Source organism: Kocuria oceani (genome assembly GCF_029524215.1).
Lineage (GTDB): Bacteria > Actinomycetota > Actinomycetes > Actinomycetales > Micrococcaceae > Kocuria > Kocuria oceani.
In genome coordinates this window covers 57,672-169,943 of sequence record NZ_JARAMH010000005.1, presented here as the reverse complement: position 1 = coordinate 169,943, position 112,272 = coordinate 57,672, and the positions used below count along the sequence as shown (strand labels likewise).

Genomic DNA, 112,272 nt, shown 5'->3' with positions numbered 1-112,272 from the left:
TCCAGCAGGTCGGCCAGGTGTTCGTGATGAACATGAACGGTGAGCACATGGGCGGCGACTACGTCATGGAGAACACCGTCTCGGGCTTCGACGAGAACAAGCTCCTGGCCTGGCGGCCGAAGCCGCAGGGCGCCGAGCTCGAGGGCTGGGAGTGGATCTGGGAGCTCGAGCCGCAGGGCCCCGGCGCGACCCTGGTCACCGAGACCTACTCCTGGGAGCACGCGACCCCGGAGGCCAAGAAGGCCGTGTCCTTCCCGCTCTTCGAGGAGGGCGCCCTGGAGGGCTCCCTCGAGCGGCTCGCGGCGGCCGTCTCGGAGGAGTGACCGGCTGATCCACGCCGCCCGGTCGCTCCGCGGCCGGGCGGCGTGCGTCCGGCGCCGCTCAGGCGTGCCCGGAGCCCTCCAGGGGGTACTTCTGCTGCACCGCCGTCCAGTTCCCGGAGCTGGCCAGCGGGTCCATCCACACGATCTCCCAGAGGTGGCCGTCCGGGTCCTGGAAGCTGCGCGAGCGCAGGAAGTCCTGGTCCTGGGGGCGGCCCTCCGGGGCGCCGGCGGCCACCGCGCGGTCGACGAACACGTCGACCTCCTCCGGGGTCGCGACGGACAGGGACGTGATGACCGAGGCGCAGCGCCTGGTGTCCGTGATGTCCTTGTCCGCGCGGCCGCGGAACGTCAGGTGGTCGAGGAGCACGACCCACAGGCCCTCGCCGGCCACGACGGTCACGGCGTGCTGGTCGGAGAATCCGGGGTCGGGAGTCCATCCGAGTGCGGTGTAGAAGCTCCGGGACGCCGCGAGGTCGACCACCGGCAGGTGGATCAGGACGGACGGCGCCACGGCTGCTCACCCGCCCCGCCGGCCCGGACCGGCGCCTGATCCACCCACAGGACCTCCCAGTGGTGCCCGTCCGGGGCCTGGAAGCCGCGCGAGCGCAGGAAGCCGTAGTCCATGATCTCGCCCTCCGTCGCACCGGCGCGGACGGCCCGCTCGACGACGGCGTCGACGTCCGCGGGAGACTCCACGTCGATCGCGGTGACGACGGAGGAGTCGGCCGCGGTGCCGGGTGACTCCGGGCCCACCGGGTGCCGATGACGGTCCTCGCTGAGGACCATGACGTGCGCCGCGCCCCGCACCAGCATCGTGGCGCCCGCCGGGACGTTCCGGCTCGGGGGGCCCAGCTCCCAGCCGAGACGGGCGTAGAAGCGCCTCGCCCGGTCCAGGTCTGCGACGGGCAGGGCGACGTAGTCTGCCGTGATCATGATGTCTCCTCCAGAGTGCGGCTGAGCCCGGCTCCAGGATGGTCCCGGGGTGTGTGCCCCTGCAACCGTGTGACGGGGGATCGGCGTGCATGTCGCAATGGCAACGGCACGGCATCGGCACGTCGTCGCGACGTCGTCGGGACGTCTTCGGGCGGGGCTCCGGAATGGGCGCAGGACCGCCGCCGTTGGAACGGTCATGCTGGTCATCGGAGTCACGTCGTTCGGAGGGCCGGAGGCCCTCGCCGCCCACGAGGTGCCGGATCCGCACCCGGGCCCCGGCGAGGTGCGGATCCGGGTGCGGGCCGCGGCCGTCAGCCCCACGGACACCGTGCTGCGCGCCGGCGGACAGCCGCTGGGCGAGCAGCGCCCGCCGTACGTGCCGGGCATGGACGCGGCCGGGACCGTCGACGAGGTCGGCGAGGGCAGCGCCTGGCGGGTGGGGGACGCCGTGATGGCGATCGCCCTGCCCCGCGGCGAGCACGGGGGCGCCTACGCGGAGCTGCTGGTCGCCCCGGACGACTCGATCGCCCGGATCCCGGCGAACACGGACTTCGCCACGGCCTCGACCCTGCCGATGAACGGGCTGACGGCCCTGCAGATCCTCGAGGAGCTCGACCTCCAGCCGGAGCAGACCCTCGCCGTCACCGGGGCCGCCGGCACCCTGGGCAACTACGTGGTGGAGCTGGCCAAGCACCAGGGGCTCATCGTCGTGGCGGACGCCGCCGACCGGGACCTGGAGCTCGTGGAGAGCCTGGGCGCCGACCACGTGGTCGCCCGCGGCGACGACGTGGCGGAGCGGATCCGGGAGTTCTTCCCGGAGGGGGTGGACGCGCTGGTGGACGCCGCTGTGCTGAACGAGAAGGCCGCTCCGGCGGTGCGCGACGGCGGCCGTTTCGCGACCGTCCGGCACTGGGACGGGAACCCGGGCCGGGACATCACCGTGCACCGGATCAGCGTGCCGCGCGAGTACCGTTCCGGCCACAAGCTCGAAATCCTGCGCCGCTGGGTGGAGGAGGGAGTGCTGACCCTGCGCGTGGCCGGCGTCCTGCCCGCCGCGGAGGCCGCCGAGGCCCACCGCCGGCTCGAGAGCGGCGGTGTCCGGGGGCGGCTGGTCCTGAGCTTCTGACCACGGGACGGCACCGCCCGGGACCAGGCCTCCGGTGCCTCAAGGTCCGGTGCCTCAGAGACCGGAGCGGTACTGGTGGTCGATCCCGGCCTGGTCGACCCTGCGGTGGAAGCGCATCCCGGCGAGTCCGCCGAGGATCGCGGCGACCAGCGGGATGACCACGGCGACGACCAGGGCGACGATGCCCCCCGTGGTCAGGGCGCCCTCGCCGATCGGGATCCGCGGGAAGCCGTTGAGGTCCCGCAGGACGTTGAACTGGCCGCCCGCCACGGCGCCCACGACCGCCAGCACGATCGCGATGACGACGGCCCAGACCCACACGGCCACGCCCTGCTTGGCGCCGTCGAACCGCGCCATCCGGCCGGCCACGTAGCCGCCGGCGAAGTAGGCGACGAACAGGATCACGGCCAGGACGATGCCGCTGACGATCCCCACGGTGCCGGCGTTCTGCCCGACCTGGTCCGCGATCTCGGCCGGATCGGTGCTGGTCGCCACGCCGACGCCCGCCCCGATCGCGGTCAGCAGGGCGGTGAGCAGCACGGCGATGCCGGTCGCGGTCATCCAGCCGAAGAACGCGCAGCCGAACTTCACACCCCCGTACTGCTGCTTCTCCGCGGCGACCACGTCCTGGCGGCGCCCCCGGGGCGTCGTGGCGCCCGCACCGTTCGGGACGCCTCTCCCGGCACCCTCGGGAACGGACGCTCCTGCCGGCTCCTGGTGCACCATGGCGCTCTCCTCACGTCCTATCATCAGCTTGCTTAACAGTTTCCTCCGAACGTCCGGGACCCGCAACCGTCCGTCACGGACTCGACGGGGCCCGGTGCCGCCGCCCGGAACCGGTAGTAGGCTGATGGTTCCGGCAGCACCTCGGGAACAGCCCGCCGGCGGCGGGCGGAGAGGCACGACCATGGACTTCACCCCTCGCACCGCCATCGTGACCGGCTCGGACTCCGGGATCGGCCGCGCGACGGCCGTCGCCCTGGCGGCGGCCGGGATGGACGTCGGCATCACCTGGCACCAGGACGAGGCCGGTGCGCAGAGCACGGCGGAGGAGGTCCGCTCCTACGACCGCCGCGCCGTGGTCGCCCGACTGGACACCACGGAGCTCGACGGCTGCGGCGGTGTGGTGGACGACCTGGTGGAGCAGCTCGGCGGGCTCGACGTGTTCGTGAACAACTCCGGCACGGGGGCGAACGTCCCGTTCCTGGAGACCTCGCTGGGCACCTGGCGCAAGGTCGTGGCCACCGACCTGGACGGGGCGTTCGTCTGCCTCCAGGCGGCCGCCCGGCACATGGTCGCCGCAGGGCGCGGCGGACGGCTGATCGCCGTGACCAGCGTGCACGAGCACCTGCCGCGGGTCGGCTCCAGCGCCTACGACGCCGCCAAGCACGGGCTGGGCGGGCTCGTGAAGACCATCGCCCTGGAGCTGGGGGAGCACGCGATCACGGCGAACGCGGTGGCCCCGGGGGGAGATCGCGACCCCCATGACGGGCCAGGAGGACGACAACCCCCGGCGCACCCACCGTCCCGGCGTTCCGCTGGGCCGACCCGGGGACGCCCGGGAGATCGCCTCGGTCATCGCCTTCCTCGCCTCCCCGGCCTCCGCCTACGTCACCGGCGCGTCCTGGGTGGTCGACGGCGGCATGGTGCAGATGGGGCCGCAGGCCGGCTCCCACCTGACGAACGACGACTGGCGCCGAGGCTAGGCCGGCCGGGCCGGGACGCTCGAACCGCCCGGCGGCGCCGGCGGAGCCGCCACCCTCGCGGCCCCGCGCACGGGCCGACGGACCCCCGCGCCGGACGGCGCGGGCCCCTCCTGTGGCGGGCTTAGAGTAGGGACCGCCCCGCCCGCCGCACGAGGAGTCCCGCCATGCGTGCCAGCACGACCGCGACCGGTCCCGACCACCACGGGATCGTGGCCGCGCTGGCCCGCGAGTGCTCCCGCTCCCGGGCCGGCCTCCCGACCCCCGAGCCGAGGCCCCGGTGACCGTTCCCTCCGGCTCCGCCGCCGTGGCCTCCCGCCCCCGGCGCTCCGCGCCGCTCACCGGGCTGGTCTGGCTGCTGCTGGCGGGGGCCCTGGTGCGGTCCGTCTGGCTGGTCTTCGACGGCAGCATCGACCTGGACGTCTACCGGTTCGGCGGCATGGCCGTGGTGGACCGCCACGGGTTCGACGACGAGCTCTACGGGCCGGGCCTGAGCCCGGACGGCGACGGGGGCCTGCCCTTCACCTATCCGCCGTTCGCCGCTCTGCTGTTCGTGCCGCTGGCCTACCTGCCCGAGTGGCTCACCGAGCTCGCCCTGGCGCTGTTCACGATCGGCTTCGCGGCCGGGCTCTCGTGGATGCTCCTGCGCTACGCGGCGGACCGCGGCCGGCCGCTGCTGACCCGCCTGGATCCGGTCACGGCGGTGGCGGCTGGCACCGCCGTGCTGCTGTGGTCCGGGCCGTGGATGCGCAACGTCGGCCTGGGACAGATCAACGCCCTGATCCTCGCCCTCGTGCTCTACGACCTCCTGCGCACCCGCGACGACAGCCCGCTCGGCCGGGTGCCGCGCGGGTTCTGGATCGGGCTGGCCGCCGGGATCAAGCTGACTCCGCTGGCCTTCGGGCTGGTGTTCCTGATGCGCGGGCAGCTGCGGCCGATCCTCACGATGGGCCTCACCTTCGCCGCGACCGTGCTCGCCGGGTTCCTCGTGCTGCCGCGGGACGCGGTCGTGTTCTGGACCCAGGCCGTGGTCAGCGACGAGCGGGTGGGCAACCCGGCCTACGTGGACAACACCTCGCTGCAGGGCGTGCTGCTCCACCTCGGCGTTCCCGGCGGCCTCGAGCCCCTGCTGCGCTGGGGGCTGCTCCTCGTGCTGCTGGTCGGCGCCGCCCTGCTGATCCGGGTCCTCGCCGCGCGCGGGATGGTCCTCTCCGTGGTGGCCGTGAACGCCCTCGTCATGCTCTACCTGTCACCGGTCACCTGGTCCCACCACCACCTGTGGTGGGGACTCGTGCTGACCGCGCTGTGGGTGGAGGCCTGGCCCGCGTTCCTCCGGGACGGCCCGCGCCGGCTGGTCCCGGCGCTGGGCGGAGTCGCCCTGGTGGGCCTGTACGTTGGCCCGATCCGCTGGGACGCCTGGCTGCGCCCGCTCGGCGCCTCCGGTCCGGTGATCGACGTGGTGGCCACCCTGCCCTACCTCGCGCTGCTGCTGCTCCTGGCCCTCTGGGTGGTCACCGGGCTCCGGGCCGGGATCCCGGCGGCCGGCGCCGGTCGTGGCTGAGCACGTCCCGCCGGGAACCTGGACCGGCTACGACCGCGGCAGCCGGGGCTATCGCCGGGTCCTGCTCGCCCTGCTGTGCGCCGGCGTCGCCACGTTCGCCCAGCTCTACTCCGTGCAGGGCGTCCTGCCGCTCATGGCGGCCGACCTGCGGATCGACGCCGCCCGCGCGTCCCTGGGCGTCTCGGCCGCGACCTTCGGACTGGCCGTGGGCGTCCTGCCCTGGTCCGTGGTGTCCGACCGCTGGGGTCGGCTGCGGACCATGGTGATGGCGGTCGTGGCCGCCACGGCCTTCGGGCTCGTGATGCCCTTCGCCCCGACCTTCGAGTCCGTGGTGGCGCTGCGCTTCGTGGAGGGCGTGGCCCTCGGCGGCATCCCCGCCGTGGCCATGGCCTACCTCGCCGAGGAGCTCGACCGCCGGCACGCGGCCGTCGCCGCCGGCACCTACGTGGCGGGCACGAGCCTGGGCGGGCTGGCCGGGCGCATCATCGCCGCCCCCGTGGGCGACGCGTTCGGCTGGCGGACCGGCACGGTCACCGTCAGCGTGCTGGCCGCGCTCGCCGCCGTGGTGTTCGTCCTGATCGCCCCGCGCCAGCGCGGCTTCGTCCGCCAGACCGTCCGGCTGACCGGGCCGTCCGGGCTGCTGCGCCGGCTGGGCGCCAACCTCGCGGACCGGGGCCTGCTGGTGCTGTACCTGCAGGGCTTCCTGCTCATGGGCGGGTTCGTGGCCATCTACAACTACCTGGGCTTCCACCTGGGCGAGGAGCCGTTCGGCGTCTCCCAGACCGTGGTGAGCCTCCTGTTCCTGGCCTACCTCTCCGGCACCTGGTCCTCGGGGACGGCCGGGCGGCTCGCAGCCTCCCACGGCCGGAGGTCGGTGCTCGTGAGCAGCGGAGTGGTCATGCTGGCCGGGCTGCTGGCCACCCTCGTCCCCTCGATCCCCGTGATCGTGGCGGGGCTGCTGCTGTTCACCGCGGGCTTCTTCGCGGCCCACGCGGTGGCCTCGGGCTGGGTGCCGGTGCGCTCGCGCACGGGCAAGGCCCAGGCGTCGTCCCTCTACACGCTCTTCTACTACGGGGGCTCGTCCGTGCTCGGCACGGCCGGCGGCGTCTTCTACACCGCCGGCGGCTGGTCCGGGGCGGTCGCGTTCGTGGCGGCGCTCGTCGTCGTCGCCGTCCTGCTCGTGCTGGTGGCGCTCCGGGACCCGGAGCGGGCCTGACCCGGCACCGGGCCGGGGGAGCCGTCAGTCGTCCGCGCCGCCCCACTGCAGGGGGAACACCTCGAAGGAGCTCGCGAGCGGCACCCCGGCCCGTTCGCCCACGGCCTGCGCGTTGCCGCGCAGGAACGCGTCCGGGTCGAAGTCGGCCCAGCCCAGGCCGTCCAGGTACGCCTGGTGGGCGCGCAGGGACGCCACACCGGTGTCGAAGTCGTCCGTGACGTCCACGGCGTGCCGTGCCTGCGGGGAGCCTGCGGCCCACACGGCCACGACCCCCGGCCACGGCGCCAGCCCGGACTCGACCTGCTCCGGGAAGATCCACCGGTTGCCGGCATCGCGGGCGGCGTCCAGGGTGGCGCGGCCCACCGCGATGTGGTCGGCCTGGTTGAGGTTCGTGGCGCCGTCCCAGGTGTCGCGGAAGTTGTTGGTGACCACGACGTCCGGCCGGTGCCGGCGGACCACCTCGGCGATCCGGCGGCGCAGCGCCACCCCGTACTCCAGGACTCCGTCCGGGAGGCGCAGGAACTCGACCTCGTCCACGCCCACCACCCGGCAGGACTCCCGCTGCTCGTCCTCACGCAGCGGGCCCGCCTCCGGCGGGGCCATCCCGTCGATCCCGGCCTCCCCGCTGGTCACCAGGCAGTAGACCACGTCCTTGCCCTGGCCGGTCCACCGGGCCACGGCGGCCGCGGCGCCGAACTCCATGTCGTCCGGGTGGGCGACCACCACGAGGGCGCGGTCCCAGTTCTCGGGCAGGGCGGTGAGCGGCGTCTCGGTCATGGTGCCCATCATGGCCCGCCCGGCGCCGACCGGCAACGGCCGTCCGGCCGCCGCGGCGCTCAGCCGGCGACGGACCCGGCGGTCACCACGGACAGCTCCTCCGTCCGGGCGTCCTGCGGCGGCGCCGGTGCCGCGGCCCCGGCCGGGCGCGCGCCCCGGTCCCGGGCCGCGCCGACGAGCTGCCACAGGGCGTAGCCGAACAGGGCCGCGGCGACCAGCACGACCCCGCCGCGCTTCTGCTCCGCGTCCAGCAGCGTGGCGGCGTGACCGGCCCAGGGCACGTGGTACTTCACCACGCCGCGCAGCTGGGTGGCGGTGACCGGCTCCGCGTCCGGGGCGGCGTTGGCGTCGCCCTGCGTCGTGAAGCTGCGCCGGCCCTCACCGTCCACCGCGACGGCCACGATCCGGTGGGTGACGAGGGTGTCGTCGTCGGGGCGGGGCATGAACGTCACGACGTCCCCGGTGCTCAACCGCGCGGCGCCGCCCTCGCCCTCGAGGGGCTCGACGACGACCTGGCTACCGGTCGGGACGGTCGGCTCCATCGAGCCGGAGAGCACCGTCAGGGGCACCCAGCCCAGGGCCAGGGGCACGACGACGACGGCCAGCAGCAGCGCGGACACCGCGGCCAGGAGCACGACGAGCAGCGGGTGGAGGGCCTTGCGGACCATGGCGGTCATGACGGGAGTCCTTCACAGTCGATGTTGTCGCTGGCGCCGGCGATCTTGATCGTCCAGGCGTAGGCGCTGTCCACGTGATGACCGGTCCCGGGTCCGAGCACGGCCCGGACGAGGGCCTCGTACTCCTGGTTCTTCTCGTACCCCGCGATCCGCCGAAGGTCCGTGGCCGTCAGCGGGATGTCCCGCGTGGCGGCGCCCGGCACTCGCTTGACCAGCGTGGGTGCTCCGGTGCTGCCTCTGGGGCGCACCAGGACCTGCCACTCCGTGACGGCCGGAGCGCCGGACGCGCCGCTCCAGGTCCACCGCAGGGCCGCCGTGTTGTCGGCCGCCCGGCACTGCGCCGCATCCGCCGGCACCGGGGGCATGGGCGCGGTCACGGGCGGGAGATCCACCGTGAACGGCATGGTCCACGAGCGGGTCGCCGACCAGGAGCCCCCGTCGAGGGTGGTCGCCTCCACCTGGGTGACCACCTGCAGGGGCCGCCCGGCCAGGAGGCGCAGCGCGTCATCGGCGACGTCGTCCGTGGACACCGTCAGGCACAGCTTCGCGGGCCGGTCCCGCTCGAGGGGTGCCCGGGTGCTCCCCGGGACGGCCACCGCGGCGGACCCGCCCGGCGCGACGGCGGCCCAGGTCGCCGGGGACTCCGGGGCGCTGCAGTCCGTGCCGGTGCGGTAGGCGAGGCGCAGGCCGGCCGGCGGGGCCACGGGTGCCCCGCCGTCGAGGACAGAGATCTGCACCGGCCGGTACCGGATCCCGAACCCGGAGGCGTTGGTCAGGGTCGCCGAGCTCCCGGTCCCGGCGACGTCGAACCCGACCACGCCCACGGTGAGGGCGGGCACCTCGGCCTGCCCGGCGGCGGACCAGCGCGCACGGGTGGCGCCGTTCGGCGTCGTGAGCACGACGACGACCAGCAGGAGGAGGACGGCGAGCGCATAGGCCGCGGGGGTGCGGTACTTGCTCATGGGATGCTCCCGGGGGTCAGTTCTGGACGAGGGCGACCGTCAGCGGGCCCGGCGCGAGGGCCGTGCCCTGTGCCGACGGATCGGCGGGGACGTCGTAGGAGACGGTGATGTCGTAGACGGCGCCGTCCTGGGCCGCGGTCACGGTCCAGGCGGATGGGCCGGGACCGGGGGACAGGGGCGCCGTGCCGGGGGCCGGCGCCAGCTCCACGCGCGGGGCGACCGCGCCGCCGGCCGGCCCTCCGGGGTCGACCGTGAGGGTCGCGGTGAGGTTCGTGCCCGCGAGGTCGAGGTGCGCGCGGGTCGTGACGACGACCGTGTCGCCGGGCGCCAGCGCCGGAACGGCGTCCGGGGACCCGGTGAGGTCGGTGGTCCCGCGCTGCACGGCGCCGGTCGCCGGGTCGAAGTCGGTGTGCTCGAGGGCCGTCCGCGCCGGCTCGAGCACCAGGCCGAGGTTGCCGGTGCTGACGGCCTGCGTCTCGAGCGGGACGGCGTCGGACCACCGTGCCGCCGTGCCCATGCTGTTGCCGAGCAGGGTCAGGGCGAGCAGGGAGGCCGCGGTGGCCGCGAAGGCGCGGCCGGCGGCCGAGGGGCGGGGGCGGACGGGATGTGTCACGGGAGCCTCTGGGGGTGAGACGGAGTCTGTGAGGGTGGGGTCCCCGGTGCGGCGGCGCCGTACCGGGGACCCTGGGGCCGACCGGCCCCTGCGGTCACTGCTGCGTCAGGACGAGCTTGGTGCCGGTCAGCGACGTGTCGGCGTTCTCGCCGAAGCTGTCGGTGGTCTTGTCCGCATCCCAGGTGAACGTCGCGATGGCCTCCACGACGTGCCCGTTGTCGTTCTTGGTGATGGGGTACGAATCCTGAGTGGTCTTCGCCCCGCTGCTGAACGTGACGTCATAGGACACGTAACCGGCCTCGGCGAGCTCATCGATCTCCTTCTGCAGCTCTGCCGGGAACTGCAGCTCCAGAGCGCCTTCGAGGGTGTCCCCCTTCGCAGTCACAGTCGTCGAAGCATGCAGCTCGATGGTGTCGCCCGGAACGATCCGGTAGGTGTCGGGCTCGATCGTCCGGCCGGTCCCATCGGTCCAGAAGACCGTCGGGGTCGACATGGAGAGTTCGCCGGCGGTGATGATGTCGTCGGAGGCGATGGCCTTCTCCTCGGACCACTTGGAGAAGGTGCCGCCGCCGGCGGCGAGGAGACCGACGGCCACGACGCCGGCCAGGACGGCCTTGCCGGTGTGGCGGTTCCTGGCGCCCCGCGCGGGGGACTCGGACGGGAGGTGCTGTGCTGCAGGGGACATGGTTCCGCCTTCGTGCGAGAGGGGTGGGAGGAGAGCTGCGCGGGATCGGTGCGCGGCGCGCGGCATCCGGTGCGGGGCCCGGTGGAGCGGGGGACACCGGCCCCGGGATCAGGGGAGCCGGCGTCCCGGTGCAACGACCGCGCCCGAGGGCGCGGGTCCGCGGGACCGCGGTGGATCGCCGGGCGAACCGCCGGTAGCCCTACCGCCGGATCGCCTTGACACGTCAACTCTAGACAAAAGTCTATGTATTCGAACAGAGTTCGGTTGTCCCCACTTCACCCGACGTTACTGCTGGGTAATGAAGGCGTTCCGGCCGGTCCGGCCCCGGGCCTAGGATGCCGGGGGAGGGCTCCCACCCGGAGGGCCCGGAGCGGAGGACCCCCATGACCCGAGCATCCCAGCGACGCCGGGTGCACCGGTACACGGCCGAGGGCGACGGGGGCGGCCGCGCGGACACCCTGGCCGGGGAGGAGCCCCTGGAGATCCGGCTCCACGGCAGCCCCTTCACCGTCACCATGCGCACCCCAGGGCACGACTTCGACCTCGTGGCCGGCTTCCTCGTCTCCGAGGGCGTCGTCCGGGCGCCGTCCGAGCTCGTGCAGATGGACTACCGCAGCGGCATCGGTCCCGACGGGCAGCGCACCTACAACGTGGTCGACGTCCGGCTCGCCCCGGGGGTCGCCCTGCCGGACACCTCCATGCAGCGGCACGTCTACACGTCGTCGTCGTGCGGGGTCTGCGGCACGGCGTCCATCGAGGCCGTCACCAAGGTCTCCTCCTTCGACCCCGCGGCGGACCCGGTCCGGCTCCCCGTGCCCGGGCTGCTCGCCCTGCCGGACCGGCTGCGCACCGGGCAGAAGCTGTTCGCCACGACCGGCGGCGTCCACGCGGCCGGCCTCTTCCGCTGGCCCGCGGACTCCGCCGGGGCCGGCGACGGTCCGGCCGAGCCGGAGCTGCTGTGCGTGCGCGAGGACGTCGGGCGGCACAACGCCGTGGACAAGGTCGTGGGCTGGGCGCTGCGGGAGGGCCTGCTGCCCCTGCGCGGCACCGTCCTGCAGGTCTCCGGGCGCGCGTCCTTCGAGCTCGTGCAGAAGGCCTCCATGGCCGGTGTCCCCGCGCTCGCGGCGGTCTCGGCGCCCTCCGCCCTCGCGGTCGACCTCGCGGACGAGGTGGGCATCACGCTGCTCGGCTTCAGCCGGGGGACGTCGTTCAACGCCTACGCCCACCGGGAGCGCCTCGTCCCCTGAGCGGGCGGGGGAGCACCCCGGCGCTGGCTACGATGGGGTCATGAAGCCCTTCCTGCTGCTCGCCACCCGCGCCGAGGACGACGTCGCGGACGAGGAGTACGAGACGGTCTGCCGCTTCAGCGGCCTGCAGGAGGGTCTGCTCCACCGGGTCCGCCTGGAGGCCGGGCCCATGCCGCCGATCGACCTCGAGCGCTACTCCGGGGTCATCATCGGCGGCTCCCCGTTCAACTCCTCCGACCCTCCCGAGCTGAAGTCGGAGACGCAGCGGCGCGCCGAGTCGGAAATGCGGGACCTGCTCGACGAGGTCGTCGCCCGGGACTTCCCCTTCCTGGGCGCCTGCTACGGCGTCGGCACCCTCGGCACCCACCAGGGCGGGATCGTGGACCGCACCCGGGGCGAGGAGATCGGCGTCATCGAGGTGACCCTCACCGAGGAGGGGCGGCGGGACCCGCTGCTCCGGGACTTCCCGGGCACCTTCCACGGATTCGTGGGGCACAAGGAGGGCACGCGCACGCTCGCGCCCACCGCCGTCCTGCTGGCCACCGGCACGGGCTGCCCCGTCCAGATGTTCCGGGTCAGGCAGAACCTCTACGCCACCCAGTTCCACCCCGAGCTCGACGCCCCCGCCCTGCTGAACCGGATCGAGGCGTACAAGGAGCACGGCTACTTCCCGGTCGGCGGGGCCGAGGAGGTCAAGGACCGGATCCGCCGGGGCCCGCCCGTGACCGAGCCGGCGAAGCTGCTCGCGGCGTTCGTGGACCGCTACGCGCGCTGAGCCCCGGACGGGTCCGCCCCCGGAACTGCCGCGTGTCCGCGGGGCGCCGGGGCCGATAGCGTAGGGACATGACCATGCGCGCCGCCCCGTGGAGCCCGGGCCCTCTCGACGACCACCGCCCGGAGCCCGCCCCCCGGGTCCTGCCGTACCACCGCCTGGCCCACGCCGACCCCGAGCACCGGTGGTGGAAGCCCCTCGTGGAGCTGCTGCTCTTCGGCGCCTTCTACCTGGTGCTGACGGTCGTCTTCGGCATCGTGTGGGCCGTCGGCCTGATGGCGGTGCGCGGGGAGGAGGCCATGGACGACCTCGTCCTCGACGCCACGGCCCTGGACATCATGGACCCGGCGATCTTCTTCATGCTCTTCTTCTCCCTGGTGCTCATGATCCCCGCGCTGCTGGCGGCCCGGGCGATCATGGGCCCCCGCCCCATCGGGCTGCTGCTGTCGGTCACCGGGCGGCTGCGCTGGGGCTTCCTGGCCCGCTGCCTGCTCGTGGCGCTGGGGATCTACGCGCTCGGCCACGCGGCCGCGCTCCTGCTGGAGCTGGCGACGCTCGGGGCGCCGCCCCCGCCCCGGCCGGTCGAGGGCTTCTGGTGGCTGATCGCGATGATCGTGCTCGTGGTGCCGCTGCAGTGCGCGGCCGAGGAGCTCGTCTTCCGCGGCTACCTGCTCCAGACCGTCGGCCGCTGGCTGCGCCGGCCCGTGTTCGCCATCCTCCTGCCGGTGCCGCTGTTCACCTTCGGGCACCTGTACGACGTCTGGGGCCTGCTGGCCGTGGCCGTCATGGCGGTCGTCGCCGGGTGGCTGACCTGGCGCACGGGCGGGCTCGAGGCCGCGATCGCGCTGCACGTGGTCAACAACGTGGTGGCGACGCTCTTCGGGGCCTTCGGCCTGGCGGATCCGGACGCCCAGGAGTCCACGGGGCTGGCCCTCGCGCTCTCGGCGGCCATGCAGGTGCTCTTCGCGTGGCTCGTGGTCCGCGCCGCGCGCAAGCACGGGGTGGAGGTCACCCGCACCGTGCGCCCGCCGCGCCCGGCCGTGCTCGGCCCCGGCGCGCCGGCGTGGGGCGGGCCCGGGGCCGGCGCCTGGGTGTGCCCCGGTCCTCCCGCCTGCCCCGGCCACTGGGCCGGTCAGGCTCCCGGGACCGTGCCGCAGCGCCTTCCGTAGACTGACGCCATGGACCCCCGCCGCGCTCCCACCGCCGATCCGCTGTCCACCGCCGAGGACCTCGGCCGCTACGTGCTGGACTCGCCGAGCTCCTTCCACGCGGCCCACGCCGCGGCCGCGCGGCTGGAGGAGGCCGGCTTCACCCGGCTCGACGAGACCGTGGACTGGTCCCGGACCGGCGTGCGCGGGCGGCGCTACGTGCTCCGGGACGGGGCTCTCATCGCGTGGGCCACGCCGGCGGACGTCACCCCGGCGGCGGGCTTCCGGATCCTCGGCGCGCACACCGACTCGCCGGGCTTCAAGCTCAAGCCCCGGCCCACCACCACCGCCCACGGCTGGTACCAGGCGGGCGTGGAGGTCTACGGCGGGCCGCTGCTGAACTCGTGGCTGGACCGCGAGCTGCGCCTGGCCGGGCGGCTGGTGCTGCGCGGCGACGACGGCGCACCGGTCGAGCGGCTCACCGCGACGGGTCCCGTGGCGCGGATCCCGCAGCTGGCCATCCACCTGGACCGCGAGGCCAACAAGGGGTTGCAGCTGGACCGGCAGCAGCACGTGCAGCCGATCTGGGGGGTGGGCAGGCCGGAGGACGCCGACGTCCTGGCGCTGCTGGCCGAGCACGCCGCGGGCGGGCCCGTGGACCCGGCGCGGGTCCTCGGCTACGACGTGGTGCTGGCGGACGCCCAGCCGCCCGCCGTGTTCGGGCACGGCGGGACCCTGCTCGCCTCCGGGCGGCTGGACAACCTCTCCTCCGTGCACGCCGGGCTCAGCGCCCTGCTCCGCGAGGCCGGGGCCGTCGAGGCCGGGCGCCACATCGCGGTGCTCGCCGCCTTCGACCACGAGGAGATCGGCTCCGGCACCCGCTCCGGGGCCGCCGGACCGTTCCTGGAGGACGTGCTGGTGCGCGTCGCCGACGGGCTGGGGCGCACCGCGGCCGAGCACCGCCGGGCGCTGGCCGGGTCCGTGTGCCTGTCCGCCGACGCCGGGCACCTGGTGCACCCCAACTACCAGGGCCACCACGACCCGGTGAACCGGCCCGTCCCCGGGGCGGGTCCGCTGCTGAAGATCAACGCCGACCAGCGCTACGCCACGGACGCCGTGGGCGCCGGGATCTGGGCCGAGGCCTGCGGGCGCGCCGGGGTCGGCTACCAGGAGTTCGTCTCGAACAACCGGGTGCCCTGCGGATCCACGATCGGGCCCCTCACGGCCGCTCGGCTGGGCATCCGCACGATCGACGTCGGGATCGGCCTGCTGTCCATGCACTCGGCCCGGGAGTTGTGCCACGTGGACGACGTCGCGGCCCTCGGCGCCGTCGCCGGGGCCTTCTTCACCGGCTGAGCCGGGCCCCGGTCCGTGGCTGGGCCATGCCCCGGTCACCGCCCGGGGCGGGTCCCGCAGACGCGAGGAGGGGCCGTGCCCGGGTGGCACGGCCCCTCCTCGCGGGCACCGCCCGGGAGCGCATCAGCCCGACAGCGCGCCCACCGCGACCCGCTCGGCCGGGAACTGCGGCATGGCGATGTCGGCCATCCGGGCGAGCACCCGCACCACCTGGCAGGAGTAGCCGAACTCGTTGTCGTACCAGACGTAGAGCACCAGCGAGCTGCCGTTGACGATCGTGGCCAGGCCGTCCACGACGCCCGCCCGGCGGGAGCCGACGAAGTCGGTGGAGACGACCTCCGGGGAGTCGGTGTAGTCGATCTGCTTGCGCAGGGACGAGTTCAGCGAGATGTCCCGCAGGTACCGGTTGACGGCGGCCTCCGACTCCGGTGCCTCCTCGAGCTGGAGGTTCAGGATGGCCATGGAGACGTCCGGGGTGGGCACGCGGATCGCGTTGCCGGTCAGCTTCCCGGCCATCTCCGGCAGGGCCTTGGCCACGGCCTTGGCGGCGCCGGTCTCGGTGATGACCATGTTCAGCGCGGCGGAGCGGCCGCGGCGGTCGCCCTTGTGCCAGTTGTCGATGAGGTTCTGGTCGTTCGTGTAGGAGTGCACCGTCTCGACGTGGCCCTGGGCGATGCCGTACCTGTCGTTGACGACCTTGACCACCGGGGTGATCGCGTTGGTGGTGCAGGACGCGGCGGAGAGGATGGTGTCCTCCGGGGTGATCATGTCGTCGTTGACGCCGCACACGATGTTCTTCAGCTCGCCCTTGCCCGGGGCCGTGAGCAGGACCTTGGCGACGCCCTTGGACTGCAGGTGCTTGGACAGGCCCGCCTCGTCGCGCCACACGCCCGTGTTGTCCACGACGATCGCGTTGTCGATGCCGTAGGCGGTGTAGTCGATCTCGGAGGGGTCGTTCGCGTAGATGAACTTGATCGCCACGCCGTTGGCGGTGATGACCTCGTTCTCCTCGTCGACGTGGATCGTCCCGTCGAACTTCCCGTGCACCGAGTCCCGGCGCAGCAGCGAGGCGCGCTTGACCAGGTCGTTGCCGGGCTTCTTGCGCACCACGACGGCGCGCAGGTTCAGCCCGGTGCCGTCGTTGCGGTTCACCAGGATGCGGGCGAGCAGACGGCCGATGCGGCCGAACCCGTAGAGGACCACGTCCTGGGACTCCGGGAGGTTCTGCGCCTTGCGGTCCACCACCGGGGCGAGCTCCTCGCGCAGGAACGCCTCGAGGTCCTGGTCCGACTCCCGGGCCAGCCGGTTGAGCTTGCCGAGGTCCACCGCGCAGGTGCCGAGGTTGAGCCCGGACATCACCTCGAGCAGGCGGGTGGTGTCCTCCAGCGGAAGCTCCTGGCCGTCGATGCGGCGGGCGAAGCGGTGCGCCTTGAGGATCTGGGTGACGGACTTGTGCACCAGCGAACGGCCGTAGACGGTCGGCACGACCTTGTTCTCGCGGTGCAGGCGGCCGACCAGGGGGACCATGAGCTCGGCGAGGGCCTCGCGGTCGGACCAGCTTTCGGGAGTGCTCAAGAATGACTCTCTTCCTCGGCCGGGGACGTCATCGTGTCCGGCCGTGACAGGCCGCGCCTCGTTGCGCGGTCTCGGGTGCGCGCGCCGCTGCGGGTCGCGCACGGTGCCACCGCCCATTCTAAGGGCACCGCGGCGCCGGGACGGGGCCGCGTTACGGCCCCGGACGCCGGTGCGGCGGGAGCCGCGGGTGCTACCGTGAGGACATGCTGACGGTGATCGGTGAGGCGCTCGTGGACGTGGTCTCGAAGCGCGGACAGGAGCCCCGCGCGCACGCCGGCGGGAGCCCGATGAACGTGGCTGTGGGCCTGGCCCGCCTCGGGCACCGGGTCCAGTTCCTGGGCCGCTACGGCGAGGACGAGTACGGCGCCCAGGTCGAGGCCCACCTGCGGGACAACGGCGTGCTCCTGCCGTTCGAGGCCGACGCCCGGCCGACCTCCGTGGCCGAGGCCGTCATCGGCGACGACGGCGCCGCGACCTACGACTTCCAGCTGGACTGGTCCCTGGACCTCGGCGACGAGCAGCTGGGCGAGCTGCTCCGGGACACCACCCTGCTGCACGTCGGGTCGATCGGCGCGATGCTCGAGCCCGGGGCCTCGAAGGTGCGCCACGCCGTGGAGCTGGCCCAGGCCACCGCGCTCGTCTCCTACGACCCCAACTGCCGGCCGTCCATCATCCCCGACTCCTCGCGGGCCCGGGCGCGAGCCGAGCAGCTCGTGGCCCTCGCCGACGTCGTGAAGGCCTCGGACGAGGACCTGCTGTGGCTCTACCCCCACCGCAGCGTCGAGGAGAGCGCCGCGGCCTGGCTCCGCGCCGGCGCGGAGCTCGTCGTCGTCACCCGCGGCCCCCTGGGGCCCTGGGCCCTCACCCGCGCCACCGGCCCGCGGGGGGCGCAGGTGCCCGCCGCCCCTGCCGAGGTGGTGGACACCGTGGGTGCCGGCGACTCGTTCATGGCCGCGCTGCTGGCCTGGCTGACCGACCACGGCTTCACCGGGGCGCCGGCCCGCGAGCGGCTCGACGACCTCGACGCGGAGCAGGTGGGCGAGCTGCTGCGCTACGCCGCCTCGGCGGCGGGCGTCACGGTCTCGCGCGCCGGCGCCGACCTGCCGCGCGCGGACGAGCTGCCCTCCTCCTGAGCCGCACCGAACCGATCCGTCCGTGCCCGACCGACAGGAGGCCGTCGTGCCCGACCGCGCACCCTCCGCCGGCCCGCGTGCGGCCGGGCCGGCGCCGCGAGGAGCCGTGATCCCGCGCCCGTGACCCCGCCCCTGGAGGTGCCCGGCGACGCGGCACCCGTCAAGCTGATCGCCAGCGACCTGGACGGCACCGTCCTGGGCGACGACTTCCGGTTCCGCCCCCGCACCGTCGAGGCGATCCGGGCCGCCCAGGACGAAGGTCTGCACGTGGTGTTCGTGACGGGCCGCCCCATGCGCTGGCTCGATCCGCTGCGCGACCAGCTGGCGCACCAGGGCGTGGTGATCTGCTCCAACGGCGCGGTGGTCTACGACCTCACCGCCGACGTCGTGGTGGAGTCCAGCCTGTTCCCGGTCTCCGAGGCCTTCGCGGTCATGGAGGAGGTGGCCGCCCGCCATCCCGGCACGCTGTTCGCCGCCGAGACCCTGGACGGCGTCTACACCGACCACGGCTGGGCCCGCACCGACCGCATGGAGATCGGCGCCCCGCGGGTCGGCCCGCTGCGGGAGCGCCTGCCCGCCGGCACGGGCCTCGTGAAGTTCCTCGCCAAGCTGGACTCCGCCGACCCGCAGGAGTACTACCGGGCGCTCACCGACCTGGTGGCCGGACGGCTGTCCGTCACGCACTCGGTCGCGGCCGCCCCGCTCGTGGAGATGGGCCAGCGGGGGCTGACGAAGGCCCGCACCCTTGAGCAGTACGCGGCCGAGCGCGGGATCCTGCCGCACGAGGTCATGGCCTTCGGGGACATGCCCAACGACCTCGAGATGCTGACCTGGGCCGGCCACGGCTACGCGATGGCGAGCGGGCACCCCGCCGTCGCCCGGGCCGTGGGCCGCACGGCCCCGCCCTTCGCGGAGGACGGGGTGGCCCAGGTGATCGAGGCGCTGCTGCACGCCCGCCGACCCGGCGCGTCACGGGCGGGACATTCCGCTACCACGGGGTAACAATGGGGGTGTGACCCCTCCAGCGCGCCGGCGCGACATCCCCGCCGCCCTCGCCCACCGCGGCTTCTCGCGCGAGGGCGCCGAGAACACCCTCGATGCCTTCCGCGCGGCCCGCGACCTCGGCTACGAGTGGATCGAGACCGACGTCAACACGACCGCCGACGGCGTGGTCCTGTCCTTCCACGACGGCACGCTCGACCGCGTCACCGGCGACGCCGGGGAGGTCTCCCGCCTCACGTGGGAGCAGATCCGGTCCCGGCGGGTGGCCGGGGCCGGCGGCATCCCGCGGCTCGCCGACCTGCTCACCGAGCTCCCGGAGCTCAAGCTCAACATCGACGTCAAGGACGAGGCGTCGGTGACCGCCCTGCCCCCACTGCTCCACGCGCTGGGGGCCGTGCACCGGGTGCGGGTGACGTCCTTCTCCGAGAGCCGGCGCCGGCGCACGCTGCGCCGGCTCCACGAGCTCGCCGGGCGGCCCGTGCCCACCTCCTCCGGCCAGGGCGGGATGCGCCTGCTGCTCGTGTGCTCCTGGCTGGGCGGGCCGAGCTGGCGTCTGGCCCGGCGGGCCGCGGCCCGGTGGATCGCGCCCTTCGACACCGTCCAGATCCCGCGGCGCCACCGGCTCCGCGGCGGGGCCCAGCTCGAGCTCGTCACCCCCCGCTTCCTGGACTTCGCCCACCGGCACGGCATCGACGTGCACGTGTGGACGATCAACGACACCGCCGAGATGGCCGAGCTGCTGGAGCTGGGCGTGGACGGGATCGTCACCGACCGCGCCGATCTCCTCGCCGAGCTGCTGGCCGAGCGGGGGCAGTGGCCGCCGTCGGGCGTGTGAGCCATGACACGCCCGGGTGCCGCGTGGCAGGGTGGGGCCATGACCCATACCGCCGCCCCGCCCGCGGACACCGACCAGCACGTCCTCGCCGAGGTCCGCAACGGGACCGGGCACCTCGTGCTCAACCGTCCCCGCCAGCTCAACGCGCTCACCGCGCAGATGTACCACGACCTGAAGGCCGCCCTGGACGCGTGGAAGGACGACGACGCCGTGCACCACGTCCTGGTCACCTCGGCCTCCGCCAAGGCCTGGTGCGCCGGCGGTGACATCCGGCAGGTGCGGGACGCCGTCCGCGAGGGCCGGCTGGAGGCGGCGACGCAGGTCTTCGCCGTGGAGTACGCCCTCGACTGCCTGATCGCGGACTACCCCAAGCCCTACGTGGCGCTCATGAACGGCATCTGCATGGGCGGCGGCATGGGCATCTCCGTGCACGGGTCCCACCGGGTGGTCGGCGGCTCGACCGTCATGGCGATGCCGGAGACGAAGATCGGCTTCTTCACCGACATCGGCGCCTCCTGGTTCCTGCCGCGCGTCTCCCGCCCGGACCGCCGGGGGGAGCCCAGCCTCGCCGTGGGGCGCTGGCTCGCCCTCGGCGGGCAGCGGATCAGCGGCGCGGACGCCGTGGCCCTCGGGCTGGCCGACGTCCTCGTGGCCGACGAGGACTTCCCCGACCTCGCGGCGGCCGTGGTGGAGGAGGGACCCGCCGACGCCCTCGCCCGCTTCGCGCGCGAGCCGGAGCCCTCGCCCGTCGTGGCCCGGTGGGAGCAGATCGAGGACCGCTACGGGGCCCCGACCCTGCAGGAGATCGTCGCCGCAGCCCCCGAGGACCTCACGGGCATGAGCCCGTCCTCGCTGGTGCGCACCTTCGAGCTGCTCGAGCGCGGCGCGGCCGAGGACGGTGTGCGCTCCTGCCTGGAGCGGGAGCTGCGCCTGGCCGCGGACACGATCGCCCGGCCCGACTTCGCGGAGGGCGTGCGCGCGGTGCTCGTGGACAAGGACAACGCCCCGGTGTGGGAGCACGCCTCCGTCGCGGACGTCGACGCCGGCGCGGTCCGGGCCGTGCTCGGCGAGAAGCTCCCGCTGCCGCTCTGACCGGCCCGCCCGGCGCGCTCAGCGGTGGGAGGGGTCCTTGCCGTTGCGGCTGACCACCACGCGCACCGGGCCGGCCGTCCCCCCGGAGCCGGAGGGCCGGTCCACGAAGCGGCGGTAGCCGAGGAACAGGACCAGCACCAGGGACACCGTGACCACCCCGAAGGTGACGAGGGTGTCCTGGGAGATCAGGCTGCGCACCACGCTGTGGAGCAGGGTGAACAGCCCGCCCAGCAGGATGCCGTTGGCCAGCACCGGCCCGCGCCGCTCGACGAGCAGGCCGAGCCCGAGCAGCCCCACGGCCACGACCAGGGTGGCCACGCCCACGTCCCGGCTGTGCCGCATGGACTGCTCCTCCCACTCCTCCCGCTCGACCAGGTGCTCCGCCCACTGCTGCTGCTCCTCCGCGGTGAGCTCCCGGACCTCCTGCGCGGCGACGAGCTCCGGGGACGCCTCCGGCTCCCGGGGCCCGGGGTGGACCGTGCCGACGCCGAGACCCACGAAGAGGGCGATCAGCGCCCCCAGGAAGAGCGCGTAGACCGTTCCCATGGTCCGGGTCTGCGTGCGGTCGCCCATGCGGCGTGCTCCGTCCTCCCGCCGTGCGGGCTGGTTCGTGCGGGGTGGTTCGTGCGGGCCGTCGCCGGCCCCGGGTGCTCGCATTATCGGCCCGACCCGCGGCGATGTCCACGTCCGTCACCTGGCGGGCGGGTCTTCCACCGCGTTGTGCCCCTGCCTACGCTGGGAGCATCCGCTCCGGCGTCCGATCCCCGGTGCACGCGGCACCGGGACGAGGCAGCGCCGGGACGCGCCCGCCGGAGGGGTGGTGGAAGACATGGTGGTCTTCGAGAACAGGGCCGACGCCGGACACCGGCTCGGCAGGCGGCTGATGCCCCTGCGCGGCCGGGACGTGGTGGTGCTGGGACTGCCCCGCGGCGGAGTGCCGGTGGCCTATGAGGTGGCCCGGATGCTCGACGCCCCGCTCGACGTCATCGTGGTCCGCAAACTGGGTGTCCCCTCCCAGCCGGAGCTGGCGATGGGCGCCATCGGCGAGGAGGGCGCCCGGGTGCTCGACGAGCGCACCCTGCAGTACTTCGGCGTGACGGACGCGCAGCTGGAGCGGATCGAGGAGCGGGAGCGCGCCGTGCTCGAGGCCCGGACCGCCCGGTTCCGGGAGGGGCGGGAGCGGATCGACCTCACGGGCCGGACTGCCCTCGTCGTCGACGACGGCATCGCCACCGGCTCCACCGCGCGCGTGGCCTGCCGGATAGCCCGCCAGCTGGGCGCCGGGCGGGTGGTGCTCGCGGTGCCGGTCGCCCCGGAGGAGGCGCTCGGCCGGGTGACCGAGGCCGACGAGGTGATCTGCCTGGCCACCCCGCCCTACTTCGCGGCCGTGGGCCACCACTACCGCGACTTCTCCGCGACGGAGGACGACGAGGTGGTCGCCCTGCTGGACGCCGCCCGCCGCGGGCACGAGGCGCAGCTGCCCCCCGCGCGCAGCGCCGACGCGCCCGGGGATCCCGTCGACGCCGACGTGCGCATCCCGGCCGGCTCGACGCGGCTCGAGGCCCACCTGCACCTGCCGGCTCCCGGCGCCGGGGTGGTGGTCTTCGCCCACGGCAGCGGCAGCGGCCGGCACAGTCCGCGGAACCAGTATGTGGCCTCCGTGCTGCAGCGGGCCGGCCTGGGCACCCTGCTGCTCGACCTGCTCTCCGACGAGGAGGAGGCCGAGCGCGCCAACGTCTTCGACATCGAGCTGCTCGCCCGCCGGCTGCTCCTGGCCACCGCCTGGCTGCGGGAGCAGCCCGGCTCCGCCGCCTCCCCGGTCGGCTGGTTCGGGGCGAGCACCGGGGCCGGTGCCGCCCTGTGGGCGGCGGCCGAGCCCGGGGCGCCGGTCGCGGCCGTCGTCTCCCGCGGCGGCCGCCCCGATCTCGCGGGGGAGCGGCTGCGCCGCGTGCAGGCGCCCACCCTGCTGATCGTCGGCAGCCGGGACGTCGAGGTGCTGGGCCTGAACCGCTGGGCGCAGGAGTCGATGCAGTGCCCCACCCGGCTGGCCGTCGTGGAGGGCGCCGGGCACCTGTTCGAGGAGCCCGGCACGCTCGACGAGGCCGCCGGGCTGGCCCGGGACTGGTTCCTCCGGCACCTGGCAGCGGTCCGGGAGCACACCGGCGGAGACCTCCGGTGACCCCCGCCGCGCACGAGCGGACCCGGGCCGCCGGGGTCCTCGCCGAGATCCGTTCCCTGGCCGCTCCGCTGACGGGCGCCCCGGACCTCGACCTGCTCGTCGAGCGCTGCGCCGGGGCCCGGTTCGTGGCCGTGGGGGAGGCCTCGCACGGCACCCACGAGTACTACCGGTGGCGGGCGCTGCTCAGCCGCCGGCTCATCGAGGAGCACGGCTTCACCTGGGTCGGGGTGGAGGGCGACTGGCCCGACTGCTGGCGGCTGAACCGGTGGGTGCGCGGACAGGCCGAGCAGGACCGGGACGCCCGCGGGGTCCTGGCCGGCTTCGGCCGCTGGCCCCGCTGGATGTGGGCGAACGAGGAGGTCGCCGAGTTCCTCGACTGGCTGCGGGAGGAGAACGCGCGCCGGCCGGAGGCGGAGCAGGTGGGCTTTTACGGGCTGGACGTCTACTCGCTGTGGGACTCGCTGCGGGAGATCATCACCTGGCTCGAGGCCAACGAGCCCGAGGCCCTGCCGGCCGCCCTGCAGGCGTGGCAGTGCTTCGTCCCGTTCCACGAGGACCCGCACGAGTACGCGTGGAGCACCCGGATCGTGCCCCAGAGCTGCGAGGCCGACGTCGTCGCCCTCCTGGCGGAGGTCCGCCGGCGCACGCTCGGCCGGCTGGAGGACGACCCCGCCGCGTTCGACGCCGCGCTCAACGCCATGGTCGCCACCGACGCCGAGCGCTACTACCGCACCATGGTCCGCGGCGACCGGCAGTCCTGGAACGTGCGCGACGAGCACATGGCGGACACGGCGGAGCTGCTCTCCCGGCACCACGGCCCCGGCGCCAAGGGTCTCGTGTGGGAGCACAACTCGCACGTGGGGGACGCCCGGGCCACGGACATGTTCGACGCCGGGCTGGTCAACGTGGGACAGCTGCTGCGCGAGCGGCACAGCGCTCCCGAGGTGGTGCTCGTCGGCATGGCGGGCTGGAGCGGGACCGTGGTCGCGGCGGAGTCCTGGGGGGCGGCCGAGGAGGTCGTGGCCGTGCCCGAGGCCCGCTCCGGCTCCGCCGAGGACCTCCTGCACCGGGCCCTCGGCGGGCCGGCGGCCCTCGTGTTCGGCCGGGACCGCTCCGGGACCTGGCTGTCGGGGCGGTTCGGCCACCGGGCCATCGGGGTGGTGTACCACCCGTGGCGCGAGGCCGGCAACTACGTCCCCACCCGCATGGGGGAGCGCTACGACGCCCTGCTCTGGTTCGAGGAGACCTCCGCGCTGCGCCCGCTGGGCCACGAGCCGCCGCCGGAGGAGCCCGAGCTGGAGACCGAGCCCTCCGGCTTCTGAGACCAGTGGCACCGGAACGGAGGAGGACGGCTGTGGTGACAGGAACGGGACGAGAGGTCCTCGTCGGCGTCGACGGCTCCGACGCCTCGCGGGAGGCCCTCCGCGCGGGAGCGCGGATCGCGCGCGGGCTGGGCGTTCCGCTCGTCGCGGTCATGTGCTGGGAGGGACCGCGGATCTACGAGGGCTGGCAGGCCGTGGACCCCGGCCGTCCGCCCGCGGGGACCGAGGAGCGGCTGCGGTCCGCGGTCGCCGACACGTTCGGGGCGGAGCTGCCCGAACGGTTCGGCGCACGCCTGGTCCACGGCCGGCCGGCGGCCCGGCTGGTCGAGGAGAGCCGGGACGCCGCGCTGCTCGTGCTCGGCCGCCGCGGACACGGCGGGATGCCCGGCGCGGGCCTCGGCTCGGTCTCCCGCGCCTGCGTGGCCCACGCCGGCTGCCCCGTGCTGGTCGTCACGCACTGACGGACGTCCCTGCCCCCTGCCCCCGGCATCGGACGGGCGGCCGTCACCGGGCGGGGAGCCCGCGCTCGCGGCGCGGTCCGCCCAGGGCGCGCAGGGCGTTGAGGATGGCCAGGAGGTCCACGACCTCCTGGCTGAGGGCCCCGGCGATCGCCGGGACCGCCCCGGTGGCGGCCACGAGCATGAGCACCACGGACAGGGCGATGCCCAGCCAGATGCTCTGCAGCGCCACCTGCACCGTGCGCCGGCCGATCCGCACCGCGCCGGCCGTCCGGGCGAGGTCCTCGGTGAGGACCACGACGTCGGCGGACTCGCTGGCGGCCGTGGCGCCCCGGGCGCCCATCGCGACGCCGACGTCGGCGGCGGCGAGCACGGGGGCGTCGTTGACGCCGTCGCCGACCATCAGCACCGGCCGTCCCGGGGCGTCACGCACGGCGCGGACCTTGTCCTCGGGCAGGCACTCGGCCAGCACCCGGGGAATGCCCAGCGCCGCGGCGACGTGCTCCACGGTGGCGCGGGCGTCACCGCTGAGCACGAGGATCTCCCGCACCCCGAGCCGGGCGAGGTCGGCCATCGTGGCGGCGGCGTCCTCGCGCACCTGGTCGCTCATCACCAGGGTGCCGGCGAAGCGGCCGTCCACGGCCGCGTAGACGGCCAGCTCACCGGGGCCCAGCGCCCGCTCCACCACGTCCGGGGCGGAGCGGGCCACGTGGGCCGGCTTGCCGACCACCACCCGGCGCCCGGCCACGGTGGCTGTGACCCCGTGGGTGGCCTCCTCGTGGGCGTCCTCGGCCGGGACCGGGACCAGCCCCCGGGCGAGCGCGGCCTCCCGGACGGAGGACGCGAGCACGTGGGAGGAGTACTGCTCGGCCGAGGCCGCCAGGAGCAGCAGCTCGTCCGGGCGGAACGGAGGACGGGCGTGCACGGCCAGCAGCTCCGGGCGGCCGTAGGTGATGGTGCCGGTCTTGTCGAAGGCGGCGGTGCGCACCGTCGCGAGCCGCTCCAGGGTGCCGGCGTCCTTGATGATGACGCCGTTGCGGGCGGCCCGGCTCATGCCTCCCAGGAACGCCACGGGAGCCGCGATCAGCAGCGGGCAGGGGGTGGCCACCACGAGGACCTCGGCGAAGACCACCGGGTCCCGGTGGTACCACCAGGCCAGACCGGCCACCAGGAAGGCGAACGCGGTGAAGGGCACGGCGTAGCGGTCGGCCAGGCGCACCACCGGTGCGCGGGACGCGGCGGCCTCGCGCACCATCGCCACGATCCGGGAGTACTGGCTGTCGGCCACGGTCGCGGTGGCCCGCAGCATCACGGCCCGCTGCTCGTTGAGCGCGCCGGAGAGCACCGGCTCCCCGGCGCGGCGGGTCACGGGCAGGCTCTCCCCGGTGATGGAGGACTCGTCGAAGTCGGCGTCCGCGCCGACCAGCTCCCCGTCCACGGGCACGACCTCGGCGGGGCGGACCATCAGCTCGTCCCCGGGGCGGACCTCCTCGACCGGGACGTCCTGGACGGACCCGTCCGGGCGCATCCGGTGGGCGAGGACCGGGGCGCGCTCGAGCAGCGCGTTGAGCTCCCTCCGGGCCCGGTTCGCGGCGTAGTCCTCCAGGGCCTGCCCGCCGGTGAGCATGAGGACGACCACGAGGGACGCCAGGTACTCCCCGACCGCCACGGTGGAGCCGATCGCGGTGACGGCCAGCAGGTCCACACCCCAGTGCCCGGCGAGGACGTCCTCGACCATGCCCCACGCCACCCGGGCGGCCACGGCCAGCGCCCAGCCCGAACCCAGCCACTGGGCCGGCACCGGCTGCCCGGCGGCCAGCAGTCCCAGGACAACGGCGAGCACGGCCAGGGTCACGGCCACCAGCGGATAGCGCCGCGGGAACGCCAGCCACCGGCCGGCGCGGTCCGGGTCGACGTCGGTGTCCGGGCGCGAGCCGACGGAGAGCGTCATGACTCCATGGTCCTCCTGCGCTCCCTCGCGGGTTCGTGGCCGATCCGCTGCTCCGTCTCGGCGATGCGCCGGACGGTCCGGAGGAAGCTGTCCGGGTTCAGGGAGACCGAGTCGATGCCCTCACGCACCAGGAACTCCGCGAAGTCCGGGTGGTTGCCGGGCCCCTGACCGCAGATGCCGATCGGGATGCCGGCGGCGTGGGCCTTGCGGATCGCCTCGCTGATCATCCGGGTCACGGCCTCGTCGCGCTCGTCGAACAGCGCGCGCAGGGCCCCGGCGTCCCGGTCCACGCCCAGGACGAGCTGCGTGAGGTCGTCGGAGCCGATGGACAAGCCGTCGCACCGTTCGGCGGACTGTTCGGCCAGGACCACGTCGGCGGGGCTCTCGCCCACCATGCGGACCTTCGGCCCGTGTCGCGCTCCTCGAGCCGCTCCCGCAGGGGCGGGCCGATCCCGTTGGCCGTGACGTGGGCCCGGTAGGCGCCGGAGGAGGTCGCGAAGCCTCCCGGCACGCGGCCCCCGGGTAGTCGGCTCCCGCACCCTCTCCCCGAGGGAGGCGTTCTTGCCGCTCACCCGGGCGACGACCGACATCCCGAGCTCCTCGAACCGGAACACCTGGGGCGCGTCCACGTCAGCTCCTGCGCGCCAGCAGCTCCGCGACGGCCTCCTCCTCCACGCAGGCGTCGGCGGCGATCAGGCGCACCTGGGCCGTCTCGACGCACGCCTCGAGGCACTCGGAATCCTCCGAGCGCTCCTGGCGGGGGAGCTCCGGCGCGGCGGGGTGGGCCGTCAGGGCGCGGCGGATCGTGCTCACGGGCTTCTCCTCCAACGGACGGGACCGGGCGGGACGGCCCCGGGTCAGCCGGCGAGCCGGGCCCGGGGCGCGGTGCGGCGCCGTGCGGGGTGCCGCGGCCCCACGGGCTCGGGGGCGTCCCGGCCACGGCGGGCGGGCGTCCAGGTGGCGAGCCGGGTGACGGCGCCGTGGGCGGGCAGCTCGTCGGGCAGCACGAACTCCACGGGCGGGGTGCCCTGCACGGCGTCGTCGTGCTCAGCGGCCCAGCGCAGCAGGTCCACGGCGGCGGGCTCGATGTGGTGGGCGGAGGAGGCGTCCACGACCACCGCGATCCCCGGCACCAGGGTGCGGGCGCGCCGGACCAGCGGGCACAGGGCCCGGTGGTTGACCTCGGTGACGCACCCGGTGACGACGAGCCGGACGTGCCTGCCGTCCAGGTCGACCTGGACGAGAACGGACAGTTTGTGGTGCATGTGTTTTCTCTCCCCGCAGCGGTCGTGCGTGGCCGGCTGCTCGGCCCCCGCACGCCACGCTAGGGGAGAGGTGACGGACGTCACCAAAATATCCGGCCACTGGCGCGCATATTTCTTCTACCGACGGGTAGGCGGACGCCGGTCGCTCAGCCCAGCGGGGAGGGCATGCGCGTGGTGTCCGGGGCGAGCGGATCGCTGCCCACCGTGCCGCGTCCGCGGGCCAGGGCCGCCATGAGGTGGTAGACCACGAGCGTGGCGGCGGTGCCCAGGGCGATCCCCGCGAACTGCAGGCCGAAGGCCTCCCACGTGTAGTCCGCGATGCCGATGATCATGGCGACCGCGGCGGTGGTGAGGTTGACCGGGTTGGAGAAGTCCACACGGTTCTGCACCCAGATCCGCACACCCAGCATGCCGATCATCCCGTACAGCACCGTGGCCGCCCCGCCGAGGACGCCGGCAGGGACCGTGGCCACGGCGGCACCGAACACGGGGAAGACGCTCAGCAGGATCGCCACGAGGGCCGCCACCCAGTAGGCCGCCGTCGAGTAGACGCGCGTGGCGGCCATGACGCCGATGTTCTCGGCGTAGGTCGTGGTCCCGGAGCCGCCGCCCGAGCCGGCGATCACGGTGGCCAGCCCGTCGGACATGATGGCCCGTCCGATCCAGGGATCGAGGTCGTCGCCGGTCATCAGGGCCACCGACTTCACGTGCCCGATGTTCTCCGCCACCAGGACCAGGATCACCGGGATGAACAGGCCCATGAGGGGCAGGTGGAACTCGGGGGCCTGGAACGGGGGCAGCCCGAAGAGGCCCTGCTCCCGCCACACGGCGCCGAGCACGGAGAAGTCCACCTCCCCGCGCAGCACCGCGGTGACGTAGCCGAGGCACACGCCGAGCAGGATCGACAGGCGTCCGGGCAGGCCGCGGAAGAGCACCGAGATGAGGACGATGGAGGCCAGCGTCACGAGCGCGGTGACGGGGGCGGCCATGAAGTTCTCCTTGGCGGAGGGGGCCAGGTTGAAGCCGATGAGCGCCACGATGGTGCCGGTGACCAGGGGCGGCATGAGCCGCTGGAGCCAGGACGTGCCCGCGAACTGCACCACGAGACCGATCAGGAACAGCGCCGCACCGGCCATCAGGACGCCGCCGAGCGCGCCGCCGGGGCCGTACTGGTTGGTCGAGGCGCTGATCGGGGCGATGAACGCGAAGGAGGACCCCAGGTAGGAGGGCACCCGTCCCGCCGTGATCACCAGGAAGAGGATCGTGCCCACTCCGGAGAAGAAGAGCGTCGTGGAGGGCGGGAACCCGGTGATCAGCGGCACCAGGAAGGTGGCGCCGAACATGGCCACCACGTGCTGCGCGCCGATGGTGACGGTCCGGGGCCAGGTGAGCCGTTCGCGGGGGGTGACGACCTCCCCGGCGGTGACGGTGCGGCCGTCGCCGTGCAGGCGCCAGCCCAGTCCGAGACGGGCGGCGGCGGTGGTCTGTCCGGGCACGGGGGAACTCATGCGGGTCTCCTCGACGGCGGGGTGCAGCCCGGAGCCGGGCCCCCACCACTGTACTCGGTGCCCGGGCGATGCCCTGGGCGGTGCTGCCCGGCGCCCCGGGGCACGGCACGTGTCGGACGCCCTCCATATGATCAGCACGGTGATGGAAACTATGATGGTGGCCGGTTCACCCCACCGGACGAACAGGAGTCGACACATGCGTCAGCCACAGCCACGAGGCCCGCTGGGCGAGGACCTCCTCGCGGCGTTCCGGGAGGCACCCGGCACCCCGGCGGCGGAGTCCCGGGCCGCGGCGCTGCCGGACGCCGCCCGCGCCGCCGTGTCCCGCGCAGGCAGCGTCCTCGCCGACGACGACGTCCAGCTCGGCCTGTTCCTCCTGCACGCCCTGCACTACCAGGGGATCGACGAGGTCGACGACCGTTGGGAGAGCGACCCCGAGCTGCTGCGCACGCGGGGGATCCTCTCGGACGCGCTCGAGGCGCAGCTGCGCGCGGAGCTGCCCGCCGACACCGTGCCGGACACCCCGCAGTCGGTCGCGGACGCGCTGTTCGCCATGGCCGCCGACGACGACGGCCCGAGCCTGGCACGCCACCTCTCCGGCCGGGCGGACGCCGGGCAGGCACGGGAGTTCCTGCAGCTGAAGTCCGTCTACCAGCTCATGGAGGGCGACCCGCACACCTGGGGGATCCCGCGGCTGAGCGGGCGGGCGAAGGCCGGCCTGATCGAGATCCAGATCGACGAGTACGGGGGCGGCAACGCCGCCCGGATGCACGCGGCCCTGTTCGCGGCCGGGATGCGCGAGGCCGGCCTCGACGACTCCTACGGCAGCGCCGTGGACCGGGTGCCCGCGGAGTGGCTCGCCGGTGTGAACACCGTCAGCATGTTCGGCCTGCACCGCCGGCTGCGCGGGGCGGTGGTGGGGCACCTGGCGATGTACGAGATGACCTCGTCGGTGCCCTCCAAGTTCCTGGCGCGCGGCTTCCACCGCCTGGGCCTGCCGGCCGCGGCCGCGTTCTACGACGAGCACGTCGAGGCCGACGCCGCCCACGAGCAGATCGCCGCCCGGGACATGGCCGGGGGGCTCGTGGTCGAGGACCCTGCCGTCGCGGCGGACGTCTTCTTCGGCGCCCGCTGCGTGCTGCACCTGGACGCGCTCGCCGCCCGTCAGGCGCTGGCCCGCTGGGAGGCGGGGGAGTCCGCGCTGCGCCCGGCCCCGGCGGAGTCCTCCCGGTCCGGTGCTGCGGAGCTGGTGCGGTGAGCGCGGAGCGCCCCGCCGAGGACCACGAGCCGGTCCTGGACCCCGGGCCCGGCGGACCCACCGAGCCGGTGTCGATCACCGTGTGCCCGGACGGCCCGCTGCTCGTGCGCGGCGGCTACGAGCTGCTGGACGGGGACGACCGCCCCATCGACCCCGGGCGGGCCACCGTGGCGCTGTGCCGGTGCGGAGCCTCCTCCATCAAGCCCTTCTGCGACGGCTCGCACAAGCGGGCCCGCTTCCGGGCCCGCTGATCCGCCCGCCGGCGCTCAGCGGCGCGGACGCGGCTCGCGCAGCAACCACTGCGCGAGCCCGTCCAGGGCCATGCCCAGCAGACCGATGACGAGGATCACCACGAGCATCTCGTCGTAGGCCAGCCGGTCGCGGGCGTTGAGGATCTCGTAGCCCAGGCCGCTGCTGACCCCCAGCATCTCGGCCGGGACGATGACCACCCACGAGATCCCCAGGGCCAGCCGCACGCCGGTCATGACGAACGGGCGGATGCTCGGGAGCACCACGGTGCGCAGCCGCTCGGCGGGGGTGGCCCCGAGCGTCTCGGCGACCCGCAGGTGCAGCGGGTCCAGGGCCGCGACGCCCGCGGCCGTGTTCATGGTGATCGGCCAGACCGCGGCGGCGGCCACCAGGAAGATGACGGGCGCGTTGCCGACCCCGAGCAGCGCCACGGCCACCGGCGCCCAGGACAGCGGGGAGACCATGCGCAGGAACTGCACCACCGGGGCGCTGGTCCACCGGAAGCGGCGGTAGGAGCCGATGAGCAGGCCCAGGGGCACGCCGAGCCCGGTGGCCACGCCGAGCCCGCACAGCAGGCGCCACAGACTGGTCAGGCCGTCCTGGACGACCACGCCCCGCTCGAACAGCGAGGCCACGGCGCCGGGCATCCGCTCGGGCTGGAACGCGGCGATCATCGTGCTGGCGCCCGCCGCGGCGTGCGTGAAGGCCCACCACACGGCGACCGTGACCAGCACCCCGAAGAGCCCCCAGGCCGGGCCGGCCCAGCGGGACCGCGGGCGCGGGGCGGGCCGCGCCGCAGCGGAACGGGCCGGTCCGGAGCGGGGCGGGCCGGTGCGGGACGGGTCCGTCCGGGCGGCGCCGTCGAGGTCGGTGGGGAAGCCCGCGGCGTCCTGCGGGGTCCGGTGCGGGGCGCTCATGGGGCGATCTCCTCGGTGCGGGTCGTGCCGGTCAGGCCGAAGACGCTCAGCCCGCCGGCCTTCTCGATGCTGCGGGTCACGAGCGTGTCCTCGACGAGTTCGCGGTGGGCGGCGGCCGGGTCCAGCCCGTCGAGGAACCCTGCCGGGGCGTCGACGACGGTCTCCTGCATGGCCCGCACCAGCTCCTCGGTGAAGCTGGCGTACGGATACGGGCGGAAGTCCAGGCGCTCGCCGCTCCACGCGGGGTGGTGCAGAGCGTCCTGGTGCGCGGCGGCGGAGTAGGTCAGGGCCTGCTGGATCACGGGCCGGGGCTGGGGGAGGTAGCCGGCGGACAGCAGCGCCGCGGTCTCGGGGCGGTTGTCCCGGGCCCAGGCCTGCGCCCGGACGAGGGCGTCCATGAATCCCTGGGCCTGCGCCGGGCGGTGGCGGATGAGCTCGCCGCGCATCATGGTCACGCAGCACGCGTGGTCGTGCCAGACGTCGCCGAGGAACCGGTGGATGGTCCCCACCTCCTTCGCCTCGGCGGCCGCGTTGAACGGGTCGGCCACCACGTAGCCGCCGATCACCCCGTTGTTCAGGGCCGGGAGCATGTCGGAGGGGGCCATGGGCAGGAGGGCGACGGTGCGGTCCTGCCGGGACGGGGTCTCGCGCATCACCGGGGTGAGGCCGGCTTCGCGCAGCATCTTCTGCACGATCACGTTGTGCACGGACCACCACGCCGGGATCGCCACCGACTCCCCGGACAGGTCCCCGAGCCGGTGCACGTCCGGGCGCACCGTGAGCGCGGACCCGTTGATGTGGTTCCAGGCGGTGATGCGGACGTCGGCCCGCAGCCCGTAGCGCATGTACAGGGCCATGGGCATGAGCATGTGGATCACGTCGACCTTGCCCGCCACGAAGGCCTCGGACAGGGAGGCCCAGCTGCGGAAGAGCACCGGCTCGGCGACCGGCACGGCGGCGTCCTGGTAGTACCCGTTGGCGTGGGCGACCAGCAGGGGGGAGGCGTCCGTGATGGGGAGGTACCCGATCCGCACCGGGCGCGCCGGCCCGGACGCCGCCCGGGCGTCCTGCTGGCGGTCGGCGTACAGGGCCCCGGCTCCCCAGCCGAGCCCGGTGAGCGCCGCCGCCCCGGCCCCGGCCCGCAGCAGCACCCGCCGGCTCGGCCCGCCGGTGCTCATATGACCCAGTTCCCGGAGCCGTCGTCGGCCCCGCGGTAGTGGGCGAGGATCTGCTCGGCCGTCGTGCCGTCCTGCGCCGGCACCCACTGCTGCCGGAATCCGCGCGGACCGGCGAAGAAGCCGATCCGGTCGCCGAGGGTGATGGCCTCGTCGACGTCGTGGGTCACGAGGAAGACCGTCAGCTCCAGCTCGGTCGTCAGGGCGCGCAGCCACAGCTGGAGGTCCTTGCGGGTGGCCGGGTCCAGGGCGCTGAACGGCTCGTCGAGCAGCAGCACGTCGGGGTCCACCGCGAGCGCGCGGCCCACCGACACGCGCTGGGCCTGCCCGCCGGAGAGCTCCTGGACGGGGGTGTGCGCGAGCTGGGCCAGGCCGAGGATCTCGAGCAGCTCGTCCACCCTGGAGTCCTCGAAGCGGTCGCGGTTGCGCCGGTACCGCCCGCCCAGGGCGATGTTCCGGCGCACCGACAGCCAGGGGAACAGCCCGGGGTCCTGGAAGACCACGGCGAAGCGGTCGTCGGCGTCGCCGAACTCTATGCTGCCCCCGTCCAGGGGCTCGAGCCCGGCGATGGCCCGCAGCAGGGTCGACTTCCCGGAGCCGCTGGGGCCCAGCACCGCGAGGGTCTCGCCGTTGCGCAGGGTCAGGTCCACCCCGTCGAGGGCGGGGGCGGAGGCCCCCGGGTAGCTCTTGCGCAGCCCGCGGACGGTGAGCGCGGGCCGCGGGGCGGCGCGGCTCAGGCGAGGTTCTGCAGCACCCACCGCAGGTGACCTTCCGTGGGGGACTGCACGGGCAGGAACGCGGCCTCGCGGGCCCGGCGCGCCGTGGGGGAGGACATGGCGTAGCCGCGCCCGCCCACCACCTTCCCCTCGATCCGGGTGGCCCGGCCGGTGAGCAGCGCGGCGTCCAGCCGGAGGGAGAACAGCTCCCGGGGCCCCGCCTCGCGGGGTGCCTCCGCGAGGCGCAGCAGCTCGGCCCGCAGCCGCCCGTGGTCGGCGGTCGCCTGCTCCAGCTCCTCCCGGAACACGTCCGCCACGCCCTGCATGCTCTCGTGCGCGGCGGTCAGCGCGGCGGCCGAGAGGCCGAGGCAGAACGCGGTCTGCAGCAGCAGGAACGGGCCCCGGACGGCGGTGAGGAAGGACGGGACGTCCTCGCTCAGCAGGTCCTCGGCGAGGTCGACGGGCACGTCCTCGAGCACGAGCACCCCCGAGGCCGTCGCGTTGAGCGCCATCAGGTCCTCGAGCAGCCGCACCGTCACACCGGGCGCCGCGACCCGGGTGCGGAGCACCGCGCGCGAGCCGTCCTCCCGCACGGCGGGCAGCACCACGACGCCCTCGGGGTACAGGTTGGAGGCCCACGGCACGGTGCCGTTGAGGACCGGTCCCGCGGCGCCGTCGGTGAGGGTCACGGGGATCTTTCCGATGCCGGCGGCGTCCTTGAACGCCGGGGCCATCGCCGAGCACCCGGGCACGGCCCCGGACCGCACGTCCGCGGGGATCTCCGTCCCGGTGGCGGCCAGGTACTCCACGGTCGCACGGTGCGCCCACAGGGAGAACGCCGTGGCGGTGCACTCGGTGGCCAGGTCGAACACGACGGCGGCCTGCTGGGCCAGCGACCCGCTCAGCCCGAGGTCCAGCAGCCCCCGGGCCCCCAGTTCGCGCAGGGTCTCCCACGGGGACTCGACGGCCGTGTCGACGTCGTGCGCCCGTGCCGCGGCCGTGCGGCGGACGACGTCGTGGTCGGGGTAGTCGACCAGCGGTGCGAGCAGGGGCCGGCCCCCGGGGGCCGGCCCGCCGGGCGCGGACGGAGGGCGGGTGGACTGGGTCATGGTCTTCCGTTCTGCCGGGGTGTGCGGGGCGGGGCGGGTGCGCACGGCGGGGCGGGTCCGGGGGCGGGACGCACGACGGCGGCCCCCGGGTCGTGGGGGCCGCCGTGCCGCCGAGTGCTGCGGTCCGCTCAGACGTTGAGCTTGAACAGCCGGTCGAACGGGGTGCCCACGGCCTGGCGGGCCCGCTCCACGGACGCCTCGTCGGGGGCGTTGTAGAAGCACAGGCACTTGGCGGTGTCCTCGCGCACGTACGTGCGCAGGAAGGAGACCTCGGGCACCTCGGCGTACTTCGGGGAGTTGGCCTTCTTGCGGGCCAGGTACTGCTCCATGGTGATCTCGGCGGGAATGTCCCACTCCACCAGGTACTGGGCGTCGCCCCGCAGCTTCTTGATGTCCTCGAGCTCGGCGCCCACGAGGCGCACGGCGTCGGGACCGGTGACCTCCGTGGCGGCGTCACCGGCGGCGGAGCGCACCGTCCCGGCGAGGCCCTCGGCGGCGTCCTCGGCCTCGACGATCACGAAGACCCGTCCGTGATCGGCCGTGACCTGGGACTCGATGACCTCGGCGCCCGCCGCGGGGACGGCCTCGGAGACCGTGGCGATGAGCTGGGTCACGGCGTCCTTGGACGGGGAGGCGGGCACGATCTCGAGCAGGTGGAGAGACATGGGATTCCTTCCGGGGAGGACGGGGACCGCGGCGCCGGGGCCGCTCGGGCACTGCTCCCAGGCTAGGCTCCGGTGTCCGGTGTGTCCGGGGCGGCGTCACAGTGCGCAACACGAAAGATTCCGAATGGTTCTTCGTGACACGGGGGGCCGCCGCGTGGACAATGCGCCACCACGTCCGGCTCTCGGCGGCCGGGTGCTGCCGCTCCGCGGGTCGCTACCCTGGTGGGATGCGCGCGGAGGAGCTGAACCGGTCCGTCCAGGACTGTCTGAAGACCGTCTGGCTGGCCCAGGAGTGGTCGGCCGACCCGGTGACCACCACCGGCCTGGCCCAGCGGCTGGGCCTGTCGCCGTCGACCGTCTCGGAGGCCGTCAAGAAGCTCACGGCGCAGAACCTGCTGGGCCGCACCGAGCACGCGGGGATCGTGCTGACGGACCGGGGCCGGGAGGTCGCGGTGCAGATGGTCCGGCGCCACCGGGTCCTCGAGGCCTTCCTCGCCACCCGGCTCGGCTACGCGTGGGACGAGGTGCACGAGGAGGCCGAGGTGCTCGAGCACGCGGTGAGCGAGAGGTTCATCGCCCGGGTGGACGCCCTCCTCGGCCACCCGGAGCGGGACCCGCACGGGGACCCCATCCCGCGGCCGGACGGCACCGTGCCGCCGGCCACGGCCGTTCTGCTGGCCGAGGTCCCGCCGGGCACGACCGCGGTGGTGGCCCGGGTCTCCGACGCCGACCCGGGCCGGCTGCGCCGGCTCGGCGAGGCCGGCATCCGCCCCGGGACGGAGCTCGTGCTGGGCGAGGTCCTGCCCCGGGGCGTGGCCGTGACGGTGGGCGGGGCCGTCGTGGAGGTGGGCGTCCTGGCCGCCGAGGCGGTCTGGGTCCGGCCGCGGCCCTGAGGCGGCCGGGGCCGCCTCAGGAGATGACGTCGTCCACCAGGGCCTTGGCCTCCTGCTGCACCTGCGCCAGGTGCTCCTCGCCGAGGAAGGACTCCGCGTAGATCTTGTAGACGTCCTCGGTGCCGGACGGGCGCGCCGCGAACCACGCGTTCTTGGTGGTGACCTTCAGTCCCCCGATCGCCGCGCCGTTGCCGGGGGCGTTGGTGAGCTTGGCGGTGATCTGCTCCCCGGCCAGGGTGTCGGCCTCCACCTGGGCGGGGGAGAGCTGCTTCAGCGCGGCCTTCTGCTCGCGGGTCGCGGGCGCGTCGATGCGCTGGTAGACGGGCGCGCCGAAGTCCGCCGTGAGCTCGGCGTAGCGCTGGGACGGGGTCTTCCCGGTCCGGGCCGTGATCTCCGAGGCCAGCAGCGCGAGGATGATCCCGTCCTTGTCCGTGGACCACACGGAGCCGTCCGTGCGCAGGAAGGAGGCGCCGGCGGACTCCTCGCCGCCGAAGCCGATCGAGCCCTCCATCAGCCCGGGCACGAACCACTTGAAGCCGACCGGCACCTCCACGAGCTCGCGGCCCAGGGAGGCCGCGACCCGGTCGATGATCGAGGAGGACACCAGGGTCTTGCCGACCCCGGCCTCCGGGGACCACCCGGTGCGGTGCCGGAAGAGGTAGTCGATCGCCACGGCGAGGTAGTGGTTCGGGTTCATCAGGCCGGCGTCCGGGGTCACGATGCCGTGGCGGTCCGTGTCGGCGTCGTTGCCGGTCGCGATGTCGTACTTGTCCCGGGCGCCGATGAGGGAGGCCATGGCCGAGGGCGAGGAGCAGTCCATCCGGATCTTCTCGTCCCAGTCCAGGGTCATGAACGCCCACTGCGGATCCACCGACGGGTTGACCACCGTCATGTTCAGCCCGAAGCGCTGGGCGATCTCGCCCCAGTAGGCCACGGAGGCGGAGCCCATGGGATCGGCGCCGATGTGCAGGCCGGAGTCCCGGATCACGCCGAGGTCGATGACCTCCGGCAGCGTCCGCACGTACTCCTCGAGGAAGTCGTAGCCGCCGGTGGTCCCCGCCGCACGGGCCTGCGCCAGGGGCACCCTGCGGACCCCCGCCATGCCGTTCTCCAGGAACTGGTTGGCGCGCCGGGCGATCCACTCGGTGGCGTCGGTGTCGGCGGGGCCGCCGTTGGGCGGGTTGTACTTGAAGCCGCCGTCGGAGGGCGGGTTGTGCGAGGGGGTGATGACGATGCCGTCGGCCATGCCCTCGACCCGGCCGCTGTTGTGGGTGAGGATCGCGTGGGACAGCGCCGGGGTGGGCACGTAGCCGTCGCGGGAGTCCAGCAGGACGGTCACGTCGTTGGCGGCCAGCACCTCGAGCGCGGTGTCCTGGGCGGGCCCGGAGAGCGCGTGGGTGTCCTTGCCCATGAACAGGGGCCCGGTGATCCGCTGGCCGGCGCGGTACTCCACGATCGCCTGCGTGATCGCGGCGATGTGCTGCTCGTTGAACGAGCCCTTCAGGGACGAGCCCCGGTGCCCGGACGTGCCGAAGGCCACGCGCTGGTCCGGGTCGGACGGGTCCGGCACGACGTCCGTGTAGGCGTCGAGGAGCTTGCCGAGGTCGACGAGGTCACTGGGTTGGGCGACGGTGCCCGCACGATTGGTCATGCCGCCCAACCTACCGCCAGCCTCCGCGGCGCGCGGAGGCTGGCACGCGATCACGTCGCCAGGTTTCGCCGATTCCGCTCTGCGCGAGGCGCGCGCGGGAGACCTGGAGGAATCGGGGCCGGTGGGACAGGATGAGGGCACCAGCGAGCGCACGACCCAGCGACACGACCCAGCAAGGAGGCCGGCAGCATGAGCGAAGCACCCGACGAGACGAACGAGGACTCGGGCAAGGGCCCGGAGGGCACCGTCCCCGACAACGAGCAGGGCATCGGGCTGACCACCGACGAGGACCGGACCGGCTTCGAGCCGGAGGAGGACCCCGAGGCGGCCACCACACCGGACGCCTGAGCCCGCCGCGGACCCAGCGCGCCCGCCGGCCGTGCCACGGCCGGCGGGCGCTCGCGTGCGGCAGGTCCGCCGCGGGTGCGGGCGCGGTGGGCCGGGGCCGCGTCCGGGGGCCGGGCGACTCAGTGCGGGGCGTCCTCGAGCTGCGCGACGACGGCGAGCAGCTGCGCCTCCGCGCTGGGGCGGCCGATGAGCTGGACCCCCATCGGGACGACCGGCCCGCCGACCGCCGGGCTGGTCCACAGCGTCGGGACGGTCACCGCGGGCAGGCCCACCACGTTCACCACGGAGGTCCACGGCGTGTACTGGCACTGACGCCTGTAGTCCTGGTCCGCGCCGGCGGGGTCCTCCTGGTCGTGCCCGGCCCAGTACCAGCCCAGGGGCCGCGGCGTCATGGCGAGCGCGGGCGTGAGCACCATGTCCCAGGCCCCGTACGCCCGGATCACGTCCTGTTCGATCCGGCGCAGCGTGCCCACGGCGCGCGCGAGCTCGACGGCCGAGCGGCGCAGGGCGCGGGCGCGGAACGCCGCCGCCAGGCCGGTCAGCCGCTGCGCCTGTTCGTGGTCCAGGGGCGCGGTGCCCATCGAGGTGGTCCAGACGTCGAAGAATGCCCCGGGATACTCGGGGTCGTAGCCGATCGAGGCCTCGCCGACCTCGTGCCCGGCCGCCCGCAGTCGGGCGACCCCCGCGTCGAGGGCGGCCCGCGCCTCGGGGGAGACCTTGATGTCGTGAACGGTGTCGAACGGCGAGGCGGTGCTCACCCCGATCCGCAGCGGCCGCCCGCCCCAGGGCAGGTCCCCCCGGCGGGCGGCCCGCACGCTCTCGAGGAAGGATGACTGCGGTGCGGCGGCCACCGCCCGGTGCACCACGTTGCCGTGGGCCGGTCCGCGGGCCGGGGCGCAGAGCACGTCCAGCAGCAGGGCCGCGTCCTCCGCGGTGCGGGCGATGGGTCCGTTGACCACGAGCTGCGCGGCGTCCGACTGCGCGTCGGCGGTGGGCACCCGCCCGCGGTTGGGCTTCAGGCCCACCAGACCGCACGCCGCCGCCGGGATGCGCACGGAGCCCCCGCCGTCGGAGCCCGGGGCCAGGGGGAGCATGCCGGCCGCCACGGCAGCGGCCTGGCCGCCGGAGGATCCGCCGGCGCCGGTGGTGGGATCGTGCGGGTTCCGCGCGGGCGGGGCCACGAGGTTCTCGGAGTAGCAGTTGAGGCCGAACTCGGGGACCTGGGTCTTGCCCAGGCACACGGCGCCGGAGGCCGTGAGCACGGCCACGAGGTCGTCGTCCTCGGCGGCCGCCGCCGCCCCGGTCCCCGGGTCCGCCACGGCCGCGGAGCCGTAGCCGGTGGGCATGCCGGCGACGTCGTGCAGGTCCTTCACCGCGAGCGGCACCCCGTGCAGCGGCCCGCGGGGCGCACCGGCGGGCAGGGCGTCGAGGGCGCGGGCCCGTGCGAGCGCCGGTCCGTGCGCCACGTGCACGAACGCGCCCAGCTGCGGATTGCGCTCCTCGATCCGGGCGAGGAAGAACTCCGTGGTCTCCGTGGCGCTCAGCTCCCCGCGCGCGAGCGCGTCCCGCAGCTGCACGGCGGTGAGGTCCCCGATCCCGGTCACGGCGGCTCCTGTCTCGGCCACGGCGGTCCGGGGACGGCGGTCCGGGACACACTGTGGGGCGTGGTGCCCAGGCTAGTAGGGTGAGGGCGCCCGGACCGCGACCGCGGTCCCCGATCCGCACAGGAGGGCCCCGTGCCGACCTCCCGCCCGCCCCGTTCCGCCGCGGCCCGTGCCGCGGCGGCGTCCGCCCTGCTCCTGGCCCTGACCGGCTGCTCCCTCTTCGAGCGCGAGGCCGAGCCCGGCGCCCCGGCGCCGTCGGCCTCCGGCAGCGCGTCGGCCCGGGCCTCCGGCGGCGCCTCGGACCGGGCCTCGGTCAGCACCGTGGAGGAGACCTGCGCCCGGGTGCTGGAGGCGGCCCGCACCGCCCCGGAGCGGCTGCAGGAGGACCCGGCCGGGCTGCTCGCCGAGGTCGAGGACCTCGCCGCCACCGCGCCGCCCGAGCTCTCCGGGCAGATCGCCTCGGTCCGCCAGGCCGTCGACGAGTACCGGCAGGGCGAACGGTCCATGCTCAGCGTCGCCCGGGAGGCCCGGGCCCTGCAGGAGCGCTGCTCCGGCTGACCGAATCCGGTGCCGACCGGCGACGAGCACGAGGGGCCGTCGCCCGCCGGAGCGCGGCGGCGGCTCCGGCGGGCGACGGCCCCTCGTGGCGGTGCGCGGCGGGGACTACTGCGCCGCGTGGCGGATGGCGTCGGCGAACACGCGCAGGCCGTCGCGTAGCAGGTCCTCGCCGATGACCAGCGGGGGCAGCAGGCGCACGATGTTGCCGAAGGTTCCGCAGGTCAGGATGATGACGCCCTGCGCCAGGCACTCCGCGGCGATGGCCTTGGCGGCGTCCGCGTCCGGCTCCTTGCCGCCGGGCAGCACGAACTCGAGCGCCATCATGCCGCCGCGGCCGCGGATCTCCCCGACGATGCCGGTCTCCTCGGCCACCGGGGTGAGCTCCTCGCGGATGATCTCCTCGATCCGGCGGGCACGGGCGATGAGGTCCCACTCCTCGATGGTCTCCAGCGCCCCCAGGGCGGCGGCGCAGGCCACGGGATTGCCGCCGTAGGTGCCGCCGAGGCCGCCGGCGTGCACGGAGTCCATGATCTCGGCGCGGCCGACGACGCCGGACAGCGGCATGCCGCCGGCCACGCCCTTGGCCACGGTGATCAGGTCGGGCACCACGTCCTCGTGGTCCACCGCGAACCACTTGCCCGTGCGGGCCACGCCGGCCTGGACCTCGTCGACGACGAACACGGCGCCGTTGTCGGTGCACCACTGGGACAGCGCCGGCAGGAACCCCTCGGCGGGCACGATGAAGCCGCCCTCACCCTGGATGGGCTCGATCACGACGGCGGCCACGTTGCCCGCGCCCACCTGCTTCTCCACCTGGAGCAGAGCGCGGCGGGCGGCCTCGGCGCCCGTCATGCCCTCCGGGTCGCGGAAGGGGTAGGAGACCGGCACGCGGTAGACCTCGCCGGCGAACGGGCCGAAGCCCTGCTTGTAGGGCATGACCTTGGCGGTCATCGCCAGGGTCATATTGGTGCGGCCGTGGTAGGCGTGGTCGAAGACGACGACCGCCTGGCGGCCGGTGTGCACCCGGGCGATCTTCACGGCGTTCTCGACGGCCTCGGAACCGGAGTTGAAGAGCGCGGCCTTCTTGGGGAAGTCGCCCGGGGTGAGCTCGGCGAGCTTCTCCGCGACGGCCACGTAGCCCTCGTAGGGGGTGACCATGAAGCAGGTGTGCGTGAAGTGCTCCACGGCCTCCTTGACCCGGGCGACCACGGCGGGGGCGGAGGCGCCCACGGTGGTCACGGCGATGCCGGAGCCGAGGTCGACGAGCTGGTTGCCGTCGACGTCGAGCACGATCCCGCCGTCCACGTCCGCCGCGTAGGCGGGCACGCTGGAGGCGACGCCGGAGGCGACGGCCTCCTGCCGGCGGGCGGACAGCTCCCCGGAGCGGGGGCCGGGCAGGGTGCCCTCGATGCGGCGGACCTGCTCCAGCCGGTACTGGATGTCGGGCAGGGTCTCGGTCATGGGAGACGTCCTTTCGGGAACGGGGTGCGGTCGCCGCGGGAGCGCGGCGACCGCACCGGGGTGGGGCGGACCGTCCGGGGACGGAGGTCAGGCGGGGGTGCCGGTGCCGGGGTTGGGGACGTCGGCCCAGGGGTTCTCCACGCCGATGTACTGGGTGGTGGTGTACTCGGCGATGCCCTCGGCCCCGCCCTCCCGGCCCAGGCCGGACTGCTTGACTCCGCCGAAGGGGGCCGCGGCGTTGGAGATCACCCCGACGTTGAGGCCCATCAGGCCGAACTCGATGCGGTCGCCGATGCGCAGGCCGCGGGAGATGTTCTCGGTGAACACGTAGGAGGCCAGCCCGTACTCGGTGGCGTTGGCCAGGGCCACCGCCTCGTCCTCGTCGGCGAAGGTCACCACCGGGGCGACGGGGCCGAAGATCTCCTCGCACACCGCCCTCGCGTCCTTGGGCACGTCGCGCAGCAGGGTGGGCTGGAAGAAGTAGCCGGGCCCCTCCACGCGGGAGCCCCCGACCACGACCTTCGCCCCGCGCTCGACGGCATCGGCGACGAACTCCTCCACGGAGTCCCTGGCCTTGGCCTCCACGAGCGGGCCGACGCTCACGCCCTCGTCCACGCCGGGCCCGACGGTGAGCGCGGCCATCTTCTCGGCCAGCTTGGCGATGAACTCCTCGGCGACGTCCTCGTGCACGAGCAGCCGGTTGGCCGCGGTGCAGGCCTCGCCCATGTTGCGCATCTTCGCGGCCATCGCCCCGGTCACGGCCTTGTCGATGTCGGCGTCCTCGAAGACGATCAGCGGGCCGTTGCCGCCGAGCTCCATGGAGGTGCGCAGCACGTTGTCGGTGGCGGCCTTCATCAGCTGCTTGCCCACCGGGGTGGAGCCGGTGAAGGAGACCTTGCGCAGGCGCGCATCGGCCATGATCGGCTCGGAGACGTCCGAGGCGGACTTGGAGGAGACCACGTTGAGCACCCCGGCCGGGATCCCGGCGTCGATCATGATCTGCGCGAAGTACTGGGAGGTCAGCGGGGTCAGCCGGGCCGGCTTGAGCACCATGGTGCAGCCGGCGGCCACGGCAGGGGCGACCTTGCGGGTGGCCATGGCCAGCGGGAAGTTCCACGGGGTGATCAGCAGGCACGGGCCCACCGGCTTGCGGGTCACCAGCATCCGCAGGGTGCCCTCGGGTGCCTGGACGTAGCGGCCGTAGTCGCGCACGGCCTCCTCGGAGAACCAGCGCAGGAACTCACCCCCGTACTTCACCTCGCCCATGGCCTCGGCGACGGGCTTGCCCATCTCCAGGGTCATCAGCAGCGCCAGGTCCTCCGCGCGCTCCTGGACGAGGTCGAAGGCCCGGCGCAGGATCTCCGAGCGGACCCGGGCGGGGGTGCGGGCCCAGGACTCCTGGGCGGCCGCGGCGGCGTCCATGGCGGCGGCGGCGTCCTCGCGGGTGGCCGAGGCCATGGTGGCGAGCACCTCGCCGGTGGCGGGGTTCTCCACCTCGAAGGTGCCCCCGTCGGAGGCCTCCCGCCACTGGCCGTCGATCAGCAGCCCGGTGGGGGTCTTGGCCAGCAGCGCGGAGATGCGGTCCTGGATGGGAGCGGCCGTGGCCGTCTGGTCCGTGATGCTCATGAATCAGCCTCTCTATCTCGACGCACGCCCCGGGCACCGGGGCCGGTGCCTGCTCGGTGCGTCAACGGGGTGGTCGGACGGGCGGGCGACAGCACTGGGCCCGCTCGTCCATGGTACGAGTCCCCGGGCGACCGTGACGGGCCCCGGTGTCCCCCCGGAACGCCGCACCGGGTGCCGGGCCGGTCGCCGGGGGCTGCCGGGGAGGCCCCGTGGCCCCTCGACGAGCTCAGACTAGCTCTCCGCCCGAAAGGCGGAGTGCTGAACTTTCTGTGCCCCGATGGGCACAGTGCACAGCATCCCGGGGTGCCTCGTCCGAGCCGCCCCGGGATGCTGTGCCGGTCAGGCCCCGGCGCTCGGGCGCCGGCGGTCGACCTCGGCGACGAGGCGGTGCTCGGCGTCGACCCCGGGGTGGATCCCGGTGGGGATGCGCAGCAGGAACACCAGACCGAGCAGCCACCACAGCCCGAAGATCGTCCAGGCGGGCGCGCTCAGGAACGCGGGCATGCCGGGCAGGTACAGGCTGATGAGGCCGACGCACAGGACGACCGAGAGCACGCCGATGGCCGTGCCGCCGTGGCTGCGGCCCCCGATCCTGAAGGGACGGTCCATGTCCGGCTCGCGCCGGCGCAGGATCACGAAGACCACCGAGACCAGGGCATAGGCGATCACGATCGACGGGGAGCCGGAGTCCACCAGCCAGCCCAGCATCTCCGCGCCGAAGAACGGCGCCACGAAGGAGATGGCGCCCACGAACAGCAGGGCGTTGGCCGGGGTGCCGTACCTGGGGTGCAGCCGGCCGAACCACCGCGGCACCATCCGGGAGTTGCCGAGCGCCCACAGCAGGCGGGACGCGCCCATGAGCAGGGAGTTCCAGGAGGTGAGGATGCCGGCCAGACCGCCCGCGATGAGCAGGTTGGCGACGGCGGTGCTGCCGAACATGGCGCCCATGGCGTCGGCCACGGCGATGTCCGCGCCGGCGATGTCCGCGCCGGACATCGCCGAGGACGTGGTGAGCACGACCATGACGTACCACGCCGCGGCGAGCAGGACGGAGACGATGATGGTCCCGCCCAGCTGCTTGGCCGGCAGGTGCATCTCCTCGGAGACCTGCGGGATGACGTCGAAGCCGACGAACAGGAACGGGACGGTGACGAGCACGAGGAAGAAGCCGGCGGTGCCGCTCGTGAAGAAGGGCTCCATGGTGGCGACCGAGCCGCGGGTGAACGCCCCGAAGAGCATCATCAGACCCACGATCAGCAGGAACAGGATCACGAAGATCTGCACCGTGGACGCGTGCTTGACGCCCCGGATGTTGATCGCGGTGATCAGGACGGCGGTCAGCGCCCCGACCAGGGCCCAGGTCAGGTTCACCTCGAAGCCGGCGACGGTCCACAGCGGGATCTGGCTCAGGCCGGGGAAGATGTACTGCACCGTGCGGGGCACGGCCACGGCCTCGAAGGCCACGATGGTGATGTAGCCGCCGGTGATGGCCCAGGAGCCGATGAAGGCCCACCGGGCGCCCATGCCGCGCAGCAGGTAGTTGTGCTCACCGCCCGCGTACGGCATGGCCGCCACGAGCTCGCCGTAGACCAGGCCGACCACGGCCATGATCAGCCCGCCGGTCACGAGGGCGAGCACGGCGCCCATGGTTCCGGCCTCCACCAGCCAGTCCCCGGTGAGGATGACCCAGCCGAAGCCGATCATCGCGCCGAAGCCGAGGCCGATCGCGTCGAGTCGGCCCAGGACCTTCTTGAAGCCGTGGTCCTCGCGGTCCGGGGCGAGCGGTGTCGCGCCCCGGGGTTCGTTGCTGCTCATGGCCGTGATTCCTTCGTGTCGAGGACGCCGGGGTGGGGTGTCCGGTGGGGAGGGGCCGTGCGGAGGTCCGGCGGCCGGGGGACAACGTACACAGCCATTGTTTCGTTTCTGTGAGCCACCTGAAAGTCCGGACCCCGGGGACGCCCGCGGCGAACAGGGACGCGGTCCCGTGCGGCCGGGGGGAGCCCGCGCATAGGCTCGGGGGCATGACCTACGCAACAGTGAATCCCGCCACCGGGCAGACCGTCCGGGAGTTCCCGACCGCCACCGACGCCGAGGTCCGGGAGGTGGTCGAGCGCTCGCACCGGGCCTTCGGCAGCTGGCGCAGCACGCCCGTGCCGGAGCGCGCCGCGCGCATGCGCGCGCTGGCGGAGCTCTACCGCGAGCGCAAGCGCGAGCTCGCCGCCCTGCTCACCGAGGAGATGGGCAAGCCCGCCCGCCAGGCCGTGGGCGAGGTGCTCCTCGTGGCGAGCATCTACGAGTTCTACGCCGAGAACGCCGAGCGGTTCATGGCCGGGGAGAAGCTCGAGCCCTCCACGGGCGGGGACGCCGAGGTGGTGCTGGAGCCCACCGGCTCGATCCTCGGCATCATGCCGTGGAACTACCCGTACTACCAGGTCGCCCGGCTGGCGGCCCCGAACCTGATGCTCGGCAACACCGTCGTCCTCAAGCATGCGCCCAGCGTGCCGCAGGCCGCCCTGGTCCAGGAGCAGCTCTTCCGCGAGGCCGGGTTCCCCGAGGACGTCTACCGCAACGTCTTCGCCACGAACGAGCAGATCGCCGAGATCGTCATCCCCGCCCGGACCGTCCAGGGCGTGTCCCTCACGGGCTCCGAGCGCGCCGGGTCGGCCGTCGCCGAGCTCGCCGGCCGCCACCTCAAGAAGGTCGTGCTCGAGCTGGGCGGGTCCGACCCGTTCGTCGTGCTCGACGCCGAGGACCTCGAGAACACGGTCAAGCACGCCGTGCTGGGCCGGCTCGGCAACACCGGGCAGGCGTGCACCGCCGCCAAGCGCTTCATCGTGGTCGAGGAGGCCTACGACCGGTTCGTCGACGCGTTCGCGCAGGCCATGGACGCGGTCGAGCCGGGGGACCCGACCGACCGGAAGACCCTGCTGGGCCCCCTGTCCTCGGTCGCGGCCCGCGACGGCGTGGCCGCGCAGTTGCAGGACGCCGTCGAGAAGGGTGCCACCGTCCGCGCCGGCGGCACCCCGGTCGACCGTCCGGGGGCCTGGATGGAGGCCACGGTCCTGACGGACGTCACCCCGCAGATGCGCGCCTACGAGGAGGAGATCTTCGGGCCCGTCGCCGTGGTGCACCGGGTCCGGGACGCGGACGAGGCCGTCGAGCTGGCCAACTCCTCGCCCTTCGGCCTGGGCGGGTCGGTGTTCGCCGCGGACGTGGACGCGGCCCGGGAGGTCGCGTCCCGGATCGAGTCCGGCATGGTCTTCGTCAACGAGGTCACCGGCACCGCCCCGGACCTGCCCTTCGGCGGCATCAAGCGCTCCGGCGTGGGCCGGGAGCTCGGCCGGTTCGGCATCGAGGAGTTCGCCAACAGGAAGCTCATCCACGCGCCCCGGCGGGAGGAGAAGCTCCCGCTGCAGGACGAGGAGATCGTCTCCCCCTGAGCGGGCGCCCCTCGGCGCCGTGTCCCCTGCGGCACGGCGGCTCTCGCCGTGCCGCAGGAGGCCGTCCTGCGGCCGTGGCCGGCGCACCGTTCCGGACCGCGGCCGCAGCGGCCGCGGACTAGGCTGGTCAGCGCAGACCCACCCGCAACGAGAGGACCCGCACGATGGACAACCTGGACAACCTGCCCAGCGCCTCGGTGGAGGAGATCCCCGAGGACGCGCGCATCCTGGACGTGCGCGAGGACACCGAGTGGGAGGCCGGGCACATCGCGGGCGCCCAGCACATCCCGCTGGGCCAGCTCCCCGAGCGCTACGGCGAGGTGCCCGCGGACGAGGACGTCTACGTGATCTGCCGCTCCGGCGGCCGCTCGCTGAGGGCCACGGCCTACCTCCAGCAGTACGGCTTCGACCCGGTCAACGTCCTGGGCGGCATGGGGGCGTGGATGGACGCCGAGAAGCCCATGGTGTCCGAGACGGGCCAGACGCCGACCGTCCGTTGAGATACGCCTACCTGGGCCCCGCCGGCACCTTCACGGAGGCCGCCCTGCTCGGCGTGGAGGGCGCGCGGGAGGCCGAGCGCCGCCCGGTGTCCTCCGTGCCCGTCGCGCTCGCGGCCGTCCGCGCCGGCGAGGTCGACGCCGCGATGGTCCCCATCGAGAACTCCGTGGAGGGCGGGGTGACCGCCACGCTCGACGCCGTGGCCACCGGCAGCGAGCTGCGCATCGTGCGCGAGGCGCTCGTGCCCGTCAGCTTCGTCCTCGTGGCCGCGCCGGGCACGACCCTCGCCGACGTCCGCACCGTGTCCACGCACTCCCACGCCTGGGCGCAGGTGCGCGGCTGGATGGACGGGCACCTGCCCGGCGCCGACTACGTCCCGGCGTCCTCCACGGCCGCGGCGGCCCTGTCGCTGCTGCCCGGTGCGGCGGCGGAGCCCGGCTTCGAGGCCGCGGTGTGCTCTCCCGTGGTCGTCGAGCAGCACCCCGAGCTCGAGGTGCTCGCCGAGGACATCGGGGACAACCGGGCCGCGGTGACGCGCTTCGTGCTCGTGGCCCGCCCGGACGCGCCCCTGCCGCCGCGCACCGGCGCGGACCGCACCACGCTGGTCATCCCGCTGTGGGAGGACCGGGCCGGGGCACTGATGGAGATCCTCGAGCAGTTCGCCACCCGCGGGGTGAACCTCTCCCGGATCGAGTCCCGTCCCACGGGCAACTTCCTGGGGGAGTACTTCTTCAGCGTCGACGTGGACGGGCACCTGCACGACGCCCGCGTGGCCGACGCCCTCATGGGCCTGCGCCGGGTCTGCCCGAGCACCCGGTTCCTCGGCTCCTACCCGCGCGCCGACCACAAGCTCGCCACCGTGGCGCGGCACCACTCCGACGGCGCCTTCCGCGAGGCCGCCGCCTGGGTCGCCGCGCTGCAGGGCCGCGGGGCCCACAGGCCCGGGGCGGCGGGAGCGGGTCCCGCGTAACGGAACGTCCCGCGCCGCCCGCCGCTTGTTAGCTATTGCGAATACATGCACCATGGGTGGTGCGGGCACGTCCGTTCCCGCGATCTTCAGCCGGTGTCGATCGACCCCCCGGGTCGGTGCCGAGCCCGACCGGAGGTGCCACCATGCCTGCTCCCGCCGCCCGCCGTCTCGCTCTCGCCGCCGCGCCCGCCGTGCTGGCCTGCGTGCTCGCCGCGCCCCCGGCCGCCGCCGCGACCCCGGAGACCTCCGGGGTGGTCCGCACCGAGCCCGCTCCGGCCCCTGCCGCCGACGACCCGCGGACGGTGGAGGACCTCGTGCCGGCCGCCCGGGTCATCCCCGAGCCGGTGTCCTCGTTCCCGGACCAGGGGCGCGGCCCGCTGCTCGCGGTGGGCGGGGCGGTGGTCGCCCTGATGGGCGCGTTCGTGGCGGGTCTCAGCCGCCGCCCCGACCCGGTCGACTGAACCGGCCCGGTCGACTGGACCAGCCCGCAGGCCGCGCGGGCCGGCCGCCCGGCCGGGCCGGCGGGCCCGCGGGCCCGCGCGTCAGTCGGCCTGGGAGGGGGGCACGCGCACCGAGAGCACGCCCGGCAGGATCTCGGACTCGAAGCCGGTGATCCGTCCCGTGCCGTCCCCGTCCACCTGGGACTCGATGGGCTCGTGGAACTCCACGCGCACCTTCTTCCCGGCGAAGAACTCGATCACGGGCAGGTCCCGCCGCTGCCGGAACACGACCTTCGCGGCCATCAGCGCCCACTCCAGGGTGCTGCGCGGGGACATCACGACGAGGTCCAGCACGCCGTCGTTGATCTTCGCCTGGGGCACCAGGATCATCCCCGCCGTGAGGATCCCGCAGTTGGCGGCCATCACGGAGCGCACCCGCCGGCTCTGCCACTCGCCGTCGTCGATCCGGAACCGGGCCCACCGCGGCGGGGCGAACAGGTGCCGGACCCCGGCCTCCCCGTAGGCGGCCCAGCCGACCAGCTTCTTGAGCTCGTCCTTGGTGTCCGTCATGATCTGCGCGTCGAAGCCGGCCCCGCCCATCACGCAGAAGGCGTGGTCCTGCACCGTTCCGTCGGCCAGCTCCACCCGGAAGGTCGCCATGTCGATGGCACGCTCCGCGCCGAAGAGCGCGATGTCCACGTTGCGGTGCGGGTCGCCGAGGTCGGCGCCGAGGTTGCGGGCCAGGAGGTTGCCCGTGCCCAGCGGCAGCAGGCCCATCGGGACGTCCCCGTCGACGAGGGTCTCCGCGACGGCCCGCACGGTGCCGTCGCCGCCGGCGGCGAGGACGAGGTCGAAGCCCTGCTCCAGCGCCCGGCGGGTCATGGAGAACCCGGGGTCGTCCTCCTCCGTCTCGAAGAAGACGGGGTCCGGCAGCCCGCCCTTGCGGCAGCCGATGATGATGGCGTCGCGGGCGAGGTCCGCGTCGGCCTTGATCGGGTTGATGACGACGGCGACCCGTTTCGGGCCCACTGGAGTGGCGGTCACGCGAGGACTCCTCGGTTCGGCGGTGCTGGGGGGTGGGCGGCATCGTGCGGTGACCGCACGGCGCGGCGCGCCCGTTCCGGGGCGCCGGGCGGATGGCGGCGGTCCTCCAGCCTAACCCGCCGGCCCCGCCCGGCCCGAGCACGGGTCTTCGGTACCCTGTCAGGGTGATCGACATCAACCAGCTCCGTGAGCACCCCGACGTCTTCCGCGCCTCGCAGCGCGCCCGCGGGGCGGACTCGTCCCTGATCGACCGGATCCTGGAGGCGGACGTCGCGCGCCGCAACCTGATCACCGAGTACGAGAACCTGCGGGCCGAGCAGAACGCGTTCGGCAAGCAGGTGGCCCGCGCCCGGGGCGAGGAGAAGCAGGCGCTGCTGGCCGAGGTCAAGGAGCTGGCCGCCCGGGTCAAGGAGGCGCAGGCGGCCTCCGAGGCGGCCCGCGCCCGGCAGGACGAGCTGGTCTCCGTGGTCGAGAACCTGATCCTCGACGGCGTCCCCACCGGCGGTGAGGACGACTACGTCGTGCTGCGCACCGTGGGGCAGCCGCGGGACTTCGCCGCCGAGGGCCTCGAGCCCCGCGACCACCTTGAGATCGGCGAGCTGGTGGACGGCATCGACATGGAGCGCGGCGCCAAGGTCTCCGGGGCACGGTTCTACTTCCTCAAGCGCGACGTCGCCCGGCTCGAGACCGCCCTGCTGCTCATGGGCCAGGACCTGGCCCTGGACAACGGCTTCGTCCCCATGACCACGCCCAACCTCGTGCGCCCGGAGATCATGAGCGGCACGGGCTTCGACATCGCCCACTCGGACGAGATCTACCACGTGGGCAAGGACGAGCTCTACCTGGTGGGCACCTCCGAGGTGCCCCTCGCCGGGTACCACGCGGACGAGATCCTCGACCTCGCCGACGGGCCGCTGCGCTACGCGGGCTGGTCCTCCTGCTACCGCCGCGAGGCCGGCTCCGGGGGCAAGGACACCCGCGGCATCATCCGCGTCCACCAGTTCAACAAGCTGGAGATGTTCGTCTACTGCTCCCCGGAGGACGCCGAGGCCGAGCACGCGCGGATGCTCGGCTGGGAGGAGGAGATGCTCACCCGCTGCGAGCTGGCCTACCGGGTGATCGACACCGCCGCCGGGGACCTCGGCGCCTCGGCCGCGCGCAAGTTCGACTGCGAGGCGTGGGTGCCCACCCAGGGCCGGTACCGCGAGCTGACCTCGACCTCCAACTGCACCACCTACCAGGCCCGGCGGCTCAACGTGCGCGAGCGGCTGCCCGGCAGCACGGACGACGCCGGCAAGGCCCGCAAGGGCGGCACCCGCACGGTGGCCACCCTCAACGGCACGCTCGCGACCACCCGCTGGCTGGCCGCGATCCTGGAGACGCACCAGCAGGCGGACGGGTCCGTGCGCGTGCCGGAGGCGCTGCGCCCCTACCTGCGCGGCCAGGAGACCATCCCCGTCCGGCGCTGAACCGACGGGTCGCGTTCGACCCGTATTCATCTCATACCGAAATGCTGGTCACCCTGTCGGTGTCATGTGGCACCATGTCCCGCATGACGAAAGAAAAGACGGCTGGCACCGAGGACCAGCACGAACTGATCAGCATCAACTCCACCGTCCCGCTGAAGGTCGAACACTCGGAGGACCTCGGCGACACCGGCGGCACCACCGCCCCCACGCGCTCGGCCGCGGACGTCCGCGTCCCGCTCAAGGTCCAGCCGCCCCGCTCCAACGGGTGGAAGAAGGAGGCGGGGGTCCGCTACCTCGTGGCCCTCGACGTCGACGGCACCCTCGTGGACCACGACGGGCACATGTCCCCGGCGGTGCGCGACGCGGCCCGCGCCGTGCTCCGGGCCGGCCACCACGTGGTCATCTCGACCGGCCGCTCCAAGGGGGCGACCCTGCCCGTGGTCGAGCTCATCGGCCAGGAGCGCGGCTACGCCGTGTGCTCCAACGGCGGCATGACCCTCGAGCTGGACCCGGGGCTGCCCGACTACCACCGCGTGCTCGAGTGCGTCTCCTTCGACCCCGGCCAGGCCCTCGAGGCCCTCGAGCAGCGCCTGCCCACGGCGAAGTTCGCCCTCGAGACCGAGGACGGGTCCTTCTACTCCACGGAGCGCTTCCAGGACGCCTCCTTCGGCATCGAGGCCGTGGGCGTGGACCTGCACCAGCTCGCCCAGATGCAGGCCGTGCGCATGGTCGTCTACAGCACCGAGCACACCCCGGAGGAGTTCGCCCTGGCCATCGACGAGGCCGGCCTGCACGGGGTCACCTACTCGGTGGGCTGGAGCGCCTGGCTGGACATCGCCGCCAACGGCGTCTCCAAGGCCAGCGCCCTGGAGCAGGTCCGCCGCCGGCTCGGCGTGGACCCCTCCCACACGGTGGCGGTCGGCGACGGCCGCAACGACATCGAGATGCTCGACTGGGCCGCCCGCGGCGTCGCCATGGGCCAGGCCCCGGACGAGGTCGCCGCCGCCTGCCACGAGGTCACCCACACCGTCTACGAGGACGGCGTCGCCCGGATCCTGCGCTCCCTGCTGTGAGGCGTGCGGCTCACAGGCCGTACTCCTCGAGCAGGCGCAGCCACACCTCGCTGATCGTGGGGAAGACGGGCACCGCGTGCCACAGCCGCTCCACTGGAACCTCGCCGGCCACGGCCACGGTCGCCGCGTGGAGCAGCTCCGCCACGTCCGGGCCCGCGAAGAACGCTCCGACGATCGTGCGGCGGCGCCGGTCCACCACGAGGCGGGCCCAGCCGCGGTAGCCGTCCCGGTGCAGGGAGGCCCCCGCCACGTCGATGTCGTGCTCCACGACGTCCACCTCCAGCCCGTCCGCGCGGGCCTGCTCCGCGGAACGGCCCACGGAGGCCACCGCGGGATCGGTGAACACCACCTGCGGCACGGCGCAGGCGTCGGCGGTGGACGCGTACCGCGACCACGCGGGAACGGAGTCCCCGAGCCGCCCGGCGGCGCGGGCCACGACGGCGTCCCCCACGGCGCGCGCCTCGTACTTGCCCTGGTGGGTCAGCAGCGGGCCGCCCGCGGCGTCCCCCGCCGCGTACAGCCACTGCTCCTGCGGTCCGGCCACCCGCCCGGAGGCGTCCACCTGCAGCTCCGCGGGGTCCAGGCCGAGCTCCTCGAGCCCGAGGCCGTCCAGGGCGGGGCGCCGCCCGGTGCTCACGAGCAGCCGCTCCGCGCAGACCGTCCCGCCGTCGTCGAGGACGAGCTCGATGCCGTCCTCGCCGTGCCGGACCCGGTCCGTGCCCCGTCCCTCGAGGACGGTGACCCCCTCGGCCTCCAGCGCGTCGGCCACCAGCCGTGCGGCCGGCTGCGGGAACGCGCCCAGCAGCCGGCTGCGGGCGACCACGGTGACCCGGGAGCCCAGCCGGGCGAAGGCCTGCGCCAGCTCCGTGCCGGACACCCCGCCGCCGAGCACCGCGAGGGAGCCGGGGACCTCCCGGGCGGCGGTGGCCTCCCGCGTGCCCCAGAACGGCGCGTCCGCCAGCCCCGGCACCGGAGGCACGACCGGGCGCGAGCCCGTGGCCAGCACCACGGCGTGGCGGGCCGCGAGCCGGCGCACGCCCCCGTCCCCGGCGGTCACCTCGACCTGCCGCGGCCCGGTCAGCCGCGCCCGTCCCCGGAGCAGCTCCACGCCGGCTCCGGCGAGCCACTCGGCCTGGCCCGAGTCGTCCCAGTGCGCGGCGAAGGCGTCCCGGCGGCGCAGCGCCGCGGCCGCGTCCGGGCGCCCGGTGACGGCCTGCGCGGCCCCGGCCACCCCCCGGGCGGCCTCGACCGCGGCGCCCGGGCGGAGCAGCGCCTTGGAGGGGACGCAGGCCCAGTAGGAGCACTCCCCGCCCACGAGCTGCGCCTCCACGAGCGCGGCGCTCAGCCCGCCCCGCACCACGCGGCCGGCCGCGTTCTCGCCGACCGGCCCGCCGCCGATCACCACCACGTCGTACGTCTCCGGGGTCCGTGTCATCCCCCGAGTCTGCCAACGGCGGGGGCACCGGACAACCGGCTCCGCCCCCGGGAGTGACCCGGGCCACGCCCGGGGGAGGCCCTGGTGATAGGGTTTTCGGCAGACCGGGTGACCACGTCATCGCCGACAAGCCGAAAGGCGTACCGTGCTCGATTACGTGTCCGACCGGTGGGAGCAGATCCTCTTCGCCAGCTGGCAGCACTTCTCCCTGGTGGTCCAGTGCCTGGTGCTGGCCACGGTCCTCGCGGTGGCGCTGGCGGCCCTGTGCTACCGCTCGCCCCGGCTCACCACCGTGGCCAACAACGTCTCCGCCGTGGGTCTGACCATCCCCTCCTTCGCCCTCATCGGCCTGCTCATCGCCCCGCTGGGCTTCGGGGTGCTGCCCGCGGTCGTCGTCGTCACCTTCTTCGCCGTCCTGCCGGTCCTGCGCAACGCGGTGGTCGGCCTGGCCGGTGTCCCGCCGGCCACCGTCGAGGCCGCCCGCGGTCTGGGCATGAGCCGTGGCGCCACGTTCCTGCGGGTCGAGCTGCCGATGGCCTGGCCGGTCATCCAGGCCGGCATGCGGATCTCCGCCCAGATGGTGATGGGCGTGGCCGCCATCGCCGCCTACGTCCTCGGCCCGGGTCTGGGCGGCTTCATCTTCTCCGGCCTGTCCCGGCTCGGCGGCGCCAACTCCCTGGCCTCGGTCCTCACCGGCGTCGTGGCGGTCGTCGTCGTCGCCCTCATCCTGGACGGGCTGCTCGTGCTGCTCGGCCGACTCACCACATCGCGAGGTATCCGTGTCTGACTCCGCCCCCCGCACCGCCCCCTCCGTCACCGGAGCCCGCATCCTGCTGGAGAACGTCTCCAAGCGGTACCCCGGGCAGGCCAGGGCCGCCGTGGACGGGCTGACCCTGGAGATCCCCGCGGGCAGCACCGTGATGCTCGTGGGACCCTCCGGGTGCGGCAAGACCACCACCCTGAAGATGATCAACCGGCTCATCGAGCCCTCCGAGGGCCGGATCGTGATCGACGGCCAGGACGTCACCTCGATGAACGGCGACGAGCTGCGCCGCGGCATCGGCTACGTCATCCAGGCCGGCGGGCTCTTCCCGCACATGAGCGTGGCCACCAACATCGGCATGGTCCCGAAGATGCTCGGCTGGGACCGGGCCCGCATCGCCGCCCGCGTGGACGAGCTGCTCGAGCTCGTCTCCCTCGACCCGGCCGTGTACCGGGACCGCTATCCCCGGGAGCTCTCGGGCGGGCAGCAGCAGCGCGTGGGAGTGGCGCGCGCGCTGGCCGCGGACCCGCCGGTGCTGCTCATGGACGAGCCCTTCGGCGCCGTGGACCCCATCACCCGGCAGCGCCTGCAGGACGAGCTCATCAACATCCAGCACGAGCTGCAGAAGACCATCGTGTGCGTCACCCACGACTTCGACGAGGCCGTGAAGCTGGGCGACTGGATCGCGGTCTTCGACGAGGGCGCCCGGGTGGTCCAGTACGACGCCCCCGAGCGGATCCTGGCCGAGCCCGCCGACGAGTTCGTGGAGGACTTCATCGGCACGGGCGCCGGGCTCAAGCAGCTGACCCTCACCCGGGTCCGGGAGGTGGACCTCGTCCCCGCCGTGACCGCCCGGCCCGGCGAGGACGTGCAGACGGTGCTCGCCCGCGGCGAGCAGGCCGGCACCCGGGACGTCGTGGTCCTCGACGACCGGGACCGCCCGCTGTCCTGGCCCGCCCGCCGCCAGCTGGAGCGCTTCAGCACGGTCCCCGGCGACCGCAACGAACGGCTGCCGCTGGTCGGCACCGGTGCCACGCTCAACGACGCGCTGGACACGATGCTCGTCTCGAGCACCGGAGCGGCCCTCGTGGTCGGGCCCCGGGACCGCTTCGAGGGCGTCATCTACGTGGAGACCGTCATGGCCGCCATCACGGAGGCCCGCCGCGCCGTGGACCCGGAGGAGGCGCCGCTGGGGCACAACACGGGGGAGATGCCCGCCGTGAGCCCGGCCGGTCCCGGCGGTGGGGACCGATGAGCACGCAGACGGAACGGCCCGCGGCGGCCGGCCCCGGGCCCCAGGACGGCCCGGCGGCCCCGGACGCCTCCGCCGACGTCGACCGGCGAACCTGGCGCGGGATGCTCCTGCAGCCCGTGGCGATCCTCGCGGCGCTGGGCCTGCTGGCGCTGTGGCTGTCCACCGCGGAGCTGACGGAGACCGAGGCGGTGACCCTGCGCCCCGGGGCGCTGTGGGACCTCACGGTGCAGCACCTGCAGCTGACCGTGGTGGCCACCGTGGTGGTGCTGCTGGTGGCCGTGCCGGTGGGGATCCTCCTCACCCGCGCGCCGCTGCGCTTCCTCACCGGCCCGGTGATCGCCGTGGCGAACATCGGCCAGGCCGCCCCGGCCGTGGGGCTGATCGTGCTGTTCGCGTTCTGGCTGGGCTTCGGCTTCCAGGCCTCCGTGGTCGCCCTGATCGTCTACGCGACCCTGCCCGTGCTCAAGAACACCATGGTCGGCCTCGACGGCGTCGACCGCAGCCTCGTGGAGGCCGGCCGCGGCATGGGCATGAGCGCGCTCGCGGTCCTGCTCCGCGTCGAGCTGCCGCTGGCGGTGCCGGTCATGCTGGCCGGGGTGCGGACCGCGCTGATCCTGGTGGTCGGCACCGCCACCCTGGCCACCTTCGTCAACGGCGGTGGACTGGGGCTGCTGATCACCACGGGCGTCAACCTCGACCTCGTGCGGGTGCTCGTCGCCGGCTCGATCCTCGTGGCGCTGCTCGCGCTGACCATCGACTGGATCGGCCGCGTCGTGGAGCACGTCGCGCGCCCGAAGGGACTGCGATGAGAACCCCACGCCCCGCGGGCGCCGCCCTGCTGCTCTCCGGCGCCGCGCTGCTGCTGGCCGGCTGCGGGCTGGAGCCCTCCACCGCCTACGTGCCCGCCGCCGAGCCCGGCTCCATCCAGCCCGTCGAGGGCGCCGAGGGGACCGAGGTGAAGGTGACGTCCAAGAACTTCACCGAGCAGCTGATCCTCGGCAAGATCGCTGTGCTGGCCGTGGAGGCCGCCGGCTTCGAGACCGAGGACCTCACCAACGTGCCCGGCTCCCAGCCGGTGCGCGAGCTCATGCTGTCCGGGGACGCCGACCTGACCCTCGAGTACACCGGCACGGCGTGGCTCACCTACCTCGGCCACGAGCAGGGCATCCCGGACCAGCAGGAGCAGTGGCAGGCCGTGCACGACGAGGACCTGGGCAACGGGCTGACCTGGGGGGCCCCGGCCGCGCTCAACAACACCTACGCCATGGCCGTGCGCACGGAGTACGCCGAGGCCAACGGGCTGGAGACGGTCTCGGACATCGCGGAGCTGCCGGTGGCCGAGCGCACGTTCTGCGTCGAGGCGGAGTTCAACTCCCGCAGCGACGGGCTGACCCCGCTGCTCGCCCACTACGGCCTCGACCGCGGCAGCGAGGTGCCGGAGGACAACATCGGCATCTACGACACCGGGGCGATCTACTCGGCCACGGACAGCGGCGAGTGCAACTTCGGGGAGGTGTTCTCGACCGACGGCCGCATCCCCGCCCTGGACCTGACCGTCCTCGAGGACGACCGGCAGTTCTTCCCGGCCTACAACGCCGCCCCGGTGTTCAACACGGAGCTGCTGCAGGAGTTCCCGGCCTTGGAAGAGGTCCTGGAGCCGATCTCCCAGGCGCTGACCGACGACGTGATGCAGGAGCTCAACCGGCAGGTGGACGTCGAGGGGCGGGACCCGGCCGACGTCGCCTACGAGTGGATGCTCTCCGAGGGGTTCATCGTCGAGGCCTGAGCCCCCGGGCCGGCTCCGGGCGGTGCGCACAGCTCGAGCAGCCGCGCCGCGGCGGGGCGGGCGTCCCACTCCTCCTGCCACAGGGCGCGCGCCACCGCCTTGGAGACGGCCTGCGGGGTGATGCCCAGCTCCCCGGCCACGACCTTCTGCTGGCCGCGCGCCCCGGGGACGAGGAGGTCCACGACGCGCCACTCCGCCGCCGTGCGCTGGGCCACGATCCGCCCCAGCAGCCGCAGCACGGACTGGGCCCGGGCCGCGGCCGCGGCGTCCTCCGCGGCCACGCACACCGGGACCCGCCCCGTCCGGGCGGCCGCCGCGGCGGCGTGGTGGGCCTGCACCGTCCCGGGACCGTCGGCGCGCAGGCCCGTCCGCCCGTCGGCGCCGGTGACGGTCTCGAGCCCGACCGGGCCCACTCCGATCCCCACGCGCCACGCCTCGCCGCGCAGCCCGGCCAGGGCCGCGGCCACCGCCTCGGCCGGGTCCGCGGTGATGCCCTGCACCGCGTGCGCCCGGGCGCCCTGGAAGGGCACCACGGTCCCGAGGTCCCCGAGCCGGCGCAGCAGCGCCGGCGCGAGGTCCCCTGCCTCGCGGTGGCGCTGGTCCAGGCTCACGACGTACACGCTCCCAGTATCGGTCACCGCGGGAGCCCGGTCCCGGCGGCGCGGCCGGGGCTCACTCCCAGAACCGCGGCTCGATGTCCACGCCCCGGGCGAGCAGCTCGTCCTCCAGCGGCTCCCGGCAGATCAGGGGCAGGCGCAGGCAGCCGATCCGGTCGTCGGGGTCGAAGTAGGCCGTGAGCCGGTCGAAGCCCTGCCGGAACCGGGCGAGCTCCTTGGCCGTGGCGGCGACCTCCGTGAGGTCGGCGTCGGAGGCGAGCACCCAGAAGGACGCCGGGTCGGTGAGCTGCAGCAGCCCCACCGGCCCCCCGGCGTCGTTGTTCTCGGTGCCGGCCCAGCCGGGCACGCGCAGCCAGCCGCCGGGTTCGGCCGCGCCCAGGGCCGGCGCCACGGGGTCGTACTCCCACGCCCGGGCCCGCTGCACCCACCACGGCGGGGCGGGCAGGTAGAGCGGGCCGTCCAGGTCCACGGGCCAGCGCGCGGCGGCGAAGGCCCCGGCGTCGACCCGGTCCCAGAAGTGCTCCGCGGTGAGGTCGGTGCCCACGCTGTTCAGGGCCGCTCCCGGGTCGTCCCGCTGCATCCCGTGCCAGTAGGTGGGGCGGGTGGCCACCCCCGCGCCCCGCAGCAGGGCGTCGAGCTCCTCGAGGTGGGCCGGCTCCCCGAGCACCACCGTCCGGCTCTCGAAGTGCAGGACGTAGGGCACGCGCACCGAGCGCTCGCCGCTCACGGCGACCCCGGGCCCGCTCCGCGGCGGCACAGCCGGGTGAACCGGCCCAGCAGCTGCAGGCCCTCCGGGGTGGCGGGCAGGTAGTCCGTCAGGGCGGGGGAGCGCACGAGCACGGCGCACCACTGCCCGCGGGAGACCGCCACGTTGAGCCGGTGGGGGGACAGCAGGAACTCCATGCCCCGGTGGCCCTCGGCGGACGAGGCGGCCATGGACACGATGACCACGGGGGCCTCCTGCCCCTGGAAGCGGTCGACGGTGCCCACCCGGACCCCTCCGCCCTCCTCGTCCCGCAGCCCGGCCGCGCGCAGCTCCTGGGCCACGAGCTCGACCTGGGCGTTGTAGGCCGCCACCACGAGCACGTCCGCGGGGGTCAGCGCCACGGGCGCGGCGTCCGGACCGGCACGCCAGGGGGTGCCCACGAACTCCCGGGCCAGCGCCACGACCTGCCGGGCCTCCTCGGGGGAGGCCGTGCGGTTGCCGGTGTGCTCGACGTAGCAGGTGCGCAGGCCCGGGGCCACACCGCTGAGCTCCCGCCGGGACGCGGCCGGTGCGGAGCCCAGCCGCCCGGCGTAGGAGAGCTCGGAGACCGGCTCGCACAGCTCGGGGTGCATCCGCCAGGTGCGGTCCAGGAAGTAGCCGTACTCCGCCGGCAGCGTGGGGGACCCGTGGGAGAGCCAGCCGAGCGCCGACTCGTCGACGGGCAGGGGATGGGTGCCCTGCGAGACCTGCGGCAGCTGCTGGGGGTCCCCGAGCAGCAGCAGCCGGCGCGCGGCCCGGGACACGGCCAGGGTGTTGGCGAGCGAGTACTGCCCGGCCTCGTCGACCACGAGCAGGTCCAGGGCCTCGTCCTCGAGGTACGCGGCGTTGGAGAAGTCCCACGCCGTGCCGCCGACCACGGCGCCGCCCTCGGCGAGGAACGCGGCGAGGTCCCGGCCCGCGAGCGTCCGCCAGGGCCCCTGACCGGACGTGGGGCGCCCGGCCGGCGCCTTCTTGCCGACGCGCTCGGCGGGCACGCCGCCCTTCGCGATCACCCCGCCCAGCAGGTTCTCCACGACCGCGTGGGACTGGGCGACCACGCCGATCCGCCACCCGGCCTCCACCAGCCGGCCGATGACGTGGGAGCCGAGGAACGTCTTGCCGCTGCCCGGAGGTCCCTGGACGGCGAGGAAGCTGCGGTCCAGCGCGCGCAGGGCCTGGACCACGGCGTCGATCGTGCCGCCGGGTCCCGGGACGGGCAGGGGCCCGCCGCCGGCCGGGCGCGGCGGCTCGCGCAGGAGCAGCCCCAGCCCCGGCAGCTCGGGCAGCTCCGGCAGGGCGTCGGCGGTGCGGGCGGCCAGCGTCTGCAGCGACTCCTCGAGGGAGGCGGTGGCGATCGGCCGCTCCGGGGTCAGCGCCAGGGGCAGCTCGGCCCAGGGCTCGGGGGCGGCGGCGCCGCGGGGCGTGCGCAGCCGCTCCCGGACGGTGAGCACCGCCGTGCCGTCCTCGCGCTCGTCGAGCTCCTCCAGCGCGGCGGTCCAGTCCCCGGCCCGGCCGCTGCCGCGTCCGGCGGCCTCCTCGGCGAGGTGGGCGGGAACGGGCGGGCCGTAGACCAGGAACAGCCCGGTGGCCCCCGGCCGGAGCGTGGAGCCCTCGCCGAACCGGCCCGCGAGGCGCAGCAGGCGGGTGGGCGCGGCGCCGGCGCGCTTGGCCGGGTCCTTCGCCCAGTCCTCGAGCACCTCCGCCCGCTGCACCACGAACACGTCGCGGGTGTCCTCCCAGTCCTCGACCGGGCCCTCCAGGCGGTCGAAGTGGGACCACCAGTACTGCTTGCGCTCACGGCGGTGGTAGCCGGTGGCGGAGGCGACCATCGCCACGGCGGTGCGCTGCCGGGGCCCGAGCCCGTCGGCGGCCCCCGGGCGGTCCAGGAACTCGCGCAGCCGCTGCTCCGCGTCCGTCATCGCGGTCCCGGGCAGCTCCTCGGCGGGCTCGGCCGGGACCGGGGCGGGCCGGTGCCCCGCGGGGTCGGCGGAGATCCCGGCCAGGCCGAGCAGCCAGTCCCGCAGCCGCAGGGTCGAGAGACAGTCGTAGGCGTTGTAGTCGGCGATGCCCGCCAGGATCCGGTCCGCCTCCTCCGCCTGTCCGGCGTCCCGGGCGGCGCAGGAGTCGGCGTAGGCCACCACCGACGCCCCGGCGTCCACCACGTCCCCGGTGCGCAGGTGCCGGCCCATGTACAGCGGCTCCAGCTTCTTGATGGAGTAGGAGTTCTCGGACAGCCGCAGGCTTCCCCGCACCGTGTCGTAGAGGTCCACCAGGACGTTCTCGCGCAGCAGCCGGTCCACGGCGTCCTCGCCCACGGCGTGGACCAGGGAGAGCCGGCGCAGGGCCGCCTTCTCGTAGTCGGCGTAGTGGTAGACGTGCATCCCGGGGAAGCGCTCCCGGCGCTCGGCCACGTAGTCCAGGAACTCCCGCAGCGCGGTGCGCTCCTGGTCCCGCGAGTGGGCCCAGAACGGCCGGAAGACGGGCTCGGCGCCCGGGGCGGCGGGCTGTTCGACCACCCCGAAGAGGTACTCGAGCCCCCAGGACGCCGGGTCCTCGGGGTCCTGCCACAGGGGGTCGCCCTCGAAGTCGAAGAATACGTCCCCGGCGTTCGGGGCGGGCAGCCGCCGCAGCGGCTCCGTGCTGGTGACCCGGTAGGCCGTGCGGTGGGTCCGCCCGTCCTTCACCCACTCGGCGGCCCCGTCCTCGCCGCCGCGGCCCGTCTGCATCGCGGCCTGGTCCCGCAGCCGGCGGACCGCGGCCGGCAGCCGCGGGTCCTCGAGCCCGGCGAGCTCGTCGACGGTGCGCACCCCGTGCCGTTCCCGCAGCGTGCGGCGCATCCGCACGGACATGCCGGCGGTCAGCAGCAGGTCCCGGTGCTCGGCGACGGCCCGCGCGCAGTGCCCGCAGCGCCCGCAGCGGCCCACACGGTCGTCGTGCCACCGGACGGGGCCGGTGCGCGCCCGGTGGGCGGCGGCGGCGGCCACGAAGCGCTCCCGGCGCTCCTGGTAGACGGCCAGGTGCTCGGCGACGGGGAAGACGGCCTCCCGCTGGTCGCCCAGGACCAGCGTGACCTCCGGCGCCACGGGTGCTCCCGCCCGCTCGAGCTGGTCGGCGTAGGCGGCGAGCTGGAGCAGGGCGGTGACCTTGGCGTGCCGGGCGAGCTTGGTGTCGTGGACGGCGTAGGCGCCGTCCGGGCGGCGGACGAGGAAGTCGGCGCGGCCGTGGAAGCCGCCGTCGAAGAAGGAGGCCTGGAAGACGACGTCCGCCCCGGCGCGGAGGGCGGCCAGGGACTCCGCGTGCTTGGCCGCCAGCCCGGCCCGGTCCGCACCGCGGACCGGCTCGACCTCGTAGACCCCGCGGCCCGTGGCCGGGTCCCAGGGGCCGAACGCCGTCCGGTGGGCGGCGAGGACCCGGTGCTCGTGGGCGTCGCCCAGGGCGGCCGTGCGGGTGCGCATCGCGTCGCGCTCCTCCGGGCGCCGCGGCGCCCGGCCGAGCAGCTCGTCCAGGACGCTCAGGCTCGCGAACGGGCACTCGGCCGCGCGCACCAGGTCGCTCGCGGAGAAGACGAGGTCCGCCTCGGGGCCCAGCAGGAACATGCGCATCCTTCCGACGGGACCGGGGCCGTCCCGGGTCCGGGACCATCGAACCACAGGCGCCGGACGGCGTAGGACGGGGCGGACCGGGATCGGCCGGCAGGTCCTCGGACCTGCCGGCCGACTCCCGGCGGCGGCGGAGCCGGTCCGCCGGGATGGGCCGGGAGAGATCGGTGGATCGCGGCGCGGGTGGGGGGACCCCGCCGCCACCGGGCACCTCTCGGGTGCTCACCGGCGACCTCGATCCCGGCCGGCGGCCCGGATGCCATGGGGGGATGCATCCCGGACCGTCGGGCCGGCTGAGCCGGCCGATCCCAATATAACGAAATTCATGGAGTTACCACAGGGGTCGGGACACGGCGGGGGCCGGGGACCGGTGTGGTCCCCGGCTCCCGCCGGTGCGCCGTGCGCTCAGTCGGTGGACGCGGCCTTCTCCTCCGCCTCGGCGGCGGACTCGTAGTGGGACTGCTCGAAGCGCTCGAGGGCCTCCGTGACGAGGCGCTCGGCCGTCTCCCGGCCCTCCCAGCCCTCGCCCTTGACCCACTTGTTCGGCTCGAGGTCCTTGTAGCGCTCGAAGAAGTGCTGGATCTCCTTGAGCTTGAACTCGTCGATGTCGTCCAGGCCCTGGATGTGGTCGTAGCGCTTGTCGGTGGACACGCACAAAATCTTCGCGTCCCCGCCGGCCTCGTCGTTCATGTTGAACACGGCGATCGGACGGGACTCCACGAGCACACCGGGGACGATCTCGAAGTCCAGCAGCACGAGGGCGTCCAGGGGGTCGCCGTCCTCGCCCAGGGTGTCCTCGAAGTACCCGTAGTGGGCCGGGTACTGCATCGAGGTGAACAGCACGCGGTCCAGGCGCAGGCGGCCGGTCTCGTGGTCGATCTCGTACTTGACGCGCGATCCCCGGGGGATCTCGATGGTGACGTCCAACTCCATGGTGTTTCTCCTCGTGCGTGCGAAGGCCGGCGGGGCCCCGGGTCGTCCGGGGCGGCCGGACAGGGCTGACAGCGGCCGGGCGCGGCCGCACCACCCAGGCAGGGTGGGGGCAGATCCGACCCCACGATAACCGCGGCCCCGCGGGCGGCGGTAACCGCCGTGGCGCGGGACGCCCCGGGGCGGCCCCGCCGCGGGGGCCACAATGGGCACCATGCACACCCCCCGGCGCCCCGCGCCCGGCCGCCGGCGCCGGGTCCTGGCCACCCTGCTCCTCGCGCTCGGTGCCGGCCTGGCCGGCTGGTCCCACCCGGGCTGGCTGCCCGCGCCGGCCCCCGCACCGCACCCCGCAGGACCCGTGCCGCCGGCGGCACGGGCCCTGCCCCCGGCCGCGCCCACCCCGCACGGCGCCGTGCTCCCGGACCCGGGCGCACCGCTGCCCTCCGCCGCCGAGGTGGCGGCGGCGGTGGGCCCCGCCCTCGACGGCGCCTCCGCCGGGCGGCGCTCCGTCCTGGTGGCCGACGCCCTCACCGGTGCCCCGCTGCACGAGCAGGACCCGGACACCGCCCTGGTGCCGGCCTCCAACCAGAAGCTGGTCACCCTCCTGTCGCTGCTGACCCACGCCGATCCGGGCGAGCGCCTGCGCACCGCCGTCGTCGCGGGGGAGGAGCCGGACACGGTCGTGCTCGTCGCCGGGGGCGACACCCTGCTGCGGCCCGGCCGCTCCGACCCGGACGCGGTGCAGGGCCGCGCCGGCATGCGGACCCTGGCACAGGAAACGGCCCGCGCGCTCGTCGCCCGGGGGGCGGGCGCGCCCCGCACCGTGCGGTGGGACGCCGGGCTCTTCCCGGGCCCGGCCCTCAACGAGGCCTGGGCCGCCGGGGACGTCGCCGCCGGGCAGATCGGGCCCGTGGCCCCCATGGCGTTCTGGTCCCACCGCGTGCCGGCCGGGGACGTGGCCTCGCCCGCGCGCCCCGGAGACGCCGCGGCGGACGTCGCCGCGGTCTTCGCCGCCGAGCTGCGGGCGGCGCTCGCCGCCGAAGGGGTCGCCGCCCCGCCGTTCCGGCTCGCCCCCGGACCGGCGCCCCGGGGAGCGGCCGAGCTGGCCGCGGTGGAGTCCGCCACCCTGGCCGAGCAGGCCGAGCTGATGATCCAGGACTCCGACAACCACCTCGCCGAGGTCCTGTCCCGGATCGCGGCCCGGGCCGCCGGCCACCCGGGCAGCATCACCGGCGGACGCGAGGCCGCGGCCGAGGCGCTCGCGGCCCGGGGGATCGACCCGGCGGGCCTCGTGCTCTCCGACGCCTCCGGGATGTCGCTGGACAACCGCATCCCCGCCCGCGCCCTCGAGCGCGTGGTGCGGGCCATGGCCGTGGACGGCACCGGCGCGCTGGCCCCGGGGGCCCGCGCGCTGCCGGTGGCCGGCGGATCCGGGACCCTCGCCGACCGGTTCGACGACGAGGCCGAGACCGCCGCCCGGGGACTGGCCCGGGCCAAGACCGGGACGCTGAACACGGTGGTCTCGCTCAGCGGCCACGTCAGCACGCGGGACGGGCGGCTGCTGACGTTCTCGGTGGTGCTCAACGAGGTCGCCGACCCGGCCGCCGCGCGCGACGCCGCCGACCGCGCCGTGGCGGCCCTCGCCCGACTGTGACGCGCGCGCGGCGGGAGCTCCCAGGCGCGTGTGGTTGCATGAGGCCATGACCACAGCACACCGCACCCCGGAGTCCGCGGCGCCCTCGGCGGCGCCGGGGATCGTCCGCTGGGACCTCGCCGCCGCCGCCGCCGCACGGATCACCCCGCCGGGGCCGAAGCTGTCCGCCGGAGCCAAGCAGGCCGCGGTCGCGTCGATGCGCCGCCACGCCGAGGCGTCCGTGGACCACGTGCACCGCATCACCGGACTGGAGGCCGCCCGGGACCTGAGGGACTCCACGGTCCTGGTGGTGGACCGCGCCGGGTGGGCCCGCGCGAACGCCCAGACCTTCCAGCTGCTCATGGAGCCGGCGGTGGAGGCGCTGCGCCGCCGCCGCCCGGAGCAGTTCGGCGCCGCCGCCACCGCCCTCGGCGGAACGGCCACGGCCATGGAGATGGCCGCGGTGCTGGGCTTCCTCTCGTCGAAGGTCCTCGGCCAGTACGACCCCTACGCGGGACTGGTCTCCGCCCTCGCCGCTCAGCGCCATCCCGGCGGGCGGCTGATGCTCGTGGCCCCCAACATCCTGACCGTGGAGCGGGAGCTCAACGTGGAGCCCGAGGACTTCCGGCTGTGGGTCTGCCTGCACGAGCAGACCCACCGGGTCCAGTTCGCCGCGGCGCCGTGGCTGCGCGCGCACATGATGGAGCAGATCGACGAGCTCGCCGACTCGCTCATGGGCCAGGCCGAGACGCTGGGCGCCCGGCTCACGGAGGCCGTCCGGTCCCTGCCGGGACGGGCCGCCGGCCGCGGGGAGCCCCAGCCCTCCCTGGGCGTGGTGGGCCTGCTGATGGGCCGGCGGGAGCGGGAGGTGCTCTCCCACCTCACCGCCGTGATGAGCCTGCTCGAGGGGCATGCCAACTTCGTGATGGACGGGGTGGACGCCTCGGTGGTGCCCACCGTCAAGACGATCCGGCGGCGCTTCGAGCGCCGCTCGGAGCTGCAGGGCAGCCTGGACCGCTTCGTCCGGCGCCTGCTCGGCATGGACGCGAAGATGCGCCAGTACAGCGACGGCCAGCGCTTCGTCTCCGCCGTGGTGCGGGCCGTGGGTCTCGAGGAGTTCAACCGGATCTGGGAGGCCCCGGAGCACCTGCCCACGGAGGCCGAGATCCACGCCCCGGAGCGCTGGATCGAGCGCGTCCTGGGCGCCGCCGCACCGCGGCGCTGAGCCCACCGCGCCCACGGCGCCGGAAAATGTGCTAGACGTCGCCGACCCCGCGCTGACATGCAGTTTCATCGAGTTTTCGGGGTGCGCGGACCGGCGCGGCGGCAGCGGTCACAGGCCGACACGCGGTAGGTGAGGATCACCTTTGTGTGACAGTATTTTTACGTGAGCACAGAGAATATCGAACAGCAGGTCAAGCTGTACGGCCAGCCCCTGTCGGAGCGCTTCGGCACCGTGGTGCAGGCCTACGGCATCACGCAACGGCGCCTGGCCGAGGTCCTGGGCCTGTCCGCCCCCATGCTGTCACAGCTCAACAGCGGCCGCCGGATCAAGATCGGCAACCCCGCGGTCTACGAGCGCCTCGTGATGCTGGAGCAGCGCATCGGCACCCCGGACATCGAGGAGACGCTCTCCGCGGTGGAGGCCTCGCAGCCGGTGCTGTCGACCACGCAGATCCAGGCCGGCATCCACAGCGAGACCAACGCCGTGGCCGCCCTGGCCCACGTGGTCCCGCAGCGGGAGCTGGAGGCCGCCCTCGACCTGCTGGGCGACACCGCACCGACCCTGGCCAAGGTCGTGCGCCTGGCCGTGCGAGAGGCCCAGAACCAGCAGGCCGCGAGCGCCCGCGAGGACGCCCGCCGGTGACCCAGTTCGCCCGCCGCGGCCGGCTGTCCCCGGACGTCGCCGCGGGGCGCCGCCGTGTGCTCGCCGCCGTCCGGGAGCACACCCCCCCGACCCGGCCGGGACCCCCGCTCGTGCTGGTCGCCTGCAGCGGAGGGCCGGACTCCCTCGCCCTGGCCGCCGTGGCGGCCCACTTCGCCCGCCGCGGCACGCTGCGCGTGGGCGGGGTGGTGGTGGACCACCGCCTCCAGGAGGGCTCCGCCGCGGTGGCCGAGCGCACCGCGCGCACCCTCGAGGACCTGGGGCTGGCCCCCGTCGTCGTCACCGCCGTGACCGTGCACCCGGGCGGCGGCGGACCGGAGATGGCCGCCCGCACCGCCCGCTACGCGGGGATCGCGGAGGTCGTGGCGCGCACGGGCGCGGACGCCGTGCTGCTCGGGCACACCCTCGACGACCAGGCCGAGTCGGTGCTGCTGGGCCTCGCCCGCGGCTCCGGCACCCGCTCCCTCGCCGGGATGCCCCCGGCGCGCGAGCTCGACGGCGTGACCTACCTCCGGCCCTTCCTCGACCTCTCCCGCGAGCAGGCCCGGCAGATCTGCGCGGCGGAGCAGCTCGAGCCCTGGCACGACCCCACGAACCGGGACACGTCCCTGATGCGCGCCCGGGTCCGCCACCGGGTGCTCCCGCTGCTGGAGGAGGAGCTCGGGCCCGGCCTCGCCCGCGCCCTGGCCCGCTCCGCGGCGATCCTGGGCCCGGACGCCGACTACCTCGACGGCGCCGCCCGGGAGCTGCTCGAGCGGGCCCGGGCCGCCGCCCCCGAGCCGCCGGGTGCGCTGGCCCTGGACCTGGCGACCCTGCGGGCGGCCCACCCCGCGCTGCGGCGCCGCGCCCTGTCCGCGGCCGTGGTCGCCGCCGGCGGGGAGACCCCCGCCCACGAGCGCCTCGGCGCGCTCGACGCCTTCGCCGAGGAGCACGGGGCCGCGGGGCCCGTGCAGATGGCGGGTAAGGTGTCCGTGTGGCGCCGCCGCCCGCCGGCAGGCACCCGTGGTCCGGGACACCTGGAGCTCGTCCGCCCGCGCACCGCGGCCGGGGCGGGCGCCGCCGGCCCGCATCCGATTGACGCATCACACGAGGAGCGCCGTGAAGGCTGAGGACGTCCAGGGGGACCTCACCGAGGTCCTGTTCAGCAAGGAAGAGATCGAGGCGAAGATCGCCGAACTGGCGGCGGCCGTCGACGCCGACTACCAGGGGCGGGACGTGCTGCTCGTGGGCGTGCTCAAGGGCGCGGTCATGGTCATGGCCGATCTGTGCCGGGCGCTCCAGGGCCAGTACCCCATGGACTGGATGGCGGTGTCCTCCTACGGCTCGGGCACCAAGTCCTCCGGGGTGGTGCGCATCCTCAAGGACCTCGACACCGACCTCTCGGGGCGCGACGTCCTGATCGTCGAGGACATCATCGACTCGGGGCTGACCCTGTCCTGGCTGCGCGCGAACCTGGAGTCCCGCCGCGCCGCCTCCGTGGAGGTCTGCGCGCTGCTGCGCAAGCCGGAGGCCGCGAAGACCTCCATCGACGTCAAGTACGTCGGCTGGGACATCCCCAACGAGTTCGTGGTCGGCTACGGGCTGGACTACGACGAGAAGTACCGCAACCTCGACTGCATCGCCACGCTCGCCCCGCACGTCTACGCGTGAGCCGAGTGCCCGGCGCGCGTGCGCCGGGCACTCCCGCCCGCCCGCGTCCGAGCCGGCTGTCCGCTGACAGGGAACTCCCGGCCCGTTCCGGGGGAGACCCGCCGCGCGGGCTGTACATTGAAGGCTGCGTCCCCTGGACCCCCGGCCCTCGGGCGGGCCCCGGCTCGAGGGGCCCGGACAACCATCCACGGGAGGATCAGCGGCTTGGCCACGGCGAAAAAACCCAACAACTTCTTCAGAGGACCCTGGTTCTGGGTCCTTCTGGCCGTTCTGGTCCTCTTCCCCGTCGTGGGCTCCCTCACGACCGGCGCCGGCAACCGTGTGGACACCAATGTCGGGCTGCAGCTGCTGCGCGACGGGCAGGCCTCCGAGGCCAAGATCTACGACGGCCAGCAGAAGGTCGAGCTCCAGCTCGAGGAGGACCTCAGCCTCGACGGCCGTGACCTCGGGCGCAACGTCGAGTTCTACTACGTCACCCCGCGCGGCGAGGAGGTCGTCGACGCGATGAACGCGGCCGACCTCGAGGGCTTCACGGACCAGCCGGTCGAGTCCAACTGGTTCACCAGCCTGCTCGGCTTCCTCCTGCCGTTCCTGATCATCCTGGCCATCTTCTGGTTCGTCTTCTCCCGGATGCAGGGCGGCGGCTCGCAGGTGATGCGCTTCGGCCGCTCCCGGGCCAAGATGTTCGACAAGGACAACCCCACGGTGACCTTCGCCGACGTCGCCGGGGCCGACGAGGCCGTCCAGGAGCTCGACGAGATCAAGCAGTTCCTGGTGGAGCGCGACCGCTTCACCGCCCTCGGCGCGAAGGTCCCCAAGGGCGTGCTGCTCTACGGCCCGCCCGGCACCGGCAAGACCCTGCTCGCCCGGGCCGTGGCCGGGGAGGCCGGGGTGCCCTTCTTCTCCATTTCCGGCTCCGACTTCGTCGAGATGTTCGTGGGCGTGGGCGCCTCCCGCGTCCGCGACCTGTTCCAGCAGGCGAAGGAGAACGCCCCCGCGATCATCTTCGTGGACGAGATCGACGCCGTGGGCCGCCAGCGCGGAGCCGGCATGGGCGGCGGCAACGACGAGCGGGAGCAGACCCTCAACCAGCTCCTGGTCGAGATGGACGGCTTCGACGCCACCACCAACGTCATCCTCATCGCCGCCACCAACCGCCCGGACGTCCTCGACCCGGCGCTGCTGCGCCCGGGCCGCTTCGACCGGCAGATCGGCGTGGAGGCCCCCGACATGAAGGGCCGCCTGCAGATCCTGCGGGTGCACGCCCAGGGCAAGCCGCTGGCGGACAACGTGGACCTCCCCGGCGTGGCCAAGCGCACCCCGGGCTTCACGGGCGCCGAGCTCGCCAACGTGATGAACGAGGCGGCGCTGCTCACCGCCCGGTCCCACGCCCAGCTCATCGACGACCGCGCCGTGGACGAGGCGATCGACCGCGTCATCGCCGGACCGCAGAAGCGCAGCCGGATCATGAAGGAGCTCGAGCGCAAGGTCACCGCCTACCACGAGGGCGGGCACGCGCTCGTGGCCGCGGCCCTGCGCAACACGGACCCGGTCACCAAGATCACGATCCTGCCCCGGGGCCGCGCGCTGGGCTACACCATGGTCATGCCCCTGGACGACAAGTACTCGACCACCCGCAACGAGCTGCTCGACCAGATGGCCTACGCCATGGGCGGGCGGGCCGCCGAGGAGATCGTCTTCCGGGATCCCTCCACCGGCGCCTCCAACGACATCCAGAAGGCCACCGACACCGCGCGCAAGATGGTCACCCAGTACGGGATGAGCGCCCGCGTGGGCTCCATCAAGCTGGGCGGGGACAGCTCCGAGCCGTTCCTGGGCCGCGACGCCGCCGGCGGGGGCCGGGAGTACTCCGAGCACACCGCCGCCCTCGTGGACGAGGAGGTGCGGGCGCTGCTCGACCAGGCCCACGACGAGGCCCACCAGATCCTGATGGACAACCGTCCCGTCCTGGACCGCCTCGCCCTGGAGCTGCTCGAGAAGGAGACGCTGAACGAGGCGCAGGTCGCGGAGATCTTCCACGACATCCGCAAGCGGGACCTGCGCCCGGTGTGGCTGTCCAAGGACACCCGCCCGCTCTCGGAGGACCCGCCGGTGGTCACCCAGGCCGAGCGCGAGGAGGCCCGGCGGATCCACGCCCAGGACCCCGCGACGCTGGCCCCCCAGGACCAGGCGGCCGCCGCGAAGCCGGAGCACCCCCTGGAGGTCCCCGAGCGCGGCCACTCCGTGCCGCCGGGGGAGGGCGCCGGGTCCTCGAGCAGCGCCGGCACCGCCCCGGGCGCCGGCACCGACTGAGCCGGGCCTAGGATGGAGCGACAGCCGGTCGCGTCCGCCGATCCCCGTCGCGTCCGGCAGACCCGGCAGATCCCGAAGGAGGGCGCGTTGCCCCACGAGGCCCACACGCACACGCACGACCTGGCCGCGGAGGCCTTCGAGCCGCCCTATCCCGATCCCGCCCCCGCGCTCGAGGCCGGGGCCGGGGCGGTCGACCAGCCCCGCGTGGCCGCGGCCGTCCGGGAGCTGCTGCTCGCGATCGGCGAGGACCCCGACCGGGACGGCCTGCAGGGCACCCCCGGACGGGTCGCCCGGGCGTACGCGGAGATGTTCGCGGGCCTGCACCAGGACCCCGCCGAGATCCTCGGGACGACCTTCGACATCGGCCACTCGGAGATGGTGCTGGTCAAGGACATCCCGTTCTACTCCACGTGCGAGCACCACCTCGTGCCCTTCCACGGCCACGCGCACGTGGGCTACATCCCCGGCCACGACGGCATGGTCACCGGGCTGAGCAAGCTGGCCCGGCTGGTGGACCTCTTCGCCCGCCGCCCGCAGGTGCAGGAGCGGCTCACCACCCAGATCGTCGAGGCGATCGTGGAGCACCTGAAGCCCGCCGGCGTGATCGTGGTGGTCGAGTGCGAGCACCTGTGCATGTCGATGCGCGGGGTGCGCAAGCCCGGGGCGAAGACCGTCACCTCGGCCGTGCGCGGCCAGCTGCGCGAGCCCGCCACCCGAGCCGAGGCCATGAGCCTCATCCTGGGGCGCTGAGCCGGTGACCACGACCACCCGCACCGCGCACGGGGCCCTCGGCTGGGGCTCCTTCGAGGACCTGCCCAGTGGCCGGACCCTGGTCATGGGCGTCCTCAACGTCACCCCCGACTCCTTCAGCGACGGCGGGGAGCACGCCGGTCACGAGGCGGCGATCGCCCACGGGATGCGGCTGCTCGCCGAGGGCGCCGACGTCCTCGACGTCGGAGGGGAGTCCACCCGCCCGGGCTCGGAGCGGATCACCCCCGCCGAGGAGCAGCGCCGGATCCTGCCCGTGGTGGAGGCCCTCGCCGCGGCGGGGGCGGTGCTCAGCGTCGACACCCTCCACGCCGCCACGGCCGCGGCGGTGCTCGACGCCGGGGCGCACCTCGTCAACGACGTCTCGGGCCTGTCCGTGACCCCGGCGATGGTCGAGGTCGTCGCCGAGCGGCAGGCGCCCTACGTGCTCACGCACGCCCGGGGCACCCCGGCGACCATGGACGGGCTGGCCGACTACGACGACGTCGTCGACGAGGTCCTGGCCGAGCTGGAGACCCTGCGGGACCGGCTGGTCGCCGCCGGCGTGGCCCCCGAGCGGATCGTGCTGGACCCCGGACTGGGCTTCGCCAAGCGCGGGGCGCAGAACTGGGCGCTGCTGCGCGCGCTGCCGCGCTTCACCGCCACGGGCCACCGGGTCCTGGTGGGCGCCTCCCGCAAGCGCTTCCTCGGCGCCCTGCTCGAGACGGACGGCGAGGCCCGGCCCGCGGCCGGGCGCGACACCGCCAGCGCGGCGGTCAGCGCCCTCTCGGCCCACGCGGGCGCGTGGGCCGTGCGGGTGCACGACGTGCGCGCGAGCGCTGACGCCGTGGCCGTCGCACACGCGTGGCTCGGCACCGAACCGGCGGTCCTGCGCCCCGGCGCCGCCCGGGCGGCCGCGACCGGGGGAGGGGCCCGATGAGCCGCCTGCCCCGCGAGGAGGCCGAGGGCGGGCGCCTGCGCGCCGGGGACCGGGCCGGCCGCCAGCACGTGCCGGCGGCCCCGCCGCGCGTGCCCGACCGCCGGGACCGGATCAACCTGCTGGGCATCGGCGCCGTGGGCTACCACGGGGTCCTGGACCAGGAGAAGCGCAGCGGGCAGCCGTTCTTCGTGGACCTGGTGATGTACCTGGACCTCTCCCGGGCCGGGGCCGAGGACGACGTCGCGCTGACCGCCCACTACGGCGAGGTCGCCGAGGAGGTGCGGGACATGGTGATCGGCCCGAGCGTGAACCTGCTCGAGACCCTCGCCGACCGCATCGCCCGCCGCCTGCTCGAGCGCTTCCCCCTCGAGGCGGTGGAGGTCACGGTGCACAAGCCGAAGGCCCCCATCGAGGTGACCTTCTCCGACGTGTCCGTGACGATCTACCGGGAGCGCTGACGTGGCCACCCTGGCGGTCCTCGCCCTCGGCGCCAACCTCGGCGACCGGGAGGACACCCTGCGCCGGGCCGCCCTCGAGCTCGCCGCCCACCCCCGGATCACCCTGGTCCGGAGCTCGCCCGTGGTGCGCTCCAAGCCGGTCGGCGGCCCGCCGGACCAGGGCGACTACCTCAACGCGGTGGTCGAGGTGGACACGGACCTGAGCCCCTTCGCCCTGCTCCGGGCCTGCCAGGAGATCGAGCAGCTCCACCACCGCACCCGGACGCAGCGGTGGGGACCGCGGACCCTGGACATCGACATCGTCGTCTACGGCGAGCTGCGCCTCGACGAGCCGGAGCTGACCGTCCCGCACCTGCGCGCCGCCACGCGGGCGTTCGTGCTGGTGCCCTGGGCGCTGATGGACCCCGCCGCGACCCTCGAGGGACGCCGGGTGGCCGATCTGGCCCGCGAGGCCGAGGACCTCGGCGGCCTGGGCCCGGACACCGTGCCGCTGCTGCCCGCCGGGCCCGGCGGCGAGGACCGGGACTGAGGAGGCCGCGCCGTGCACGTGCTCACCGTCCCCGCCCTGCTGCTGTGCGCCGCCGCCGCCGGAGCCCTCGGCTGGACCGCCAACCGGCTCTCCACGGGGGCGGGCGGGCCGCTGCTGATCCTGCCGTGGGTCTCGCTCGCGGCCGTCGCGGCCGCCGCCGTGGCCCTGCTCGGGCTGGGCGTGCGGGTCAAGCACTACCAGGAGGGCGCGCACCCGGAGCGCTTCGACCCCCTGGTGGCGGCCCGCACCGCCGCCGGCGCGCAGGCGGCGGCCTGGGCGGGGGCCGTGCTCACCGGCTGGCACGCCGCCATCGCCGTCGACCAGCTCGCCCTGCTCTCGGTGCGGTCCGAGCAGGGGCCGCTGTGGGCGTGCCTGGCCCACGCCGCGGCGGGACTGGTCCTCGCCGTCGTCGGCTGGGTCGTGGAGGGCTTCTGCAAGCTCCCGCCGGACGATCCCGAGGCCGAGGGCGACGCCGAGTACGGTAGGGGACGGCAGAAGGAGCTCCCCGAGGGAGAAGGTGGTTATGCCCGAGAGATCCCCGAACGGCGCCGTGCGCGGCCCCGCGGACGGGACGCCCGGTGACCCGGTCCCGCTGAGCAACCGGGCGATCGACCCCGACGGGCTCGTGTGGACCCGGGTCTCCCCCCGGCACGTCACGGTGACCGTGCTGTCCGGGCTGGCGGGCACCGTGTTCTGGCTCGCGGTGGTCGGGTGGCCCGCGGTGCTGGCCGGCACGGGCTTCTGGTCCGGGGCCCCGCTGGGCTGGCTGCTGCTGCCGCCGGCGGTGGTCCTGGTGATCGGACTGCTCTCCGTGCTCCTGGCCCCCCGGCGGGTGCGGGCGATCGGCTACGCCGAGCGCGGGGAGGACCTGCTCGTGCGCCGCGGGCTGCTCTACCAGCGGGTCACCGTCATCCCCTACGGCCGGATGCAGTACGTGGACGTGTCGGTCTCGCCGCTGCAGCGCAGCTTCGGGCTGGCCACCGTGAAGCTGCACACCGCCGCCGTCGGCAGCCACGCGGAGATCCCGGGGGTCGAGCACGCCGAGGCGTCGCGGCTGCGCGAGCGGCTCACCGCGCGCGGCGAGGCCCTCCTGGCGGGCCTGTGAGCGCCGCCCCTGATCCCGTCCCGGCGCCCGCCCCGGCCGATCCGTGGCACCGGGTCCATCCGCTGACCCCGGTGGTCAAGGGGTGGCTGGCGATCCTCGTGCTCGCGGGCGGCTTCGTCAACATCGTGCTCGACGACCTCGTGAGCGCCTACTTCGGCGGCCGGGACTCCCCGGCCCCGGACTTCGACCCCGGCCGGGTGGACACCGTGTTCTGGTGGGTCCTGGCCGGGATCGTGCTGCTCGTGCTCCTGGTGGCGGGCGCCGTCGTGCTCGTCGCCTGGTGGTTCACCCGCTACCAGGTGACGCCCGAGCACGTGCGGGTGCGCTCCGGGGTGCTCTTCCGCCAGGAGCGCCAGGCCCGCCTGGACCGGGTGCAGGCCATCGACATCCACCGGCCCTTCCTGCCCCGCCTGCTGGGCCTGGCCGAGCTGAAGTTCGAGGTGGCCGACGCCGGGCAGTCCGCGGTGTCCCTGTCCTACCTCACGCACGACCGGGCCCGCGCGCTGCGCGGCGAGCTGCTGGGCCGGCTCGGACTGGCCGCCGCCCCGGGAGGCCCCGCCGGCGCGGACCCCGCGGCCGGTCCCGGCGGCCTGCCGGGGGGGCGCGCGCGGCGTCCCGCGCCGTGGGCGGCCACCGGCGACGAGGAGCGCCCGGTGCTCGCGGTGCCCGTGCCCCGGCTGCTCGGCTCCGTGCTCGCCTCCGGCTCCGCCGTGGTCCTGGCCGCCCTGCTCGTCGCCGCCCCGGTGGCGCTCGTGCTCGACCCCGTGGCCGGGCCGGCGGTGCTCGCGGCCTGGCTGCCCGGGCTGATCAGCTTCGGGGCGGTGGCCTACCGCCGCTTCGAGCAGGGCTACCGCTTCCGGCTGCTGCGCATCCCCGAGGGCATGCGCGTGCGCTACGGACTGTTCAGCGTCCGCTCCCAGACGGTGCCCACCGGGCGGATCCAGGCGGTGGGGGTGGACCAGCCGCTGCTGTGGCGGCCCTTCGGCTGGTACCGGATCCGGGTCAACGTGGCCGGCTACGGTCCCGCCGCGGGGGAGAGCGACGCCATGCGCTCCACCCTGCTGCCCGTCGGCACCCTGCCGGAGGTGCGCACGGTCCTGCACCTGGCCCTGCCCGGCGCCCGGGACGGGGACCTCACGGCCCTGCTCGGGGAAGGACTGCACGGCCTCGGCGCGCAGGGCCGCTACACCACCTCCCCGCGCCGGGCGCGGTGGCTCGACCCCCTGGCGCACCGCCGCACCGGCTTCGCGGCGACGGAGGACGTGCTCGCCGTCCGGTCGGGCCGGCTGAGCCGCCGCACCGACGTCCTGCCGCACGAGAAGACCCAGTCCGTGGCCGTGTCCCAGGGCCCGCTCGAACGTGCCCTGGGACTCGCGGACGTCCAGCTGCACTCGACCCCCGGGCCGGTGACCGTGGCCGTGGCGCACCTCGACACCGGGGACGCCCGGGCCCTGGCGGCCGCCCAGGCCGCGCACGCCGCCGGGGCCCGTAGACTGGCCGACGCCCCGCGCCACCCCCGAACCCCCCTGCAGGAGAGAGCATGACCCGTCCCTCGGACCGCCCCGGACGCCTCGGGGTGGGGATCGTCAGTGCCGGCAGGGTGGGCGCCGTCCTCGGCGCGGCGCTGCGCGCGGCCGGGCACGCTGTGGTCGGGGTCAACGCGGTCTCGGAGGCCAGCCGGGACCGGGCCGAGGCCCTCCTCCCGGACGTACCCGTCCTGGACGTGCCCGCCGTCCTGGACCGGGCCGAGCTCGTGCTGCTCGCCGTGCCCGACGACGAGCTGCCCGGTCTCGTGCAGGGCCTCGCCGACGCGCAGCTGTGGCAGGCCGGGCAGCTCGTGGTGCACACCGCCGGACGCTGGGGCACCGGTGTCCTCGACCCCGCCCGCCGGCTGGGGGCCATCCCGCTGGCCGTCCACCCGGCGATGACCTTCACGGGACTGAGCCTGGACCTCGCCCGGCTGAGCGACTGTTCGTTCGGGATCACTGCCCCGGCGCCGGTGCTGCCCATCGCCCAGGCGCTCGTGGTGGAAATGGGGGCCGAGCCGGTGGTCGTCGCCGAGGCCGACCGCCCGCTCTACCACGCCGCCCTCGCCCACGGCGCCAACCACCTGATGACCGTCGCCGGGCAGTCGATGCAGGTGCTGCGCGACATCGGCGTGGAGCACCCGGACCGGATGCTCGGCCCCCTGCTGCGCGCGACCCTCGACAACGCCCTGGCCTCGGGGGAGTCGGCGCTGACCGGCCCCGTCGCCCGCGGGGACGCGGGCACCGTGGCCGCCCACCGCGGGGCCCTGGACGAGTACGCCCACGGGCACCAGGGCGACGACGTCCTGCTGGCCTACCTGGACCTCGCCCGCGTCACCGCCCGCCGCGCCCTGGACCGCGGTCTGCTCGACCGCTCCCGCTACGACGCCGTGCTGGCGGCCCTCGACCTCACCGACGGAAGGGACACCCCGTGACCACCTCCACCACCCCCCGCGTCTGCCGGGGCATCGGGGAGTTCCGCGCCGCCCTCGCCGAGCGCCTCGCCGCGGTGCCCGGCGAGGCGTCGCTGGGGCTGGTGCCCACCATGGGGGCGCTGCACGAGGGGCACGCCCACCTGGTGCGCCTCGCGCGGGAGGAGAACGCCGTGGTCGCGGTCTCGATCTTCGTCAACCCGCTCCAGTTCGGCCCGGACGAGGACCTCGAGCGCTATCCGCGCACCCTCGAGGCCGACCTCGAGCTGCTCGCCCGGTGCGGGGCCGACCTCGTGTTCGCCCCCGCCGTGGAGCAGATGTACCCCGACGGCGAGCCGCTGGTGCGGGTGACCGCGGGGCCGCTGGGTGCCGTGCTCGACGGCGCCAGCCGGCCGGGGCACTTCGACGGCGCGCTCACGGTGGTCAACAAGCTGCTCAACATCACCGCCCCGCCCGGACCGGCTCCCTTCCGGGCCTACTTCGGGGAGAAGGACGCCCAGCAGCTGCTGCTGATGCGCCGGATGGTCGCCGACTTCGACCTGCCGGTCACCGTCCGCCCCGTGCCCATCGTGCGCGACGCCGACGGCCTGGCCCTGTCCTCGCGCAACCGCTACCTCGACGCCGGCCAGCGGCACGCGGCGCTCGTGCTCCCGGCCACCATGCGGGCGCTCGCGGCCGGGGAGCTGGACCTCGACGCCGCCCGCGCCCGGATCGACGCCGAGGACCAGGTCCGGCTCGACTACCTCGTCGTCGTCGACCCCCGCACGCTGGCGCCCGTGGCGCCCGCTCCCGGGGCCCTCGCCCTCGTCGCGGCGCACGTGGGCGCCACACGGCTGATCGACAACCTGGCCCTCTGAGGTCCGCTGCGCGGACCCCGGGGAGGGATTTGACCCCCGCGATATCCTGGACCACTGTGACCAACGCGCAGAACACCACCCCGACCGTCCAGGACCAGGCCGCCGAGCAGGCCGAGCTCTCCGAGCAGATGCAGTTCCGGCTCGCCAAGCGCGCCCGGCTGCTCGAGTCCGGCCGGGAGGCCTACCCCGTGGGCGTGGAGCGCACGCACACCCTGGCCCAGGTCCGGCAGGCCCACGGCCACCTGGAGCCCGGCGAGGAGACCGGGCAGTTCGTGGGCGTGGCCGGGCGCGTGGTGTTCGTGCGCAACACCGGCAAGCTGTGCTTCGCGACCCTCCAGGAGGGCGACGGCACCCGCCTGCAGGTCATGCTCTCCCTCGCGAAGGTGGGCGAGGAGTCCCTGGCCGAGTGGAAGCAGCTCGTGGACCTCGGCGACTTCGTGGCCGTCCACGGCGAGGTCGTGGCCTCCCGCCGCGGCGAGCTGTCCGTCATGGCCGACGCCTGGTCCATGGCCTCGAAGGCCCTGCGGCCCCTGCCCACGCTGCACAACGAGCTCAACGACGAGACCCGGGTGCGCCGGCGCTACCTCGACCTCATCGTCCGGCCCGAGGCCCGCGACGTCGTGGTGAAGCGGGCGCGGATCATCCAGACGGTGCGCAACGTCCTGGTCGAGCGCGGCTACGTGGAGATCGAGACGCCCATCCTGCAGCTGGTGCACGGCGGGGCGAGCGCCCGGCCGTTCGAGACCCATCTGAACGCCTTCGACCAGGACATGACCCTGCGCATCGCCACGGAGCTCTACCTCAAGCGCGCCGTGGTGGGCGGGATCGAGCGGGTCTTCGAGATCGGCCGGGTCTTCCGCAACGAGGGCGTCGACTCCTCGCACAGCCCGGAGTTCACCACCCTGGAGGCCTACGAGGCCTACGCCGACCAGTTCACGATGGCCGAGCGGATCCAGGAGATCATCCTCGCGTGCGCCGACGCCCTGGGCGTGGACACGATCGAGACCGAGCGGGGCACGATCGACCTGCGCGGACCGTGGCGCTGGCTCTCGGTGTACCCCGCGCTGTCCGAGGCCGTGGGCCGGACGATCACCCCGCGGACGCCCGTGGAGGAGCTCCGCCGGGTCGCCGAGGAGCACGAGGTCGCCGTGGACCCGGCCTGGGACGCGGAGAAGCACGTCCTCGAGCTGTTCGGGGAGATCGTGGAGCCCACGCTGCTCCAGCCGACCTTCGTGTGCGACTACCCGCCCACGGCGCAGCCGCTGGCCCGTCAGCACCGCTCCGAGCACGGGCTGATCGAGGCCTGGGACCTCATCATCGGCGGCATGGAGCGCGGCACCGCCTTCTCCGAGCTGATCGACCCGGTGGTGCAGCGGGAGCGGCTCACCGAGCAGTCCCGCCGCGCCGCCGCCGGTGACGCCGAGGCCATGCGCCTGGACGAGGACTTCCTGCGCGCCCTCGAGCACGGCGCCCCGCCCATGGGCGGGCTGGGCCTGGGCCTGGACCGGCTGATCATGCTGTTCACCGACCTCGGGATCCGGGAGACCATCCTGTTCCCCCTCATGAAGCCGGAGCAGGACTGAGCCCGTCCGCGGGCCCTCAGCCTCCGTCCAGACCGTCCCGGGAGAATCGCCCCATGGAATACCTCGTGGTCCTGCTGCCCTCCATCAGCGTCGGCATCATCTTCTGGCTGGTCCTGCGGTCGATCCTCCGCGGCGACCGGAGCGAGCGCGCCGCCGAGTCCCGCTCCCAGGAGGACGCGCAGCGCTGGTACGAGCAGATCCGGGAGCGCGACGGCGCCGATGTGCCCTTCGGCCACCGGCGGCGCCGCGGGCGCGGCACGCCGCGCTGACCCGCCGCTCTCCGTCCGCGGCGCCCGGGGGCCTTTCCGATGAATTCGGATCGGTGCCGGGTTTCTTCGCCGAGTTTCCCCGGGAATCCCACCGGAACTTATCCCCTTTTTCGTGCTGACGAATTGTGCCGCGAAATTGTAGGATAAAGTCGGCACCGGGAACACGAGTTCCCGGTGCCGGCCGGAATTCATGATCCGGGCCTACCGTTCCGGCACGGGGGAATCAGCAACAGTTCAGGTCGTGCCGGACCGGCACGACCTCAGCAGGACGAACGCCGAAAGGCGGAGGAGAGTTTCAGCCATGGCACAGACCGTGAAGATCATTCTCGAGGACGACCTCGACGGCGGACCGGCCGAGGAGACCGTCCGCTTCGGGCTGGACGGGACCCAGTACGAGATCGATCTCTCCGAGGAGAACGCCGCGAAGCTGCGCGACGCCGTGCGGCCCTTCATCGCCAAGGCCCGGCGGGCCCAGAGCAAGCAGTCCCCGAAGCAGGCACGCTCCGGCGGCGCCCGCCCCACCGGCAGGTCCAACCCGGACACCGCCGCGATCCGGCAGTGGGCCCGGGAGAACGACCTCCCGGTCTCCGACCGCGGCCGCATCCACCAGGACGTGCAGAAGGCGTACTACGACGCCCACCAGTGAGCGGCTCCGCACCGGTGCCCGGGAAACCACCCGGCGCCGGTGCGGACACCAGCAGGAGGGGCCGGGATTCCGGCCCCTCCTTTTGTGTTCGGCCGGAGTTCCGCCACGGCCCCGCCATAACACCGCCATAACCCTGCTCTAACTCCGGCAGCTCTCCGGCGGCATTCCCTGCGGGCGCGTTCTGCGGGCACCGCGTCCGTTCTGCGCCGGGCCGGGGATATTTCCGCGCACGGATCCCGCCCTGCCGCCGGAATAGCCGGGGGCCGGTGCGGGGGCACGGGCGCCGTAATTGCGTCGGTGACCTGCGCTTTCGGTGGTGCGGACGCAAATGCCGATATCGGCCGGGCCTTTTCCGCGGCGCGGGCCGGACCCGTGCCGGCGGGCCGTCTCGCCGGTGGCGAACAGCCCCCCGATCGGGCTCCCGGGTGCGTAGCATCGTCTGCAGACATCGACTGAGGAGTATCCATGTTCGAACGCTTCACCGACCGCGCCCGCCGGGTCGTGGTGCTGGCCCAGGAAGAGGCCAGGATGCTCAACCACAACTACATCGGCACCGAGCACCTGCTGCTCGGGCTGATCCACGAGGGCGAGGGAGTGGCCGCCAAGGCGCTCGACTCGATGGGCATCACCCTCACCGGCGCCCGCGAGCAGGTCCAGGACATCATCGGCCCGGGCCAGCAGGCCCCGTCCGGGCACATCCCATTCACCCCGCGCGCCAAGAAGGTCCTCGAGCTCTCCCTGCGCGAGGCCCTCCAGCTCGGCCACAACTACATCGGCACCGAGCACATCCTGCTGGGCATCATCCGCGCCGGCGAGGGCGTGGCCGCGCAGGTGCTGACCAAGCTCGGCGCGGAGCCGCAGAAGGTGCGCTCCACCGTGCTGGAGCTGATCTCCGGCTACCAGGGCGGCGGGACCCCCGAGAAGGAGGGCGCCGGCGTGCGCTCGGCCGGGCAGTCCGAGGGCACCCCCGCCGGGTCGGCGGTGCTGGACCAGTTCGGCCGCAACCTCACCGCGGCCGCCCGCGAGGGCAAGCTGGACCCGGTCATCGGGCGCTTCCGCGAGATGGAGCGCGTGATGCAGATCCTCTCCCGGCGCACCAAGAACAACCCGGTGCTGATCGGCGAGCCCGGCGTCGGCAAGACCGCGGTGGTCGAGGGCCTGGCCCAGGCCATCGTGCGCGGCGACGTCCCCGAGACCCTCAAGGACAAGCACCTCTACACCCTGGACCTCGGCTCCCTCGTGGCGGGCTCCCGCTACCGCGGTGACTTCGAGGAGCGGCTCAAGAAGGTGCTCAAGGAGATCCGCACCCGCGGGGACATCATCCTGTTCATCGACGAGATCCACACCCTCGTCGGCGCCGGCGCGGCCGAGGGCGCGATCGACGCCGCGTCGATCCTGAAGCCCATGCTCGCCCGCGGGGAGCTGCAGACCATCGGTGCGACCACGCTCGACGAGTACCGCAAGCACATCGAGAAGGACGCCGCCCTGGAGCGCCGCTTCCAGCCGATCCAGGTGGACGAGCCCTCCGAGGCGCACGCCGTGGAGATCCTCAAGGGCCTGCGCGACAAGTACGAGGCCCACCACCGCGTCTCCATCTCGGACGAGGCCCTCGAGGCCGCCGTCCACCTGGCGGCCCGGTACATCTCCGACCGCTTCCTCCCGGACAAGGCGATCGACCTGATCGACGAGGCCGGCGCCCGGCTGCGGATCAAGCGGATGACCGCTCCGCCGGAGATCAAGGAGCTCGACGACCGCATCATTGAGGTGAAGCGGCTCAAGGAGGCCGCCATCGACGGCCAGGACTACGAGAAGGCCGCCTCGCTGCGCGACACCGAGCAGAAGCTCATCGCCGAGCGCGACGACAAGGACCGGGCCTGGCGCGAGGGCGGTGACGAGCTCGCCGAGGTGACCCCCGAGGTCATCTCCGACGTGCTCTCCGCCTCCACCGGGGTGCCCGTGTACAAGCTCACCGAGGAGGAGACGGGCCGTCTCCTGCACATGGAGGACGAGCTGCACAAGCGCATCATCGGCCAGGACGACGCCATCAAGGCGCTGTCCCGCTCGATGCGGCGCACCCGCGCCGGCCTGAAGGACCCGAAGCGTCCCGGCGGCTCGTTCATCTTCGCCGGCCCCACCGGCGTGGGCAAGACCGAGCTCGCGAAGGCGCTCGCGGAGTTCCTGTTCGGGGACGAGGACGCCCTCATCACCCTGGACATGTCCGAGTACCAGGAGAAGCACACCGTCTCGCGCCTGTTCGGGGCCCCTCCCGGCTACGTGGGCTACGAGGAGGGCGGGCAGCTCACCGAGAAGGTGCGCCGCAAGCCGTTCTCCGTGGTGCTCTTCGACGAGGTCGAGAAGGCCCACCAGGACCTGTTCAACTCCCTGCTGCAGATCCTCGAGGACGGCCGGCTGACCGACTCGCAGGGCCGCGTGGTGGACTTCAAGAACACCGTGATCATCATGACCACGAACCTGGGCACCAAGGACATCTCGCGGGCCGTGCCCGTGGGCTTCCAGACCGGGGTGGACTCCGCCTCCAGCTACGAGCGGATGCAGGCCAAGGTCCAGGACGAGCTCAAGGAGCACTTCCGCCCCGAGTTCCTCAACCGCGTGGACGAGATCATCGTCTTCCCGCAGCTGACTGAGTCGGAGATCGTCCAGATCGTGGACCTCTTCGTGGCCCGGCTGCAGGAGCGGCTGCGGGACCAGGGCATGTCGATCGAGCTCACCGACGCCGCCAAGGTGTGGGTCAGCCGCCGCGGCTACGACCCGGCGATGGGTGCCCGGCCGCTGCGCCGCACCATGCAGCGGGAGATCGAGGACCGGCTCTCGGAGAAGATCCTCTTCGGGGAGATCAGCTCCGGGGAGAAGATCACCGTGGGCACCGAGGGGGAGGGCGACCAGCAGGTCCTCACCTTCTCCTCCACCCCGATGTACGACCTGACCGGCGACGGGATGGTCGACCCGATGGGCGGCTTCGAGGACGTCGAGGTCGTCCGCGGGGACGGGGAGCACGGCGCCGAGGGCTGAGCCTCTCCCGCCGTACGGAAGGGCCCGCCGCGCAGCTGCGCGGCGGGCCCTTCCGCGTCCCCCGAAGTGCGGGCGGTCTCGGGGCGACATGCCCCGCGGCCTGCGGAGTTAGCGAGCGTACACTTGCCGCGTGACCGAACTGCGCCTGCGACCCGCCCGCACCTCCGACGTCCCCGCGATCAAGGAGCTGGTGGCCCCGCTGGCCCGGGCCGGGGTGCTGATCAACAAGGACACGGTCGCCTACTACGAGGGCATCCAGGAGTTCCTCGTCGCCGAGGACGCCGGGACCCCGGGGCGTCTCGTCGGCTGCGGGGCCCTGCACGTGATGTGGGAGGACCTCGGCGAGGTCCGGACCCTGGCCACCTCCGACGCCTGGCGCGGGCGCGGAGTGGGACGCGCCCTGCTGGCGGGTCTCATCGAGCGGGCCCGGGCCGTGGGGGTCTCCCGGGTGTTCTGCCTGACCTTCGAGGTGGACTTCTTCCGCCGGTACGGCTTCGAGGTGATGCCCAACCAGCAGCAGCTGGACCCGGACGTCTTCGCCGAGCTGATGCGCTCCCACGACGAGGGCGTGGCCGAGTACCTCGACCTGGCGCGGGTGAAGCCGAACACGCTCGGCAACACCCGGATGATCCTCGAGCTCAGCCCGGAAGGCTGATCCCCGCGGGGCCGCGCGCCGCCAGCCCGTCCTGGACCAGCCCGTCCAGGGCACGGCGGCGCTGCTCCTCCGGGGCGCCCAGACCGTGCAGGGCGTCCAGGGCGCGCAGCACCTCGGGCGCCGGCACGGTGCCCGGGGCGACGTCCACCGGTCCGGTCAGGTGCGGTTCCGGCACGGGGTCGCGCCCGGCCCGCAGCACGGCGAGCACGGCGCCGCGGACCTGGCGGTCCGTGCCGTGCCAGCTCTGCCCGCGGGGGGCCTCCGCCGGCTCGGGACGGCCCGCGGCGACCCACGCGCACGCGTGCCGCACGGGGCACTGCTCGCAGCGCGGTGAGCGGGCGGTGCAGATCACCGCGCCGAGCTCCATCACCGCCTGGTTCCAGCGCACGGCGAGGGCGTCCTCCTCCGGCATCAGCTGCTCGGCGAGCCGGGTCTCCGCGGCCGTCAGGGAGCGGGACGGCAGGCCCCGTCCCGAGACCACACGGGCCTGCACGCGGCGGATGTTGGTGTCCACGACCACCTGCCGGTCCCCGAAGGCGAACACCGCGATCGCGGCGGCGGTGTAGGCGCCCACGCCGGGCAGGGCCAGCAGCTCGTCGTGCCCCGCCGGGACGCGCCCGCCGTGGCGCTCGGTGATCTCGGCCGCGGCCGCGTGCAGGCGCAGGGCCCGCCGCGGATAGCCCAGCCGGCCCCAGGCCCGCACCGCCTCGCCGGTGCTCGCGGCCGCGAGGTCGGCCGGGCGCGGCCAGCGCTGCAGCCAGGCCCGCCACACCGGCAGCACGCGTGCCACGGGCGTCTGTTGGAGCATGAACTCGCTGACCATGACGCCCCACGGGGAGCAGTCCGGGTCCCGCCACGGGAGGTCCCGGGCGGCGACGTCGAACCAGCCGGTCACGGCGCGGTGCAGGTCCGGCAGACCGGGGTGCACGGCGGGGGCGGGGGCGGGACGGGAGCTCATCGCACCCACTGTAGCCTTGGTGGCATGGCGCAGAAGGGTTCCGGGAGCACCCCCCACGGACGGTCGGGAAACGGTCACGACGACGACGGACGGGCTCCTCGCACCTCCGACCCGCGGCGGGTGAGCCCCGAGGTCTACCGGCGCCGGCGGATCGTCGCCGCGGTCGCGGCGGGCGTGCTGCTGCTGCTCGTGGCCGTGGGGATCGGCGCGGCGGTCGTGGCCATGCTCGGCTCCGGCGAGCCGGAGGCCGCCCCCGCCCCGGCGGCGGCCAGCGCCGCTCCCACGGTCTCCCAGGAGCCCTTCGCCGACTTCACGCCGCGGCCCGACGAGAGCCCCTCCGCCTCCGCGTCGGCGGCCGCCACGGAGGCACCGGTCGAGGAGTGCGGGGCCGACCTGGCCGTGCGGGCGTCCACGGACCGGGAGAGCTATCGAGCGGGGGAGGAGCCCGTGCTGGTGCTCACCCTGGAGAACACGGGGGACGATCCCTGCACGGTCAACGCCGGGACCTCGCAGATGGTCTACGAGGTGAGCTCGGGCGCCGACACCGTCTTCGACAGCCGGCACTGCCAGGCCGGCTCGGAGGACGCCGAGCGCACCCTCGAACCGGGGCAGGAGGAGAGCGCCCGGCTGACGTGGAACCGCCGGCGCACCGCCGAGGGCTGCGCGGAGGCGGGCGGCGAGGCCCAGCCCGGGTACTACCGTCTGCTGGTCTCCCTCGGGGAGCGCACGAGCGAGCCGGCGGCGTTCGTCCTGGAGTGAGCGGGCCGCGCCCGGCTCACATGAAGCGTTCGAGCAGGCTCGTCTCGGCCATCCTCGAGAGCGACTCGCGGACCGTGCGGGCCCGCTGCTCGCCGATGCCCTCCACCGCCTTGAGGTCCTCGAGGTTGGCGGCCATGAGGGACTGCAGCCCGTCGAACTGGCGCACCAGGCGGTTGGCCACCGCCCGCGGCATCGACTTGATGCCCTCCAGCAGCCGGTAGCCGTGCGGGTGCAGGTCCGTCTCCAGGCTGCCCTGCGGCTCGATCAGCCCCACCGACACCGCGATCCGCTGGAGGTCGATGAGCTCCGCCGGGGTGAGCTCCGCGAGGCTCTCCAGTCCCTGGTCGATGCCCTCCGCCGGAGTGTCGTCGGGCAGGTAGTCCCGCAGCACGACGTCGGGCCCCGGGCCCGTGCCCGCGGTCAGCTCCTCGAGCTGCAGGGCGATGAGCCGGCCGTCCACGCCCAGCTCGAGGACGTACCAGCCGATCTCGGAGGAGATCCGCCGCACCATCTCCATGCGCTGCAGGGTCAGCGCCACGTCCCGCACGGTCACGGACGCCTCGATCTCCAGCGAGGAGAGGTTGCCGAGGACCTGCTCCATGCGGTTGCTGTAGTGCTCCAGCGTCTGCAGCGCCTGGTTGGCGCGGGCCATGATCGACTGGGAGCCCTCGATCGCGTAGCGGGTCTCGCCCACGTAGATGGTGATGACGCTCATCGACTGGCTCACCGAGATCACCGGGACCCCGGTCTCCTTGGCGGTGCGCTCCGCCGAGCGGTGCCGGGTGCCGGACTCGCTGGTGTCGATCGAGGCGTCCGGCACGAGCTGCACCCCGGCCTTGAGGATGCGGGTGGCGTCCCGGTCGCAGATGATGGCGCCGTCCATCTTGGCCAGTTCCCGCAGCTTGGGCGCGGAGAAGTCGGTGTTGATGTCGAAGCCCCCGGAGCAGATCGCCTCCACGGACCGGTCGAAGCCCAGCACCAGCAGGCCACCGGTGCGGCCGCGCAGGATCCGTTCGAGACCGGTGCGCAGCTCGGTGCCCGGTGCGATGCGGGCCAGCGTCTTGCGCAGTGCGTTCTCAGGGGTCTTCGCCACGGTCACATCATACGGCCGCGGCGGTCTGCCGCTTCTGCCCGGAACCGGCGCCCGACCGGGGGAAGAGCAGCTCCATGGCCTCGGTGATCGTGGTCACCTCCCGCACGGTGAAGCCGGCCGGGACCGCACCCGGTCCGGTCGAGCTGGCCGGCACCACCGCGTGGGTGAAGCCGAGCCGGGCGACCTCCTGGATGCGGCGGCCGATGCCCGGGACGGGCCGCACCTCGCCGGCCAGGCCGACCTCCCCGAAGCACACGAGCCGCTGGGGGAGGGGCCGGTCCTGCGCGGCGGAGGCCAGGGCCATGGCCACGGCGAGATCGGTGGAGGGCTCCGTGAGCTTGACCCCGCCGACCGTGGAGACGTAGCAGTCCAGCCCGGCCAGGTTCACCCCGGCCCGGCGCTGCAGGACGGCGAGCAGCATCGCCACGCGCGAGGAGTCCAGTCCGGCCGTGGCACGCCGGGGCTGCGCGGTGGCGGAGCGGTCCAGCAGCGCCTGCACCTCGGCGAGGAGGGGGCGGCGGCCCTCGAGCGTGACGGTCAGGCACGTCCCGGAGACCGGCATGGCCGTGCGGGAGACGAACAGGCCAGAGGGGTCCTCGACGCTCGTGATGCCGGTCTCGGTGAGGTCGAAGCAGCCGACCTCGTCGGTGGGCCCGTAGCGGTTCTTCACCGCCCGCAGCAGCCGGATCCGGGAGTGCTTCTCGCCCTCGAACTGGCACACCACGTCCACGAGGTGCTCCAGCAGCCGGGGGCCGGCGATGGAGCCGTCCTTGGTGACGTGGCCGACGAGCAGGGTGGTCATGTTCCGCTTCTTGGCCGCGGCGATGAGGGAGGCCGCGACCTCGCGCACCTGCGTGACCCCGCCGGCGGAGCCCTCGACCTCGGCGCTGGCCAGCGTCTGCACGGAGTCGACCACGAGCAGGCGGGGCGAGATCGTCTCGATGTGGCCCAGGGCGGTGGCGAGATCCGTCTCCGCGGTCAGGAAGAGGGTGGGGGCGACGGCGCCGATCCGGTCCGCGCGCAGCTTCACCTGCGCGGCGGACTCCTCGCCGGTGACGTAGAGGACGTCGCGGGTCCCCGTGCCGGCGCCCTCGGCGAAGCGGGCGGCGACGTCGAGCAGCAGTGTCGACTTCCCGACCCCCGGCTCCCCGGCCATCAGGACGACCGCCCCGGGCACGAGGCCGCCGCCGAGGACCCGGTCCAGCTCCGGCACGCCGGTGGGCGCCGACGTCGCGACGGTGGCGTCGACCTGGGCGATGGGCCGGGCGGGCTCGGCGATGGAGCGTGCCGCAGTGGTGCGGGCCTTGTGCTCGCCGATCTCCTCGACCGTGCCCCACGCCTGGCACTCCCCGCACCGGCCCACCCACTTGGCCGTGCTCCAGCCGCACTCGGTGCAGCGGTAGGCGGGGGAGTTGCGGCGGGTGCGGGTGCTCATGGCGACCAGGCTATCGGCCGCGGCGGACGGCCTAAGCGGATGGCCTCAGCGGACGGCGCAGCGCCGGCCTCGGCGCCGGCTCAGCCCAGGTCGAGGAAGGAGCGGAGCTCGGCGAAGGCCTCGGGGACCACGGAGTAGTGGGCCCACTTGCCGCGCTGCTCGCGGGTGACCAGCCCGGCGTCGACGAGCCTCTTCATGTGGTGGCTCACCGTGGGCTGGCTGATGTCCACCACCGCGGTCAGGTCGCACACGCAGACCGCGCTGCAGCCCTGCGCCGCCACGTGCGAGAGCAGCCGCAGGCGGGTGGGGTCGGACAGGGCCTTGAGCCGGCCGGCGATCCGCTGGGCGTCGTCGGGGGTCATGGGCCCGCCCGAGAGCGAGCAGCACTCCGTGCCCGTCGTGCGGGGGACGCACTGATCGGCAGCGGCGGCCTGAAGATCCGGTGCGGCAGTCATCCCCCCACTCTACATTGACGTGTGTCAATATGTTCCTTAGGGTGACCGATAGATCGTCGTCGATATGAAGGACCGGACCCGCCCATGAGCAACACCGCCACCGCCCCCGCCGCCTCCCAGGGGGTGATGAAGGACCTGTCCTTCCTCGACCGCTGGTTGCCCGCCTGGATCATCGCCGCGATGCTCGCCGGCCTCCTGCTCGGCCGGTTCGTGCCGGGGCTGGACACCGCCCTGGAGGCGGTGAGGGTGGGCGAGGTGTCCGTGCCCATCGCGATCGGGCTGCTGGTGATGATGTACCCGGTGCTCGCCAAGGTCCGCTACGACGAGACCCACCGCGTGGCCGGCGACCGGCGGCTGATGGGCGCCTCCTTGGCGCTGAACTGGATCGTCGGGCCCGCGCTGATGTTCGCCCTGGCCTGGATCTTCCTGCCCGACCTGCCGGAGTACCGCACCGGGCTGATCATCGTGGGCCTGGCCCGGTGCATCGCCATGGTGCTGATCTGGAACGACCTGGCCTGCGGGGACCGGGAGGCGGCGGCCGTGCTGGTGGCGGTCAACTCCGTCTTCCAGGTCATCGCCTTCGGCGCCCTGGGCTGGTTCTACCTCCAGGTCCTGCCGTCCTGGCTGGGCCTGCCAACGACGTCGGCGGAGTTCTCGGTCTGGTCCATCGTCGTCTCCGTGCTGGTCTTCCTGGGCATCCCGCTGGTGGCCGGGTTCCTCACCCGCACCCTCGGCGAGAAGGCCCAGGGCCGCGACTGGTACGAGGGCACGTTCCTGCCGAAGCTCGGTCTCTGGGCCCTGTACGGGCTGCTGTTCACCATCGTGCTGCTCTTCGCCCTGCAGGGCGACGCGATCACCTCGAACCCCTGGGACGTGGTGCGCATCGCGTGGCCGCTGCTGGTCTACTTCTTCCTCATGTTCGGCATCGGGCTGCTCGTCTCCCGCGCCCTGGGGCTGAACTACGCGAAGTCCACCACCGTGGCCTTCACCGCCGCCGGCAACAACTTCGAGCTGGCCATCGCCGTGGCCATCGGCACCTTCGGGGTGACCTCCGGACAGGCCCTCGCCGGAGTGGTCGGCCCGCTGATCGAGGTGCCCGTGCTCGTGGCGCTGGTCTACGTGTCCCTTTGGGCCGGGCGGAAGCTCTTCCCCGGTGACCGTACCGTCCCCACCCGCTGACCCCGCGACCTTCCAGGAGCACCAGTTGAGCACCGAGACCACCAAGCCCTCCGTCCTGTTCGTCTGCGCCAAGAACGGCGGCAAGTCCCAGATGGCCGCCGCCCTCATGGACCACCACGCCGCGGGTGCTGTGGAGGTCCACTCCGCCGGCACCACGCCGGGCAGCACGATCAACGCACTGTCCGCCGAGGTCGTCGCCGAGGTCGGGGCCGACATGTCCTCCGGCACCCCGAAGCCCATCGACCCCGAGCTGCTGCGCTCCGTGGACCGGGTCGTGGTCCTGGGCGACGAGGCGAAGGTCGAGCCCGTCGCGGGCATGGCCGGCACCATCGAGACCTGGCACACCGACGAGCCCTCCACCCGAGGGATCGAGGGTGTCGAGCGGATGCGCCTGGTCCGCGACGACATCGACACCCGCGTGCAGCGGCTGCTCACCGAGCTCACCGACGGCACGCACGCCTGAACCGTCCCCCTCACCTCTTTCCCCGTCCGACAGAACGGATCACCCCATGAGCACCGACCCCACGTCCGCGGCCGAGACCACGGACAAGCCCTCCGTCCTGTTCGTGTGCGTGCACAACGCCGGGCGGTCCCAGATGGCCGCCGCCTACCTGACCCATCTCTCCGGAGGCCGCATCGAGGTCCGCTCGGCCGGCTCCGCCCCGGCCGACGCGGTGAACCCGGCCGCCGTGGAGGCCATGGCCGAGGAGGGCATCGACCTGAGCGCCCAGACCCCGAAGATCCTCACCGACCAGGCGGTGCAGGGCTCCGACGTGGTGATCACCATGGGCTGCGGGGACGCCTGCCCGTTCCATCCGGGCAAGTGGTACGAGGACTGGGCCCTGGAGGACCCGGCCGGCAAGGGTGTGGAGGCCGTGCGGCCCATCCGCGACGAGATCAGGACCCGCGTCCAGACCCTGGTCTCCGAGCTGCTGCCGGCCGGCACCGCCGAGTGAGAGGTCCGCAGAACATGACCGGGAGCATCGATCTGCCCGTCGTCGTGATCGGCGCCGGGCCCGTCGGGCTGGCCGCCGCCGCGCACCTGCTCGAGCGCGGCCTGACCCCGCTGGTCCTCGAGGCCGGCCCCCGGGCGGGGGCGGCGATCCGCGACTGGGGCCACACCCCCCTGTTCTCCCCGTGGCGCTACGACGTCGACGCGGCCGCCGCCCGTCTGCTGGCCGGCACCGGCTGGACCGCCCCGGACCCCGAGGCGCTGCCGACCGGCGCCGAGCTGGTGGAGCAGTACCTGGAGCCCCTCGCGGCCGTCCTGGCGGAACGGATCCGCACCGGCGCCCGGGCGGTGGCCGTGTCCCGGGCGGGGATGGACAAGACCCACACCGCCAACCGGGAGTCCACCCCGTTCCTGGTGCGCCTCCAGCGCACCGATGGTGCGGTGGAGGACGTCGAGGCGTCGGCGGTGATCGACGCCTCCGGCACCTGGGCGACGCCCAACCCGCTGGGCCAAGCCGGGCTACCCGCCCCCGGCGAGGCCGAGGCCGTGACCGCCGGGCGGATCACCGCCCCGCTGCCCGACGTCACCGGCCGGGACCGGCACCGTTTCTCCGGCCGCCACGTGCTCGTCGTGGGGGCCGGGCACTCCGCGGCCAACACCCTGCTCGAGCTCGGCGCCCTGGCCGAGACCGAGCCAGGCACCCGGATCTCCTGGGCCGTGCGCTCCGCCGACGTCACTCGGGTCTACGGCGGGGAGGACCGCGACGAACTGGCCGCCCGGGGCGCGCTGGGCACCCGGCTGCGCCACCTCGTGGAATCCGGCGTGATCGAAGTGCACACCTCCTTCACCGTCACCGGCTTCACCTCGACCGCTGGCAGGTTGAGCGTCCGGGCCACCACCCCCACCGGGGACGAAGAACTCAGCGTGGATCTGCTGGTGCCGGCCACCGGCTTCCGCCCCGACCTCGCGATGCTCTCGGAGCTGCGCCTGGAGCTGGACCCGGCCGTCGACGCCCCCCGCCGGCTGGGACCGCTGATCGACCCGGAGTTCCATTCCTGCGGATCCGTGGCCCCGCACGGGGAGAAGCTGCTGGCCCACCCCGAGGCCGGCTTCTACATCGTGGGCACGAAGTCCTACGGACGTGCCCCCACCTTCCTCCTGGCCACCGGCTACGAGCAGGTCCGCTCCGTCGCCGCCGCCCTGGCCGGGGACCGGGAAGCCGCCGACGACGTGCAGCTGGTCCTGCCCGAGACCGGGGTGTGCTCCACCGATCTGGGTGGGTCCTGCGACCTGCCGGCCCTCGGGCCCGCGGGCGACAGCGGCGAGGAGCAGGGCTGCTGCGCCCCGCAGGCCGCCGAGGAGCCGGCCGAGGCCTGCTGCTCGACCCCGCAGCCGGTGGCTCTCGAGCGTGCCCCGCTGCCGCTGCTGTCCTCGTCCTGCTGCTGAGCCGGCCCGCCTGCCAACCGGCGCCGCCCGCGGCCGTCGCTCGCGGCCGTCGAGGTCCGGGTGCGTGCCCTCCGGTCCCGGCCGTGACGGGGCGGCCCGCGCCGGCCGGAGTGCTGCTCAGGCGCGGTCCCAGCCCTCCAGCCGGGGGAGCTGGTCGCGAGCCTCCTCGTGGGTCATGCCGGCCGCCTCGAGCAGGTCCACGACCATCGGCCGCATGTCCAGCACCAGGGTCTCGCCCTCCATCGTCCGCACCCCCATCTCGCGCGGGTGCAGCCGCCCGGCCACGTTCGCCAGCTCGTTGCGGGCCTGGCGCAGGTAGCTCTCCCGGGACCCGGGGGCGGCCACCGCCAGCGCGTTGCCCAGGGTGCTGACCGCGTCCGCGAGGTCGTCGAGGGCGTCGGTCAGGGCGGCCACGGCCTCGTCCGAGAGGGTCACGTGGTTGAGCACCGAGGCGAGCCGGCGGGTGAGCACCCGGGCGTTGCGCACGGCGAGGTCGAGATAGCGGATGGAGCGCCCGATGGTCTCGATCTCCGCGCGGCGGCTGCGGTACAGCGGGGAGGCCGTCGCGATCTCCACGGCGGACTTCAGCCCGGAGGTCACCGAGTCCACGAGCGGCTGGGTCTGGCGGGAGCGCACGAGGGCGTGCCAGGCGGCGGTGGCGTCGTAGTCCTCGACGGCGCGGCCGGCCTCCCGCAGCACCCCGGAGAACTCGTCGACCAGGGCCCGCAGGTCCTGGCGCGGCTGCCGCCGCGGGTCCGTGGGCACGAAGTAGGCCATGGCCAGGGCGCAGGCCCCGCCCACGACGGCGTCGGTGGAACGGGCGAACACGCCGTCCTGGGAGGGCGGGAGCAGGACCACGAGCACGGCCTGCAGGCCCATCTGCGTGGTGAACAGCGTGCCGTTGTCCAGGAAGCGGGCGAGCAGGATCGAGGTCATGAGCACCACCGCGGCCTGCCACACCCCGGTGCCCAGGACGTGGATCAGCGTGTCCCCCACGGCGATGCCGAGGGTGCAGCCGATCGAGACCTCGAGCACACGCCGGTAGCGCAGTCCGTCCTTGGCGAAGCCCAGGGCCACCAGGGCCGCGGTGGCGGCGAAGATCGGTCCGGAGTGGCCCAGGAGCCGCTCGGCGATCACGTAGGCCCCGACGCTCGCGACCGTGATCTGGAAGCTCTGCAGCAGACCCGTGCGGACCCGCGTCAGGCCGACCCTGGTGCGGCTGCGCACCGCACGGGCCGCGGCTCGCGCACGGTCGCCTGGCTGCATGGGTCCATCCTAGGGGAGCGGCCGGGGACCTCCGGCGGGCCGGCTCCGCTCCCGCGCCCCTTCACGGCACCGGGCAGGTCCCCGGTGTGAGTTGCGCGACCCTGCCCTGCCCTCGGGGCCTGTGTTCACCCTCCGTTCACCTTCGCGGGCCAATCTGGCTACCTGCGCTCCCTAAGGTCTCCCGGTGAGAGGTCCGCGGGACGACCGCAGATCCGCCTCTCGCACCGGCTCCGACGACATCCGGAGCCACGCTGGACGACGGCCCCTCGACGGGGCGCAACTGTGATCTGAAGGGGCTATCAAGTGAAGGTTTCCCACCTCGGCCGTTCCGCGGCCGTCCTGGCCATCGGCTCGCTCGCACTCACCGCGTGCGGTTCCGACAACGCGACGGGCGAAGCGACCGGCTCGGGCGAGTCCTCGGCCGCGGGCGCCGGAGTGTCCGGCACGCTCACCGGCATCGGCGCGTCCTCCCAGCAGGCCGCGATGACCGCCTGGCAGAACGGCTTCCAGAGCGCCAACCCCGAGGCCCAGGTGCAGTACTCCCCGGACGGCTCCGGCGCCGGCCGGGAGGCCTTCGTCGCCGGCGGTGCCGACTTCGCCGGCACCGACGCCTACCTCGACGAGGAGGAGTACGAGGCGTCCAAGGAGGTCTGCGGGCCCGACGGCGGCTTCCACATCCCGGCCTACATCTCCCCGATCGCGGTGGCCTTCAACCTGCCCGGCGTGGAGACCGTGAACATGGACGGGCCCACCATCGCGCAGGTCTTCACCGGGGAGATCGACACCTGGAACGACCCGGCGATCGCCGAGCTCAACCCGGACGCCGACCTGCCGGACACCCCGATCACCGTGGTGCACCGCAACGACGAGTCCGGCACCACGGAGAACTTCCAGGAGTACCTGGCCGCGGCCGCCCCCGACGTGTGGACCGAGGAGGTCTCGGGCAACTGGCCCTCGCAGTGGGCCGCCGAGAACAACAAGGGCACCGCCGGGGTGGTGCAGTCCACCAGCTCCACCGAGGGCGCGATCACCTACGCCGACGCCTCTGCCGTGGGTGACCTCGGCACCGTGGCAGTGGGCGTGGGCGAGGAGTACGTCCCGTACTCCGCCGAGGCCGCCGCCACTGCGGTGGAGAACTCCACCCCCGTCGAGGGGCGCGCCGAGTATGACATGGCGATGGACCTCGAGCGCGACACCACCGAGTCCGGGGCCTACCCGATCGTGCTCGTGTCCTTCCACCTGTACTGCTCGCAGTACGATTCTCAGGAGACCGCTGACCTCGCCAAGGCGTTCGGCTCGTACGTCATCAGCGAGGAGGGGCAGCAGGCCGCGGCCGACGCCGCCGGCTCGGCCCCGATGTCCGAGAACCTGCGCAGCTCCGCGCAGGAGGCGATCGACCAGATCACGGTCGCCGGCTGATCCAGTTCTGCTGGTCCCGTTCGGTGCGGGCCCGGGCCCGTGGCCCGTGCTCGCGCCGAACGGGACATTTGTGTGTGAGGCGCCTCCGCCGTGAGGAGCGTCACCGGACCCAGGCGCCGGGGCACAACCCCGTCCCGGTGCGACCCGTGTCAGGCAATCGAAGGGGCACCCGACATGTCCACCACCGTCACCGCCAGGAAGACCGCCTCCGGCGGCAGGGCCGGCGACTCGATCTTCTCCGGGCTCAGCCTCGGGGCCGGCGTGCTGATCCTCGCGGTCCTCGCCGCCGTGGCCCTGTTCCTGTTCCTGCAGGCGCTGCCCACCTTCCAGGCGCCCGCGGAGGACGTCTCCGGCGGCGCCGGCTTCTGGTCCTACATCTGGCCCATGGTCATCGGCACCGTGGTGGCCGCCGTCATCGCCCTGGTGATCGCGACCCCGATCGGGGTGCTTGTGGCGCTGTACATCTCCCACTACGCGCCGGCGCGGATCGCCAAGCCCGTGGGCTACGTCATCGACCTGCTGGCGGCGATCCCCTCGGTGATCTACGGGGCCTGGGGCACCACGGTGCTCGCCTCGTCGATGGTGCCCTTCTACGCCTGGCTCTCCGGCAACCTGGGGTTCATCCCCTTCTTCGCCGGCCCGCCCTCCCAGACCGGCAAGACGATGCTCACGGCCGGTGTGGTGCTGGCGATCATGATCCTGCCGATCATCACGGCGATGTCGCGCGAGCTGTTCGTCCAGACGCCCAAGCTGCACGAGGAGGCCGCACTGGCCCTCGGCGCCACCCGGTGGGAGATGATCCGGATGACGGTGCTCCCGTTCGCCCGTCCGGGCATCGTCTCGGCCGTGATGCTCGCGCTGGGCCGGGCCCTCGGGGAGACCATGGCGGTGGCCCTGGTGCTCTCCAGCGGCCCGCTCACCACGTCCCTGGTCCAGTCCGGCAACCAGACCATTGCGGCGGAGATCGCCCTGAACTTCCCGGAGGCCTACGGCCTCCGCCTGTCCGAGCTCATCGCGGCCGGCCTGATCCTGTTCGTGATCACCTTGGTCGTGAACATGATCGCCCGCGCCATCGTCGCCCGCTACAAGGAATTCTCGGGAGCCAACTGATGTTCAACACCGCCCTCCGCAACCCCGCTCCCGTGCGTCCGTCCTCGCCGCGCCGGTCGACGCTCACCCGCAACCAGAAGCCCGGATGGCTGGTGCCCGCGATCGGTGCGGCCGCCGTGGTGGTGGGCGCGGCCCTCGCGGCGCTGTTCGGCTTCTCCGTGGCCCTGTGGGCTGTCCTGGCCGCCGTGGTGTTCCTGATCGCCGCACCGGTCGCCGTGACGGCGGTCGAGGGCCCGCGCAACGGCGCGGACTCCCTGATGACCTACCTGGTCTACACGGCGTTCGTGCTGGCCGTGATCCCGCTGATCTCCGTGGTCTGGACGGTGCTGGCCAACGGGCTGCCCGGTCTGACCTCGAACCTGCTGCTGACGTCCATGAACGGTGTCACCGGCGCCACGGACAACGCCGCCGCCGCGGGGGAGAGCCCGGTGCTGGGCGGGGCGTACCACGCCATCGTCGGGACGGTCTCGATCACGTTCTGGGCCACCCTCCTGTCGGTGCCGATCGGGCTCCTGACCGCCATCTACCTCGTCGAGTACTCGAAGGGCGGCTGGCTCGGCAAGAGCATCACGTTCTTCGTCGACGTCATGACCGGCATTCCCTCGATCGTGGCCGGCTTGTTCGCCGCGGCCCTGTTCGGCCTGCTGCTCGGCCCGTCCACCCGCTTCGGCTTCGTGGCCGCGGTGGCCCTGACCGTGCTCATGATCCCCACGGTGGTGAAGAACACCGAGGAGATGCTGAAGATCGTCCCCAACGAGCTGCGCGAGGCCGCCTACGCCCTGGGCGTGCGCAAGTGGCGGACCATTCTCAAGGTCGTCATCCCCACCGCGATCTCCGGGATCGCGTCCGGGGTGACGCTGGCGATCGCCCGCGTGATCGGCGAGACCGCCCCGCTGCTGGTCACCGCCGGCTTCGCCACGGCCATCAACTGGAACTCCTTCTCGGGATGGATGACCACCCTGCCGACGTTCATCTACTACCAGATCATGACCCCCACGTCCCCCACGAGCCCCGACCCCTCACAGCAGCGGGCGTGGGCGGCGGCGCTGATCCTGATCCTGATCGTGATGCTGCTCAACCTCGTGGCCCGTCTCGTGGCCCGGGCCTTCGCCCCCAAGACCGCCGGCCGCTGAGCTCCGCACACACCTCTGCACACACCTCTGCGAAGAAAAGAGCAAGGAACACACCATGTCCAAGCGAATCGACGTCGACCACCTGAACGTCTACTACGGCGATTTCCTGGCCGTGGAGGACGTGAGCATGGGGATCGACGCCCGGTCGGTGACCGCCTTCATCGGTCCGTCCGGCTGCGGCAAGTCGACCTTCCTGCGTACCCTCAACCGCATGCACGAGGTGATCCCCGGTGCCCGCGCGGAGGGCCAGGTGCTCCTCGACGGCGACGACCTCTACGGCCAGGGCGTGGACCCGGTCGTGGTGCGCTCCATGATCGGCATGGTCTTCCAGCGCCCGAACCCCTTCCCCACCATGTCCATCCGGGACAACGTGCTCGCGGGCGTGAAGCTGAACAGCAAGCGGATCTCCCGGGGGGACGCCGACGCGCTGGTGGAGAGCTCCCTGCAGGGCGCCAACCTGTGGAACGAGGTCAAGGACCGCCTCGACAAGCCGGGTTCCAGCCTCTCCGGCGGCCAGCAGCAGCGCCTGTGCATCGCCCGGGCGATCGCGGTGAAGCCGGACGTGATCCTCATGGACGAGCCGGCATCCGCCCTGGACCCGATCTCCACCCTGGCGATCGAGGACCTGATCAACGAGCTCAAGCAGGACTACACCGTGGTGATCGTGACCCACAACATGCAGCAGGCCTCCCGCATCTCGGACCGGACGGCGTTCTTCAACATCCAGGGCACCGGCAAGCCCGGCAAGCTCATCGAGTACGGCCCCACCTCGGAGATCTTCTCCAACCCGAAGCAGCAGCAGACCGAGGACTACGTCTCCGGCCGCTTCGGCTGAGCCGACGCGCCGACGAGGACGGGCGCCGCCCCCACCGGGGGAGGCGCCCGTCGTCGTCGGCGGAGGGTGTGGGGACGGCCCGGCCGCGGGCGCGCTACAGCAGGGGCGAGAGCGCCAGCAGCAGCGTGGCCGAGACGACCCCGCAGACCGGGACCGTCACGACCCACACGAGGACCACCCGCCGCACCACGCGGACGTTGACCGTGTGGAAGCGCTGCTGCCGCCCGGCCCCGAGGATCGCCGCGGCGGCCGTCTGGGAGGTCGACATCGCCACCGGGATGAGCGTCCCGCCGAGGAACAGCAGGGAGCCCGCCACGCCCTGGGCCACAGCCCCGCGGAACGGGTCGATGGTGACCATCCGGGAGGACAGCGTGTAGGCGATCCGCCAGGCCCCGAACAGGGTCCCCACGGCCAGCCCCACCGCGACGAGGACCAGGATCCACGGTTCGCGGCCCTGCGCCGAGACGGGCAGGCCGGCGCAGAGCAGCAGCGTGGTGAACACCCAGACGGCCCGCCGCCCGTGGGTGAGCCCGTGGCCGAAGGCGATGGCCGCGGCGCCGGTGGCCTGGGCCACCTGGGAGCGGAAGGTGGTGGTCGAGGGCTCGGAGTGGCGCAGCAGGTGCAGCAGCGGGACCACCAGCGCCCAGGCCAGCCCGTAGGCCAGCAGGGGGGCCACCAGGAGCGGGACGGCGAGCTGGGACAGCACCTCCCCGGTCAGGGGGTCCTGCTCGGTCAGGCCCACGGCCCGGGCCCCCAGCAGCGCCCCGAGCAGCCCGCCCAGCAGCGCGGTGGTCGAGGAGGACGGCATGCCCAGCCACCAGGTGAGGACGTTCCAGGCGATCGTGCTCGCCAGGGCGCACACCAGCGCCGCCGAGCCCACCGTGTTCAGCGGCACGGGGGTGGCCGGGATGATCCAGTCGGTCAGGAGCCAGCCGGCCGTGAAGACCCCGGCCGCGTTCACCAGGGCGCTCAGCACCAGCCCGATCTTGGGGGTCAGCGCCCGGGAGCGGACCGGCAGCGCGAGGGCGTTGGGGGCGTCGTGAAAACCGTTGACCACCACGTGGACGGCGGCGAGGACCAGGCCCAGGACCGTGAGCAGCACCAGCACCGCGGCTCAGGACTCCGCCACGACGATGCGGCCCACCTCGGTGGACACGCGCACCAGCGCCCGGGCCGCCTCCACGAAGCGCTGGACGGACTGCTGCCGGCGCAGGGCCGGGATCGCCTTGTGGTGCTCCAGGAGGTGGGCCATGTGCAGCTGGTGGATCCGCTCCGCCTGCTTGCCCAGGCGCAGCATCTCGTACCAGTAGTCGTCGAGGCCCTGCAGGCCGGCGAGGTCGCGCATGGCACGGGTGGTCAGCTCGGACATGCGCACGATCACCCCGAGCTGGTCGGTGGCGTACGAGGGCGGCCGGGTGAGTCCGTGGGCGACGTGCGCCTCGGCCACGGCCAGGAGCTCCTCCGCGGCCTTGTTGAGCCAGTGCCCCAGCACGTAGACGTCCTGTCGGGGTACGGGGATCACGAACGTGGAGCGCACCGTGGTCATCACGGAGAAGTAGAGGTCGGTGGAGCGGGCCTCGCACTCCCGGATCGCGTCGAGGGTCGAGACGTCCACCTCGGGGGACCCGATCAGCTCCGACAGGAGGCGGACGGACTCCGTCACCTGTCCCGACATGTCGGCCAGCAGGTCCAGGACCAGTTCGTCCTCCGGGAAGATGCGAAGCGCCATCTGGTGACCATCCTGGGCGTCGGGGCCGGCGCCGCGGAGCACGGCGGGCTTCACTGTACACGGCACAGTCGAACGCCCCGCGGCCCGCGGGCGGCGGGGGAGGAGGGAAGGGGGCGGTGCCGGACCGGGAGCGCCTCTCGGCGGAAGGCCGCTCGTGGCGGCTATGAGATGGAGCCCGGGGCTGCCGCGGCCCGGCACCTGCAGTCCATGGTAGTCCACGTGCCCCGCAGGCCAAGCCCGGCGTCTGTGGCCTCCCGCACGGCCGGAGGTGGCCGGGATCTCAGTCCAGGTGCCCGCGGCGCCAGGCGTTGGCCGAGGCCTCCAGCTCCTCCGCGGTGCGCTCGAGGCGCTGGGTCAGGGCCACGGTGCTCGGTCCCCGGGGCGCGTGCTCGTGCAGGACCGGCAGCTGCCCCGTGTCGGCCAGCCGGATCCGGCCCAGGGCGATCACGCGGCAGAAGGCCGCGAACCGGTCCAGGGCGACGTCGAACTCGCCGTTGAACGCCCCGGAGAGGATGGCGTCCGCCATCGTGGTGATCTCCTCGGCCCCGGGAGGCTCCGCCACGCCGGCGACCACGTGGGAGACCTGGGCGGTGCCCCGCCCCGCGGCGAAGTACCGGCCCATCCGCACGGGGTCCTTCCGCACCCCGGCGCGCAGGGCGTAGAGCCGCCACAGCGCCCCGGGGAGCGAGACCGCCGGGGCCTCCGCCCACATCTCGGCGATGCCCTCCAGGCCCTGCTCGTCGGTGAGCTCGATGAGCCGGCGGCTGATCTCCGGGTCGTCGCTGGCCCGCCCCCGGGAGACCAGGGCGTGGGCGGCGAGGTGCGCCGCCTCCGAGACCCGGGCCGGGTCCGGGCCGCCCTCGTGGGCGTCGAACTGCTCGGGGGAGAACTTCACCGGCTTGTGGTGGCGGGGGACGTCGCTCATGCGTCCAGGGTACGGCCGCGGTTCCCGCCGGGCCACGGAGCGCTCACCAGTCGCTGGCCGAGGCGTGCACCGCCGCGTCCCGCCACTGCTGGTCCGCCCGCTCGAAGCCGTCCCGGGCCAGCGCCTTCCACAGCCGCAGACCCAGCGCCGGGTCCTCCTGCTCGAGCTCCGCGAGCGTCTGCGGGGACAGGACCCGGGCGGTGACGTCGGTGACCGCGCTGAGGGTCGCGTGCTGCTTGTCGCCGGTGCCCAGGGCGAGCTCGCCGAAGCTCATGCCGGGGCCCAGCACCTGCAGCTCCACGCGCTCCCCGGACGGCGTGCGCAGGGACATCGACACGTCCCCGCTCACGATGAGGTGGATGCCGGCGAAGTTCTGGCCGGTGCGCAGGATGTTCTCCCCGGCCGCCCACGTGCGCTCCACGGTGCGGACGCGCAGCGCGCGGGCGTCCGCGGGCTCCAGCCGGGAGAACAGCTCCGACTCGACGGGCTTGACCCGGGACGGGGTGCACTCCGGCCCGCCGTGCTCCTCGAGCAGCGCGTCCTCGACCCACTTGATGGCCGCCGCACGGCTCGGGAAGACCTCCAGCGGCGGATCGCCCCGGAAGGAGCGGCCGAAGTCGGGATTTCCGGCGACCACCACCACGGTGCGCCCGGCCGCGTGCAGCTCCTGCCGGGTCCGGGCCAGCATCGGCATCGCGTAGTCGGCGATGACGTCCACCCGGCGCAGGTCCACCACCACGTAGGAGGCGTCGTAGGCGACGTCGCGGACGGTGCGGATCGCCGTCTCCGTGCCCGTGAACAGCAGGTCGCCCTGCAGCTCGACGACGACGGCGTCCGTCCCGTGCTCGGCCAGCACGGCCTCGGCGTCGGCGTTGCGCCGCACCAGGGACGGGGACTGGTCGATCGGGTAGCTGGCCCGGACCGTGGACCGGGCCACCCGGGCGGTGTGCGTGAAGTGCAGGTCGAGGTCCTGGGAGAGCCGCTCGCACGCGAGCACCCCGCGCACGCTGTTGCCGTGCCGGTCCAGGGCGGGGGAGAAGGTCGCCACCGCCAGCTCGCCCGGCAGGACGGCGATGATGCCCCCGCCCACCCCGGACTTGGCGGGCAGTCCCACCCGCACCATCCACTCGCCGGCGTCGTCGTACATCCCGCAGGAGCTCATGACGGACAGGACCCGGGACACGGTCTCGGCGTCGAAGACCTCCTCACCGGTGAGCGGGTTGGTGCCCGCGTTGGCGAGGGTGGCGCCCATCAGGGCGAGGTCGCGGCAGGTGACCAGCACGGAGCACTGGGCGAAGTAGTCCTCGAGCGCCTGCGCGGGGTCGCCCTCGATGATCCCGGCGGAGGCCAGCAGGTAGCCCAGGGCCCGGTTGCGGTCCCCGGCGTCGTGCTCCTGGGCGAGGACCTCGGGGCTGATGGCCAGGTCCCGGCCCGCGCAGCGGGAGTAGGCCTCGCGGATCCGGTCCCGGCGCAGGTCGCGGTCGCTGTCCGGGACCAGCCACGTCGAGGCGATCGCCCCGGCGTTGATCATGGGGTTGGCCGGGCGTCCGGTGCCGGGCTGGAGCGAGATCTCGTTGTAGGCGTCCCCGCTGGGCTCCACGTCCATCTTCGCGTGCACGGCCTCCGCCCCGAGGTCGTGCAGGGCCAGGGCGTAGGTGAAGGCCTTGGAGATCGACTGGAGGCTGAACTCGTCCCGTGTGCTGCCGGCCTCGTACACGTGGCCGTCCGCGGTGGCGATGACGATGCCGAAGCGCTCCGGGTCCGCCTCCGCGAGGGCCGGGATGGAGGAGCTGGGGGCGCCGCCGCGCTCGTCGCGCAGCTGCTCCACCACCTGCTCGAGGTACGCGGTGACGGCCGAGGGGCCGAAGAGCCCCGTCTCGGCGCGCTCTTCTTCCTCGGTGCTCGGCTGTGGCACGGGCGGTCTCCTCCGGTCGGGTCGGTGTGCACGGTGTTCACGGCCACTCTAGGCGGGCGCGCCGGAGCGCTCGCCGGCTCCCCCTCTCCCCGGGCGGGGCGGGGGCCCGGGCGCACGGGGACCGTGCGGTAGAGTGGTGCCCGCTCCGGACCGGCCGCGCCCCGTGCCCGCCGACCGGGCGCGGGCCTCTAGCTCAGTTGGTAGAGCAGTGGACTTTTAATCCATGGGTCGTGGGTTCGAGCCCCACGGGGCCCACACGTTCGAAGGGCCTCCTTCCCCGCCCGGGAAGGAGGCCCTTCCGCGCTCCCGGGCCCGGCCGGGACGGTGCGCGGTGCGGCGACGGCCGCGCTCGGGGAGCGCGGTGCGGCCGCGGATCCGTGGTGCTGGGCCTACTCGAGCAGGCCCAGCGCCTCGTCGATGCGATCGCGCAGGACCCTGGCCTGGGCCACGGTCCACGCCTCGTGGCCGATGTGCAGGACCACGCCGTCCGGGTGGGCGTAGGACCCGTCCGGGGTGGTGACGACCTCCCACGTCTCGAGCAGGGCCACCGGCGACGGACCGGCGAGGGACCGGGCGGGCAGCTCCCGCGAGTTGGTGACCGTCTCGGGATCGGTCACCTCCTGAGCGGTGGCCCAGGGGGGACGGGGGACGAGAGTGGTGTTCTCGTGCATGGGGGTGCCTTCCGGGGGAGTGGGGTGTACCCATGTTCCTGCATGCGGGCACGGAACCCGGCGAGCGGGCCGCGTGTGTCGCGCCGCGGGGCGAGGAGTGGACGTACGTCGACCCGGCCCGGACCTTCGTCGCGCGAGCGGGACGCCCGCTACGGCCCGTCGAGCTGCTCGGAGGGGGTGGGCACCGACTCGGGGCCCGGCTGGTCCGGGGCCGGTGCCTCCGATCCGACCTGCGCCTCGCCTGGGGCGCCCTCCGGCGTGGGGGTGGTGGTCACGGGCGGCGGCGGGCTGAAGGTGCTCGTGGGGGAGGTCTCGGAGGACGTCGCGGGGGCGGTCGTCCCGTCCTCCTGCGCGTCGTCGCAGCCGGTCAGCGCGAGGGCGAGCAGTGCCGTGGCGGGGATGATCCGGCGCATTCGGGTGGTCCTCTCGGTCGGTGACTCCTCCACGGTATCCGGACCGGACCCGATCCGCGGGGACCCGGACGCCCGGGCCGCCGGATCAGCGCAGGCCGATGGAGTCGAGGGCCTCCTGCGCCTCCGCCCGGAGGTTGTCCGGCAGCGGGGCGCTCTGCACGGCCTCCGCCGCCGCCCGCTGGCCCTCCTCGCTGACCACGTAGTGGCCGAACGCCCGGGCCAGCTCGAGCACCTCCGGGTCCGTGTAGCTCGTGCAGTAGACGTGGTAGGACACCAGCACCACCGGGTACGCGCCGGCAGCGTCCGGCTCGCGGTCCAGCTCGAGGGCGATGTCGTGCGGGCCGGTGCCCTCCACGCGGGAGGCCTCGCCGACCGCGGTGCCGGCCGCCTCCCCGGACACGGCCACGTACTCGGAGCCCACCTTCACCCGGGCCTTGCCGAGGGACTCGTCCACGAGCGAGTCGTCCGCGTAGGTCACGGCGCCCTCGGTCCCGGCGGTGAGGCTCACCACCCCGGCGTTGCCCTGGGACCGCTCGGTGGGCAGGCTGCCCGGCCAGCTCCCGTCCTCCTCGTCCGGCCACGCCTCCGGGGCCACCGAGTGCAGGTAGTCGGTGAAGTTCTCCGTGGTGCCGGAGTCGTCGGCGCGCGCGATCGGGGTGATCGGCAGGTCCGGTAGGTCGACGCCCTCGTTCTGGGCGGCGATGGCCGGGTCGTCCCAGCGGGTGATCTCGCCGCGGAAGATGCCGGCGATGGTCGTGGCGTCCAGGTTCAGCTCCTGGATGCCGGGCAGATTGAAGGCGACGCTGATGGGGGAGATGTACACCGGGATGTTGATCGCCCCGTCCGGGCCGCAGAACTGCCGGACCTCGGCCTGCTCCTCCTCGTCCAGATAGGCGTCCGAGCCGGCGAAGTCCGTGCCGCCGCCCACCAGCGCGCTGCGCCCGGCGCCGGAACCGGCCGAGAGGTACTGCACCTGCGCGTCCGGGTGCCTCGACTCGAACCCGCTGCGCCACGTGAGCATGGCCGCGTTCTGCGCCGAGGAGCCGACTCCGGTGAGGATCCCGGACAGGTCGGATCCGCCCTGCTCCGCGGCCCGGCGCTGCTCCTCCCCGAGGGGGTAGTCGGAGCCGCACCCGGCCAGCGCCGTCAGCGCCAGGGCCGTCACCGCACCGGTCCGGAGCAGTCGGACGGTCCTGGTCCGTCGGCGCGGGCGCGAAGCGTTGAGCATGGAGAGATCTCCTCGGAAGCGGTGGAACGGTGCGGCAGCCGCGGGTGCGCGGGCCCGGCCGTCCAGCTTACTCGGAGACGGACGGCGTCGCCGGGCGAGTGCGGGCCGGGGTGCCCGTCCCGTCTCCTAGGGTGGGTCCCATGGAGAAGCTGTCCGGGTCCTGGCGCCGGGTGTTCAACAAGTTCTGGTTCGTCCCCGCCGTGTGCGTGGTGGCCGCCGTCGTGCTGGCGCAGTCCGTGGTGGCCGTGGACCGGTGGCTGCCCGAGACCCTGGACTCGCCCTGGATCTCGTGGCTCTACGCGGTGGGCATCGACGGGTCCCGGGGGATGCTCTCGGCCATCGGCGGGTCGATGCTCGCGGTGGCCGCGACCGCGTTCTCGATCACCATCTCGGTGGTCGCCACGGCGAGCTCCACGTACGGGCCGCGGCTGGTGCGCAACTTCATGGCGGACCGCGGCAACCAGGTGGTGCTGGGCGTGCTGGTCTCCACCTTCATCTACGCCCTGCTGGTGCTCCGCACGATCCGCTCCGCCTCCGACGACCTGGCGCAGCCGTTCGTCCCGCACCTGGCCGTCAACCTGGCCGTCCTGCTGGCCGTGGCGGACGTGGCCCTGGTCGTGTACTTCATCCACCACATCGCCGACTCCGTCCAGGTGGACACCCTGGTCCACGGGGTGCGCCGGCGCCTGCTGGCCGTGATCGAGCGGTGGCACCCGGAGGAGCCGCCCGAGGAGCTGATCCGGACCGCCGGGGGCCGGTCCGGTGGGGGACGGGTCCGCGCGGACGCCGTCGGCTACCTCGTCAGCGTGAACTTCGAGCGGCTGCGCTCCCACGCCGACGAGCAGGACGTCTTCGTGGAGCTCGTTCCCCGGGTGGGCGACCACGTCCTGCCCGAGGAGCCCCTGTTCCGGGTCCGGCCCGAGCACCGGGCGGAGGAGCTGGCGGAGCGGCTGCGGCACTGCGTGGTGCTCGGCGACTCCCGCTCGGCGGACCAGGACGTGCGGTTCGCGGAGCAGCAGGTCGTCGAGCTGGCGGTGCGGGCGCTGTCGCCGAGCACCAACGACCCCTACACCGCGGTCAACGCCATCGAGGAGGTCGCGGCCGGCATCGTCACGGCCGTCTCCCGCCCGCTGCCCGGCAACACGGTGGTCGTGGACGGGGTGCACCGCCTCCGCTACGGGGTGGTGGGCCTCGACGAGATCGTGGACATGCCCTTCGACCAGATCCGCCCGCACGCGACCGGGCACGTCAGCGTCCTGCTGGCCCTCGTGGACCTCGCCGCCCGGATCGGGTCCGCGACCGTGCACCCCTCGGTGGAGCGGCAGGTGCACGAGCACGTCGACGTGCTGCTCGGTCAGTTCCGGGACAGCGGCCCGAACCCGCGGGACCTCGCCCGCGTGGAGCACCACGTGGCGGCCCGGCTGGGCGGCTGAGCCGGGCCGGGAGCCCTACCGGCGGCGCAGCCGCGGCACGCGGCGCAGGAGCAGGGCCACGACCACGGAGGTGGCGCCCAGCAGGGCGGCGCCGATCCCGGCGGACAGGTGCACCCCCGCCTCGAAGGCCGCCACCGCCGAGGCGAACAGCTGGTCGGCCGTGGCCGGGTCCAGGGCTCCCGCGACGTCGACCGCCCCGCCCAGGGTCTCCGCCGCGGTGGCGGCCTGGTCCGGGGCGAGGCCCGGCGGCGGCACCACCCGGTGGGCGTAGGTGGCCGTGACGGCCGTGCCCAGCACGGCCACGCCCAGTCCCGCCCCGAGCTCGTAGGCGGTCTCGGAGATCGCCGAGGCCGCGCCGGCCTGTTCAGGAGCGACCTCGGAGAGGATCAGGTCCCCCGCGATCGTCTGGGCCGCCCCGGACCCCAGCCCGATCACCATCAGGGCCACGACGAGGACCGCCCCGCCGGAGAGGTCCCCGAGCAGCACCAGCAGGAATCCGGCGGCCATCACGAGCAGGCCGCCGCCGAGCACGAGCGCCGGGCGGACGAAGCCGACCACGTGCACCGCCAGCAGCCCCGAGACGATGGTCACGGCCGCCCCCGGCAGCAGGGCCAGGCCCGCCCGCATGGGCGGGACGCCCTCCACCAGCTGCAGGTACTGGGAGACGAAGAAGAGGAAGCCGATGAAGGTCGTCGAGGCCACCAGGTTGTTGAGCAGCCCGCCGGTGAACGGCGCGTGGCGGAACAGGCGCAGGTCGAGCATCGGCACCGGACGGCGCAGCTGACGGCGCACGAACAGGGCGCCCGCGGCGGCGGCCAGCAGGACCGCCGCGGCCACGGCCGGGGAGGGCCCGTGCGCGCCGAGGTCCTTGAGACCGTGGACCAGGGCGACCATCGCCGTCATGATCAGCGCCGCGCTGGGCACGTCCACCGGCCCCGGGGCCGGGTTGCGGGACTCCGGCACCAGGACCGGGGCCAGGACCAGCAGAGGCAGCAGCACCGGCACGGCGATGAGGAAGACGGAGCCCCAGCGGAAGTGCTCCAGCAGGAACCCGCCCAGCACGGGGCCGAGGGCCCCGCCCGCGGAGAACCCCGTGGCCCAGACCGCGATGGCGGTCCGCCGCTGGGTGGGGTCGTGGAAGATGTTGCGCAGCAGGGACAGGGTGGCCGGCATCAGCATGGACCCGAAGAGCCCCAGCAGCGCGCGGGCCGCCACGAGCGCCCCTCCGGTGGGCGCGAACGCGGCCAGCGCCGACACCACCGCGAACCCGGTGCTCCCGACCAGCAGCAGCCGGCGGCGCCCCACCCGGTCCCCGAGCGACCCCATCGGCACGAGCAGCCCGGCCAGCACCAGCGGGTAGGCGTCCACCATCCACAGCAGCTGGGTGCCGGTGGGGCGCAGCTCCCGGGAGATCTCGGGCAGCGCGAAGTTCAGCACCGTGTTGTCCACGGAGATCAGCAGGACCGGCAGCATCAGCACCACGAGGGCGGCCCACTCCCGGGCGCCGGCGCGGGCGGGAGCTGCGGTGGCCGGGAAGGGCATGGCGGGGCGGGCCTCCTTCCGGGGCGACGGGTGTGGGCACCATCCTCGCAGAGCTCTCCCGGCGGGAGCGCCGCACTAGACTTCTCGGGAAGGCCGGCCGGACGAGCCCGCCCGGCCCGCAGCGACGGAGAGAGGTCCCCGATGGTCGAGCCGGTTCCCACGAGCGCGATGTCCGACGCCGCCCCAGGTGTCTCCGAGCAGTACCAGGCGGTCCGGGACCGTGTGCTGGAGCTGCGCGAGGACTACGACCGGGCCCGGGAGGAGTTCCGCTGGCCGCGGATGGAGCACTTCAACTTCGCCCTGGACTGGTTCGACCACGTGGCCCGGGGCCCCGGGCGGGGGAGCCGGGACGCCCTGTGGATCGTGGCCGCCGACGGCTCGGAGCAGCGGCGCACCTTCGCCGAGCTCGCCGAGTCCTCGGCCCGCACCGCGAACTGGCTGCGGGGCCTGGGGGTCCGCCGCGGCGATCGCGTCCTGCTGATGCTGGGCAACCAGCTGGAGCTGTGGGAGACCCAGCTCGCGGGGATGAAGCTGGGGGCGCCGCTGATCCCGACGGCCGTCATGATGCCGTCCGCGGACCTGCAGGACCGGGTCCGGCGGGGCCGGGTCTCCTGGGTCGTGACGGACGCCGCCAACGCCCCGAAGTTCGCCGCGGTGGACGGGGACTACGGTCTCGTCGTCGTGGGCGGGGACGCGGAGGTGGAGGCGGTGCGGGGGCAGCTGCCCGGGCGGGAGGTGCGCCGCTACGCCGACTCCGCCGGCGCGGACGCCGTGTTCGTCCCCGAGGGGGTCACGCGCTCCCGGGACCCGCTGCTGCTGTACTTCACCTCCGGGACCACGTCGCAGGCCAAGCTCGTGGAGCACACCCACTACTCGTACTCGTTCGGCCACCTCTCCACCGTCTACTGGATGGGCCTGCGCCCCGGGGACGTGCACCTGAACATCGCCTCGCCCGGGTGGGGCAAGCACTCGTGGTCGAACTTCTTCGCCCCGTGGATCGCGGAGGCCACCGTGTTCATCCTCAACCAGGACCGCTTCGACGCGGTGGGACTGATGGAGCACATGGGCCGCGCGGGCGTCACCAGCTTCTGCGCCCCGCCCACCGTGTGGCGGATGCTCATCCAGGCCGATCTGCACCGCGTCCAGGACCCGCCCGTGTCCGCGGTCTCCGCCGGGGAGCCGCTGAACCCCGAGGTGATCCGCCGGGTGCAGGAGGCGTGGGGCGTGACGATCCGCGACGGCTACGGCCAGACGGAGACCACGCTGCAGATCGCCAACACCCCCGGCCAGCCGGTCGTGCCCGGCGCCATGGGCAGGCCGCTGCCGGGCTTCGTCGTCGAGCTCCTGGACCCGCGCACGGGCGCTCCCGCCGAGGAGGGCGAGATCTGCCTGAAGGTCGACGACGATCCCCCCGGGATCATGGCCGGCTACATCGACGAGCCCGAGCGCACCGCCGAGGTCGTCCAGGACGGCTGGTACCACACCAGGGACATCGCCCGCCGCGACGAGCACGGGGTCTACACGTACGTGGGGCGCACCGACGACGTCTTCAAGGCCTCGGACTACCGGATCTCCCCGTTCGAGCTGGAGTCGGTGCTCATCGAGCACCCCGCGGTCGCGGAGGCCGCCGTGGTCCCGGCCCCGGACCCCGTCCGGCACGCCGTGCCGAAGGCCTACCTGGTGCTCGCCGCCGGGGCGGAGCCCACCCGGGAGCTCGCGGGGGAGATCCTCCGCTTCGCCCGGGAGAACCTCGCCCCCTACAAGCGGGTGCGCAGGGTCGAGTTCACCGACCTGCCGAAGACGATCTCGGGCAAGATCCGCCGCGTGGTGCTGCGCGAGCGCGAGCAGGCCGCGGACCGCCCGGCGGCCGGCACACCGGCGGCGCCTCCCGCCGACGGCCTGGGCATCGAGTACACCGAGGCGGACTTCCCGGGGCTGCGCGGCTGAGCGGCAGCGCGCCCGGTGCCTCCGGCAGGGGCCCCGGGCGCGCAACGTGACGTCACCCCGTGCCCGTGACCGGTGCCGCACGGGGGACGTGGCAGGGTCGGTCTGTCCCCACTTCGTGCCACGTTTGCCGATTCAAATGAATGGAGTCGGCGTCCCGAGGCCCGGAAAACGCCGATGTGGCAAGCACAAACACATGCGAAAACGTCGATGTCCACCGTTCTGCATATGACGTCGGCCGCCGTGACAGGTCATGGAAACCCTGCCACCATGGAGTCAATTGGTTCACCCGATGGGGCAGAACCAACTGATCCGTCGGGGGGCGGATCGACCGCGGTTCATCGGGGGATGGGCCGCCCGCACACAGGCATCGGGGGGTGCCGGTGCGACCGGTTCATCGGGGGGTGAACCGACACGGGAGCACCGCTGGGGGGCGGTACTCCCACCAGGCGAGTCTCTGCTCGCCACCGGCCGACAGGCCGGACGATGCGCCCGTTGCGGGGGTCATCCGTTCCGACGGATGGGCAACGGGCGCATCGCTCTGTCCGGGCCCGGCCGGTGGCGCCGGGCGGTTCCGTGCGGTGCGCCGTGCTGCACCGCCCGGTGACCGCCGCGCCACGGCGTCGGTGGACCCTGGAAGACTGGGTCCCATGACGACTTCCCCGGCTTCCGACACAGCCCAGGCCACTGCCCAGGACACCGCCCTGCGCGAGGACGCGCTGGGGCTGCTGCGTGCGCTCACCGGCCGGGCCGACGCCGCCTTCCACCCCGGGCAGTTCGAGGCGATCGAGGCCCTCGTGGGGCACGGCCGGCGCGCCCTGGTGGTGCAGCGCACCGGGTGGGGCAAGTCCGCGGTCTACTTCCTCTCCGCCCTGCTGCTGAGGGCGCGCGGGCGGGGCCCGACCCTGATCGTCTCCCCGCTGCTGGCCCTGATGCGGGACCAGGTCGCCGCCGCGGCCCGGGCGGGAGTGCGGGCGGCCGCCATCAACTCCGCCAACGCGACCGAGTGGGGGCAGATCTCCGCCCAGCTGGAGGCCGACGAGCTCGACGTCCTGCTCGTCTCCCCGGAGCGGCTGAACAACCCGGTGTTCCGGGAGCAGCAGCTGCCGCAGCTGGTGGCCCGGCTCGGGCTGCTGGTGGTGGACGAGGCGCACTGCATCTCGGACTGGGGCCACGACTTCCGCCCCGACTACCGCCGGATCCGCGACCTGATCGCGCGCCTGCCCGAGGAGGTCCCGGTGCTGGCCACGACCGCCACCGCCAACGAGCGGGTGGTCGCCGACGTCGAGGAGCAGCTGGGGGTGCGGCCCGGCGGCACGAGCACGGGGGAGGTCTTCACCCTCCGGGGCCCGCTCTCCCGGGCGTCCCTGCGGCTGGGCGTGCTGGACCTGCCCTCGGCCACGGCCCGGCTCGCGTGGCTGCTCGAGCACGTCGAGTCCCTGCCGGGCAGCGGGATCATCTACGCGCTCACGGTGGGGGCCGCCGAGGACACCGCCCAGGCGCTCTCCGACGCCGGTCTGCCGGTGCGGGCCTACACCGGGCGCACGGATCAGGGCGAGCGGGAGGAGCTCGAGGCCGCGCTCAAGGAGAACCGGGTGAAGGCCCTGGTGGCCACCTCGGCGCTGGGCATGGGCTTCGACAAGCCGGACCTCGGGTTCGTGGTCCACCTGGGCGCGCCGTCCTCGCCGGTGGCCTACTACCAGCAGGTGGGCCGTGCCGGGCGCGCCACCGACAACGCCGACGTCCTGCTGCTGCCCGGGACGGAGGACCGGCAGATCTGGGAGTACTTCGCGACCGCCTCCATGCCCACTGAACAGAAGGCCACCGCCGTCCTCGGCGAGCTGGCCGCCGCGGGAGGCGCCCTCTCCGTGGCCGTCCTGGAGTCCCGCGTGGACGTCCGGCGCAGCCCGCTCGAGCTGATGCTGAAGGTCCTCGCCGTCGAGGGCGCGGTGGAGCGCGTG

106 protein-coding genes, 1 tRNA gene and 1 pseudogene (2 of these 108 running past the window's edge) are annotated in these 112,272 nt (G+C 74.1%); 64 read left to right on the top strand and 44 right to left on the bottom strand.

Annotated features, from left to right (window positions below; genetic code table 11):
* Positions 1-323, top strand: the 3' portion of a protein-coding gene (locus tag PU704_RS07705) for an SRPBCC family protein (RefSeq protein ID WP_047802405.1). The gene continues 136 nt to the left of window position 1, outside the view; the window shows 323 of its 459 coding nt (coding positions 137-459); the start codon falls outside the window, past its left edge; its stop codon occupies positions 321-323.
* A 58-nt stretch (positions 324-381) separates the two neighbouring features.
* Here PU704_RS07705 and PU704_RS07700 read toward each other — a convergent pair whose 3' ends face one another.
* The gene (locus PU704_RS07700) at positions 382-834 is read right to left on the bottom strand and encodes a VOC family protein (RefSeq protein WP_047802406.1); all 453 of its coding nucleotides are present in this window, start codon (positions 832-834) and stop codon (positions 382-384) included.
* Positions 816-1,256, bottom strand: a complete 441-nt coding sequence (locus PU704_RS07695) for a VOC family protein (RefSeq protein WP_277550888.1) — start codon at positions 1,254-1,256, stop codon at positions 816-818. Before PU704_RS07695 ends, PU704_RS07700 begins: the two co-directional genes overlap by 19 nt.
* Before the next feature lie 196 nt (positions 1,257-1,452).
* Between PU704_RS07695 and PU704_RS07690 the strand changes: the two genes are divergently transcribed.
* Complete coding sequence (locus tag PU704_RS07690) at positions 1,453-2,382, top strand: NADP-dependent oxidoreductase (protein ID WP_277550887.1); 930 nt, start codon at positions 1,453-1,455, stop codon at positions 2,380-2,382.
* Positions 2,383-2,436: 54 nt separating this feature from the next.
* Here PU704_RS07690 and PU704_RS07685 read toward each other — a convergent pair whose 3' ends face one another.
* Positions 2,437-3,108 (bottom strand): hypothetical protein, encoded by a 672-nt coding sequence (locus PU704_RS07685; protein ID WP_047802409.1) that lies wholly within the window; start codon positions 3,106-3,108, stop codon positions 2,437-2,439.
* Positions 3,109-3,289: 181 nt separating this feature from the next.
* Between PU704_RS07685 and PU704_RS07680 the strand changes: the two are divergent.
* From PU704_RS07680 to PU704_RS07670, 3 genes and pseudogenes are all read left to right on the top strand, one after another.
* A pseudogene (locus tag PU704_RS07680) lies at positions 3,290-4,088 on the top strand (SDR family oxidoreductase).
* A 277-nt stretch (positions 4,089-4,365) separates the two neighbouring features.
* Positions 4,366-5,646, top strand: coding sequence for a glycosyltransferase 87 family protein (locus PU704_RS07675; protein ID WP_277550885.1), 1,281 nt, complete (start codon positions 4,366-4,368; stop codon positions 5,644-5,646).
* A complete protein-coding gene (locus PU704_RS07670) occupies positions 5,639-6,862 on the top strand; it encodes an MFS transporter (protein WP_277550884.1) in 1,224 nt (407 codons plus the stop codon). The genes PU704_RS07675 and PU704_RS07670 overlap by 8 nt, the downstream gene beginning before the upstream one ends.
* Before the next feature lie 24 nt (positions 6,863-6,886).
* Here PU704_RS07670 and PU704_RS07665 read toward each other — a convergent pair whose 3' ends face one another.
* The 5 genes from PU704_RS07665 to PU704_RS07645 all read right to left on the bottom strand — a co-directional run bounded on the left by PU704_RS07665 (position 6,887) and on the right by PU704_RS07645 (position 10,576).
* Positions 6,887-7,639, bottom strand: a complete 753-nt coding sequence (locus tag PU704_RS07665; RefSeq protein ID WP_075871219.1) for a PIG-L deacetylase family protein — start codon at positions 7,637-7,639, stop codon at positions 6,887-6,889.
* A gap of 59 nt (positions 7,640-7,698) precedes the next feature.
* Complete coding sequence (locus tag PU704_RS07660; protein ID WP_277550883.1) at positions 7,699-8,316, bottom strand: signal peptidase I; 618 nt, start codon at positions 8,314-8,316, stop codon at positions 7,699-7,701.
* The gene (locus PU704_RS07655) at positions 8,313-9,278 is read right to left on the bottom strand and encodes a hypothetical protein (RefSeq protein ID WP_277550882.1); all 966 of its coding nucleotides are present in this window, start codon (positions 9,276-9,278) and stop codon (positions 8,313-8,315) included. Before PU704_RS07655 ends, PU704_RS07660 begins: the two co-directional genes overlap by 4 nt.
* Before the next feature lie 16 nt (positions 9,279-9,294).
* Complete coding sequence (locus PU704_RS07650; protein WP_277550881.1) at positions 9,295-9,891, bottom strand: hypothetical protein; 597 nt, start codon at positions 9,889-9,891, stop codon at positions 9,295-9,297.
* A 94-nt stretch (positions 9,892-9,985) separates the two neighbouring features.
* Positions 9,986-10,576, bottom strand: coding sequence for an alternate-type signal peptide domain-containing protein (locus PU704_RS07645; RefSeq protein WP_277550880.1), 591 nt, complete (start codon positions 10,574-10,576; stop codon positions 9,986-9,988).
* Positions 10,577-10,959: 383 nt separating this feature from the next.
* On the opposite strand from PU704_RS07645, the gene fdhD reads away from it, so the two are divergent.
* The 4 genes from fdhD to PU704_RS07625 all read left to right on the top strand — a co-directional run bounded on the left by fdhD (position 10,960) and on the right by PU704_RS07625 (position 15,099).
* A complete protein-coding gene (gene fdhD / locus PU704_RS07640) occupies positions 10,960-11,823 on the top strand; it encodes a formate dehydrogenase accessory sulfurtransferase FdhD (protein ID WP_277550878.1) in 864 nt (287 codons plus the stop codon).
* 40 nt (positions 11,824-11,863) lie between these two features.
* Positions 11,864-12,598, top strand: coding sequence for a glutamine amidotransferase (locus tag PU704_RS07635; protein WP_075871206.1), 735 nt, complete (start codon positions 11,864-11,866; stop codon positions 12,596-12,598).
* Between the two features lie 68 nt (positions 12,599-12,666).
* Positions 12,667-13,764 (top strand): CPBP family intramembrane glutamic endopeptidase, encoded by a 1,098-nt coding sequence (locus tag PU704_RS07630; RefSeq protein WP_277550877.1) that lies wholly within the window; start codon positions 12,667-12,669, stop codon positions 13,762-13,764.
* A 9-nt stretch (positions 13,765-13,773) separates the two neighbouring features.
* On the top strand, positions 13,774-15,099 hold the full coding sequence (locus tag PU704_RS07625) for a M18 family aminopeptidase (protein ID WP_075871208.1): 1,326 nt from the start codon (positions 13,774-13,776) through the stop codon (positions 15,097-15,099).
* 123 nt (positions 15,100-15,222) lie between these two features.
* On the opposite strand, the gene PU704_RS07620 is transcribed toward PU704_RS07625, so the two are convergent.
* Positions 15,223-16,674 carry a glyceraldehyde-3-phosphate dehydrogenase gene (locus PU704_RS07620; protein WP_075871209.1) on the bottom strand — a complete coding sequence of 484 codons (1,452 nt, stop codon included), beginning with the start codon at positions 16,672-16,674 and terminating at the stop codon, positions 15,223-15,225.
* A gap of 203 nt (positions 16,675-16,877) precedes the next feature.
* On the opposite strand from PU704_RS07620, the gene PU704_RS07615 reads away from it, so the two are divergent.
* From PU704_RS07615 to PU704_RS07600, 4 genes are all read left to right on the top strand, one after another.
* A complete protein-coding gene (locus tag PU704_RS07615; RefSeq protein WP_047802417.1) occupies positions 16,878-17,807 on the top strand; it encodes a carbohydrate kinase family protein in 930 nt (309 codons plus the stop codon).
* 120 nt (positions 17,808-17,927) lie between these two features.
* Complete coding sequence (locus PU704_RS07610; protein ID WP_238985983.1) at positions 17,928-18,809, top strand: HAD family hydrolase; 882 nt, start codon at positions 17,928-17,930, stop codon at positions 18,807-18,809.
* Positions 18,810-18,819: 10 nt separating this feature from the next.
* Positions 18,820-19,644: a glycerophosphodiester phosphodiesterase family protein gene (locus PU704_RS07605; protein WP_047802418.1), complete on the top strand. Its 825-nt coding sequence runs from the start codon at positions 18,820-18,822 to the stop codon at positions 19,642-19,644.
* Between the two features lie 39 nt (positions 19,645-19,683).
* Complete coding sequence (locus PU704_RS07600; RefSeq protein WP_277550876.1) at positions 19,684-20,736, top strand: enoyl-CoA hydratase/isomerase family protein; 1,053 nt, start codon at positions 19,684-19,686, stop codon at positions 20,734-20,736.
* Positions 20,737-20,754: 18 nt separating this feature from the next.
* On the opposite strand, the gene PU704_RS07595 is transcribed toward PU704_RS07600, so the two are convergent.
* Complete coding sequence (locus tag PU704_RS07595; protein ID WP_277550875.1) at positions 20,755-21,309, bottom strand: hypothetical protein; 555 nt, start codon at positions 21,307-21,309, stop codon at positions 20,755-20,757.
* 256 nt (positions 21,310-21,565) lie between these two features.
* Here PU704_RS07595 and PU704_RS07590 point away from each other — a divergent pair, with 256 nt between their 5' ends.
* From PU704_RS07590 to PU704_RS07580, 3 genes are read left to right on the top strand one after another with little or no spacing between them, the layout of a single operon-like run.
* Complete coding sequence (locus PU704_RS07590; protein ID WP_277550955.1) at positions 21,566-22,915, top strand: phosphoribosyltransferase; 1,350 nt, start codon at positions 21,566-21,568, stop codon at positions 22,913-22,915.
* On the top strand, positions 22,912-24,237 hold the full coding sequence (locus PU704_RS07585; RefSeq protein WP_277550873.1) for an erythromycin esterase family protein: 1,326 nt from the start codon (positions 22,912-22,914) through the stop codon (positions 24,235-24,237). The genes PU704_RS07590 and PU704_RS07585 overlap by 4 nt, the downstream gene beginning before the upstream one ends.
* Before the next feature lie 32 nt (positions 24,238-24,269).
* A complete protein-coding gene (locus PU704_RS07580; protein ID WP_047802422.1) occupies positions 24,270-24,698 on the top strand; it encodes a universal stress protein in 429 nt (142 codons plus the stop codon).
* Between the two features lie 43 nt (positions 24,699-24,741).
* Here the strand turns inward: PU704_RS07580 and PU704_RS07575 are convergent, their stop codons facing one another.
* The 5 genes from PU704_RS07575 to PU704_RS07555 form a co-directional block, all read right to left on the bottom strand.
* Positions 24,742-26,646, bottom strand: coding sequence for a heavy metal translocating P-type ATPase (locus tag PU704_RS07575; RefSeq protein ID WP_277550872.1), 1,905 nt, complete (start codon positions 26,644-26,646; stop codon positions 24,742-24,744).
* Positions 26,643-27,236 (bottom strand): putative PEP-binding protein, encoded by a 594-nt coding sequence (locus tag PU704_RS07570; RefSeq protein WP_380113671.1) that lies wholly within the window; start codon positions 27,234-27,236, stop codon positions 26,643-26,645. Before PU704_RS07570 ends, PU704_RS07575 begins: the two co-directional genes overlap by 4 nt.
* Positions 27,237-27,276: 40 nt before the next feature.
* Positions 27,277-27,459, bottom strand: a complete 183-nt coding sequence (locus tag PU704_RS07565; protein ID WP_075871214.1) for a hypothetical protein — start codon at positions 27,457-27,459, stop codon at positions 27,277-27,279.
* Positions 27,460-27,503: 44 nt separating this feature from the next.
* Positions 27,504-27,911, bottom strand: a complete 408-nt coding sequence (locus PU704_RS07560; RefSeq protein ID WP_053004767.1) for a hypothetical protein — start codon at positions 27,909-27,911, stop codon at positions 27,504-27,506.
* Positions 27,912-28,057: 146 nt separating this feature from the next.
* Positions 28,058-29,419 (bottom strand): uracil-xanthine permease family protein, encoded by a 1,362-nt coding sequence (locus tag PU704_RS07555; protein ID WP_047802424.1) that lies wholly within the window; start codon positions 29,417-29,419, stop codon positions 28,058-28,060.
* A 196-nt stretch (positions 29,420-29,615) separates the two neighbouring features.
* Between PU704_RS07555 and PU704_RS07550 the strand changes: the two genes are divergently transcribed.
* On the top strand, positions 29,616-30,677 hold the full coding sequence (locus PU704_RS07550; RefSeq protein WP_047802425.1) for an iron-containing redox enzyme family protein: 1,062 nt from the start codon (positions 29,616-29,618) through the stop codon (positions 30,675-30,677).
* Positions 30,674-30,928, top strand: coding sequence for a CDGSH iron-sulfur domain-containing protein (locus tag PU704_RS07545; protein ID WP_238985984.1), 255 nt, complete (start codon positions 30,674-30,676; stop codon positions 30,926-30,928). Before PU704_RS07550 ends, PU704_RS07545 begins: the two co-directional genes overlap by 4 nt.
* A gap of 15 nt (positions 30,929-30,943) precedes the next feature.
* On the opposite strand, the gene PU704_RS07540 is transcribed toward PU704_RS07545, so the two are convergent.
* The 5 genes from PU704_RS07540 to PU704_RS07520 all read right to left on the bottom strand — a co-directional run bounded on the left by PU704_RS07540 (position 30,944) and on the right by PU704_RS07520 (position 35,508).
* Entirely contained in the window at positions 30,944-31,843 is a 900-nt protein-coding gene (locus PU704_RS07540; RefSeq protein ID WP_238985985.1) for an ABC transporter permease, read from the bottom strand.
* On the bottom strand, positions 31,840-33,021 hold the full coding sequence (locus tag PU704_RS07535) for an ABC transporter substrate-binding protein (protein WP_277550870.1): 1,182 nt from the start codon (positions 33,019-33,021) through the stop codon (positions 31,840-31,842). The genes PU704_RS07540 and PU704_RS07535 overlap by 4 nt, the downstream gene beginning before the upstream one ends.
* Positions 33,018-33,776, bottom strand: a complete 759-nt coding sequence (locus tag PU704_RS07530) for an ABC transporter ATP-binding protein (protein WP_238985986.1) — start codon at positions 33,774-33,776, stop codon at positions 33,018-33,020. The genes PU704_RS07535 and PU704_RS07530 overlap by 4 nt, the downstream gene beginning before the upstream one ends.
* Entirely contained in the window at positions 33,752-34,843 is a 1,092-nt protein-coding gene (locus PU704_RS07525; protein WP_277550869.1) for an acyl-CoA dehydrogenase family protein, read from the bottom strand. The genes PU704_RS07530 and PU704_RS07525 overlap by 25 nt, the downstream gene beginning before the upstream one ends.
* Positions 34,844-34,971: 128 nt before the next feature.
* The gene (locus PU704_RS07520; RefSeq protein WP_075871183.1) at positions 34,972-35,508 is read right to left on the bottom strand and encodes a DUF4242 domain-containing protein; all 537 of its coding nucleotides are present in this window, start codon (positions 35,506-35,508) and stop codon (positions 34,972-34,974) included.
* Positions 35,509-35,735: 227 nt separating this feature from the next.
* Between PU704_RS07520 and PU704_RS07515 the strand changes: the two genes are divergently transcribed.
* Positions 35,736-36,401, top strand: coding sequence for a metal-dependent transcriptional regulator (locus tag PU704_RS07515; protein ID WP_047802428.1), 666 nt, complete (start codon positions 35,736-35,738; stop codon positions 36,399-36,401).
* A gap of 16 nt (positions 36,402-36,417) precedes the next feature.
* On the opposite strand, the gene pgm is transcribed toward PU704_RS07515, so the two are convergent.
* Positions 36,418-38,052, bottom strand: coding sequence for a phosphoglucomutase (alpha-D-glucose-1,6-bisphosphate-dependent) (gene pgm, locus PU704_RS07510; protein WP_047802429.1), 1,635 nt, complete (start codon positions 38,050-38,052; stop codon positions 36,418-36,420).
* Between the two features lie 189 nt (positions 38,053-38,241).
* Here pgm and PU704_RS07505 point away from each other — a divergent pair, with 189 nt between their 5' ends.
* Complete coding sequence (locus PU704_RS07505; protein WP_158041167.1) at positions 38,242-38,400, top strand: hypothetical protein; 159 nt, start codon at positions 38,242-38,244, stop codon at positions 38,398-38,400.
* A gap of 119 nt (positions 38,401-38,519) precedes the next feature.
* Here PU704_RS07505 and PU704_RS07500 read toward each other — a convergent pair whose 3' ends face one another.
* The gene (locus PU704_RS07500) at positions 38,520-40,004 is read right to left on the bottom strand and encodes an amidase (RefSeq protein ID WP_277550867.1); all 1,485 of its coding nucleotides are present in this window, start codon (positions 40,002-40,004) and stop codon (positions 38,520-38,522) included.
* Between the two features lie 132 nt (positions 40,005-40,136).
* Here PU704_RS07500 and PU704_RS07495 point away from each other — a divergent pair, with 132 nt between their 5' ends.
* Entirely contained in the window at positions 40,137-40,562 is a 426-nt protein-coding gene (locus PU704_RS07495; protein ID WP_277550866.1) for a hypothetical protein, read from the top strand.
* A 105-nt stretch (positions 40,563-40,667) separates the two neighbouring features.
* Here the strand turns inward: PU704_RS07495 and gabT are convergent, their stop codons facing one another.
* The 3 genes from gabT to PU704_RS07480 form a co-directional block, all read right to left on the bottom strand.
* Complete coding sequence (gabT, locus tag PU704_RS07490) at positions 40,668-42,023, bottom strand: 4-aminobutyrate--2-oxoglutarate transaminase (protein ID WP_277550865.1); 1,356 nt, start codon at positions 42,021-42,023, stop codon at positions 40,668-40,670.
* 87 nt (positions 42,024-42,110) lie between these two features.
* Positions 42,111-43,649 carry an NAD-dependent succinate-semialdehyde dehydrogenase gene (locus PU704_RS07485; protein WP_277550864.1) on the bottom strand — a complete coding sequence of 513 codons (1,539 nt, stop codon included), beginning with the start codon at positions 43,647-43,649 and terminating at the stop codon, positions 42,111-42,113.
* Between the two features lie 339 nt (positions 43,650-43,988).
* Positions 43,989-45,464, bottom strand: coding sequence for an APC family permease (locus tag PU704_RS07480; RefSeq protein WP_075871186.1), 1,476 nt, complete (start codon positions 45,462-45,464; stop codon positions 43,989-43,991).
* Positions 45,465-45,670: 206 nt separating this feature from the next.
* Here PU704_RS07480 and PU704_RS07475 point away from each other — a divergent pair, with 206 nt between their 5' ends.
* The 4 genes from PU704_RS07475 (at position 45,671) to PU704_RS07460 (ending at position 49,018) form a co-directional block, all read left to right on the top strand.
* Positions 45,671-47,089 carry an NAD-dependent succinate-semialdehyde dehydrogenase gene (locus PU704_RS07475; RefSeq protein ID WP_047801557.1) on the top strand — a complete coding sequence of 473 codons (1,419 nt, stop codon included), beginning with the start codon at positions 45,671-45,673 and terminating at the stop codon, positions 47,087-47,089.
* 164 nt (positions 47,090-47,253) lie between these two features.
* Complete coding sequence (locus PU704_RS07470) at positions 47,254-47,589, top strand: rhodanese-like domain-containing protein (RefSeq protein WP_047801556.1); 336 nt, start codon at positions 47,254-47,256, stop codon at positions 47,587-47,589.
* Positions 47,586-48,557 carry a prephenate dehydratase gene (gene pheA / locus PU704_RS07465; RefSeq protein WP_277550861.1) on the top strand — a complete coding sequence of 324 codons (972 nt, stop codon included), beginning with the start codon at positions 47,586-47,588 and terminating at the stop codon, positions 48,555-48,557. The genes PU704_RS07470 and pheA overlap by 4 nt, the downstream gene beginning before the upstream one ends.
* 143 nt (positions 48,558-48,700) lie before the next feature.
* Positions 48,701-49,018, top strand: coding sequence for a hypothetical protein (locus tag PU704_RS07460; protein ID WP_047801554.1), 318 nt, complete (start codon positions 48,701-48,703; stop codon positions 49,016-49,018).
* A gap of 81 nt (positions 49,019-49,099) precedes the next feature.
* On the opposite strand, the gene PU704_RS07455 is transcribed toward PU704_RS07460, so the two are convergent.
* Positions 49,100-50,041: a diacylglycerol/lipid kinase family protein gene (locus PU704_RS07455; RefSeq protein WP_047801553.1), complete on the bottom strand. Its 942-nt coding sequence runs from the start codon at positions 50,039-50,041 to the stop codon at positions 49,100-49,102.
* A 164-nt stretch (positions 50,042-50,205) separates the two neighbouring features.
* Between PU704_RS07455 and serS the strand changes: the two genes are divergently transcribed.
* Both serS and PU704_RS07445 read left to right on the top strand, forming a co-directional pair.
* On the top strand, positions 50,206-51,510 hold the full coding sequence (gene serS / locus PU704_RS07450; RefSeq protein WP_047801552.1) for a serine--tRNA ligase: 1,305 nt from the start codon (positions 50,206-50,208) through the stop codon (positions 51,508-51,510).
* A 74-nt stretch (positions 51,511-51,584) separates the two neighbouring features.
* On the top strand, positions 51,585-52,583 hold the full coding sequence (locus PU704_RS07445) for an HAD family hydrolase (protein ID WP_047801551.1): 999 nt from the start codon (positions 51,585-51,587) through the stop codon (positions 52,581-52,583).
* Between the two features lie 10 nt (positions 52,584-52,593).
* Here PU704_RS07445 and PU704_RS07440 read toward each other — a convergent pair whose 3' ends face one another.
* Positions 52,594-54,018, bottom strand: a complete 1,425-nt coding sequence (locus PU704_RS07440; protein ID WP_277550860.1) for a dihydrolipoyl dehydrogenase family protein — start codon at positions 54,016-54,018, stop codon at positions 52,594-52,596.
* 145 nt (positions 54,019-54,163) lie between these two features.
* On the opposite strand from PU704_RS07440, the gene PU704_RS07435 reads away from it, so the two are divergent.
* From PU704_RS07435 to PU704_RS07420, 4 genes are read left to right on the top strand one after another with little or no spacing between them, the layout of a single operon-like run.
* Positions 54,164-54,805: an ABC transporter permease gene (locus PU704_RS07435; RefSeq protein ID WP_047801549.1), complete on the top strand. Its 642-nt coding sequence runs from the start codon at positions 54,164-54,166 to the stop codon at positions 54,803-54,805.
* A complete protein-coding gene (locus PU704_RS07430) occupies positions 54,798-56,036 on the top strand; it encodes an ABC transporter ATP-binding protein (RefSeq protein ID WP_277550859.1) in 1,239 nt (412 codons plus the stop codon). The genes PU704_RS07435 and PU704_RS07430 overlap by 8 nt, the downstream gene beginning before the upstream one ends.
* Complete coding sequence (locus PU704_RS07425) at positions 56,033-56,845, top strand: ABC transporter permease (RefSeq protein WP_380113640.1); 813 nt, start codon at positions 56,033-56,035, stop codon at positions 56,843-56,845. The genes PU704_RS07430 and PU704_RS07425 overlap by 4 nt, the downstream gene beginning before the upstream one ends.
* Positions 56,842-57,822 carry a glycine betaine ABC transporter substrate-binding protein gene (locus PU704_RS07420; RefSeq protein WP_075871190.1) on the top strand — a complete coding sequence of 327 codons (981 nt, stop codon included), beginning with the start codon at positions 56,842-56,844 and terminating at the stop codon, positions 57,820-57,822. Before PU704_RS07425 ends, PU704_RS07420 begins: the two co-directional genes overlap by 4 nt.
* Here the strand turns inward: PU704_RS07420 and PU704_RS07415 are convergent.
* From PU704_RS07415 to PU704_RS07400, 4 genes are all read right to left on the bottom strand, one after another.
* Positions 57,780-58,442 carry a hypothetical protein gene (locus PU704_RS07415; protein WP_075871191.1) on the bottom strand — a complete coding sequence of 221 codons (663 nt, stop codon included), beginning with the start codon at positions 58,440-58,442 and terminating at the stop codon, positions 57,780-57,782. The genes PU704_RS07420 and PU704_RS07415 overlap by 43 nt on opposite strands.
* Before the next feature lie 52 nt (positions 58,443-58,494).
* A complete protein-coding gene (locus PU704_RS07410) occupies positions 58,495-59,166 on the bottom strand; it encodes a hypothetical protein (protein WP_139318406.1) in 672 nt (223 codons plus the stop codon).
* Positions 59,163-62,780, bottom strand: a complete 3,618-nt coding sequence (locus tag PU704_RS07405) for a TM0106 family RecB-like putative nuclease (protein ID WP_277550858.1) — start codon at positions 62,778-62,780, stop codon at positions 59,163-59,165. Before PU704_RS07405 ends, PU704_RS07410 begins: the two co-directional genes overlap by 4 nt.
* A 408-nt stretch (positions 62,781-63,188) precedes the next feature.
* On the bottom strand, positions 63,189-63,716 hold the full coding sequence (locus PU704_RS07400; RefSeq protein WP_047804724.1) for an inorganic diphosphatase: 528 nt from the start codon (positions 63,714-63,716) through the stop codon (positions 63,189-63,191).
* Between the two features lie 211 nt (positions 63,717-63,927).
* On the opposite strand from PU704_RS07400, the gene dacB reads away from it, so the two are divergent.
* The 20 genes from dacB to PU704_RS07300 all read left to right on the top strand — a co-directional run bounded on the left by dacB (position 63,928) and on the right by PU704_RS07300 (position 84,471).
* Positions 63,928-65,367, top strand: coding sequence for a D-alanyl-D-alanine carboxypeptidase/D-alanyl-D-alanine endopeptidase (dacB, locus tag PU704_RS07395; RefSeq protein WP_277550857.1), 1,440 nt, complete (start codon positions 63,928-63,930; stop codon positions 65,365-65,367).
* 46 nt (positions 65,368-65,413) lie between these two features.
* Positions 65,414-66,571, top strand: coding sequence for a zinc-dependent metalloprotease (locus PU704_RS07390; RefSeq protein ID WP_047804726.1), 1,158 nt, complete (start codon positions 65,414-65,416; stop codon positions 66,569-66,571).
* Between the two features lie 162 nt (positions 66,572-66,733).
* On the top strand, positions 66,734-67,213 hold the full coding sequence (locus PU704_RS07385) for a hypothetical protein (RefSeq protein WP_047804727.1): 480 nt from the start codon (positions 66,734-66,736) through the stop codon (positions 67,211-67,213).
* Positions 67,210-68,340: a tRNA lysidine(34) synthetase TilS gene (tilS, locus tag PU704_RS07380; protein ID WP_277550856.1), complete on the top strand. Its 1,131-nt coding sequence runs from the start codon at positions 67,210-67,212 to the stop codon at positions 68,338-68,340. Before PU704_RS07385 ends, tilS begins: the two co-directional genes overlap by 4 nt.
* On the top strand, positions 68,330-68,881 hold the full coding sequence (gene hpt, locus PU704_RS07375; RefSeq protein ID WP_047804729.1) for a hypoxanthine phosphoribosyltransferase: 552 nt from the start codon (positions 68,330-68,332) through the stop codon (positions 68,879-68,881). The genes tilS and hpt overlap by 11 nt, the downstream gene beginning before the upstream one ends.
* A gap of 204 nt (positions 68,882-69,085) precedes the next feature.
* Entirely contained in the window at positions 69,086-71,194 is a 2,109-nt protein-coding gene (gene ftsH / locus PU704_RS07370; protein WP_277550855.1) for an ATP-dependent zinc metalloprotease FtsH, read from the top strand.
* A gap of 12 nt (positions 71,195-71,206) precedes the next feature.
* The gene (gene folE, locus PU704_RS07365) at positions 71,207-71,944 is read left to right on the top strand and encodes a GTP cyclohydrolase I FolE (RefSeq protein ID WP_277550854.1); all 738 of its coding nucleotides are present in this window, start codon (positions 71,207-71,209) and stop codon (positions 71,942-71,944) included.
* A 4-nt stretch (positions 71,945-71,948) separates the two neighbouring features.
* The gene (gene folP, locus PU704_RS07360) at positions 71,949-72,881 is read left to right on the top strand and encodes a dihydropteroate synthase (RefSeq protein ID WP_047804731.1); all 933 of its coding nucleotides are present in this window, start codon (positions 71,949-71,951) and stop codon (positions 72,879-72,881) included.
* Positions 72,878-73,339: a dihydroneopterin aldolase gene (folB, locus tag PU704_RS07355; RefSeq protein ID WP_082157528.1), complete on the top strand. Its 462-nt coding sequence runs from the start codon at positions 72,878-72,880 to the stop codon at positions 73,337-73,339. The genes folP and folB overlap by 4 nt, the downstream gene beginning before the upstream one ends.
* A gap of 1 nt (position 73,340) precedes the next feature.
* Positions 73,341-73,868 carry a 2-amino-4-hydroxy-6-hydroxymethyldihydropteridine diphosphokinase gene (gene folK, locus PU704_RS07350; protein ID WP_047804732.1) on the top strand — a complete coding sequence of 176 codons (528 nt, stop codon included), beginning with the start codon at positions 73,341-73,343 and terminating at the stop codon, positions 73,866-73,868.
* A 12-nt stretch (positions 73,869-73,880) separates the two neighbouring features.
* Positions 73,881-74,450: a DUF3180 domain-containing protein gene (locus PU704_RS07345; protein WP_277550853.1), complete on the top strand. Its 570-nt coding sequence runs from the start codon at positions 73,881-73,883 to the stop codon at positions 74,448-74,450.
* A 10-nt stretch (positions 74,451-74,460) separates the two neighbouring features.
* Positions 74,461-74,973, top strand: coding sequence for a PH domain-containing protein (locus tag PU704_RS07340; RefSeq protein WP_277550953.1), 513 nt, complete (start codon positions 74,461-74,463; stop codon positions 74,971-74,973).
* On the top strand, positions 74,970-76,517 hold the full coding sequence (locus PU704_RS07335) for a PH domain-containing protein (RefSeq protein WP_277550852.1): 1,548 nt from the start codon (positions 74,970-74,972) through the stop codon (positions 76,515-76,517). Before PU704_RS07340 ends, PU704_RS07335 begins: the two co-directional genes overlap by 4 nt.
* Positions 76,514-77,434 carry a Rossmann-like and DUF2520 domain-containing protein gene (locus PU704_RS07330; protein WP_277550851.1) on the top strand — a complete coding sequence of 307 codons (921 nt, stop codon included), beginning with the start codon at positions 76,514-76,516 and terminating at the stop codon, positions 77,432-77,434. The genes PU704_RS07335 and PU704_RS07330 overlap by 4 nt, the downstream gene beginning before the upstream one ends.
* Entirely contained in the window at positions 77,431-78,288 is an 858-nt protein-coding gene (gene panC / locus PU704_RS07325) for a pantoate--beta-alanine ligase (RefSeq protein ID WP_277550850.1), read from the top strand. The genes PU704_RS07330 and panC overlap by 4 nt, the downstream gene beginning before the upstream one ends.
* Before the next feature lie 56 nt (positions 78,289-78,344).
* The gene (gene lysS / locus PU704_RS07320; protein WP_075872733.1) at positions 78,345-79,871 is read left to right on the top strand and encodes a lysine--tRNA ligase; all 1,527 of its coding nucleotides are present in this window, start codon (positions 78,345-78,347) and stop codon (positions 79,869-79,871) included.
* A gap of 53 nt (positions 79,872-79,924) precedes the next feature.
* On the top strand, positions 79,925-80,140 hold the full coding sequence (locus PU704_RS07315; RefSeq protein WP_047805237.1) for a hypothetical protein: 216 nt from the start codon (positions 79,925-79,927) through the stop codon (positions 80,138-80,140).
* A gap of 301 nt (positions 80,141-80,441) precedes the next feature.
* A complete protein-coding gene (locus PU704_RS07310; protein ID WP_047805238.1) occupies positions 80,442-80,786 on the top strand; it encodes a histone-like nucleoid-structuring protein Lsr2 in 345 nt (114 codons plus the stop codon).
* A 465-nt stretch (positions 80,787-81,251) separates the two neighbouring features.
* Positions 81,252-83,816 carry an ATP-dependent Clp protease ATP-binding subunit gene (locus tag PU704_RS07305; protein WP_277550848.1) on the top strand — a complete coding sequence of 855 codons (2,565 nt, stop codon included), beginning with the start codon at positions 81,252-81,254 and terminating at the stop codon, positions 83,814-83,816.
* 130 nt (positions 83,817-83,946) lie between these two features.
* Positions 83,947-84,471 (top strand): amino-acid N-acetyltransferase, encoded by a 525-nt coding sequence (locus PU704_RS07300; RefSeq protein ID WP_047805240.1) that lies wholly within the window; start codon positions 83,947-83,949, stop codon positions 84,469-84,471.
* Here the strand turns inward: PU704_RS07300 and PU704_RS07295 are convergent.
* A complete protein-coding gene (locus PU704_RS07295) occupies positions 84,455-85,429 on the bottom strand; it encodes an HhH-GPD family protein (protein ID WP_277550847.1) in 975 nt (324 codons plus the stop codon). The genes PU704_RS07300 and PU704_RS07295 overlap by 17 nt on opposite strands.
* 24 nt (positions 85,430-85,453) lie before the next feature.
* Here PU704_RS07295 and PU704_RS07290 point away from each other — a divergent pair, with 24 nt between their 5' ends.
* Complete coding sequence (locus tag PU704_RS07290; RefSeq protein WP_277550846.1) at positions 85,454-86,188, top strand: hypothetical protein; 735 nt, start codon at positions 85,454-85,456, stop codon at positions 86,186-86,188.
* Between the two features lie 16 nt (positions 86,189-86,204).
* On the opposite strand, the gene disA is transcribed toward PU704_RS07290, so the two are convergent.
* The 3 genes from disA to PU704_RS07275 all read right to left on the bottom strand — a co-directional run bounded on the left by disA (position 86,205) and on the right by PU704_RS07275 (position 89,171).
* Entirely contained in the window at positions 86,205-87,281 is a 1,077-nt protein-coding gene (disA, locus tag PU704_RS07285; protein WP_047805261.1) for a DNA integrity scanning diadenylate cyclase DisA, read from the bottom strand.
* Between the two features lie 7 nt (positions 87,282-87,288).
* Positions 87,289-88,716, bottom strand: a complete 1,428-nt coding sequence (radA, locus tag PU704_RS07280; protein ID WP_075871992.1) for a DNA repair protein RadA — start codon at positions 88,714-88,716, stop codon at positions 87,289-87,291.
* Positions 88,717-88,796: 80 nt separating this feature from the next.
* Positions 88,797-89,171 (bottom strand): ArsR/SmtB family transcription factor, encoded by a 375-nt coding sequence (locus PU704_RS07275; RefSeq protein ID WP_277550845.1) that lies wholly within the window; start codon positions 89,169-89,171, stop codon positions 88,797-88,799.
* Positions 89,172-89,255: 84 nt separating this feature from the next.
* Between PU704_RS07275 and arsB the strand changes: the two genes are divergently transcribed.
* The 4 genes from arsB (at position 89,256) to PU704_RS07255 (ending at position 92,748) form a co-directional block, all read left to right on the top strand.
* Positions 89,256-90,350, top strand: a complete 1,095-nt coding sequence (gene arsB / locus PU704_RS07270) for an ACR3 family arsenite efflux transporter (protein ID WP_277550843.1) — start codon at positions 89,256-89,258, stop codon at positions 90,348-90,350.
* Between the two features lie 91 nt (positions 90,351-90,441).
* Positions 90,442-90,813 carry an arsenate-mycothiol transferase ArsC gene (locus PU704_RS07265; protein WP_277550952.1) on the top strand — a complete coding sequence of 124 codons (372 nt, stop codon included), beginning with the start codon at positions 90,442-90,444 and terminating at the stop codon, positions 90,811-90,813.
* 46 nt (positions 90,814-90,859) lie between these two features.
* The gene (locus PU704_RS07260; RefSeq protein WP_277550842.1) at positions 90,860-91,306 is read left to right on the top strand and encodes an arsenate reductase ArsC; all 447 of its coding nucleotides are present in this window, start codon (positions 90,860-90,862) and stop codon (positions 91,304-91,306) included.
* A 14-nt stretch (positions 91,307-91,320) separates the two neighbouring features.
* Positions 91,321-92,748 carry an FAD-dependent oxidoreductase gene (locus PU704_RS07255; protein WP_277550841.1) on the top strand — a complete coding sequence of 476 codons (1,428 nt, stop codon included), beginning with the start codon at positions 91,321-91,323 and terminating at the stop codon, positions 92,746-92,748.
* A 117-nt stretch (positions 92,749-92,865) separates the two neighbouring features.
* On the opposite strand, the gene PU704_RS07250 is transcribed toward PU704_RS07255, so the two are convergent.
* Positions 92,866-94,014, bottom strand: coding sequence for an FUSC family protein (locus PU704_RS07250; RefSeq protein ID WP_277550840.1), 1,149 nt, complete (start codon positions 94,012-94,014; stop codon positions 92,866-92,868).
* A 303-nt stretch (positions 94,015-94,317) separates the two neighbouring features.
* On the opposite strand from PU704_RS07250, the gene pstS (PU704_RS07245) reads away from it, so the two are divergent.
* The 4 genes from pstS (PU704_RS07245) to pstB all read left to right on the top strand — a co-directional run bounded on the left by pstS (PU704_RS07245) (position 94,318) and on the right by pstB (position 98,511).
* Positions 94,318-95,433 (top strand): phosphate ABC transporter substrate-binding protein PstS, encoded by a 1,116-nt coding sequence (pstS, locus tag PU704_RS07245; RefSeq protein WP_277550839.1) that lies wholly within the window; start codon positions 94,318-94,320, stop codon positions 95,431-95,433.
* 174 nt (positions 95,434-95,607) lie between these two features.
* Positions 95,608-96,543, top strand: coding sequence for a phosphate ABC transporter permease subunit PstC (pstC, locus tag PU704_RS07240; RefSeq protein ID WP_047805250.1), 936 nt, complete (start codon positions 95,608-95,610; stop codon positions 96,541-96,543).
* Entirely contained in the window at positions 96,543-97,676 is a 1,134-nt protein-coding gene (pstA, locus tag PU704_RS07235; RefSeq protein WP_075871997.1) for a phosphate ABC transporter permease PstA, read from the top strand. The genes pstC and pstA overlap by 1 nt, the downstream gene beginning before the upstream one ends.
* Positions 97,677-97,731: 55 nt before the next feature.
* On the top strand, positions 97,732-98,511 hold the full coding sequence (pstB, locus tag PU704_RS07230; protein ID WP_047805252.1) for a phosphate ABC transporter ATP-binding protein PstB: 780 nt from the start codon (positions 97,732-97,734) through the stop codon (positions 98,509-98,511).
* 94 nt (positions 98,512-98,605) lie between these two features.
* Here pstB and PU704_RS07225 read toward each other — a convergent pair whose 3' ends face one another.
* From PU704_RS07225 to glsA, 4 genes are all read right to left on the bottom strand, one after another.
* On the bottom strand, positions 98,606-99,619 hold the full coding sequence (locus tag PU704_RS07225; protein WP_277550835.1) for an inorganic phosphate transporter: 1,014 nt from the start codon (positions 99,617-99,619) through the stop codon (positions 98,606-98,608).
* Positions 99,620-99,625: 6 nt separating this feature from the next.
* On the bottom strand, positions 99,626-100,240 hold the full coding sequence (locus PU704_RS07220) for a DUF47 domain-containing protein (protein WP_277550834.1): 615 nt from the start codon (positions 100,238-100,240) through the stop codon (positions 99,626-99,628).
* Positions 100,241-100,520: 280 nt separating this feature from the next.
* Positions 100,521-101,165 (bottom strand): hypothetical protein, encoded by a 645-nt coding sequence (locus PU704_RS07215; protein ID WP_047805255.1) that lies wholly within the window; start codon positions 101,163-101,165, stop codon positions 100,521-100,523.
* 43 nt (positions 101,166-101,208) lie between these two features.
* Positions 101,209-103,080, bottom strand: a complete 1,872-nt coding sequence (gene glsA / locus PU704_RS07210) for a glutaminase A (protein WP_277550833.1) — start codon at positions 103,078-103,080, stop codon at positions 101,209-101,211.
* 182 nt (positions 103,081-103,262) lie between these two features.
* On the opposite strand from glsA, the gene PU704_RS07205 reads away from it, so the two are divergent.
* Positions 103,263-103,335: transfer RNA gene (locus PU704_RS07205), tRNA-Lys, on the top strand.
* Positions 103,336-103,469: 134 nt separating this feature from the next.
* Here the strand turns inward: PU704_RS07205 and PU704_RS07200 are convergent.
* The 3 genes from PU704_RS07200 to pstS (PU704_RS07190) form a co-directional block, all read right to left on the bottom strand.
* Positions 103,470-103,751, bottom strand: coding sequence for a hypothetical protein (locus PU704_RS07200; RefSeq protein WP_047805257.1), 282 nt, complete (start codon positions 103,749-103,751; stop codon positions 103,470-103,472).
* A gap of 149 nt (positions 103,752-103,900) precedes the next feature.
* The gene (locus PU704_RS07195) at positions 103,901-104,164 is read right to left on the bottom strand and encodes a hypothetical protein (RefSeq protein WP_277550832.1); all 264 of its coding nucleotides are present in this window, start codon (positions 104,162-104,164) and stop codon (positions 103,901-103,903) included.
* Positions 104,165-104,249: 85 nt separating this feature from the next.
* Positions 104,250-105,392 (bottom strand): phosphate ABC transporter substrate-binding protein PstS, encoded by a 1,143-nt coding sequence (pstS, locus tag PU704_RS07190; RefSeq protein ID WP_277550831.1) that lies wholly within the window; start codon positions 105,390-105,392, stop codon positions 104,250-104,252.
* Between the two features lie 140 nt (positions 105,393-105,532).
* On the opposite strand from pstS (PU704_RS07190), the gene PU704_RS07185 reads away from it, so the two are divergent.
* Positions 105,533-106,825, top strand: a complete 1,293-nt coding sequence (locus PU704_RS07185) for a DUF2254 domain-containing protein (RefSeq protein WP_075871280.1) — start codon at positions 105,533-105,535, stop codon at positions 106,823-106,825.
* 15 nt (positions 106,826-106,840) lie between these two features.
* Here PU704_RS07185 and PU704_RS07180 read toward each other — a convergent pair whose 3' ends face one another.
* Positions 106,841-108,367, bottom strand: a complete 1,527-nt coding sequence (locus tag PU704_RS07180; RefSeq protein ID WP_047802992.1) for an MFS transporter — start codon at positions 108,365-108,367, stop codon at positions 106,841-106,843.
* 141 nt (positions 108,368-108,508) lie between these two features.
* Between PU704_RS07180 and PU704_RS07175 the strand changes: the two genes are divergently transcribed.
* Both PU704_RS07175 and PU704_RS07170 read left to right on the top strand, forming a co-directional pair.
* A complete protein-coding gene (locus PU704_RS07175; protein ID WP_277550830.1) occupies positions 108,509-110,314 on the top strand; it encodes an AMP-binding protein in 1,806 nt (601 codons plus the stop codon).
* Between the two features lie 647 nt (positions 110,315-110,961).
* Positions 110,962-112,272, top strand: partial view of a RecQ family ATP-dependent DNA helicase gene (locus PU704_RS07170; RefSeq protein ID WP_277550829.1) — the 5' portion only. It continues 873 nt past the right edge of the window; the window shows 1,311 of its 2,184 coding nt (coding positions 1-1,311); its start codon is at positions 110,962-110,964; the stop codon falls past the right edge of the window.

Excerpts from the sequence above, each read along its gene's own strand:
- PU704_RS07440 (WP_277550860.1), bottom strand. The coding sequence starts at position 54,018 with ATGACACGGACCCCGGAGACGTACGACGTGGTGGTGATCGGCGGCGGG.
- PU704_RS07250 (WP_277550840.1), bottom strand. The coding sequence starts at position 94,014 with ATGCAGCCAGGCGACCGTGCGCGAGCCGCGGCCCGTGCGGTGCGCAGC.
- PU704_RS07550 (WP_047802425.1), top strand. The coding sequence starts at position 29,616 with ATGCGTCAGCCACAGCCACGAGGCCCGCTGGGCGAGGACCTCCTCGCG.
- PU704_RS07685 (WP_047802409.1), bottom strand. The coding sequence starts at position 3,108 with ATGGTGCACCAGGAGCCGGCAGGAGCGTCCGTTCCCGAGGGTGCCGGG.
- PU704_RS07310 (WP_047805238.1), top strand. The coding sequence starts at position 80,442 with ATGGCACAGACCGTGAAGATCATTCTCGAGGACGACCTCGACGGCGGA.
- pstA (WP_075871997.1), top strand. The coding sequence starts at position 96,543 with ATGTTCAACACCGCCCTCCGCAACCCCGCTCCCGTGCGTCCGTCCTCG.
- folB (WP_082157528.1), top strand. The coding sequence starts at position 72,878 with ATGAGCCGCCTGCCCCGCGAGGAGGCCGAGGGCGGGCGCCTGCGCGCC.
- PU704_RS07195 (WP_277550832.1), bottom strand. The coding sequence starts at position 104,164 with ATGCGCCGGATCATCCCCGCCACGGCACTGCTCGCCCTCGCGCTGACC.
- PU704_RS07215 (WP_047805255.1), bottom strand. The coding sequence starts at position 101,165 with ATGAGCGACGTCCCCCGCCACCACAAGCCGGTGAAGTTCTCCCCCGAG.
- PU704_RS07260 (WP_277550842.1), top strand. The coding sequence starts at position 90,860 with ATGAGCACCGACCCCACGTCCGCGGCCGAGACCACGGACAAGCCCTCC.
- PU704_RS07655 (WP_277550882.1), bottom strand. The coding sequence starts at position 9,278 with ATGAGCAAGTACCGCACCCCCGCGGCCTATGCGCTCGCCGTCCTCCTC.
- PU704_RS07405 (WP_277550858.1), bottom strand. The coding sequence starts at position 62,780 with ATGTTCCTGCTGGGCCCCGAGGCGGACCTCGTCTTCTCCGCGAGCGAC.
- PU704_RS07535 (WP_277550870.1), bottom strand. The coding sequence starts at position 33,021 with ATGAGCACCGGCGGGCCGAGCCGGCGGGTGCTGCTGCGGGCCGGGGCC.
- PU704_RS07695 (WP_277550888.1), bottom strand. The coding sequence starts at position 1,256 with ATGATCACGGCAGACTACGTCGCCCTGCCCGTCGCAGACCTGGACCGG.
- arsB (WP_277550843.1), top strand. The coding sequence starts at position 89,256 with ATGAGCAACACCGCCACCGCCCCCGCCGCCTCCCAGGGGGTGATGAAG.
- PU704_RS07690 (WP_277550887.1), top strand. The coding sequence starts at position 1,453 with ATGCTGGTCATCGGAGTCACGTCGTTCGGAGGGCCGGAGGCCCTCGCC.
- PU704_RS07425 (WP_380113640.1), top strand. The coding sequence starts at position 56,033 with ATGAGCACGCAGACGGAACGGCCCGCGGCGGCCGGCCCCGGGCCCCAG.
- radA (WP_075871992.1), bottom strand. The coding sequence starts at position 88,716 with ATGAGCACCCGCACCCGCCGCAACTCCCCCGCCTACCGCTGCACCGAG.
- PU704_RS07630 (WP_277550877.1), top strand. The coding sequence starts at position 12,667 with ATGACCATGCGCGCCGCCCCGTGGAGCCCGGGCCCTCTCGACGACCAC.
- PU704_RS07575 (WP_277550872.1), bottom strand. The coding sequence starts at position 26,646 with ATGACGCTCTCCGTCGGCTCGCGCCCGGACACCGACGTCGACCCGGAC.
- PU704_RS07555 (WP_047802424.1), bottom strand. The coding sequence starts at position 29,419 with ATGAGTTCCCCCGTGCCCGGACAGACCACCGCCGCCGCCCGTCTCGGA.
- gabT (WP_277550865.1), bottom strand. The coding sequence starts at position 42,023 with ATGACCGAGACCCTGCCCGACATCCAGTACCGGCTGGAGCAGGTCCGC.
- PU704_RS07525 (WP_277550869.1), bottom strand. The coding sequence starts at position 34,843 with ATGACCCAGTCCACCCGCCCTCCGTCCGCGCCCGGCGGGCCGGCCCCC.
- PU704_RS07175 (WP_277550830.1), top strand. The coding sequence starts at position 108,509 with ATGGTCGAGCCGGTTCCCACGAGCGCGATGTCCGACGCCGCCCCAGGT.
- PU704_RS07200 (WP_047805257.1), bottom strand. The coding sequence starts at position 103,751 with ATGCACGAGAACACCACTCTCGTCCCCCGTCCCCCCTGGGCCACCGCT.
- PU704_RS07445 (WP_047801551.1), top strand. The coding sequence starts at position 51,585 with ATGTCCCGCATGACGAAAGAAAAGACGGCTGGCACCGAGGACCAGCAC.
- PU704_RS07505 (WP_158041167.1), top strand. The coding sequence starts at position 38,242 with ATGAGCGAAGCACCCGACGAGACGAACGAGGACTCGGGCAAGGGCCCG.
- PU704_RS07460 (WP_047801554.1), top strand. The coding sequence starts at position 48,701 with ATGCCTGCTCCCGCCGCCCGCCGTCTCGCTCTCGCCGCCGCGCCCGCC.
- PU704_RS07590 (WP_277550955.1), top strand. The coding sequence starts at position 21,566 with ATGGTGGTCTTCGAGAACAGGGCCGACGCCGGACACCGGCTCGGCAGG.
- PU704_RS07290 (WP_277550846.1), top strand. The coding sequence starts at position 85,454 with ATGGCGCAGAAGGGTTCCGGGAGCACCCCCCACGGACGGTCGGGAAAC.
- PU704_RS07305 (WP_277550848.1), top strand. The coding sequence starts at position 81,252 with ATGTTCGAACGCTTCACCGACCGCGCCCGCCGGGTCGTGGTGCTGGCC.
- PU704_RS07480 (WP_075871186.1), bottom strand. The coding sequence starts at position 45,464 with ATGAGCAGCAACGAACCCCGGGGCGCGACACCGCTCGCCCCGGACCGC.
- pstS (WP_277550831.1), bottom strand. The coding sequence starts at position 105,392 with ATGCTCAACGCTTCGCGCCCGCGCCGACGGACCAGGACCGTCCGACTG.
- PU704_RS07475 (WP_047801557.1), top strand. The coding sequence starts at position 45,671 with ATGACCTACGCAACAGTGAATCCCGCCACCGGGCAGACCGTCCGGGAG.
- PU704_RS07515 (WP_047802428.1), top strand. The coding sequence starts at position 35,736 with ATGCGCGCGGAGGAGCTGAACCGGTCCGTCCAGGACTGTCTGAAGACC.
- PU704_RS07635 (WP_075871206.1), top strand. The coding sequence starts at position 11,864 with ATGAAGCCCTTCCTGCTGCTCGCCACCCGCGCCGAGGACGACGTCGCG.
- PU704_RS07595 (WP_277550875.1), bottom strand. The coding sequence starts at position 21,309 with ATGGGCGACCGCACGCAGACCCGGACCATGGGAACGGTCTACGCGCTC.
- PU704_RS07330 (WP_277550851.1), top strand. The coding sequence starts at position 76,514 with ATGACCCGTCCCTCGGACCGCCCCGGACGCCTCGGGGTGGGGATCGTC.
- PU704_RS07660 (WP_277550883.1), bottom strand. The coding sequence starts at position 8,316 with ATGACCGCCATGGTCCGCAAGGCCCTCCACCCGCTGCTCGTCGTGCTC.
- PU704_RS07540 (WP_238985985.1), bottom strand. The coding sequence starts at position 31,843 with ATGAGCGCCCCGCACCGGACCCCGCAGGACGCCGCGGGCTTCCCCACC.
- pgm (WP_047802429.1), bottom strand. The coding sequence starts at position 38,052 with ATGACCAATCGTGCGGGCACCGTCGCCCAACCCAGTGACCTCGTCGAC.
- folE (WP_277550854.1), top strand. The coding sequence starts at position 71,207 with ATGGAGCGACAGCCGGTCGCGTCCGCCGATCCCCGTCGCGTCCGGCAG.
- PU704_RS07665 (WP_075871219.1), bottom strand. The coding sequence starts at position 7,639 with ATGACCGAGACGCCGCTCACCGCCCTGCCCGAGAACTGGGACCGCGCC.
- PU704_RS07185 (WP_075871280.1), top strand. The coding sequence starts at position 105,533 with ATGGAGAAGCTGTCCGGGTCCTGGCGCCGGGTGTTCAACAAGTTCTGG.
- PU704_RS07255 (WP_277550841.1), top strand. The coding sequence starts at position 91,321 with ATGACCGGGAGCATCGATCTGCCCGTCGTCGTGATCGGCGCCGGGCCC.
- pstB (WP_047805252.1), top strand. The coding sequence starts at position 97,732 with ATGTCCAAGCGAATCGACGTCGACCACCTGAACGTCTACTACGGCGAT.
- PU704_RS07265 (WP_277550952.1), top strand. The coding sequence starts at position 90,442 with ATGGCCGCCGCCCTCATGGACCACCACGCCGCGGGTGCTGTGGAGGTC.
- PU704_RS07560 (WP_053004767.1), bottom strand. The coding sequence starts at position 27,911 with ATGCACCACAAACTGTCCGTTCTCGTCCAGGTCGACCTGGACGGCAGG.
- dacB (WP_277550857.1), top strand. The coding sequence starts at position 63,928 with ATGCACACCCCCCGGCGCCCCGCGCCCGGCCGCCGGCGCCGGGTCCTG.
- PU704_RS07275 (WP_277550845.1), bottom strand. The coding sequence starts at position 89,171 with ATGACTGCCGCACCGGATCTTCAGGCCGCCGCTGCCGATCAGTGCGTC.
- PU704_RS07625 (WP_075871208.1), top strand. The coding sequence starts at position 13,774 with ATGGACCCCCGCCGCGCTCCCACCGCCGATCCGCTGTCCACCGCCGAG.
- PU704_RS07570 (WP_380113671.1), bottom strand. The coding sequence starts at position 27,236 with ATGTCGGTCGTCGCCCGGGTGAGCGGCAAGAACGCCTCCCTCGGGGAG.
- PU704_RS07420 (WP_075871190.1), top strand. The coding sequence starts at position 56,842 with ATGAGAACCCCACGCCCCGCGGGCGCCGCCCTGCTGCTCTCCGGCGCC.
- PU704_RS07520 (WP_075871183.1), bottom strand. The coding sequence starts at position 35,508 with ATGTCTCTCCACCTGCTCGAGATCGTGCCCGCCTCCCCGTCCAAGGAC.
- PU704_RS07615 (WP_047802417.1), top strand. The coding sequence starts at position 16,878 with ATGCTGACGGTGATCGGTGAGGCGCTCGTGGACGTGGTCTCGAAGCGC.
- PU704_RS07315 (WP_047805237.1), top strand. The coding sequence starts at position 79,925 with ATGGAATACCTCGTGGTCCTGCTGCCCTCCATCAGCGTCGGCATCATC.
- PU704_RS07645 (WP_277550880.1), bottom strand. The coding sequence starts at position 10,576 with ATGTCCCCTGCAGCACAGCACCTCCCGTCCGAGTCCCCCGCGCGGGGC.
- PU704_RS07400 (WP_047804724.1), bottom strand. The coding sequence starts at position 63,716 with ATGGAGTTGGACGTCACCATCGAGATCCCCCGGGGATCGCGCGTCAAG.
- fdhD (WP_277550878.1), top strand. The coding sequence starts at position 10,960 with ATGACCCGAGCATCCCAGCGACGCCGGGTGCACCGGTACACGGCCGAG.
- PU704_RS07600 (WP_277550876.1), top strand. The coding sequence starts at position 19,684 with ATGACCCATACCGCCGCCCCGCCCGCGGACACCGACCAGCACGTCCTC.
- PU704_RS07485 (WP_277550864.1), bottom strand. The coding sequence starts at position 43,649 with ATGAGCATCACGGACCAGACGGCCACGGCCGCTCCCATCCAGGACCGC.
- PU704_RS07180 (WP_047802992.1), bottom strand. The coding sequence starts at position 108,367 with ATGCCCTTCCCGGCCACCGCAGCTCCCGCCCGCGCCGGCGCCCGGGAG.
- pstC (WP_047805250.1), top strand. The coding sequence starts at position 95,608 with ATGTCCACCACCGTCACCGCCAGGAAGACCGCCTCCGGCGGCAGGGCC.
- PU704_RS07220 (WP_277550834.1), bottom strand. The coding sequence starts at position 100,240 with ATGGCGCTTCGCATCTTCCCGGAGGACGAACTGGTCCTGGACCTGCTG.
- PU704_RS07295 (WP_277550847.1), bottom strand. The coding sequence starts at position 85,429 with ATGAGCTCCCGTCCCGCCCCCGCCCCCGCCGTGCACCCCGGTCTGCCG.
- PU704_RS07390 (WP_047804726.1), top strand. The coding sequence starts at position 65,414 with ATGACCACAGCACACCGCACCCCGGAGTCCGCGGCGCCCTCGGCGGCG.
- PU704_RS07470 (WP_047801556.1), top strand. The coding sequence starts at position 47,254 with ATGGACAACCTGGACAACCTGCCCAGCGCCTCGGTGGAGGAGATCCCC.